The organism is Curtobacterium sp. GC_Cur_3, assembly GCF_026544205.1.
GTDB lineage: Bacteria > Actinomycetota > Actinomycetes > Actinomycetales > Microbacteriaceae > Curtobacterium.
Genome location: NZ_JALNUI010000006.1, coordinates 1 through 115,343 on the forward strand (window position 1 = coordinate 1; position 115,343 = coordinate 115,343).

Genomic DNA, 115,343 nt, shown 5'->3' on the forward strand with positions numbered 1-115,343 from the left:
GACGACCACCACCACGCCGGCGACGACGAGCGCCGCGCGGGGCGAGAGCGTGAACCGGGACATGGCCGGAACGCTACGGAGCCCGGTCAGACGACCGGGCCCCGACGAGCGACACCGTGGACGAACGACGTGGCCCGGCGCATGTGGAGGAGTGGACTACCCCTTGATGGCGATGTTCACGAGCTTCGGCGCCCGCACGATGACCTTCACGACCTCCCGGTCGCCGATGTACCGCTGCACGGACTTCGACGCGCGCGCGAGCCGCTCGAGCTCGTCGGCCTCGATCGACTTCGACACCTCGAACGAGTCACGCACCTTGCCGTTGACCTGGACCACCGCGGTCAGGGTCTCCTGCACGAGCAGCGTCGGGTCGGCCTTGCGCCACCCGTACGTGGCGACCGAGGCGTCGTAGCCCAGCGTCTGCCACATCTCCTCGCCGGTGTACGGCGCGAAGACGCTCAGCCCGAGCGCCACGGTCTCCACGGCCTCGCGGACGGCGGGGTCGCCGGCACCGGGGCCGCTGTCGATCGCCTTGCGCGTGACGTTCACCAGGTCCATCAGCCGTGCGATCACGACGTTGAACTTGAACGACTCCATCAGCCCGGGGGCGTCGGAGAGGAACCGGTGGGTGACCTGGCGGACGGCCCGGTCCCCCTCGGCCCACACGGCGTCGGGCGTCGAGGTGACGTCGGTCGCAAGGCGGTAGGCGCGTGCCAGGAACCGGGCCGAGGCGGCCGGGGAGACGTCCTCCCAGTTGATGTCGTCCTCCGGAGGACCGGCGAAGCCCATCACCAGGCGGATGGCGTCGACACCGTGCGCGTCGAGCTCGTCGCCGAGGGAGACGCCGCCCTTCGACTTCGACATCTTCGAGCCGCCGGAGAGCACCATGCCCTGGTTGAGCAGCGCGGAGAACGGCTCGGTGAAGTCGAGGTAGCCGAGGTCGAACAGCACCTTCGTGACGAAGCGCGCGTACAGCAGGTGCAGGATCGCGTGCTCGACGCCGCCGATGTACTGGTCGACGGGTGCCCACTTGTTCACGAGCGCCGGGTCGAAGGCCTGGGTGTCGTCGTTCGCGGACAGGAAGCGCAGGAAGTACCACGACGAGTCGACGAACGTGTCCATCGTGTCGGCGTCGCGCTTGGCGGGGGTGCCGTCGACCGGGTTCGGCACGTTCACCCAGTCCGTCGCACCGCCGAGGGGCGACGTGCCCTTCGGCTTCAGGTCGAGGCCCTCGGTGGGGGGCAGCACGACGGGCAGCTGGTCCTCAGCCACCGGGTACTCGGTGCCGTCCTCGCCGTGGATGATCGGGATCGGGGTGCCCCAGAAGCGCTGGCGCGAGATCAGCCAGTCGCGCAGACGGTACGTCTTCGCCGCTCGACCCGTCCCGCGCTCGTCGAGGAGCGTGATCGCCGCGGTGATCGCGTGCTGCTTGCTCATGCCGTCGAGCGGTCCGGAGTTGATCATCCGACCGGTGCCGGTGAGTGCCTGGCCCGTGCTGACCGGGTCGAGCGAGGGGATGTCGAAGTCGTCGAGCGTCGCGCCCTCGGGGATCACCGGGATGGCGCCCGTGACGGCGGCGTTCGTGTCGACGACGACCTTCACGGGCAGGTCGAACGTCCGCGCGAAGTCGAGGTCGCGCTGGTCGTGCGCGGGAACGGCCATGACCGCGCCGTGGCCGTAGTCGGCGAGGACGTAGTCGGCGGCCCAGATCGGCAGGCGCTCCCCCGTCAGCGGGTGGATCGCGAACCGGTCGAGCGGCACGCCGGTCTTCGGGCGGTCGGCGTTCTGCCGGTCGATCTCCGACGTCTTCTGCGTCGCCACCAGGTAGTCGTCGAAGGCCTGCCGGACCGACGGGGAACCAGGAGCGACCAGCTCAGCGGCCAGGTCCGAGTCCGGCGCCACGACGAGGAACGTCACGCCGTGGATGGTGTCCGGTCGGGTGGTGAAGACGGTCACGGGCTCGTCGCGGCCCTCGATCACGAAGTCGACGTCGGCCCCGACCGAGCGGCCGATCCAGTTGCGCTGCATCGCGATGACCTTGGCGGGCCAGCGGCCCTCGAGCTGGTTCAGGTCGTCGAGCAGCCGGTCGGCGTACTCGGTGATCCCGAAGTACCACTGCGTCAGCTTCTTCTTGACGACGACGGCGCCGGAGCGGTCCGAGGTGCCGTCGGGCAGGACCTGCTCGTTCGCCAGCACGGTCTGGTCCACCGGGTCCCAGTTGACCCAGCTGTCCTTGCGGTAGGCCAGGCCCTTCTCGTACATCTTCAGGAACAGCCACTGGTTCCACTTGTAGTACTCGGGGTCCGAGGTGTGGATCTCCGTCGACCAGTCGAACGACGGCGCGTAGCGCTTGAACGACGCCTTCTGCTGCGCGATGTTCGCGTAGGTCCAGTCCTTCGGGTCGACGCCGCGCTTGATCGCCGCGTTCTCCGCGGGCAGGCCGAACGAGTCCCACCCGATCGGGTGCAGGACGTTGAAGCCCTGCTGCCGCCAGTAGCGCGCCACGAAGTCACCGAGCGCCCAGTTCTCCGCGTGGCCCATGTGCAGGTCGCCCGACGGGTACGGGAACATCTCGAGGATGTACTTCCGCGGACGACGGTCGTCGGGGTCGGCGGTGAAGAGGCCGAGCTCTTCCCAGCGCCCCTGCCACTTGTCCTGGATGCGACGGAAGTCGTAGGCGTTCGGGTCCTCGACGTGCTGCTCGTTGGTCACGGAACTCTCAATCGGTCTGGAGGCGCGGTGCAGGTCGCGCGGACGTGCGCCGGTCCCCAAGATTACAAGGCCGGTGCGACGGTGCGGGACACCGGGGCGTTCAGGCCGCGACGCGGCCGTCCCGCATCCGGATGGTCCTGGTCACCAGGGCGGCCGGCACCGGCACGTGCGACACGACGAGGACGGTCCGGCCCGCTGCCTGCGCCGTGGCGACGAGGTCACGGAGCAGTGCGTCGCCGAGGTCGGGGTCGATGTCGGCGGTGGGTTCGTCGAGGACCAGCACCGGGAACGCGTGCAGCAGCGCCCGGGCCAGCGCGAGCCGGTGCGCCTGCCCGCCGGACAGCAGTCCACCGCGCTCCCCCACGCCGGCGTCGAGCCCGCCCCGCCGCTCGACCCAGTCGCCGAGGCCGACGCGTGCCAGGACCGCGAGCAGTTCGTCGTCGGTGGCGGACTCCTTCGCGAAGAGCAGGTTCTGCCGCACCGACTGGTCGAACACGAACGGGTCCTGCTCGATCAGGCCGACGCGGGCGCGGACGGCGTCGGGGTGCATCGTGCGGGCCTCGACGCCGTCGAGCGTGTACGACCCGTCGTGGTCGACGAACCGGACCAGGGCGTCCACGAGGGTCGACTTCCCCGCGCCGCTCGGCCCCTCGAGGACGACGACCTCGCCCGGCTCCAGGGTGAACGAGACCCCGTCGACCGCGGCGACCTCGGACCCGGGCCAGCGCACGGTCAGGTCGCGCACCGCGAGGCTGACCGGACCCTCGACGACCAGGTCCTCGGGTGCTGCCTCGGCGTCGGGCTCCGGCACGACCCCGGTGGGCATGGTCGCCGGGACGACGTGCTCCACCCGGTCGGCGGCTGCCCGGACCCGCCGCAACGTGAGCACCGCGAGCGGGACGGTGCCGACGACCTCGAACAGGGCGAGCGGCACGAAGACCGCCAGCGCCCACAGTGGTCCGCTGAGCGCGCCGGACACGACCGCCGGCGCCCCGACGGCGAGGACCCCGACGACGGCACCGCCACCGATGAGCCCGACGAGCGCCCCGACGAGGGCCTCGACGCTGGCACGACGTCGGACGGCACGGGTCACCCCGGCATCGAGGGCGTCGATGTGCGCGAGCCGCTCGTCGAGCGTGCCGTACGCGGCGAAGACGTCGAGCGTCCGCACGGTGTCGAGCACCAGGTCGGCGACTCGGCCCCGGTCTGCCGCGGTCTCGGCGTCGCTCCGCCGGGCGATGGACGCCGTCACGACGGACCCGAGCGCCGCGGCGACCACGAGCGCGACGAACAGGACGAGCGCCGCCGTCACCGACACCAGGCCGACCGCGACGACCGACAGCACCGCCGTGACGCCCGCGGAGACGAGCGGCCCGACGACCCGGATCGGCAGGTCCTGCAGCCGGTCCGTGTCGGTCACGAGCCGTGTCAGCAGGTCACCGCGCCCGGTGGAGCCGAGGCCAGCAGGAGCGATCGACGCCAGTCGCCGGTACGTCTCGGTGCGGACGACCGCCAGCTGCCGGAACGACGCGTCGTGCCCCGCGAGCCGGTCCACGTACCGCAGCGCCGCCCGGCCGAGTGCGAACGCGCGCACCCCGACCATCACGAGCGTCAGGTACAGGATCGGCGGGTGTTCGGCCGCACGGGTGATGAGGTAGCCGCTCGCGGCGAGCAGGGCCACCGCGCAGAGCGCACTCAGGGCGCCGGCGGCGACGGCTCGTCCCCACACCGGACCACGGGGCATGGCGAGACGGAGGACGGAGCCGCTACGGGCCTCCCGGCTGGTGACCCGGCTCATGCGCGCACTCCCTGCACCGGTGCGGGGCTGCCGACGTCGATGCGGACGTCGGCCGCCGCGATGACGGCTGGACGGTGGCTGGCGACCACGACGACGGCACCGTCGTCGGCGAGTCGTCGGACGGTCCGGAGGACGTGGGCCTCGGCCTCGGCGTCCAGCGCGGACGTCGGTTCGTCCAGCAGCACCAGTCGGGTGCCGGAGCGGTCGTGCCGGTACAGTGCCCGCGCGAAGGCGACCCGCTGGGCCTGGCCGCCGGAGAGACCGGCTCCGCCGGATCCGACCTGGAGGCCCGGGTCGACTCCCAGCCCCGCCGCACCGAGCGCGCGTGCCACGGTCTCGGGCTCGGGGGTCGCGCTGAGCGCGACGTTCTCGGCGACCGTCCCGCGGACGAGCCGGGGGCGCTGGTCCGCCCAGCTGATGCGGTCGTCCCGGGTGGTGCCGGCAGTGCCGGGCACGACGACCGTGCCGTCGTGGGGCAGGACGCCGCGGATCGCCGCGATGAGGCTCGACTTGCCGGAGCCGCTCGGTCCGGCGAGGACGACGACGGTGCCGTGGGGCGCGTGCAGGTCGACGGGGCCGACGACGACGTCGGGGCGCCGCACGGTGAGCCCGTCGAGCACCAGGGCGTCGGCGGCCGAGCGGTCGTCGTCGTGGGCGCCGTGGTGCTGGTGGTGCTCGGTCTGTCCGCCGTGCTCATCGTGCGTGTCGTGGTCGTCGTGCTCGTGGCGCGCGTCGTCGAGGACGTCGAGGACGGCGGTGGAGGCCTCGACGCCGTCCTGGGCGGCGTGGAAGTCGGCGCCGACCTGGCGGATCGGCGCGAAGGCCTCCGGCGCCAGGACCAGCACGAACATCGCGGCGCCGAGGCCGAGCGAGCCGTCCACCAGCCGGATGCCGATCGTCACCGCGACCAGGGCGACGGACAGGCTGGCGGCGAGCTCGAGCGCGAAGCCGCTGACGAACGAGAGCCGCAGGACGCCGAGGGTGCCGCGGCGGTGCTCGTCCGTGACCGTCGCGATGCGGCCGACCTGCCGCCGGGCACGACCGAACACCTTGAGGGTCGCCAGGCCCTCGACGGCCTCGGTGAACGCCCCGCCGAGCCGGGCGAGCGCGTCGGACTGGCGGCGCTGCAAGCTCTGCGTGGCCAGGCCGATGAGGATCATGAACACCGGGACCACCGGCAGGGCGCAGAGGACGATCAGCCCGCTCGTCAGGTCGCCGAGCCCGATCGCCACGAGCAGCACGGGCGTGGCGACCGCGGTCAGGGCGAGCTGGGGCAGGTACCGCCCGAAGTAGGCGTCGAGCGCGTCGAGCCCGGGGCCGAGCGTCGTCGCGAACCCGGCGCTCGAGCGCTCCGCGAGCCAGGCGGGACCCCGTTCGGCCGCGCGGGCCAGGACGATCCGGCGCAGTTCGCGCTTCACCGTCGCGGCCGCCCGACCCGCCAGGTCGTCGGTCGCCCAGGCGGCGACGGCGCGGAGTGCGACGGCTCCGCCGAGCAGCCAGAGCGTCGGGACGAACGCCCCGGGGACCACGCCGCCGTGGTGCACGGCGTCGACCACCTCGGTGACCGCCGCCGCGATCCCCCACGCGATGGCGATGGTGGCCACGGTGCGGAGCAGACCGGTGGCGGCGGCGGCCGCGATGAAGCCGCGCGCTGAGCGCGACAGGCGGAGCAGGCGCGGGTCGAGCGGCTTCATCGCGGGCCTGCCTAGTGCGCCGCGGCGGTGACGTGCGCCCGGGAGACGCGCTTGCGGAAGACCCAGTAGGTCCACGCCTGGTACGCGAACACGAGCGGCACGAAGACCAGCGCCACCCAGCTCATCACCGTCAGCGTGTAGGTGCCGGACGAGGCGTTGGTCACCGTCAGGCTGTTCGCCGGGTCGACCGAGTCGGGCATTACGTCCGGGAAGATCGCGGTGAACATCGCCAGCACCACCGCGGCGATCGTCACGGCCATCAGCGTGAACGCCCGGCCCTCGCGGCCCCAGGCGTTGCAGAGGACCGCCAGCACGAGGGCCAGCGCGGCGACGACGGAGCACACGAGCGACGCCGGGGTCGCCCGCACGAACGCCATCGCCACGAGGAACAGGGCGGCGACGACGATCGTCAGGATGCCGGCGCGGGTCGCCAGGCGCTTGGCCCGCTCGCGGATGTCGCCCTCGGTCTTCAGCGCGATGAACACGACGCCGTGCGTGAAGAACACGAGCAGCGTCGCCGCACCGGTCAGCAGCGCGAAGGGGTTGAGCAGGTCGAAGAGCGTGCCGGTGTAGTTGTGGCCGCTGTCCATCGGGATGCCACGGACGACGTTGCCGAACGCGACGCCCCAGAGGAAGGACGGGACGGCGCTGCCGACGATGATCATCAGGTCGAAGCGGCGCTTCCACGAGCGCTGCTTGTCCTGGTGCCGGTACTCGAACGAGACGCCGCGGAGGATGAGCGCCGCCAGGATGAGCAGCAGCGCCAGGTAGAAGCCGGAGAACATGGTGGCGTACCACTCCGGGAAGGCTGCGAAGAGACAGGCGCCGGCGACGATGACCCAGGTCTCGTTGCGGTCCCAGACCGGGCCGATCGTGTTGATCATGACGCGACGGTCGGTGTCGTCCTTCCCGAGGAACGGGAGCGCCATGCCGACGCCGAAGTCGAAGCCGTCGAGCACGAAGTAGCCGACGAAGAAGAGTCCGACGATCGCGAACCAGAGAACGGGCAGGTCCATCTCAGTACACCGTCACTTCGTGCTTGACCTCGCCGGTCGTCTCGTCGACCTCGGCCGGGGCGGCCGGGCCCTCCTGGGCGACCTTCTTGATGAGCCGGAACTCGACCACCGCGAGGGACCCGTAGATGAGCGTGAACACGACCAGCGAGACGAGGACCTCGAGCCCGGTCACGTTCGGCGAGACGCCGTCGCTCGTCCGGAGGAGCCCGAACACGAGCCAGGGCTGGCGGCCCATCTCCGTGAAGACCCAGCCCATGATCATCGCGGCCATCGGCAGCGGCACGGCCCAGGTGGCGATCCGCCAGACCCACCGCTGCTGGGGGAAGCGGCCCTTGCGGGTCAGCCACAGCCCGGCCAGGGAGACCATGACCGCGCCGACACCAAGGGCGATCATCCAGCGGAACGACCAGTACGTGACCCAGATGACCGGCTTGTAGTTGCCCGGGCCGTACACCTGCGTGTACTGGGCCTGCAGGTCGTTGATGCCCTCGACGGTGCCGTTGAAGGTGTGCGTGGAGAGGAACGAGAGCAGGTAGGGCACGCGGATCGAGAAGAGCTCGTGCACGCCGTCCGGCGTGCCCAGCGTGAACACCGAGAACGAGGCGTCCTTGCCGGTCGCCGTGTTGTACAGCGCCTCGGCCGCGGCCATCTTCATCGGCTGGGTGTCGACCATCGTCAGGCCGAGCTGGTCGCCGGTGAGGACCGTGAGCGCCCCGGCCGCGACCATCGTCCACAGACCGAACTTCAGCGCCGGCATCATCGTCTCGAGGTTCTGGTTGCGGGCCAGGTGCCAGCTCGCCACCGCGATGACCACGCCGGCGGCGACCATGAAGCAGGCGAACAGCGTGTGCGGGAAGGCGGCGAGGGCCACCTTGTTCGTCAGCACGGCCCAGATGTCGGTGAGCTCCGCGCGGCCCTTCGCCTGGTTGATGACGTAGCCGACCGGGTGCTGCATGAACGCGTTCGCCGCGATGATGAAGTACGCGGACATGATCGTGCCGGCGCTGACGCACCACATGCTCGCGAGGTGCAGGCCCTTCGGCAGCCGGTCCCACCCGAAGATCCAGACGCCGATGAAGGCCGCCTCGAAGAAGAAGGCCAGGATGCCCTCGAGTGCGAGCGGAGCGCCGAAGACGTCCCCGACGAAGCGGGAGTAGTTCGACCAGTTCATGCCGAACTGGAACTCCTGCACGATGCCCGTGACGACCCCCATCGCGAAGTTGATGAGGAACACGCGACCGAAGAACCGGGTGAGCTGCAGGTAGTGCGCCCGGCCGGTCCGGTACCACGCGGTCTGGAACGTCGCGACGACGACGGCCATGCCGATCGTCAGCGGGACGAACAGGAAGTGGTAGATCGTCGTGAGGCCGAACTGCCACCGCGACAGGATCAGGGGATCGAGGATGTCGTTCATGCGGCGGTACCGGTCGGGAACGCCGCGCGCTGTTGAGGCACGTCAGTTGCTTCCTGTGGAGGGGGGTACTTCTGGTGTCTGTCACGCCCTCGGGACACCTCCACGCTAGCGCTCCTGACGCCCCTTCGACAAGTTGTAGAACCCTCGCGTGCACGAACGTGCATCGCCCCTGATCGGCACAACCGTGCCGAACGGATGTGCTCCAGGAACGACGACAGGCGCCGGGCTGATGCCCGACGCCTGTCGTCTGGAGGAGGGGGAACCGCTGGTTACAGCAGGCCCTTGTCCGTCAGGAACTCCTTGGCGATGGTCGACGCCTTCTCCTTGTCGGCCGTGCTCTTGGCGTTCAGCGAGATGAGCTCGTCCGTCGTCAGGACCTTGCTCACCTTGTCGATGTCGGCAGCGGCCTTGTCGCTCACCTTGCTCGACACGACCGGCGTGACGTTCTGCGGCAGGATGAGGTTCTTCGGGTCCTTCAGCGAGACGAAGTCGTTCGCCTTGATGCTCGGGTCCGCGCTGTAGATGTCGGCGAGCTGGACGGTGTCGTCCTTGAGCGCCTTCACCGTCAGGGCCCCGCCGGAGTCCTCGATCGCCTTGAAGTCGACGTCGACGCCGTACTGGGACTTCAGACCCTCGGGTCCGTAGGGGCGGGTCTGGAACTCGGAGTTCGCGCCGACGGTGAGCGAGTCCTTGACCTTGGACAGGTCGGACAGGCTCGTGACGCCGTACTTCTCCGAGAACGCCTTGGTGACCGTGTAGCTGTCCTGGTCGGTGGCCTCGGCCGAGTCGAGGGCGCGGAGGCCCTTCGGCAGCGACTCCTTGAGCCCGGACGCAATCTCCGACGCGGTCTTCGCGGTCGACTTCTTGTCGTAGTACTGCAGCAGGTTGCCGCTGTACTCCGGCATGACGTCGATGGCGCCCTTCTGCAGCTGCGGGAGGTACACCTCGCGTTGGCCGATGTTGAAGTTGCGCTTGACGTCGAAGCCGTCCTTCTCGAGGACCTGGGCGTACAGCTCGGCGATGATCTCGTTCGAGTAGTACTGCTGCGAGCCGATGACGATGGTCTTCGAGTCGGACGAGGCGCTCGAACCGCTGTCGAGCGGGTTGCTGGACGCGCAGCCGGCGAGGGCGGCGACGACGCCGACCGCCAGCGCGGCAGCGACGCCGACGCGGATCTTGGGTGCTGTGATCACGAGGGATTTCCTTCCGGGATGGGATTGCGGGCTCGCTCGCGCGATCCCTTGCGTCGCCCGGCTTCGCGGCCGGAGACGCCCGCGGGCACCACCACCCGTTGCAGCAGGGAGAAGACGATCTCGAACGCGATCGCGAGGGCGATCACGAGGATGGAGGCGCCGAGCATCATGGCGTAGTCCTGGGTCTTGAGCCCGAGGAACACGTACCCGCCGAGCCCGCCGGAACCGACGTAGGCGGCGAGCGTCGCGGTGGCCACGACCTGGAGCACGGCGGCACGGATGCCACCGATGAGCAGCGGCAGTCCGAGGGGGATCTCGACCCTGGTCAGGATCTGCCACCCGGTCATGCCCTGCGCGCGGGCGGCGTCGACCGTGACGGGGTCGACCGACTCGATGCCGGCGTAGGCACCGGCGAGCACCGAGGGGATCGCCAGGACGACGAGCGCCAGGAGCGGCGCCTGCAGGTTCACGCCGAGCAACAGCCCGAACAGGGTCAGCACGCCGAGGGTCGGCAGGGCGCGGATGCCGCCGGACAGCGCGATCGCGAGACCACGGGCGCGACCGGTGTGGCCGATCAGGTAGCCGAGCGGCACCGCGATGACCGAGGCGATGAGCACCGCGAGCAGCGAGATCCACACGTGCTCCCACAGCCGCGCGGGGATGGGGTTGAAGCCGGTGTAGTTGGCGGGGTCGAACACCCAACCGAAGGCCTGTCCGATGATCACGAGGTCACCTCCGCTGCCTGGAGCACGCGACGGGCCTGACGCCGGGACACGGAGGACTTCCGGGTCCACGGCATGACCAGGCGGCCGAGCAGCACGAGCAGGCCGTCGACCGCGAAGGCCAGCACGAGCACCATCACGATGCCCGCGACGATCTCCTCGGTGATGCCGCGGCCGATGCCGTCGGTGAAGAGGGAGCCGAGGCTGGTGATCCCGAGGACCGCACCCACCGTGGTGAGCGAGATCGTGGAGACCGCCACGACCCGGAGGCCGGCGAGGAGCACCGGTCCGGCCAGGGGCAGGTCGACGCGGAAGAACCGCTGCACGCCGGAGTACCCCATCGCGGTGGCGGCGCCGGTCGTCGCGGCGTCGACGGACTCGAGCCCGTCCACGGTCGACCGGACCATGAGCGCCAGACCGTACAGCGTCAGGCCGATGACGACGTTCGCCGGGTCCTGCAGGCCGGTGCCGATGATGCTGGGCAGGGCGATGAACAGCGGCAGCGACGGGATCGCGTAGAGGAGACCGGCGAAGGTCACGATGCCGCCGCCGACGCCGCGGGTGACCTGCCCGCCACCGGGACGCCGGAGACGCACGACGAGCCAGCCGATCGGGATCGACAGCACGAAGCTGATGATGATGGGCGGCAGGGCGATCGCCAGGTGCGCCACGGTGTCGTCCCCGATCGTGTCGAGGTTCGACAGCACCCAGTTCACCTCGGACCCCCACCCTGCGCCGGAGCACCCGCAGCGTCGTGGGACGCTCCGGCCTCGTCGGTCGCGGGCAGGGTGGACGGCACGGCAGCGGCGGCGTCGACCACCGCCGTGGGACCGGTCAGGACTCCGGCGGCACGGCCGTCGCCGTCGACGACGATCGGGCCGGTCGGCGTCTGCTCGATGCGGAGTGCGCGTCGGCCACGGCCGGCCCCGATGAAGTTGGCGACGAAGTCGTCGGCCGGCTCGGAGAGGATCTCGGCGGGGGTGCCCATCTGGGCGATCTCCCCGCCCTTCTTGAGGATGACGACCTGGTCGCCGAGCTTGAAGGCCTCGTCGATGTCGTGCGTGACGAAGACGACGGTCTTGCCGAGCTCGCGCTGCAGTCGGATGAGCTCGTCCTGCAGGTCGCTGCGGACGAGCGGGTCCACTGCGCCGAACGGCTCGTCCATGAGCAGGATGTTCGGGTCGACGGCGAGACCACGCGCGACACCGACGCGCTGCTGCTGTCCGCCCGAGAGCTGCGAGGGGTACCGGTCGGCGAACGCACGGTCCAGTCCGACGGTGTCCATCAGCTCGAGCGCGCGCTTGCGGGCGTCCTGCTTGGACACGCCGGTCAGGAGCGGCACCGTGGCGATGTTGTCCGCGACCTTGCGGTGTGGCAGCAGTCCGGCGTTCTGCATCACGTAGCCGATGCTGCGGCGGAGCTTGACCGGGTCGACGCCGGCGACGTCGTCGCCGTCGATCGACACCGAGCCCGACGAGGGGTCGACCATGCGGTTGATCATGCGGAGCAACGTCGTCTTGCCACAGCCGCTGGACCCGACGAAGACCGTCGTGGTGCGGGAGGGGATGACGAGGTCGAACCGCTCGACGGCGTTGGTGCCGTCCGGGTACGTCTTGCGCACCGAGCGGAATTCGATCATGGGGTGGGTGCCCTTCTGGTAGGAGGTAGCCCGACTCCGAGGAGAGTACCCGCCAGGACCGACACTGGCCGCGTCCGGTGACGAACCGTGACCGGAATTCCTGTCCTGCGCCCCGATCTGGGGGCGACCGCAGTGCCCCGGAGGCCGCAGGAACGACGCCACCCGCGCCTCCTGGCAGGAGACGCGGGTGGCGGGTGGTCCGGTTGACGCACGGCGTGTCGGACGGGCGGGTCGACGGTCAGGAGGCCGCGATCACCGACTCCATGTAGCCGCGGGTCATCGTGCGGTAGGCCTCGATCAGGGCCTGGTCCGGGTGGTCGCGGTCCCGGTGGGCGCGTGCCAGGACGGCGTGGCCGGACTCGGCCAGGACGACCCAGGCGCGGTCGACCGCCTCGTTCTCCGGCACGCCGAAGCGCTCGCGCATGATGCCGCCGACCGCGCCGCCGAGGGCGGCCATGCGGTCCTCGTCGTCGCCGACGCCGGACTCGGTGGCGTCACCGAAGCGGATCGCGCGGAAGCCGGGCTCCGTGCGGTACATCTCCGACGTCATCGCGATGAAGGCGTCGCAGGCCGCCTGCCACGTGGTGGCGCCGGAGGTCTCGAGGGCTTCGAGGAACTTCTCCGCGAGCCGCTGGGTGCAGCGGATCGCGAGGGCCTCGACGACCGCGATGCGGTCCGGGAAGTAGCGGTAGACGGTGCCGATCGACGCCCCTGCTCGTTCGGCGACCATGGCGGTCGTGAGCCGTTCGAACCCGATCTCGTCGATGACCGCAGCGGCGGCGTCGAGGAGTCCGGCGAGGCGTGCCGAACTGCGGGCTTGGACCGGCTCGTTCCTGAGCAGTGATGATCCCCCCGGCAGTGCGTTCGTGACCTCGGTGACGAGCACGTGTTCTCCTTCTCGCGGTGACCGCGGGCTGATTGTCTGTCGGGGGCAACTCTCGCAGAGACCGGCTGGAACATCCCTGCGATTCCCGGGGTGTCGAACTCCGTCCGACGACAACCGGACAGTGGCGCATGGGATGATGGCCCGATGCCCGACCCGAGGTCCCATGAGCTGTCGCTCCCCGAGCCGATCCTCCACCGGGCCGCTCGCATCGAGGACGCCGTCCAGGAGTTCCGCGAACAGCGTGCCAGACGCCACGGTCTCGTCCCGACCGTCATCCCGTACACCGGGTACGGCGCACCCGGGTGGATCCGGGTCCTCTGCCGCGTGCTGCTGACCCGCCGAGGGCTGGCCTCGGACGCCTCCTTCACCGGGGTCCGAGGCTGGAAGACCTTCACGAGCGTCGCGGTCGACCACGCCGAGGTCACCGTGACCGCCGGTGGTTCGACCCACACGGTGCAGTCCGACCGCGGCGGCGTCGTCGACACGATCGTGCCGATCGACCTCGAACCCGGCTGGCACACGATCCGCCTGTCGGCCGGTGGGCAGCGGGAGGCCGAGGCCGCCGTCTTCGTCGTGCACCCGGACACGCGCTTCGGCCTGCTCTCCGACATCGACGACACCGTCATGGTCACCTCGCTCCCCCGCCCGATGCTCGCTGCGTGGAACTCCTTCGTCGTGACCGAGCACGCACGACGCCCCGTCCCCGGGATGAGCGTCCTGTACGAACGTGTCCTCGCCCAGCACGCCGGCTCCCCCTCGGTGTACCTGTCGACCGGCGCCTGGAACGTCGCGCCCACGCTGCAGCGCTTCCTGACCAGGAACATGTACCCGTCCGGCACGCTGCTGCTCACCGACTGGGGCCCCACGCACGACCGCTTCTTCCGGAGCGGGCAGCTGCACAAGCACGACAACCTGCGGCGCCTGGCGCGTGACTTCCCCGACGTCCGGTGGCTGCTCGTCGGGGACGACGGCCAGCACGACGAGGCGCTGTACGGCGACTTCGCCCGCGAACACCCGGAGAACGTGGCCGGTGTCGCGATCCGGCAGCTCTCCACGAGCGAGGCCGTCCTCGCCGGTGGCCGTTCCCGCGCGCAGGAACGCTCCCGCGACTCGGCAGCCCCGTGGGTGTACGCCCCCGACGGCGCCGGACTCTGGGCGGAGCTCGCGCGGGTCGGGCTCGTCGAGCTCGACCGAGCTGATCAGGCCGGCCCCGCCGAGTCCGACTGAGCCGATCCTCAGCGCCCGTGCACGCAGACGGGTCGACGCCCGGTGCCAGGTGGTTCGATCGGGGCATGACACAGCGCATCGAGGACCACGCGATGATCGGGGACTGCTACACGGCCGCCCTGGTCGACCGAGCCGGGACCATCGACTGGATGTGTCTGCCGCGCTTCGACAGCTCGTCGACGTTCGCGGCCCTGCTCGGTGACGAGCACGACGGCCACTGGTCGCTGCACCCGACCGACCCCGACGCCACCGCCGAGCGGCGCTACGAGGAGGACACCCTCGTCCTCACCACGATCTGGACCACCGCCTCCGGCATCGTCGAGGTCACCGACTTCATGCCGATCGACGCGCACCGCGCCGCGGTCGTCCGCCGGGTCCGGGGCCTGCAGGGGTCGGTCGAGATGCGGCAGACGCTGCGCATCCGCTTCGACTACGCCTCCGCGCTCCCCTGGGTGCGGCAGATCGGGGACGACGACGACCCCGCCCTCGTCGCCACCGCGGGACCGGGATCGGTCATCGTCCGGGGCGTCCGGTTCCGTGCCGACGACCACCGGCACGTCGCGACGACGACCATCCACGACGGCGACGTGCTCGACACCGAGCTCACCTGGTACCCGTCGCACCGGGAACCGCCCGAGCCCCTCGACGTGACGCCCGCCCTCGCAGCCACCGCAGCCTGGTGGCGCGCGTGGGCCGGCAAGACCCGCGTCGAGGGTCGCTACGCCGACGCGACCCGCCGTTCTCTGCTGCTCCTCCGCGCGATGACCCACGCCGAGACCGGTGGGGTCGTCGCGGCCGTGACCACGAGCCTCCCGGAGGACCCGGGCGGAGAACGCAACTGGGACTACCGCTACGTGTGGCTCCGTGACGCCTCGCTCGCCCTGGCGTCCCTCATCGCCCACGGGTACCGCGACGAGGCCACCCACTGGCGCGGCTGGCTGCTCCGGGCCATCGCGGGCGACCCCGCCGACGTGCAGATCATGTACGGCATCGCCGGTGAACGCGAACTCGCCGAGCGGGAGCTCCCCCACCTCGCCGGGTACGCGCACTCCACCCCCGTGCGGATCGGCAACGGCGCGTCCACGCAGTACCAGGGCGACGTCTTCGGCGAGGTCCTCGCCGCGTTGCACGACGCCCGGGAACTCGGTGTCGAGGAGAACGCGGACTCGTGGGCACTCCAGCGCGCACTGCTCGGCTTCGTCGAACAGCACTGGCAGGAGCCCGACAACGGCATCTGGGAGATGCGCGGGCCCCGGCGCTCGTTCACGCACTCCCGCGCGATGATCTGGGCGGCGTTCGACCGCGGGGTCGCCGCCGTGGAGGAGTTCGGGCTCGAGGGTCCCGTCGAACGCTGGCGCGAACTCCGCACCGCCGTCCGTGCCGAGATCGACGAGCACGGCTGGAACGCCGAGCGTGGCGCGTTCCGGCAGCACTACGACACCGACGAGGTCGACGCCAGCCTGCTCGTGCTGCCGCAGATCGGGTACTGCAAGGCGACCGACCCGCGGATGCTCGGCACCGTCGCCGCGATCGAGGAGGACCTCCGCGTGGGCACCGACGGCCTCGTGCTGCGCTACCGCACGTCGGCCGGGTTCGACGGCCTCAGCGGCAGCGAGCACCCGTTCCTCGCCTGCTCGTTCTGGCTCGTGGAGCAGTACGCAGCGTCCGGCCGGATCGAGGACGCCGAACGCCTGATGGACGTGCTCGTCGGGTACGCCAACGACGTCGGGATGCTGTCCGAGGAGATCGACGTCGCCACCGGGCACCACATCGGCAACACGCCGCAGGCACTGAGTCACCTGACGCTCGTGTCGGCCGCCGACGCCATCCAGCGGGCACGGGGTGCCGTCTCCGGGCACCGCACGCGGCTCCCCCAGCACGACGGCGGCACGCGCGCGGCCACCGGCGTGGGCGGCCTCGCCGGGTTCGCCGGCACGCCCGCCTGAGGCGGGGCGGGTCCCGCGCGCGGGACCCGCCCCGCGCGTGGCGGGTCGTTCCGCGCGTAGCGGGTCGTCCCCCGCGTGGCGGGTCATCTCGCGCGTGGCGAGTCGTCCCCCGCGTGGCGGGTCGTCCCGCGCGTGGCGGGTCGTTCGTTCCCACCTCCCACGCGCGATCCCGCTCACCACTCCGCGTGCGATGGGAAGGAACGTCGCCCTCGGAGACGCGGGCACAGACAGACGGGAGGCCCGGTGCCAGCTGGCACCGGGCCTCCCGTCTGTGCGGTGTGCCCGTTCAGGGCACGGGGTGACTCAGGAGGACGACTCCCAGTCCGCGGGGCCGCGCGAACCGGCGCGGTACTCCTCGAGCGGGACGTCGTTCGCCTTCCAGGCGGCGACGACCGGCTCCACGATCTCCCAGCAGCGCTCGGCCACGTCACCGCGGATGGAGAGCAGCGGGTCGTCGTGGAAGATGCCGTTGAGGACCTCGCCGTACGGGGTGAGCTCGCCGTCGCTGAAGGACGAGGACAGCGTGATCTGCCCCATCTCGAACGGGTTGCCGCCACCGTTGGCCGACACGGTCAGCTCGATCTCGTCCGGGTTCAGCACGATGCGGAGCGTGTCCGTCTTCGGGCGACCGCTCAGGCCGGAGGGCAGACGCGGGACCGGCTTGAAGGTGATGAGGACTTCCTTGCGGCTGTTGCCGAGGGCCTTGCCGGAGCGCAGCGTGAACGGGACGCCCTTCCAGCGGGCGGTGTCCACCTCGACGGAGATCTCCGCGAGGGTCTCGGTCTGACGCGAGGGGTCGACGCCGTCCTCCTCCTGGTACGAGGGGAGGTCCTTGCCGTCGATCGTGCCGGCCGTGTACACCGCGCGGCGCGAGGCGATCTTCGCGTCGTCGCCCTTCAGCTGGGTCGACCGGAGCGCACGGGCGAGGGACGAACGGAACTCGACCGAGTCGATCTCCGCGGGGGCGTCCATCGTCACGATGCCGAGGATCTGCAGCAGGTGCGACTGGATCATGTCGACCATCGCGCCGGCCTCGTCGTAGTACTGGGCGCGGTTCTCGAGACCGAGGGTCTCGTCGTAGAAGATGTCGACCTTCTCGATGTTCTCCGCGTTCCAGATGGGCTCGAACAGGCGGTTCGCGAAGCGCAGACCGATGATGTTGAGCACCGTGGTGCGGCCGAGGAAGTGATCGGTGCGGTGCACGCGGTCCTCGGGGACGAGCTTCAGCACGGTCTCGTTGAGGGCCTTGGCGCTCGCGACGTCGGTGCCGAAGGGCTTCTCGAACGCGAGGGTGGTGCCCTCCGGGAGCTCGACGTGCTCGAGCGCCTCGCAGATGTCGGAGGCGATCTGCGGCGGGAGCGCGAAGTAGAGGATCGGCTCGTGCTCGGCAGCCGCGAGGAGTGCCTCGAGGTGCTTGGGGTCGGTCGGGTCGCCCTGGATGAAGGTCGTCGACTCGATGGTCGCGTCGACCTCAGGGCCCTTGACGTCCTGCGAGGCGAAGGACGTCGTGACGATGTCCTTCCACTTCTCGGGGCTGCGCTCACTGCGGCCCGTCCCGATCAGCTGCACGGGGACGGAACGGCCGCTCTGCAGGAACGTGCCGAGACCCGGCAGGAGCAGGCGGGAGGCGAGGTCGCCCGTCGCGCCGAAGATGATGAGAGTGCGCTTGTCGGTCACCGGGGGTGACTCCTTTCGCGAGGTGGATGGGTCCGCGTGGCTCAAGCCGTCGTTGGACCGGTTGATTCCCCAGGCTGGAACGCTGTCACGATCCACAGCCGGGAAGGTCGTCCGGACGCAGTTCGGGCGGCACCAGGTGGTGCCGCCCGAAGCGCGTCAGGTGCGGGTCAGTGCCCGAAGTTGCCGCGGTAGTACTCGAAGACCCAGCCGACGAGCGTGATCGTCACGAACGCGACGCCGATCGGGACGATCCAGAGGCCGGCTGCGACACCGAGGAAGATGATCGAGACCGAGGCCGCCAGGAGGATGGGCCACCACGACCACGGGCTGAAGTGCCCGAGCTCGGCGTCGCCGTCCTCGATGTTGGCGTCCTGACGGTCCTCGGGCAGGTCCCCGCCCTGGGCCGACAGCACGCGCTGCAGGTAGAAGGCGATGAACGCCGACATGACCCCGACGAGGCCGATGCCCATCGTGCCGACCGGCTCCCACCCGCCGTGGTTGATGCGGAACCAGATCGTGTACGCGGCGTCCGCGAGGATGAAGAACCCGAAGAGGATCCAGAACAGGTTGACGTTGGCGCGCATCGCCTTACTTCACCTCGCCCTTCGCGGCGTCGTAGGTCGGGGCATCGGGGGCGTCCTTCGCAGGACCCACACCGATCGGGACACCCGCTTCGGGGTGGTTCAGGTCGAACGCCGGCGACTCCGAACGGATACGCGGGATCGACGTGAAGTTGTGGCGCGGCGGCGGGCAGGAGGTCGCCCACTCGAGCGAGCGGCCGTAGCCCCACGGGTCGTTCACGGCCACCTTCGGAGCGTTCCGCGCCGTGACGTAGACGTTGAAGATGAACGGCAGGAAGGAGATGCCGAGGATCATCGCGCCGATGGTCGACAGCTGGTTCATCCACGTGAAGCCGTCGTTCGGCAGGTAGGTCGCGTAGCGACGCGGCATGCCGATGACGCCCAGCCAGTGCTGGATCAGGAACGTGGTGTGGAACCCGATGAACAGCAGCCAGAAGTGGATCTTGCCGAGGCGCTCGTTGAGCATGCGCCCGGTCCACTTCGGCCACCAGAAGTAGAAGCCGGAGAACATGGCGAACACGACGGTGCCGAAGACCACGTAGTGGAAGTGCGCCACGACGAAGTAGGAGTCCGACACGTGGAAGTCGAGCGGCGGGGAGGCCAGGATGACGCCCGTCAGACCACCGAAGGTGAACGTGATGAGGAAGCCGATGGCCCAGAGGATCGGGGTCTCGAAGGTGACCGAGCCGCGCCACATGGTGCCGACCCAGTTGAAGATCTTCACGCCGGTCGGGACCGCGATGAGCATCGTCATGAGCGAGAACCACGGCAGCAGCACCGAACCGGTGACGTACATGTGGTGCGCCCACACCGTGACCGAGAGGGCCGCGATGGAGATGGTCGCGTAGACGAGGGTCTTGTACCCGAAGATCGGCTTGCGGCTGAAGACCGGGAAGACCTCGGAGACGATGCCGAAGAACGGCAGCGCGATGATGTACACCTCGGGGTGCCCGAAGAACCAGAAGAGGTGCTGCCAGAGCAGGGCTCCACCGTTCGCGGGGTTGAAGACCTGGGCGTCGAACACCCGGTCGAGACCGAGGCCGAAGAGCGCGGCGGCGAGGACCGGGAAGGCCATCAGCACGAGGAGCGACGTCACGAGGGTGTTCCACGTGAAGATCGACATGCGGAACATCGTCATGCCGGGAGCGCGCATCGTGATGATCGTGGTGATGAAGTTCACCGCACCGAGGATCGTCGAGAAGCCGGTCAGGCCGAGCCCGAAGACCCAGAGTGTCCCGCCGAGCCCTGGTGTGAACGTCGTGTCACTCAGTGGTGCGTAGGCGAACCAGCCGAACGACGCGGCGCCCTGCGGGGTGAGGAAGCCACCGACGGCGATGAGTCCACCGAAGAAGTAGAGCCAGAACGCGAAGCCGTTGAGTCGCGGGAAGGCGACGTCCGGGGCACCGATCTGCAGCGGCATGATCGCGTTCGCGAAGCCCGAGAAGAGCGGCGTCGCGAACAGCAGCAGCATGATCGTGCCGTGCATCGTGAAGAGCTGGTTGTACTGCTCCTTCGTCGCGACCAGCTGCAGCCCGGGCTCGAAGAGCTGCGCGCGGATGACGAGTGCCATCACGCCGGCGAGCAGGAAGTACAGGAACGACGTGATCAGGTACATGTACCCGATCGTCTTGTGGTCGGTGGAGGTGATCCACCGGACGATGATGTTGCCCTTCCGACCGACCTTGGACGCCTGGAAGTCCGGCGTCGCGGTGCTGGTCGGTTGGCCGACGAATGACGTTGTCATCTGGCGAGCCCCTACTTGTCGTCGCTCGACGCCGTGACGGGCGCCTTGTTGTCAGGCTGGTTCGTGTTGGTGTTGTACTCGTCGCCGAGCAGGCCCACCTTGCCCTGGTCGGTCAGGGTGTCGAGGTACGCCTGGTAGTCAGACGAGGACACGACCTTGACCTGGAAGAGCATGAGGGAGTGGTACTCGCCGCAGAGCTCGGCGCACTTGCCCTGGTACGTCCCGATCTTCTGCGGGATGAAGTACTCGTAGTTCGTCTTGCCGGGGAGCATGTCCTTCTTGTACAAGAAGTCGATGACCCAGAAGGAGTGGTCGACGTCACGCGAGTCGAGCTCGATCTTGACCTTCTTGTCGACGGGCAGGTACAGCGTCGGGAGCTGCGACTCGTCGATCGCGCCGTTGGCGTTCTCTTCTTCCTGGGCCTGGATGCCCTGGTAGTAGACGCTCTTCGACGGGTCGTTCTGGTTGATGTAGTTGAAGTCCCAGCCCCAGCGCTTGCCGTAGACGTGCACGGTGGCGTCCGGCTGCGCGAAGGGCTTCTCGATCGCGGCCTGGTCCTTCGCGGTGAAGGCGAAGAAGCCCAGCACGAGGATGAGCGGCACGATCGTGTAGAAGATCTCGAGCGGCATGTTGTACCGCATCTGCACCGGGAGGCCGGTCTGGCCCTTCCGACGGCGGTAGACGATGGCGGCCCAGATGATCAGACCCCAGACGATGAGCCCCACCGCGAGCAGCACGATCCAGCTCGTGGTCCACAGGCCGACGACGCGGCTCGTGTGGTTGGTGACGTCCTTCGTCTGTTCCGTCCCGGGGAGCCATCCGTTGAGCTGCTGCTGCGAGCAGCCAGCCAGTGCGATGACCAGACCGACGGCCACCGGGACGGCCGCCCAACGTATACGGCGATTCGAACGCACTGTTACCTCTCGGAAAGACGTGGAAGCGAGAGCTCAGCCTGTCGTTGCCGACACCGTGCCACTTGGAGGCGGCACATGACTGGTTCCCAGCTTGGTTGGAACACTCCTAGCTTACTCGCAGCTGGTGACAGCGAGTGCACGCGCAACACGCGTCGTGGACTGTCGCAGCCCCCGGAGACCGGATTTTCCCCTGGTCATCCGCGAGATGTCCGGGTTCGGCGACGCCGCCACGCCGGACGCCGAACGGGGAGCGACCGTGTCGGTCGCTCCCCGTTCGGGTGTTGCTCGTGGTCGGCTCAATGGAAGCTGTCGCCGCACGCGCAGCTGCCCTGCGCGTTGGGGTTGTCGATGGTGAAGCCCTGCTTCTGGATGGTGTCCTCGAAGTCGATCGTCGCGCCGTCGAGGTACGGGACGCTCATCTTGTCCACGACGACCTCGACACCGTCGAACTCGGCGGTGGTGTCACCGTCGAGCAGGCGCTCGTCGAAGTAGAGCTGGTAGATGAGCCCCGAGCAGCCACCGGGCTGGACGGCCAGGCGCAGGCGGAGGTCGTCGCGGCCCTCCTGCTCGAGGAGGCTCGCCACCTTGCCGGCGGCGGCGTCGCTGAGCAGGACCCCGTGCGACGGGACGGCCGTGGTGACGGCTTCGGTCGTGATGGTGTCGCTCATGCGCGCCTCCTTCTGGGCGGTGCGGTCACCGCGCCTCGTCACCGATTGTAAGCACCCCCGCCGACGGAACGCACACGCTCGTCGCGCCCTGTGGAGGACATGCACGGTTCCACCTGCCGGGAGCGGGCGGCCGGGACCACCCGAGCCGAGCCTCCCGTCGGGTGTCCGCGCTCAGGCGCGCGTCGCGAGGCGAGCCAGCAGGATCGCCTCGGACGCGACCGCGCGGTGCAGCACGCCGAGGTGCTGCGACTCGTTCGGGCTGTGCGCGCGCGTGTCGGGGTCCTCCACGCCCGTGACCAGGATCTGTGCCTCGGGGAACTCGGCGGCGAGGTCGGAGACGAACGGGATCGAGCCGCCGATGCCCTGTTCGACCGGCTCCGCGCCCCAGCCCTCGGCCATGGCGGTCCTGGCCTCCTTGACGGCCCAGCCGCTCGTGTCGACCAGGAAGCCGTCGCCGGCGTCGGGTTCGCTGAGCTCGACGCGGGCGCCGAACGGGGTGTGCGCCCGGATGTGGCGCTCCACGGCCGCCGCGGCGTCGGTCGCGCTCTGCCCCGGCGCGACGCGCACCGAGACCCGCGCGCTCACGGTGGGGAGCAGGGTGTTCGACGCGTTCGCCACGCTCGGGACGTCCATCCCGGTGACCGTGATCGACGGCTGGAACCACATGCGCGAGAGGACGTCGCCGGTGCCGACGGGTCGCACGCCGGACACCAGGGCGGCATCGGCGGCGAGTTCGTCCTCGGAGCGGGCGGGGACCGGGGCGTCGTACGCGGTCAGGCCCTCGACCGCGACCGAGCCGGCGTCGTCGTGCAGGGAGCTGAGGAGCCGGACCATCGGGAGCATGGCGTCGGGTGCCGCTCCCCCGAACATGCCGCTGTGGCTGGCGTGCTCGAGCGTCGTCACGGTCAGCTTGAAGGTGACGTTGCCGCGGAGGGACACGGTGATCGCGGGGACCTCGGTGGACCAGTTGTCGCTGTCGGCCACGACGATGACGTCGGCGGCGAGGTGCTCCTTCTGCTCGCGCAGGAAGGTGCGGAACGAGCGGGAGCCGAACTCCTCCTCACCCTCCACGAACAACACGATGCCGAGGTCGAGGTCGTCCCCGAAGCGGGCGTGCAGCGCACGGAGCGATGCGATGTGCGTCATCACGCCGGCCTTGTCGTCCGAGGCACCGCGGCCGTAGAGCCGGTCCCCGCGGAGCGTCGGCTCGAACGGCGGCGTCTCCCAGAGGGCGTCGTCCCCCTGCGGCTGCACGTCGTGGTGGGCGTAGAGCATCACGGTCGGCTTGCCGTTCCGAGCCGGACGGACGGCCAGCACCGCGGGCTGCCCCAGCTCGACGCCGGCGTGCTCCGTGCCCTCGGCCTCGCTGGCGCCGTCCGGCGTGACACCGGACACCGCGGAGCGCACGACCCGGACCGACTCGAACACGCCCGTGTCACGCGCGAGCTCGGCGACGGCCTCGGCGCTGCGGCGTACCGCCGACGGGTCGAAGGCCGACCACGACACCGACGGGATCCGCACCAGCGCGGAGAGGTCGGCGATCGTCCGGGGCAGGTCGCCGTGGACCTGTTCGCGGAGGGCGTCGAGCAGCTCGGGGTCGGTCGCGGGCGCGGACTGTGCGGTGTCGGTCATGCCCGGTAATCTAGAGGACACCAACGTCGGGCTGTTCCCCGGCGCACCGCTCACCGACCAGCAGGAATCACCGTGGCGAAGGCAGCACCCAAGACCATCACGACAGTCAACCCCTCGGAAGAGGAACTGCTCGAGCAGGGCAAGGGCCGTCCCACCCCGTCCCGTCGTGAGCGGGAAGCGGCCAACCGCCGTCCCCTCGTGGGCAACTCCCCCGTGGACAAGAAGGCAGCGCGCGCACGCCTCAACAGCGAGCGCGAGAAGGCCCGCGTGGGCATGGCCAACGGCGAGGAGCGCTACCTCCCCGCGAAGGACCGCGGCGAGCAGCGCAAGTTCGTCCGCGACACCATCGACGCTCGTTGGAACGTGGGCGAGGTGATGATGCCCGTGCTCGTGCTGTTCCTGATCGTGGGCTTCGCCGCACCGCAGACCCCGGTCGCCTCCTACTCCCTGCTCGTGATCTGGGCGTTCGTCGCGCTGTTCCTCATCGACTGCGTCGTGCTCTGGCTGATGCTGCGCAAGAAGATCACCGCGAAGTTCGGCGAGTTCCAGTCGCGGACCTTCTTCTACATCCTGACGCGGGCGTGGCAGCTGCGCTTCCTGCGCCTGCCGAAGCCCCAGGTCAAGCGCGGGCAGTACCCCGCCTGAGTCCGCTCACGAAGCGCCGTCGGCATCGCCGGCGGCGCTTCGTCGCTCCCGGGCGCGTGGGAGCCGGGGTGGCGGCGGGCGGTGAGGCGGCGGGCCGTGAGATCGCACTTCGTGTCGCCTCGCGCGGCGCTGAGGCGACACGGAGTGCGATCTCACCACGGCGGCGGGGCCGGGGTGCGCCGGGCCGGAGGCGCGGTGGCGGGCCGGCGGCGAGCCTCCCGTCCGGTGAGCGGTCAAGACACCCCGGGGCGCAGCGCCGACCGGTCACGACGCGTCACTCGCGCCGCGCGCCAGCGACGGAACGCGACCACTCGGCGGACCTGAGCGGGGTGTCGTGCCAGTCGGCAGCAGCCGGGCGGTGAGATCGCACTTCGTGTCGGGTCCCGGGGCACCGAGGCGACACGGAGTGCGATCTCACCGCGGCGGCGGGGCCGGGGTGCGCCGGGCCGGAGGCTCGGTGCGGGCCGGCGCCGAGCCTCCGGTCCGGTGAGCGGTCACGACACCCCGTGGGCGCAGCGCCCACCGGTCACGATGCGTCGCCCGGGCGGCGCGCCAGCGACGGAACGCGACCGCTCGGCGGACCTGAGCGGGGTGTCGTGACCACTCGGCGGCGGGCCGTGAGATCGCACTTCGTGTCGGGTCCCGGGGCGCCGAGGCGACACGGAGTGCGATCTCACCGCGGCAGCGGGGCCGGGATGCGCCGGGCCGGAGGCTCGGAGCGGGCCGGCACCGAGCCTCCCGTCCGGTGAGCGGTCACGACGCGTCGCCGGGGCGGCGCGCCAGCGACGGAACGCGACCACTCGGCGGACCTGAGCGGGGTGTCGTGACCGCTCGGCGGCAGCCGGGCGGTGAGATCGCACTTCGTGTCGGGTCCCGGGGTGCCGAGGCGACACCGAATGCGATCTCACCGCGGCGGCAGCGACGCGGAGCCGGGGTGCGACGGGCCGGAGGCTCGGTGCGGGCCGGCGCCGAGCCTCCCGTCCGGGGAGCGGTCACGACACCCCGCGTGCGCAGCGCCCACCGGTCACGACGCGTCGCCCGGGCGGCGCGCCAGCGACGGAACGAGACCGCTCGGCGGACCTGAGCGGGGTGTCGTGACCGCTCGTCGACCACGGGACGGGCGACAACGCGCCCCGCGCGTCAGCGCTCCGCGCGCCGCAACCGCTTCCGGCGCAGCCGGTTGATCCGCGTGGCCCAGGTGGGTCCCTCGTAGAGGAACGCCGTGTAGCCCTGCACGAGCGTGGCGCCGGCGTCGATGCGGGCCTGGACGTCGGCTTCCGTGGTGACGCCGCCGACCGCGATCACGCAGAAGTCCGCCGGCACGGCAGCCCGCACGCGCCGCAGGACCTCGAGCGACCGCGCAGCGATCGGCGCGCCGGACAGTCCCCCGGCGCCCATCGCGGTGACGTCGGCCTCGGGCGTCGTCAGCCCGGAGCGGCCGATCGTGGTGTTGTTCGCGATGATGCCGGCGAGACCGAGGTCGACGGCGAGACCGGCGATCGCGTCGATCTGGTCGTCGGTCAGGTCGGGCGCGATCTTGACGAGCACGGGCACGCGGCCCGCGGCCTCGTGCACGGCGGCGAGCAGGGGCCGGAGCTGGTCGAGCTCCTGCAGACCGCGGAGTCCGGGCGTGTTGGGTGAGCTGACGTTGACGGCGAGGTAGTCCGCGAACGGGGCGAGGAGCCGTGTCGACTCGAGGTAGTCGTCGACGGCGTCGGCGACGTCGACCACGCGGCTCTTGCCGATGTTCACGCCGATGACCGGTCGGCCGGGGTTGCGCCGGGCGCGTTCGAGTCGGCGGGCGGCGGCCGGGGCACCGTGGTTGTTGAAGCCCATCCGGTTGATCAACGCGCGGTCAGCGATGAGCCGGAAGAGCCGGGGCTTGTCGTTGCCGGGCTGCGGCTTCGCGGTGATCGTGCCGACCTCGACGTGGCCGAAGCCGAGCAGGCCGAGTCCGGCGATGCCCTTGGCGTTCTTGTCGAACCCGGCGGCCAGGCCGAAGCGGGACGGGAAGTGGATGCCCATCGTGGTGACGCCGTCGGCCGCGGCGGGGCGCGAATAGCGCTCGACGACCCCGGCGAGGAACGGCACGCGCGGCAACCAACGGATGACGGCGAACGCGACGTGGTGCGCGCGCTCGGGGTCCATGTTCGCGAACACCGCTCGGAAGACCACGCCGTAGCCGACGCGGACGCACCGTTCGGCGATGTTCGTCACGCGTCCGCCCCGGTGCTCGCCGTGCGCGGCCCGTCGTGGTGGTCGATCCGGAGCTGCCCGATCGCGGACTCGAAGTCCTCGAGCGAGTCGAAGGCCTGGTAGACGCTGGCGTAGCGGAGGTAGGCGACCTCGTCGAGCTCACGCAGCGGGTCGAGGATCGCCAGGCCGATGTCGTTGGCGTCGATCTGGCTGGCACCCGAGGACCGCACGATCTCCTCCACGCGCTGCGCGAGCACGGCGAGGTCGGAGTCGGTGACGGGTCGTCCCTGGCACGCCTTGCGCACCCCGGAGATGATCTTCTCCCGCGAGAACGGCTCGAGCACCCCGTTGCGCTTGACCACGTTCAACGACGCCGTCTCGGTGGTCGAGAAACGGCGGCCGCAGTTCGGGCACTGGCGGCGTCGGCGGATGGAGGTGCCGTCGTCACTCGTGCGGGAGTCGACGACGCGGGAGTCCGGGTGGCGGCAGAAGGGGCAGAACATGGCACCGCCAAGGCTATCGGTTCACGCGCTCCGTCACGGCGGCACCGTGCCCCGGCAGCTGTTCCTCGGTCGACAGGGCGACGATGTGCAGGGCGACCTCGGCCAGGGCCGCTGCCGTGTACCGGATGACCTGCTGCGGCCGGAGGAAGGTCGACGCCGACAGCCCTGAGCCGAAGCGCGCCTGACCGCCCGTCGGCAGCACGTGGTTCGACCCGGCGAGGTAGTCACCGAGGCTGACCGGCGTGCTCGGCCCGACGAAGACCGCCCCGGCGGCGTCGATCTCCGCGAGCACGGCGTCGTCGTCGACGGTCTGGATCTCGAGGTGCTCGGGCCCGTAGGCGTTGCTCACGGTGGCCGCGTCGGTGAGCGAGTCCACCAGGACGACGGCGGACTGCGGTCCGTCGAGTGCGGCCTGGAGGCGCGTGGCCGTCCCGAGGGCGGCCGTCCGTTCCGGGATGGCGGCTTCCACCGCGTCGGCGAAGGCCGCGGACGTCGTCACCAGCACGCTGCCGGCCTGCTCGTCGTGCTCGGCCTGGCTGATGAGGTCGGCGGCGACGTACCCGGCGTCGGCGGAGTCGTCCGCGATGACGAGGATCTCAGTGGCACCGGCTTCGGAGTCGATGCCGACGACACCGCGCACCAGGCGCTTCGCCGCGGCGACGTAGTTGTTGCCGGGGCCGGTGACCAGGTCGACCGGGTCGAGGCCGATCTCGGCGACGCCGTACGCCAGCGCACCGACGGCGCCGGCACCGCCCATCGCGTAGACCTCGTCCACGCCGAGGAGCCCGGCCGCGGCGAGGATCGTCGGGTGCACGGCGCCGCCGTGGTCCCGCTGCGGGGGCGACACGAGTGCGATCGACCCGACGCCGGCGACCTGCGCGGGGACGACGTTCATGACGACGCTCGAGGGGTACACGGCCTTCCCGCCGGGCACGTAGAGCCCGACCCGACGCATCGGCTGCCAGCGCTGGTGCACCTCGGCGCCGTCGCCGAGGGTGGTCACGGACGGCTGCGGGACCTGCGCGGCACTCGCGGCGCGGACGCGGGTGATGGCTTCGTCGAGGGCGGTGCGGAGCTCGGGGGTGAGCCCGGCGACCGCGGCGGCGATCTCGGCAGCGGGCACCCGGACGTGCTCGGGGGCTCCCCCGTCGAACCGCTCGGCCTGCTCCCGCAGCGCGTCGGCGCCGCGGTCGCGGACGTCGTCGACGAGCACCCGGGCGGCGTCCACCGCATGCCCGACGTCACCGACGGCACGGGGCATGAGTCGGAGGAGTTCGGCACGGGCGGGGAGGCCGCCGCGGAGGTCGATTCGCTGCATCATGAGGCCTCCAGCGTAGCGAGCACCCCTGACCCCGCCGTGCCTCAGCGCGCGGCCGTGACCGCGGCGACGACCGGGCGGTGGTGTTCCACGGCGGCTCCGTCCCAGGCGCCGAGCAGCACGAGCGTGGCGATGCGGAAGGCCAGGGCGCGGACGAGCAGTTGCGACCACTCGGGGACGTCGACGCCGAGCGGGCCGAGGTCCTCGAGCGGGACACCCTGCCAGCACACGGCATCGACCGCCGCGATCGCCGCGCCCAGCCCGGCCGGCCGCCAGTACGGCGCCCAGTCGAACACGGCCGGCGGGGCGTCGGCGGCGAACAGGACGTTGCCGAGCAGGTCGCCGTGGATCACCTGCGCGGGCGTCTCGACGGGCCGGAACGCCGCAGCCAGTTCCGCGAGTGTCCGGTCGGGCGGCAGCGGGGTCTCGCCCCACACCATCCGGTCCGCACGGCTCCAGGGGTCGTCCGTCGTGTCGAGGAACGCCGGGCGTGGCAGGTCGGCGACGGCACGGTGGAACGCGGCACCGGCGCGGATCACGTCCTGCACGCGGGAGGCGTCCGTGGCGCCGTCGAGCCACGAGGACGCTTCCCACCCACGGTGCAGCCAGGCACCGTCCCGCGTGGCGACGGGCCGAGGCGTCCGGAACTCCGTGGAGTGGCGGAGCGCGGTCAGCACGTCCGCCTTCCACGCCGCCTCGGTCGGGTCGCCGTGCGGCCGGAACACGACGCCGCCGGCCCGCCAGGTGAGCCCCCGCCCGCCCGACAGTGGCACCGGGACCGCCCCAGCGACCCCGAACGCCGTCAGGACCTCGGCGTCGGGGCGACCCGGGCGTTCCACCAGCGCGCTCCCCCGGACCGCGCTACACCAGGCAGCGCGGACCGAGCAGGCTCTTCAGCTCGCCGAACAGGTCCGGGGTCAGGTTCACCGGGAACGGCAGCTCGAAGGTGCGCGCGACGTCGTCCTTGAGCAGCCGGAGCCGCACCTCGGTGTCGCCGGTGTGCCGACCGAGGACCGCCGCGAGCTCGGTCACCGTCTCGGTGGTGGCCTGCCGCTCCGGCACCGACAGCGTCAGCGGGCCGGAGCCCATGACGTCGCCGAGGGCCGGCTGGAACATGCTCACCGCGTGCAGCGCCTTGCCGTCGTCGCGGACGTTGACCCGACCACGCAGGACCACGATCGAGTCCGCCACCAGGGACGGCCCGAACTCCTGGTACGTCTTGCCGAGGAACATGACGCCGATCTCGCCGCCGAAGTCCTCGATCTGGACGATGCCGTACGGGTTGCCGCTCGTCTTCGCCACACGGTGCTGCACGCTCGTCAGGAGCCCGGCGACCGTGACGGTCTCGCCCTCCACCGAGTCGTCGGCCCCGATCAGGTCGGCGATGGTGATCGACTGGTGCTTCGCGAGCTCGATCTCGAGCCCGGCCAGCGGGTGGTCGGACACGTAGAGCCCGAGCATGTCGCGCTCGAACGCCAGCTTGTCGCGCTTGGACCACTCCGGGCGCTCCGGCACCTGGGACACCGCAGCGACCGTGGGCTGTTCCTCGGCGACCTCGGCGAAGAGGGAGTCGAAGTCGAAGCCGACGTTGCCGTGGACCTCGTCGCGCTTGATCTTCACCGCGGCCTCGACCGCGCCCTCGTGGATCTCGACGAGCGCACGGCGGGTGTCGCCGAACTCGTCGAACGCCCCCGCCTTGATGAGCGACTCGACCGTCCGCTTGTTGGCGGAGGAGATCGGGATCTTCCGGAGGAAGTCGTGGAAGGAGTCGAAGGCGCCCTTCTCCTGACGCGCCTTGACGATGTCGTCGACGACGTTGAACCCGACGTTGCGGATCGCGCCCATGCCGAAGCGGATGTCGTTCCCGACGGCGGCGAAGAAGCCGATCGACTCGTTGACGTCCGGCGGCATCACCCGGATGCCCATGCGGCGGCACTCGTTGAGGTAGAGCGCCAGCTTGTCGCGGGCGTCACCGACGGACGTCAGCAGCGCCGCCATGTACTCGGCCGGGTAGTGGGCCTTGAGGTACGCCGTCCAGAAGGAGACCACGCCGTACGCCGCGGAGTGCGCCTTGTTGAAGGCGTAGTCGGAGAACGGCAGCAGGATGTCCCACAGCGTCTTGATCGCCGCGGCCGAGTACCCGTTGTCGAGCATGCCGCGCTCGAAGCCGGCGTACTGCTTGTCCAGCTCGGACTTCTTCTTCTTGCCCATCGCGCGACGGAGGATGTCCGCCTGACCGAGCGAGAACCCGGCCACCTTCTGCGCGATGGCCATGACCTGCTCCTGGTAGATGATCAGGCCGTAGGTCCCGCCGAGGATCTCCGCCAGGGGCTCCTCGAGCTCCGGGTGGATCGGCGTGATGGGCTGTTCGCCGTTCTTGCGGAGCGCGTAGTTCGTGTGCGAGTTCGCACCCATGGGGCCCGGACGGTACAGGGCGATGAGCGCGGAGATGTCCTCGAAGTTGTCGGGCTTCATCAGGCGCAGCAGCCCGCGCATCGGGCCGCCGTCGAGCTGGAAGACGCCGAGCGTGTCGCCGCGCTGCAGGAGCGCGTAGGCCTCGGCGTCCTCGAGTCCCATGTGCTCGAGGTCGAGGTCGGTGCCGCGGTTGGACTTGATGTTGTCCAGGGCGTCACTGATGATCGTCAGGTTCCGCAGGCCCAGGAAGTCCATCTTGATCAGGCCGAGCGACTCCGATGCCGGGTAGTCGAACTGCGTGACGATCTGGCCGTCCTGCTCCCGCTTCATGATCGGGATGATGTCGATCAGCGGGTCGCTCGACATGATGACGCCGGCGGCGTGCACGCCCCACTGGCGCTTCAGGCCCTCGAGCCCGAGCGCCGTGTCGAACACGGTCTTGGCCTCTGGGTCGGTCTCGACGACGGTGCGGACGTCGACGGCCTCCTTGAAGCGCGGGTGCTCCTTGTCGAAGATCCCGGTGAGCGGGATGTCCTTGCCCATCACGGGCGGCGGCATCGCCTTCGTGAGCTTCTCGCCCATGCCGAACGGGAAGCCGAGGACGCGCGAGGAGTCCTTGAGCGCCTGCTTCGCCTTGATCGTGCCGTAGGTGACGATCTGCGCGACACGTTCGCTGCCGTACTTGTCGGTGACGTACTTGATCGCCTCACCGCGGCGCCGGTCGTCGAAGTCGACGTCGAAGTCGGGCATCGAGACGCGGTCCGGGTTGAGGAAGCGCTCGAAGATCAGGCCGTGCCGGATCGGGTCGAGGTCGGTGATGCGCATGGCGTAGGCGACCATCGAGCCGGCACCGGAACCACGGCCGGGGCCGACGCGGATGCCGTTGTCCTTGGACCAGTTGATGAAGTCGGCGACCACGAGGAAGTACCCCGGGAAGTTCATCTGGTTGATGATGCCGACCTCGTAGTCGGCGCGGTCCTGGACCTCCTTCGAGATGCCGTCCGGGTACCGGTACTGCAGTCCCTTGGCGACCTCCTTCTCGAACCAGGTGTGCTCGGTCTCGCCCTCCGGCACCGGGAACTTCGGCATGTAGTTCGCCGAGGTGTCGAACTCGACGTCGCACCGCTCGGCGATGAGCAGCGTGTTGTCGCAGGCCTCGATGTTGTCGCGGAACAGGTGCCGCATCTGCTGCGGGGTCTTGAGGTAGAACTCGTCGGCGTCGAACTTGAACCGGTTCGGGTCGTTCAGCGTCGAGCCGGACTGCACGCAGAGCAGCGCCGCGTGCGACTTGGCGTCGTGCGAGTGCGTGTAGTGCAGGTCGTTCGTGCCGACGAGCGGCAGGCCGAGGTCCTTGGCCAGCCGGATGAGGTCGCCCATGATCCGACGCTCGATCTCGAGGCCGTGGTCCATGATCTCGGCGAAGTAGTTCTCCTTGCCGAAGATGTCGCGGTAGTCGGCCGCGGCCTTGATGGCCTCGTCGTACTGGCCGAGGCGCAGGCGCGTCTGGACCTCTCCTGACGGGCAGCCGGTCGTCGCGATGATGCCCTCGTGGTGCTCGCTGAGGAGTTCGCGGTCCATGCGGGGCTTGAAGTAGTAGCCCTCGAGCGAGGCCTTGGACGACAGCCGGAACAGGTTGTGCATGCCCGTCGTGTTCTCGGCGAACATCGTCATGTGCGTGTACGATCCCGCACCGGAGACGTCGTCCCCGCCGCCGTCGCCCCACCGCACACGGGTCTTGTCGGACCGGTGGGTGCCGGGTGTGATGTAGGCCTCTGTCCCGATGATCGGCTTCACGCCGCCAGCCTTGGCGGCCTTCCAGAACTCGAACGCGCCGAACATGTTGCCGTGGTCCGTCACCGCCACGGCCGGCATGCCCTGCGCTGCCGTCTCGGCGACCAGGTCGTTCAGTCGCGCGGCGCCGTCGAGCATCGAGTACTCGCTGTGCACGTGCAGGTGGACGAAGGAGTCGGAACTCGCCACGGGGCCTCCGGTCGAACGAACTGCGTGTGGGACGCAGACAGCCTAACCGCGGCCGGCGACACCGACGGGCGTGTCGACGGAACCGCCCGCGTGTCAGAGTGACGCTGCCCGGATCCGGTCGAGTGCGACCTGCAGGTCCTCCGGGTACTCCGCCCGGAACTCCACCCAGTCGCCGGTGCGCGGGTGCGCGAACCCGAGCCGGACGGCGTCGAGCCACTGCCGCGTGAGCCCGAGCTCGGCGGCGAGCACCGGGTCGGCGCCGTACATCGTGTCGCCGACGAGCGGGTGGCGCGTCGCGGCCATGTGCACGCGGATCTGGTGGGTGCGCCCGGTCTCCAGGTGGACCTCGAGGAGCGTCGCCGACCGGAAGGCCTCGAGCGTCTCGTAGTGCGTGACGCTCGGCTTGCCGTCCGAGGTGACCGCGAACTTCCAGTCGCTCGACGGGTGGCGACCGATCGGCGCGTCGACGGTGCCGGAGGTCGGGTCCGGGTGCCCCTGCGCGAGGGCGTGGTAGACCTTCTCGACCGTGCGCTCCTTGAACGCGCGCTTGAGGTGCGTGTACGCGAGCTCGGTCTTCGCGACGACCATCAGCCCGGACGTGCCGACGTCGAGCCGGTGCACGATCCCCGCGCGTTCCGCGGCCCCGGAGGTCGCGATGGTGAACCCGGCCGCGGCCAGTCCGCCGGGGACGGTCGGGCCGTCCCACCCGGGCGACGGGTGTGCGGCGACCCCGACCGGCTTGTCGACGACGACGATGTCCTCGTCGTCGTGCACGATCGTCATGCCGGGGACGTGGGCAGGGACGATGCGGGGCGCCTCCTTCGGCGTCCACTCGACCTCGAGCCAGGCGTCGCCGTGCAGGCGGTCGGACTTCTCGGCGGTGACGCCGTCGACCCGGACACCGCCGGCGGCGACGACGTCGGCCGCGAACGACCGGCTGAACCCGAGCAGCTTCGCCAGGGCCGCGTCGACACGCTCACCGGCGAGCCCGTCGGGGACGGGCAGACTGCGCGACTCGGTCACGTCGCGTCGTGTCCGAGCGAGTCATCGGACCGAGGGGAGGCACGGCGTGCGTCGGCAGCGTCCGTGACGGTTCCCGACTCGGGGACCGCAGCGTCCGTGGCGGACCCGTCACGGGCCTCCAGGCTGGCCGTGCGCTGCTTGTCCGAGACCGTCCTGGTGCCGTCGAGGTTCACTCCGAAGACGACCAGCAGCACGAAGACGACCATGCTGATGCAGATGAACGCGTCGGCGACGTTGTAGATCGCTGGCATCATCCACGGCGTCGAGATGAAGTCGACCACGTGGCCCCGCCCGAATCCCGGCTCACGGAAGAGCCGGTCGAGCAGGTTGCCGAGCGCGCCGCCGAGCAGCATGCCGAGGACGATCGCCCACCACATGGAGCGGATACGCCGGGCGAAGACGATGATCGCGACGACGACCGCCGCGGAGACGACCGAGAACACCCAGGTTATGTTGACCGCGAACGAGAACGCGGCGCCCGGGTTCCGGACGTAGAGGAACTGCAGGGCCCGGCCGAGGACCGGCACGACCTGCCCGTACGGCAGGTGCGCGACGACGATCGCCTTCACGACCTGGTCGGCCACCACCACCACGACAGCGGCGAAGGCCAGTGCCGCGATCGCGCGGACACTGACCTTCGCTCGTTGGTCTTGCTGCTGGGACAACGTCAGTTGCCGAAGCCCTGCGCCGATGCCGGCGCGGGCGTGAAGCCGGACTGCTCGGTGCCCGACGGGGTGTCGAGCTCGTTGAGCTGGCCCTGGATGTAGCTCTTCAGCTGGGCGCGGTAGTCGCGCTCGAACGTGCGGAGCTCATCGATCTTGCCCTCGAGCTGGCGCTGCTCGCCCTCGAGCACCTGCACGCGCTGGCGGTTGGTGTTCTCGGTGTCGGCGATGATCTGGCGCTGCTTCGACTCGGCCTCGGAGACCAGGCGTGCTGCCTGGGCCTGACCCTCGGCGATGAGCGCGTCGCGCTTCTCGATGCCCTCGCGGACGTGCTCCTCGTGGAGACGACGCGCGAGCGTGAGGAGGTTCGTGGTGCCCTCGGTGTCCTCGTCCGGGTGGACCGTGGTGGACGGAGCCGCGGCGGCGACCGGTGCAGGCTCGGGAGCGGCGGCGACGGGGGCCGGCTCCGGCTCGGGCTCGGGGGTCGGAGCGGGAGCGGGCTCGGCGGCAGCGGCCGGCTTCGGCGCCGATTCGGCAGCCTGCAGGCGCTGACGGAGCTCCTCGTTCTCCTGGGTCAGGCGACGCAGCTCGACCACGACCTCGTCGAGGAAGTCGTCGACCTCGTCCTGGTCGTAGCCCTCGCGGAACTTGGTCGGCTGGAACCGCTTGTTGACTACGTCTTCCGGCGTCAAAGCCATTGCCGTCACCTCAATAGAACTGCTGAACGTGTGGAACCGGGACGTCCCGCTGTGAATGTACCAGCGGGGCCCTCGGTGCGGATGCCCGCGGAGGCGAGCATCGATCCCGACCACCGTACACCGAGCGCGGGCCTGATCCGTGATCGTGGCCACGGCGCGGCGCGTCTCGGACGAGACACGGGCCGGGAGGGGCGGGTCAGACCGTCGCGGAGATGAACCGCACGACGCTCATCAGGATGATCACGACGAGCATCACGATGGACCAGCCGAAGTCGAGCGCCACGGCCCCCATGCGGAGCGGCGGGAGCGCGCGACGCACGGTGCGGATGGGCGGGTCGGTGAGCGAGTAGACCGCGTTCGCGACCACGAGCATGCCGCCGCGCGGACGCCACGAGCGGTTGAACGCCTGCACCATGTCCAGCGCGAACCGCCCCCACATGACGAAGAAGTACAGCAGGAGGAGGAAGTACAGGATCGTGAAGATCGAGGACACGGTGCGGCTCGCTCGTCTCGGGTGGACGACGTCAGGGTGACGCCGACCACGGGGCGGGTGGGCCTGGGCGGCATCCGGCGGTCAGGACCACCGGACGCGACGACTCAGGACTGGGCGAAGAAGGACGCCTCGATGTCGGACTCTACCTCGGGCGCCTCACCGCTCACTGCGACGTGCGCCGGGGAGAGCAGGAAGACCTTGTTCGTGACGCGCTCGATCTTGCCGTAGAGGCCGAGCGACAGGCCGCTCGCGAAGTCGATCATGCGACGCGCGTCGGATTCGGTCATCTGCGAGAGGTTGATGATGACGGGGATCCCGTCGCGGAAGCTCTCGGCGATGGACTGGGCGTCCTTGTACTCGCGCGGGTGGACGGTGAGGATCTCGTTCATTTCCTGGACCGGGGTCGCCTTCTGTGCGGTCGTGTGCGAGCGGCGCAGCGGAGTGACCTGGGCGCCGCGCTGGTGGGTGTGCGGGGCCTTCGCCTCGGGGGCAGCCGCAGCGGGTGCCGCCGCGGGAGCCGCAGCCGCCGGAGCGGGGGTCTCGTGCTGCTGGGCAGCGGGTGCCGGGGGCTGCTGCTGCGGCGCGCGCGACTGGGGCTGCGCGCTCTGCGGCTCGTCCTCGTACTCGAGTTCCTCGTCGGCGAGGCCGAGGTAGACCATCGTCTTCTTCAACGGACCGGCCATGGTTCCTCCAGGGGTGTGCGTGCTCGGGGTTGCCCTGTGACGAGGCTAGGGTGCGGCCGGCCGGTTTCCGGTGATTGCCGTCCCGATCCGCAGGTGTGTCGCGCCCTCGGCGATCGCCTCGGCGAAGTCGCCGCTCATGCCGGCGGAGATGTCGGTCGCCGTGGGCACCGTCAGGCGCACGCGCTCGGAGATCGTCCGGAGCCGCGCGAAGGCGGCACGGGGCTCCTCGTCGAGCGGCGCGACGGCCATCACGCCGCGCAGGGCGATCGTGCCGGTGGCCAGGACCCGCTCCACCATGGCGTCGACGTCGTCGGGCTGCACGCCGCCGCGGCCGGGGTCGTCGGTGAGGTTCACCTGCACGAAGCCGTCGATCACGGGCGGCGCTGGTTCCTCGGAGGTGGGCGCGAAGGCGTCGACGACGGAGGCCCGGTCGAGTGACTGCACGACGTGGGCGTACCGGCGCACCTGGCGGGCCTTCTTCGACTGCAGCTGCCCGACGAAGTGCCAGGTGAGCCCGAGGTCGGCCAGCTCGGCGGCCTTGGCCTGCGCCTCCTGGTGGCGGTTCTCCCCCACGTCGGTCACGCCGAGGGCGGCGAGCTCGGCGACGAGCGACGCCGGGTGGTACTTCGTGACCACGATGAGCGTCAGGTCGTCAGGGACGCGCCCTGCGGCCTGCGCCGCGTCGGCGATGCCCTGCCTGACGGACGCGAGCCGCGCCTCCAGTCCGGTGTCGGACGGGAGGCGCGGCTCGAGCTGCGGGGACTCGCTCACGTGGGCGGGTGCCTACTTCAGGAAGTCGGGGACGTCGAGCTCGTCGTCGTCACCGTCGAAGGCGGGGTCCGCGGCGCGCTGCGCCGGCGGCTCGTGCTCCTGCGACGCCCACGAGCGCGCCGGGGCGGCGTCGTGCGGGCCGGTCGAGCTCGAGCCGACGGGCACGGTGGCTCCGGCGTCCGGGTCGACCCAGCTGGCGCGGCGTTCCTTGACCTGCGAGGAGGGCTCCCCGCCGTCGAAGCCGGCCGCGATGACCGTGACGCGGACCTCGTCGCCGAGGGTGTCGTCGATCACCGCGCCGAAGATGATGTTCGCCTCGGGGTGGACGGCTTCCTGCACGAGGCGGGCCGCGTCGTTGATCTCGAAGATGCCGAGGTTCGAGCCACCCTGGATCGAGAGCAGCACGCCGTGGGCGCCGTCGATGGAGGCCTCGAGCAGCGGCGATGCGACCGCGAGCTCCGCGGCCTTGATCGCCCGGTCGGCTCCCCGCGAGGACCCGATGCCCATGAGCGCCGAACCGGCACCCTGCATGACGCTCTTCACGTCCGCGAAGTCGAGGTTGATCAGGCCCGGGGTGGTGATCAGGTCGGTGATGCCCTGCACGCCGGCGAGGAGCACCTGGTCAGCCGTCGCGAAGGCCTCGACCATCGAGATGCCCCGGTCGGAGATCTCGAGGAGGCGGTCGTTCGGGACGACGATGAGGGTGTCGACCTCGTCCTTCAGGCCGGCGACGCCGTTCTCGGCCTGCGACTGGCGGCGCTTGCCCTCGAAGCTGAAGGGCTTCGTGACGACACCGATGGTCAGGGCGCCGATCGACTTGGCGATGCGGGCGACGACGGGCGCACCACCCGTGCCGGTCCCACCGCCCTCACCGGCGGTGACGAAGACCATGTCGGCACCCGCGAGGGCCTCCTCGATCTCCTCGGCGTGGTCCTCGGCGGCACGACGGCCGACCTCGGGGTCCGCGCCGGCGCCGAGGCCGCGGGTGATCTCGCGGCCCACGTCGAGCTTGACGTCGGCGTCGCTGAGCAGGAGCGCCTGGGCGTCGGTGTTGATCGCGATGAACTCGACCCCACGGAGGCCCAGCTCGATCATGCGGTTGACGGCGTTGACGCCGCCGCCGCCGACACCGACGACCTTGATCACGGCGAGGTAGTTGTGGTTCGTGGTCACGTCAGTCCGGCCTCCGGTAGAACCCTCAACCTCTACTTGAAGTTGCGGGGTTGTGCTGCTATGGGTGGTGCTGGCTTCGACGCTACGGGTGCGCTCCGGGCGGTGTCGCCCCGCCACGCCGCGTGTCGTGCAATGCGGTCCCGCACTTTCTCGGCGCGGCGCTCCGGCGTCAGTCCTGGGTGCGGATGATCCCGTTGTCGGGCGCGGACACGTCGTACTCGACCGCCGTGTCCGGGGCGCGGGCCGCGTGGTCCTTCACGAGGGCGTCGAGCAGAGCTGCCTTGGCCGCGGAGTCGTCGGGGCTCCCCCACACGACGCGCGATCCGTCCTTCATGGTGAGGGTCACGTCGTCGGCGGTCGACGCGGCGACGCCGGACACCTGCGACCGCACGGCCGACGGCAGCGCCAGGACGACCTCGGTCATCGTGCGGAACACGGAGGACCCGAGCTTGGCGGACCCGACGTCCGCCAGCGGCATCGTGTCCGGCCGCTTCGTCGAGGACTGCACGACGATGCCGGCGGGGTCCACCAGGTCGAACGACTTCCCGTTCTGCACCGTCACCACGGGGGTGCGCTCGGTGACCGTGACGACGAGCGTGTGCGGCGGCGACTCCTCGGTGACGTAGCTCTCGATGAGCGGGAAGGCGGCGATGTCCCGCTTGATCGCAGCGGAGTCGAGCCGGGCCAGCGGCGTGCCGATCTGGTCCGACAACGCCCGGCGCAGTGCGGCGTCGTCGACCCGGCTCGTGCCCTTGACCTCGATCCGCTGCAGCGCCATCAGCGGGGAGAACACGGCCACCAGGATCGAGACGCCGAGCACGACGACGATCCCGCCGGTGGTGAGCCAGGCGGCGCGCCGGTGGCGGGAGCGGCGGGTGAAGCGGCGGACCTCGGCCCGCTCGTGCAGGCGGCGGCGCTTGCGGGCGGCCCGCGCCTCACGCGCGGTCTCGGCAGCGCGGACACCGGCACCGATGGGCGTGGTGGCGTCGTCCGGGTGACCGGGCCGGGAGGCCGTGCGCAGGTCGACGACGTCCGTCGCGCCCGGCGCGTGGTCGCGGTCGGCGTCGTCGGCACCCTCGTGCCGCGCGTCGCCGTCCTGGCCGTGCCGCGGGTCGCGGTCCTCGTCCGCCTCGACGACCGTGCCGGTGGCCGTGACGTCGGGCAGGTCCGGCAGGGCACCGGCCGAGCGTGCGGGGGTGGACGTGACCACCACGCGGTCCGTCACGGACGGGGCGGGCGGGAGGTGGGCCTCCCGGCTGTCCGCGTCCCCACGGCGGCCGGTCAGCCGCCCGAGTCGCGGGACCCGGCGCTCACGCGGTGCGCGGTCGTCACCCTCGTCGGCGGCGGCGCGCTGCGCCGGACGCTCGTCGAAGCCCTCGGGACGCTTCACCTGGCGCTGACCCCGTCGGTCCGGTTCGCGGTGGCGTCGCCGAGCGCGGTGAGCACCTGCGGGATGATCCGGTACACGTCGCCGCAGCTCAGCGTCATGATGATGTCGCCGTCGCGGGCGACCGCGGCCGCGCGTGCCGAGGCCTCGGCCCAGTCGGGCAGGTAGTCGACGTGGGTCTGGTCGTGGAAGCGCTCCTGCACCAGGGCGCCGGTGACGCCGGGCTCGGGGTCCTCGCGAGCGCCGTAGACGTCGAGGACGACCGTGTGGTCGGCGAGCTGCTCGTAGACGGCGGCGAAGTCGCCGGCCATCATCCGGGTGCGCGAGTACAGGTGCGGCTGGTGGATCGCGATGATCCGGCCGTCACCGACGACGTTCCGGGCGGCGCGGAGGGCGGCCGCGACCTCGGTCGGGTGGTGCGCGTAGTCGTCGTAGACCGACACGCCGCGCTCGACGCCGTGCAGCTCGAAGCGACGCTCGGTGCCGCCGAAGGCCTCGATGCCGCGGACGGCGTCGGCCGGGGACACGCCGAGCCCGACGAGCACGGCGAAGGCACCGACGGCGTTGACCGCGTTGTGGCGACCCGGGACGCGGAGCGTGAGGTGGTGGGACTCCCCCGCCGAGCGGAAGTCGACCTCGACCCCGGCCGACTCCACGATGCGCTCGATGCGGACGTCCGCGTCGGCGGCCTCGCCGAAGGTGACGACCTCTGGCGCGTGCTCGCGGGCGCGGACACCCGCGGTGACGCGCTTCGCACCGGCGTCGTCGCTCGAGACGACGATGCGCTCACGGGCCTTCGCGGCGAACTCCACGAAGGCGTCGATGAACGCGTCCTCGCTGCCGTAGTGGTCGAGGTGGTCGGCGTCGACGTTCGTGATGAGCGCCACCGCGACGTCGTAGAGCAGGAAGGAGCCGTCGGACTCGTCGGCCTCCACCACGAACAGGTCGCTCGTGCCCGGCGCGGAGCTCGTGCCGAGGGACTGGATGACGCCGCCGTTGACGAAGCTCGGGTCGAGGCCGAGCTTGACCATCGCGGTGACGATCATGCCCGTCGACGTGGTCTTGCCGTGGGCACCGGCGACCGCGACCAGGCGGTGCTCGGCGATGAGGGCGGCGAGGGCCTGGGAACGGTGCAGGACCGGCAGCCCGCGGCGCTGGGCCTCGAGGAGCTCGGGGTTGTCCGGCCAGAGGGCGCTGGTGACGACGATGGTGTCCGCCGCGCCGACGTTGGTGGCGGCGTGGCCGATGTGCACCTCGGCGCCGAGCTCGCGCATCCGGCCGGTCGTCGCGGTCTCCCGGGAGTCGCTGCCCGTGACGCGGTGCCCGGCAGCGAGGAACATCCGCGCGATCCCGCTCATGCCGGAGCCGCCGATGCCGACGAAGTGGACCGTGCCGAGGTCGTCCGGGATCGGCTGGGTCAGGTCCGGCTTGATGGTCATGGTTCCTCCGTGGTGCTGCCGGTCCGCGCCGGGCGTGCGGCGTCGAGGACCAGGTCGGTCATCCGGTCGGCACCGTCGCGGTGACCGACGCTGCCGGCGCGCATCGCCATGTCGGCGATCCTCGCGCGGTCCTGCAGGATCGTCAGGAGCTCGAACGTCACCCAGTCCTCGTCGAGGTCCTGGTCGGCGACGAGCACCGCGCCACCTGCCTCGACGACGTCGCGGGCGTTGTGCCGCTGCTCGCCGTTGCCGACAGGGTACGGCACCAGGACGCTCGGCAGCCCGACGGCCGCGAGCTCGCAGACCATGCCGGCGCCGGCGCGCGACACCACGAAGTCGGAGGCGGCGTACGCCAGGTCCATCCGGTCGCAGTAGGGCAGGACGGTGTACCCGTCGAGGTCGCTCGGGCCGATGTCCGACTTGCCGCCGACGACGTGCAGCACCTGCCAGCCGGCGCCGACAATGGACGCCGCCGAGCGGTTCACGGTGCGGTTGATGCTCCGGGCGCCGGAGGACCCACCGGTCACGAGCAGCACGGGGCGGGACGGGTCGAGCCCGAACTCGGCGAGGCCCTCGGCGCGCCGCGCACGGCGGTCGAGGTCCTCGACCTCGCGGCGGAGCGGCATCCCGACCAGGCGGGAGTGCCGCAGCCGGGTGTTCGAGAAGGTGACGCCCACGTGGTGCGTGAGGAAGGCCGCGAGCCGGTTCGCCAGGCCCGGCTTGGCGTTCTGCTCGTGCACGACGATCGGCGTGCCGGTGCGCTTCGCCGCGATGTACGCCGGTGCTGCCGCGTAGCCACCGACGCCGAGGACGACCGCGACGTCGTGCTCGCGGATGAGCTGCTCCGTCCGGCGGACCGCGCGCCAGAAGGCGACGGGGAAGCGCAGCGCCGCGGCGTTCGGCTTCCGCGGGAACGGCAGCCGCGGGATGGTGAGGAGCTCGTAGCCGCGCATCGGCACCAGGCGGGACTCGAGGCCCTCCGCCGTGCCGAGCACGAGGACACGGTCCTCCGGGGAGCGCTCGGTCAGCCGGTCGGCGACGGCGAGCAGGGGGTTCACGTGGCCGGCGGTGCCGCCGCCGGCGAAGAGGTAGGTGCTCACCGCACGCTCCCGTTCCTGGTGCGGACGTCGTGGACGTCGTGGGCGCGGGACAGGGCGTTCTTCCCGGGGATCTCCCGCGCGAAGGACAGGACGACGCCGATCGCGACGAGCGTCATGATGAGCGCTGACCCGCCCGCGGAGATGAGTGGGAGTGGGACGCCGAGCACGGGCAGCAGGCCGAGGACCACGGCGATGTTGACGAGCGCCTGCCCGATCACCCAGGCGAGGACGCCACCGGTGACGGTCCGGACGAAGGGGTCGTCGGACAGCCGGATGACCTTGATCATGCTGATGGCGAGCACGACGAACAGGGCCAGCACGACGACGCAGCCGATGAGCCCGAGCTCCTCGCCGACGATCGCGAAGATGTAGTCGTTGTCGGCCTCGGGCAGCCAGGACCACTTCGCCTTGGAGTTGCCGAGCCCGACGCCGAACACGCCACCGGACGCCAGCGCCCACATGCCGTGCACGGGCTGCCAGCAGATGTCCTGCGCCTGGTTCGAGTCGGTGCAGCCGGAGAGCCACGCGCTGATGCGGACCTGCCGGGAGCTCGAGGCCATCGTGACGACGGGCAGCAGGACCGCGATCGCCGCGATGCCGACCCCCAGGTGGCGCAGCCGGACGCCGCCGACGAACAGGCTCCCGAAGACCAGGATCACCATGATCATCGCGGTGCCCTGGTCGCCGCCGAGCAGGACGAGGCCGATCGACACCGCGGTGGCCAGGCCGACCGGGATGAACACCTCGCGCCAGTCGTGCAGCTTCTCGCGCTTGCGGAACAGGACGGCGCCGATGCCGAGCACGAGCGCGAGCTTGAGGAACTCGGAGGGCTGCGCCGTGACGCCGCCGAAGCCGATCCAGTTGCGGTTGCCCTGCACGTCGATCCCGATCGGGGTGAACACGAGGAGCTGGAGCACCAGGCCGGCGCCGACGATGCGCATCGCCCAGCGGCGCCAGAACTCGGCGGGGAACCGGCTGACCACGAGCATGAGCGGCACGCCGATGAGCGCGTAGAGGCCCTGCTTGGCGAAGGCGCCGAAGAAGCCGTGCTTGTACCGGTACTCCTCGACGCTCGACGACGACAGCACCATCACGACGCCGAAGACGACGAGGAACAGCGTCACGCCGAGGATCGCGTAGAAGCTGCTCGACTCGGCCACGAAGACGTTGCGGACCGCGATGACGGCGCCGTTCGCCCGGCGTCCGGCAGCGGAGCGGCTCGACGTCATGCCGGGCCGCCCGGCCGTCGCCGTGCCGGCCGCCGTCGTGCTGGCCGCCGTCGTGCTGGCCGCCGTCCGGCCGCTACGGCCGTTCGCCGGAAGATCCGTCGGTGTCGCCATCGGCGTCGCCTCCCAGGTGCTCGTGGACCGCCGCCGCGAAGCGCTCGCCCCGGTCGGCGTACGAGCCGAACTGGTCGAACGACGCGGCAGCCGGGGCGAGGAGGACCGTGTCGCCCGACCTCGCGATCGACGCGGCGTGTCGGACCGCCTCGGGCATGACCTGATCAGTGTCCGTCGCTTCGACCTGCAGGACCGGCACCGTCGGCGCGTGTCGCGCGAATGCCTCCACGACCGGGGCCCGATCGGTGCCGATGACCACGACGCCGCGGGCACCCGGGCCGAACGCCTCGACGAGGGCCTCGACGTCGACGCCCTTGAACAGGCCGCCGACGATCCAGACGACCGAGGGGAACGCCGACAGCGACGCGGTGGCGGCGTGCGGGTTCGTCGCCTTGGAGTCGTCGACCCACGCGATGCCGTCCGCGGTCGCCACGTGCTCGGTGCGGTGGTGGTCGGCGCGGAAGGCCCGGACCGCGCGCTGGATCGCGGACGGACGGACGGTGCCGGCGCGCGCCAGGGCCGCGGCGGCGAGCACGTTCATGGCCATGTGCGGGCTCGCGAGCCCGGCGGCCTCGAGGTCCTCGTGCGTTGCGAGCTCGAGCGCGCTGCTGCGGCGGTCCTGGACGAAGGCGCGGTCGCAGAGGACGTCGTCGACGATCCCGACGTCGCCGGCTGCGGGCACGCCCGGCGTGAACCCGACGGCGCGGCAGCCCTCGACCACGTCCGCCTCCTCGACCATGTGGCGGGTCGCCTCGTCGGTGACGTTGTAGACGCAGGCCAACACGGTGCGCTGGTAGACCTTCGCCTTGGCCGCGCGGTAGGCCTCGGCGGACCCGTGCCACTCGAGGTGGTCGTCGGCGATGTTGAGGCAGACGGAGGCCAGGGGCACGACCGCGCCGTCCCCCGAGTCCGCCATGTAGTGCAGCTGGTGGCTGGAGAGCTCGACGACCAGGACGTCGAAGCCCTCGGGGTCGCGCACGACGTCGAGGACGGGCACGCCGATGTTGCCGCAGGCCACGGCCCGCAGGCCCTCCTCCTGGTACATCGCGGTGGCCAGCTGCGTCGTCGTGGTCTTGCCGTTCGTGCCGGTGATCGTCACCCACGGGGCGGCGACCGGGCCGCGGACGACCTTGTCGCGGACTCGCCAGGCGAGTTCGACGTCGCCCCAGACGGTGCTGTGCTCGGTGGCCCAGCGGACGGTCGCGTTGTGCGGCGGCAGCCCGGGCGACACGACGACCAGGTCGGGTGCCTGGCGCTCCAGGTCGGCGGGCACCGCGTCGAGCGGGGTCTGCACGAACCGGGCACCGATCACCGCGAGCAGCTCGACGCTGTCCGCGGGGGCGTCGGTGGAGTAGACGGTGACGGTGCTGCCGAGTTCCACCAGTGTGTCTGCGACCGAGAACCCGGTGGCCCCCAGGCCGAGCACGGCCACGTCGAGGCCCTTCCAGCCGTCGGACCACCAGCTGTCGAGCCCGTCGAGACGATCAACCAACGCGTGCGATCCATTCCAGGTAGAAGAGTCCGACTCCGGCGGCGACGCAGAGGCCGGCGATGATCCAGAACCGCACGACCACCGTCACCTCGGCCCACCCCTTGAGTTCGAAGTGGTGGTGCAGGGGGCTCATCCGGAAGATGCGCTTGCCGTGCGTGATCTTGAAGTAGGCCCGCTGCAGGATGACCGAACCGGTGACGATGAAGAACAGGCCACCGATGAGGATGAGCAGCAGCTCGGTGCGGCTGAGGATCGCGAGACCCGCCAGCGCGCCGCCGAGGCCGAGCGACCCGGTGTCGCCGAGGAAGATCTGCGCCGGCGACGTGTTGTACCAGAGGAAGCCGATCAGGCCACCGCAGACCGCGGCCGCGACGACGGCGAGGTCGAGCGGGTTCGTCACGGTGTAGCAGGCGTGCTCCGTGCTCGCGTCGAGCCGGGCACCGCCGCAGATCTGGTTCGACTGCCAGAAGCCGATGATCACGTACGAGCCGATCGCCAGGATGCTCGACCCGGTCGCGAGGCCGTCGAGGCCGTCCGCCACGTTGACGCCGTTCGACGTCGACACCGTGAGCAGGACGATCCAGGCGAGGAACAGGATCGTGCCGATGAACGTGCCGAGGGCCATGAAGTCGAGCCACGGGACGTCCCGGATCGCGGAGATCATGGTGGATGCGGGCGGCTTGCCCGTCGAGCTCGGCACCACGAGCGCGATCGTCGCGAAGATGACGCCGACGATGACCTGGCCGAGGATCTTCGCCCACCCGCCGAGCCCGAGGCTCCGCTGGCGGCGCACCTTGAGGAAGTCGTCGACGAACCCGACCAGGCCGAGCCCGACCATCAGGAACAGCACGAGCATGCCCGAGAGCGTGACGGAGTCCCGTCCGACCAGGTGCCCGACGAAGTAGCCGATCACCGTGCCCAGGATCAGCACGATGCCGCCCATGGTCGCGGTGCCGCGCTTGGTGTGGTGCGACTGCGGACCGTCGTCACGGATGAACTGGCCCCACCCGAGTCGGTGGAACAGCCGGATGAACAGGGGCGTGAGCAGGAGTGTGAACACCAGCGACACGGCGCCGGCGATCAGGAGGGCGATCATGCGGGGACACCTCCGAGACGGTCGCCGAGGAACCGCAGCCCGGCCGACTTCGAGGACTTGACGAGGACGACGTCGCCGGGGCGGACCATCTCCTGCAGGGTCTGGACGGCGTCGTCGACGTCCTCGATGAACACGGACTCGCCGTCCCACGATCCCTCGAGGGTGGCGGCCTGGTGGATCGCCATCGCGCCGCGACCGACGACCACGAGCTGGCCGATGCCGAGCCGGACGACGAGCCGACCGATGGTGTCGTGCTCCTCCACCGAGAACTCGCCGAGCTCGGCCATCTCGCCGAGGACCGCGATGGTGCGCTCCCCCGGTCGGACGACCTGCACGAGCGTGCGGAGGGCGGCGGCGGTCGAGTCGGGTGAGGCGTTGTAGGCGTCGTTGATCACGGTGACGCCCTCGGGGCCGCCCTGGAGCAGCTCCATCCGCCAACGCTCGGCGCGCGTCATGGACGCGAGCGCGGCGGCGCCGTCGGCGAGCGGGACGCCCCAGCGATGGGCGACGGCCAGGGCGGCCGTCGCGTTCATCGCATGGTGCTCGCCCAGGATGGCGAGCCGGACGTCGACGGTCTCGGGGACCTGCTCCGAGCCTCCCGGCTGGTCCTGGTCCTGGTCTGGTCGGACGGGAGGCGCGGTGAGCGTGAAGCGCGTGCCGTCGCGGTCCGTGGACACCCCGGTCAGGCGGTAGTCGGCGTCGTCGGACGTGCCGAAGCCCACGACCTGTGCGGCCGTGAGGCCGCGCATCGCCGCCACCCGGTCGTCGTCGACGTTCAGCAGCGCGGTCGCGGCGGCCGGCAGGTCGGTGACCATCTCGGACTTCGCGCGCTGCGTGGCCTCGATGCCGCCGAACTCACCGGCGTGCGCGAGACCCACCTTGAGGACGACGCCCGTGTCGGGCTCGGCGACGCGGACGAGCTTGGCGATGTGGCCGATGCCGCTGGCGCCCATCTCGACCACGAGGTACCGGGTGTCGTGGGTGACGCGGAGCATCGAGATCGGTGCGCCGACGTGGTTGTTGAAGGAGCCCTCGGGTGCCACGGTCTCGCCGTGCTCGGTGAGGATCGTCCTGAGCATGTTCTTGGTGCTCGTCTTGCCGTTCGAGCCGGTGATGCCGACGACACGCAGTGCCGCGGGACGCCCGTGCTCGTCGGTCCGGTCGGCGCTCGAGGCGCGGACGCGGGCGACGACCTCGTGCGCGAGCGCGGCGAGGGCGGCGTACCCGTCGGCCACGACGACCTGCGCGGTCGCACTGCCGTCGGGCAGGTCGGTGGCGCGCTCGGTGACCACCAGGGCGGCACCGGCGTCGGCCGCGGACGGCACGAAGCGGTGGCCGTCCGTCTCCTCACCGAGGAGCGCGAAGAAGACGCTGCCGGGGCCGACGAGGCGCGAGTCGGTCTCCACGGAGCCGTCGACGATCGTGTCGGCGGCACCGCGGACCAGCTCGCCGTCGACCGCTGCTGCGATCTCGGCGAGGGACATGGCGATCATCGCGTTTCCTCCACCGGGCCGGCGTTCGGCTCCCAGCCGGCCTCGCGCAGGGCCGCACGGGCCTCGTCCCGGGCGGAGTACGGCGTCCTGACGCCCTGGATGTCGCGGTAGTCCTGGTGCCCCGGGCCGGCCCAGAGGATCGAGTCACCCTCGCCGACCAGTGCCACGGCGGCGCGGATCGCCGCCTCCGGTGGGCTGACCTCGTGGATCTCGTGGTCCGGGAAGGCCGCGCGGGCGGCGTCGACCAGCGTGGTCCGGATCGAGGCGGCGTCCTCGAAGCGCGGGTGGTGGTCGGTCACGACGAGGATGTCGGAGCCCTCGGCCGCCACGCGGGCCATGTCGCCGCGCTTGGTCGTGTCGCGGTCGCCGTCGGCGCCGAAGAGCATGACGACCCTGCCGGGCGTGAACTGCCGGACGGCGGCGAGGGTGTTGAGGAAGGCGTCGGGGCTGTGGCCGAAGTCGACGTACACGCTCGGGCCACGCTCACCCGAGACCCGCTCGGTCCGGCCGGGCAGGTAGCACTCGATGGCGCTGACCCGCTGGCCGTCGGTCTCGTCGGGGTAGCGGCGGTGGCCGGACTCGAGCGCCTGCGCGACGGCTCCGAGCTCGAAGCCGCCCTCGACGAGCATGACGATCGCCAGCGCGGCGTTCGCGGCCATGTGCCAGCCGATGAGCGGCACGCGGGTGGTGAGCTCGCGGCCCTCGGGTCCGGTGAGGCGGAACTCGGTGTAGGCGGCCTGGGCGTCGGTGATGTCGACGTGCCACTCGGCCTCGACGTCCGGGTGCACCGTGATGGTCGTCACCGGGATCCGGGAGTCCTGCACGACGCGGTGGCCCCAGTCGGTGTCGAGCGAGACGACGCCGCGGCGACCGTGCTCCGGCTCGAACAGCGGGAGCTTCGCGCGGTAGTACTCCTCCATGTCGGCGTAGTCGTCGAGGTGGTCGTGGCTGAGGTTCGTGAACGCCACGACGTCGAAGACGATGCCGTCGACCCGGTGGCGGCTGAGGGCCTGCGCGCTCACCTCGACGGCGACCGCGCGCACCTCGCTCTCGCGCATCCGGGCGAGGAGGGCGTGCATCTCGGTGGCCTCTGGGGTGGTCAGGCGGCTCGTCACGCTGAGCGAGCCGATGTGGCGCTCCGCGGTCGAGCTCAGGCCGGTGACCAGGCCGAGCTGCTTGAGGATGCCCTCGAGGATGTAGGAGGTGCTGGTCTTGCCGTTCGTCCCGGTCACGGCGAAGAGCTGCGGGAGGTCCTCGGCCTCGTCCGGGTGGGTGCGGTACACCCAGGCGGACACGTCGCCGAGGGCCGCGCGCGGGTCGTCGACCACGAGCACGGGCAGCCCGGCCGGCTCGGCCAGGGCGACACCGTCGGCGTCGGTCAGCACCGCGACGGCACCGCGCTCGGCGGCGTCGGCGGCGAACTGCGCGCCGTGCCGGTTCGCACCGTGCACGCCGACGAACAGGTCACCGGGCTGCACCTCGGCGGCGCTCAGCGTGACGCCGGTCGTCTCGACGCCGTCGAGCGAACCGACGACGCGGAGCCCGAAGGCGTTCGCGAGTTCGGCCACGGCCCTCGGGGTCGGGTGTTCGGGCCGGAGGACCGGGGGGATCCGTGCGGACAAGTGCTCCTTCTTCCTCACCACGTGGACGGGTAGGTCTTCGCCTCGGTCGTGGAGGGGGCGACACGGTACTTCTCGAGCACCTGGGACATCAGGGTACGGAACGCCGGAGCGGCGGAGCTGGAGAACTTGTGTCCCGGCCCCGGCTTCGTGAACGTCACCGTGACAACATACTGGGGGTCCTCGGCCGGTGCCATTCCGGCCACCGAGATGATCCGGTCGGAGCCGTAGCCCTTCGCACCGTCCGCGACCTCTGCCGTCCCCGTCTTGGCGGCGATGTTGTAGCCGGAGATCGGCTTCATGCCCACGAGCGTGCCGCCGGAGACGACGCTCTGCAGCATGTCGGTCACCTGCTGCGCGGCTCCGGCCGACACGACGCGCTCGGGCTGCACGTCGGGCGCGTCGATCGTCTTGCCGTCGGCCGTCGTGCAGCCCTTGATGAAGTGCGGCGGGATGCGCACGCCGCCGTTCGCGAGCGTCTGGTAGATGCTCGCGACCTGGATGGCCGTCGTTGAGATGCCCTGGCCGAACATCGAGTTGATGTCGGTCTGCTGGTCCCAGTTCGGGCTCGCGCCGTACTGCATGCCGGGCTGGCCCGGGTACGCGATCGCGGACTCCGGCTGGAACAGGCCGAACTTCTTCATGACGTCGTACCGCTGCTGCGTCGTGAGCCGGGAGCCGAGCTCGGTGATGCCGACGTTCGAGGAGTCCCGGAGGATGCCCGTCAGCGTCAGGTTCTCGGTCGCGTGGAACTCGGAGTCGTGGATGGTGCCGCCCCACGGGAACGTGCGGGAGTACGGCACGGAGACGCCCGTCGTCGGCGTGGCCTTGCCCTGGTCGATGAGCGCCGCCGCGATGGCCGACTTGATCGTGGAGCCCGGCTCGTAGGAGTCCGTCAGGGCACGGGACCCGTACGCACCCTTGTCCGTCGTGGCGTCCACGTCGTTCGGGTCGACCGTCGGGTAGTCGGCGACCGCGAGGATCTCCCCCGTCTTCACCTTCGTGACGGTCGCCGTGGCGGACACGGCGCCGATCTGCTGCGCGGCGTCGGCGATGTCCTGCGACGCCATGTACTGCAGGTCGCTGTCGATCGTGGTCTCGAGCGTCCCGCCGTCCTTGGCCTGCTTCGTCGTGACGGTGCTGCCGGGCAGCTGGACGCCGTCCTCCCCGCGCTCGTAGGTCTCGGAGCCGTTCGTGCCGGCGAGGCAGCTGTTGTACGCCAGCTCGAGGCCGGCCTGGGCGCCGTCGGTGCCCATGAAGCCGGTCAGGTTGCCGGTCGTCGCGCCGGTCGGGTAGGTGCGGGCCGACTGCTGCTGCGGGTAGAGCCACGGGACGTCGAGCGCACGGACGGCCTCGTACCGCTTCACGTCGAGGCCCTTGACCAGGTAGGCGAAGTCGGAGGTGGGGTCGGCGGCGATCGCCTGCTTCATCGCCGACACCTCGCCGCCCGACGCCTTGGCGATCGCGGCAAGGGCGACGTCGACGCTGACGTCCTTCACGCGGGTGCCGCCGAGCTGGCCCTTGAACGCCTTGACCAGGCGCGGCGCGGTCGTGATGTTGTACCGGGTGACGCTGTCGGCCAGCGCGGTGCCGTCGCGGTCGACGATCGACCCCCGCGTGCCGTAGAGGGTCACGGGGATGCTGCGCTTGGCCTTCGACTGCTCGTTGAGCTCGGCGGCCTGCACGACCTGGATGTCGACCAGGCGGACGACGAACACCGCCACGAGCGCGATCACGGCGATGATGACCACGCTGTAGCGGAGTCGGCGGTTGCGGATCGTCTTCGTCACGCTGTGCGGTCCTTCCCGGGTCCTGACCCGCAGGTCACCGGGTGGAGGGTGCCTGGAGCTGGTTCGGGTCGGACTCTACGGAGGACTTCGAGGAAGCCCCGTCCGACGCGCTGGCGCCGCTGGTCTTCCCAGCGTCACCCGTCGCAGCGGGGGCAGCGGGCGTCGCTGCGGCGGCCGCCGAGGGCGTCGCGGCGGCGGCACCGGCCGCCGGGGCAGCGTCCGTCGTCGCCGGCGCAGCAGCCGCGGCACCGTTCTCCTTGCTCGTCGTCGTGTCGCCCTGCGTCGCCGCGAGCGGGACGCCGTCGAGCAGCGAGTTCGGCACCTGGTTGGCGGTGTTGCCGGTCGCTTCCTCGGGCGTGGCGGGCGTCGGCGTGCCGAACACCCGGCCGGTCGTCGGGTCGAGGTAGACGGGCGTCGAGTTCGCGATCATCCCGAGCGCCTGGGCGTTGCGGGCGAGGTTCTGCGGCGAGTCGAGCACGCGGAGCTCCTCGGACAGGGACTGCTGCGACCGGCTCAGCGTGGTCTGCTCAGCGGAAAGCGAGTTCAGCTCGTAGGCCCCTTGGCTGAGGACCATGCTGATGCCGAGCTGCGCGAGCAGCAGCGTCCCGAGGGCCGCGACGCCGACGACGGCGTACGCGATGCGCGGGCGGGCTCGGCGCTGGGCCTTCGTCGGGGCGACCTCGACGAGCTCCGGCCGGGGGCGGGAGGGCCTGGGCGCGCGCGACGGGGCGACGGTGGGGTCGACGAGTGCGAGGGTCGTGCTCATGTCACTTCCGGATTCGCTCGGCCGCGCGGAGTCGCACGGGCGTTGCCCTGGGGTTGGCGGCGCGTTCGGCCTCGTCGGCCAGTTCCGCGCCCTTGACGACCAGGGAGAAGGTGGGGGCGTGCTCGGGGAGCTCGACGGGCAGGTCCGCGGGGGCGCTGGACGTCGTCCGCTTGACGAGCGCGCGCTTGACGATGCGGTCCTCGAGGGACTGGTAGGACTCCACGACGATCCGGCCACCGACGGCGATGGCGTCGAGTGCCGCGGGGATCGCCCGCTCGAGCACGCTCAGCTCGGTGTTGACCTCGATGCGGAGGGCCTGGAACACGCGCTTCGCCGGGTGTCCCTGTCGCTGGATCGCGACCGGGGTGGCGTCGTGCAGGACCTGGACGAGGTCGCCCGACATGGTGAAGGGCGTCTCGGTCCGGCGTTCGACGATGGCCTTGGCGTAGCGGCCGGCGAGCTTCTCCTCGCCGTAGCGCTGGAAGATGCGGCGCAGCTCGCCCTCGTCGTAGTCCGCGAGGACCTCGGCGGCGGTGATGCCCTGCGTCCGGTCCATGCGCATGTCGAGCGGGGCGTCCTGGCTGTAGGCGAACCCGCGCTCGGCACGGTCCAGCTGCAACGAGGAGACGCCGAGGTCGAACAGCACGCCGTCGACGGCAGCGAAGCCCTCGTCCGCGATGGCCGACTGGATCTCGTCGTACACGGTGTGGACGAGTCGGACGCGGTCGCCGAACCGGGCGAGGCGCTCCCCCGCGATGCCGAGGGCGTCGGTGTCGCGGTCGAGGCCGATGAGCGTGAGCTCGGGGAAGCGCTCGAGGAGCCCCTCCGAGTGGCCGCCCATGCCGAGCGTGGCGTCGACGACGACCTTGCCCGGCCCGTCGAGCGTCGGCGTGAAGAGGTCCACGATCCGCTCGAGCATGACGGGGGTGTGTGGGAACCGTTCGGGTGTGCTCATGTGCAGCCCCTCGCGTCTCCTGGGCCGCGGGTCCGGATCCCCATCCATACCGACCTGACACCGGGGAAGGTGCATCAGGGCGTACGGCTGGGAGTCCCGATCCGCGGATCAGAAGATGCCCGGGATCACCTCCTCGTCGTTCTCGGCGAAGGCCTCTTCGGCCTCGGCGTAGTAGGCCTCCCACGCGGTGGTCGACCAGATCTCGGCACGGTCACCGCTGCCGATGACCGTGAGGTCCCGTTCGAGCCCCGCGTACTCACGGAGGTTCTGCGGGATCGTCACGCGGTTCTGCTTGTCGGGCTGTTCTGCGCTGGCCCCCGAGAGGAACAGGCGCATGTAGTCCCTGGTGCGCTTCGACGTCATCGGTGCCTGGCGGACGCGTTCGTGGATCTCCTCGAACGTCCTGGCGCTGAAGACGACGACGCACCGTTCCTGACCGCGGGTCATCACGAGCCCCCCGGACAGTTCGTCGCGGAACTTGGCGGGGAGGATCACGCGACCCTTCTCGTCGAGCTTGGGGGCATGGGTACCGAGCAACACGTCGGGGCCTCCCCTCAGCTCCACCGGTCAGCGACAGGCTCCACGGTACTCCACTTCCCTCCACTTCAGGGCGAAAGCCCTCCCCGAAACGGGGTCAGACCCCCGTTCTGGGGGCCGGTCTGGAGGCTCGGCGCAGCTCCCACACGTCCGTCACCCCCGGAACGGCGCGGATCGGCGCCGCGGGGTCGCCCGGGGAGCGAAGTGGAGGACTTTCGCAGGCCCGGGGCGCGCGGTGGGCGCTCGCACGGTGCGCCCGCACTCAGCCGGTGCGAGGTTGCGCACCCCGTGCGCCGCCACCAACCCGCACCGGGTGCGCAACCTCGCACCGGGGCAGCGCGGCGGCGCGCAGGAGCCCGGGGCGCGGCACGCGAGACGCCCCGGGAACGCCGAACGGGGCCGGCCCGTGATGGGCCGACCCCGTGGAGGGATGTGGAGGGGGACTACTGGTTCGGGTCGTTGCGCTTGTCCCAGCGCTCGTTCATGCGGTCCATGAACGACCCGCCGTTCGACGAGCCACCGGACGCCGGGCCGCGGCTGCCACCGGACGACGTCGTCCGTGGGGCCCTGCCCGAGGGCTTCGGCGCGCCCATGCCCGGTCGGAGTGCGAACAGCACCCCGGCGAGCATGACGACGAAGCCGACGATGCCGATGAGGGGCTGGCGCATGACCAGCCCGAGGATCACGATGGCGACTCCAGCGAGCGCTCCCAGGACACCGAGCGTGATCGACGTGTACGTCGGTCGCCCCTGCCGTCGGGTGACGCGCGCCACGAAGTCGGAGTCGTTCTGGTAGAGGCTGCGTTCCATCTCTTCGAGAAGTCGCTGCTCTTGCTCCGAAAGTGGCATCCGGATTCCCTCTTTGTCCCTGGGATCGACGCTTGGATTGGGTGGACCGATCCTACGACCGGGCCGCCCACTAGGCTAGGCACCGTGGCTGAGAGTACGCGATTAGTGGACCTCGTCTCGGCACGGATCGATCGGGCCCTGGACGACCAGCGCGATCGACTCGCTGCGATCAGTCCGGACCTGGCTCCGTTCGACGAGTTCGCCCGAGACCTCCTGTCCGGTGGCAAGCGCTTCCGGGCCCTGTTCTGCTACTGGGGATGGCAGTCCGTGGCAGGGCGTTCGGGGTCCTTCGACCCGTTGGCAGAGGGCTCCCGGCAGACCACCGCCGAGGCGATCGTGACCGTCGCCGCCGCGCTGGAGGTCTTCCACGCGGCAGCCCTCGTCCACGACGACATCATGGACCGCTCGGACACCCGTCGCGGGCGTCCCGCTGCGCACCGCCGCTTCGAGTCCCGACACCAGGACTCCGGCTGGGTCGGCGACCGCGGCCTGTACGGCACGAACTCGGCGCTGCTCCTCGGCGACATGCTGCTCTCGCTCAGCGACGCCGTCTTCGACGAGGGCCTGGCGCTCCTCGACCCCGCACGGGCCCGCGTCGTGCGCCAGGAGTTCCACACCATGCGGCTCGACGTCACCGCCGGTCAGTACCTCGACATCCACGAGGAGACGGCGTGGCCGACCGTGGACGAGGCCGAGCACCTGCTCCGTGCCCAGCGCGTGGTCGTGTTCAAGTCGGCGAAGTACTCGGTCGAGGCCCCGCTCGTGATCGGCGCCCTGGTCGCCGGCGCGTCCGCGTCCCAGCTCGAGGGGCTCCGCGCGTTCGGACTCCCCCTCGGTGTGGCGTACCAGCTCCGTGACGACATGCTCGGCGTCTTCGGCGATCCCGAGGTCACGGGCAAGCCCGCGGGCGACGACCTCCGCGAGGGCAAGCGCACCGTCCTCATCGCCTCGGCCCGCAAGGCGCTGCCCGGTGGCTCCCGCGCGCTCCTCGACGAGCTGCTCGGCGACCCGGACCTCGACGAGGCCCAGGTGCAGATGCTCCGCGCGACCCTGACCGAGTCGGGCGCGGTGACCGCGGTCGAGCGCTCGATCGACCGCCACGTGCAGCGCGCCAAGGCGGCGCTCGACGCCGCCCCGCTGACGCCGTCGGCTCGGGAGCAGCTCGCGTCGCTGGCCGACACGGTCAGCCGCCGTTCGGCCTAGCCCGCACCACGGACGGGCTGGGCCCACGCCGCCGGTTCCGGACCGACGCGCCAGCGGCGGGCCGGCCGTGCCGGTGGGGACGCGGTGCCAGCTGGCACCGGGCCTCCCGTCCGTCTGCGGTTGCGTCGAGCACGCGACCGCGCGCCGAGACTCGGCCCCGCGGACGTCCTGCGCCGTCCGGAACGCGTGCGGTGTCCGCCACGGCGAGACTCGGCCCCGCGCCGGAAGCCCGGCAGCTGCGGCTAGAGCAGGGACTGGGCGACGCGGCGCACCTCGGCCTTGCGGCCGGCGCGCAGTGCGTTGATCGGCGAGTCACCGATGGCGTCGTCGACGGCGAGCATCCACCGGACGGCCTCGTCGTCGGTGAACCCGTTGTCGCCGAGCACGATCAGGGTGCCGCGCAGCTCGGGCAGCGGTTCGGCGTCGTCGAGGAACTCGACGGGCACGCGCAGGACACCGCCGACGCGCGCCGCGAGCAGGGTCCGCTGCTCGAAGAGCCGGTGGACGCGGCCGGGGCTGACGCCCAGCAGGTCGACGAGGTCGGGGACCGTCAGCCAGCGTTCGGAAAGGGACATGTCATCCGTGGGTGTGGCACTCACACGCCCATCGTGCCAGAGAGCAGCCCCGCTGCGAACCACTCGTCCGTCACATCGGTCACACACGTCACATCCGGCTCCCTGGTTGACTTGCGATTCACGACATGCCAGCGTTGAGCCGCCTGTGAGCGCGCTGTCGCGTCCCCACAGCTCACCCGCCTGACAGGAGCACCCCGTGGACACCGACGCCGACGACCGCGCACGACGCGCACGTTCCGCCAGATTCGCCACCATGCCCATCGTCCTGGCCGGGACGATCGCCGTCACCGCCGGGCTCACCGGTCCGGTCGCGCACGCCGAGACGCGGCACGACGACGACGGCGCGGCGAACAAGCGCCACGTCGACGAGGACCACAACGTCGGGCACCGCTCGGTGTACAGCCCCGCCGTGGCCCGCGCCGCGAAGCCGACCGTGACGACGGTGTCCGCCGTGCGGAAGGCCCCGACCACGTACTCCGTGCAGCAGGGCGACACGGTCTCCGGCATCGCGGCCCGCTACGGCCTGTCCGCGCAGGAGGTCCTCGTGCGCAACGGCCTCGGCTGGAACACGATCATCCACCCGGGGCAGACCCTGCACCTGGCCTCGACCCCGGCCGTGGCGGCCCCCGTCCGCGCCGCCGCGCCGAGCGGTGCGGTCTACCACGTGAAGCAGGGCGACACCGTGTCGGGCATCGCGGCCCGCGTGGGCGTGTCGACCTCGGCGATGCTCCGGGCGAACGGCCTGTCGCTCGGCAGCATCATCCAGCCGGGCCAGCCCCTCCGCGTCCCGAGCGCCGGGTCCGCCCCCGCCGCGGCCCCCGTGGCCGCCGCTCCCGCAGCGGCACCGGTCTCGGCAGCGCCGGCGTCCACCAAGGCCGGCTCCGTCAAGATCGGGGCGGGTCAGACGATCGCGTCGATCGCGGCCGCGCACGGGGTCGCCGTGTCGGCACTCCTGTCGGCGAACGGACTCACCTACACGAGCACGATCTACGCCGGCAAGACCCTGGTGCTGCCGACGTCCGGACCGTCGCTCTCCGCCGAACAGCGGGCGAACGCGCAGACGATCGTGAACGTCGGTCGTTCCCTCGGCGTGCCGGACCGCGGCATCGTCATCGCCCTCGCCGCGGCGATGCAGGAGTCGAGCCTGCGCAACCTGCCGCACGGCGACCGCGACTCCGTCGGGCTGTTCCAGCAGCGCCCGAGCCAGGGCTGGGGCACCGCGGCACAGCTGCAGGACCCCGCCTACGCCACGCGCCTGTTCTTCGGCGGCCGGTCGAACCCGAACAAGGGCACGACCTCCGGGCTGCTCGACGTCCGTGGATGGGCGTCCAAGAGCGTGGCCGACGCCGCCCAGGCCGTGCAGATCTCCGCCTACCCGAAGGCGTACGCGCAGTGGGAGAAGTCCGCGACCGCCTGGCTGGCGACGCTCTGAGCACCCGCGCGGTCGGGGCGGCGCGGGCCTCCCGACCGCGGACGCGGCTCATCCTCCAGATCGAGATTGCATCACGGTCGGTGCGTCCCCACCGACGGATCACATCCGCCTTCGTAGAATGCCGCCGATGAGCACCAACGCCGCCACGGACCCCATGATCGGTCGCATGATCGATCAGCGGTACCGCGTCCGCTCCCGCATCGCGCGCGGGGGCATGGCGACGGTGTACCTGGCGACCGACGTGCGGCTCGAACGGCGCGTGGCGATCAAGATCATGCACGGCCACCTGGCCGACGACCAGGCCTTCCGGGAGCGCTTCATCCAGGAGGCCCGCTCGGCAGCGCGCCTGTCCCACCCGAACCTGGTCGGCGTCTACGACCAGGGGGCCGAGGACGACACCGCCTACATCGTCATGGAGTACATCCCCGGCATCACGCTGCGGGACCTCCTGCAGGAGCACCACGCCCTGACGCCCGAGCAGGCGACCGACATCCTCCGTGCCGTGCTGGCCGGACTGGCATCGGCGCACCGGGCCGGCATCGTGCACCGGGACCTCAAGCCCGAGAACGTGCTCCTGGCCGACGACGGCCGCATCAAGCTCGGCGACTTCGGCCTGGCCCGCGCCGCGTCGCAGAACACTGCCACCGGGGCTGCGCTCCTCGGCACCATCGCGTACCTCTCCCCCGAGCTCGTCACCCGTGGCGCTGCCGACTCCCGCAGTGACGTCTACGCCGTCGGCATCATGCTCTACGAGATGCTCACCGGCGAGCAGCCCTACAAGGGCGAGCAGCCGATGCAGATCGCGTACCAGCACGCGAACGACACGGTCCCGGCCCCGAGCGTCGTCACGCCGGGCGTCCCCTCGGAGCTCGACGACCTGGTCACGTGGGCGACCTCCCGTGACCCCTACGACCGTCCGCGCGACGCCCGCGAGATGCTCGAGCACATCAACGGCAACCAGCAGCGCGCCACCGGGCAGTACCGCACCGCCGTGCTCCGCCCGGAGAACGCCACAGCGATCCTCCCGGCCGGCGCGCCGAACCCCGACCGAGCGCGCGACGCGACCGACGCCACCACGGTGCTCGAGCCCCGTCGCACCGGCGGAGCCCCGACGTCCGACCGCGGGCGCAACCAACCGGGGCCGCGCCGCACCGGTCAGGCCCCCGGCGCGCTCTCCCCCGCCAGCCAGCGCCTCGCCGACAAGGCGACCAAGCGCCGGAAGCGCGGCTGGATCGCCCTCGTGGTGATCGTCGTCCTGGCCCTCGCGGCCGCCGGCGTCGGCTGGTGGTTCGGCCCGGGTCCCGGTGGGAACGTCCGGATCCCCCAGGTCGCGGGCAAGTCCGTGTCCCAGGCCCGCCAGATGCTCGAGGCCGAGGGACTCCGTGCCGCCGACCGCACCGGCGCCCGCTTCGACACCGTCGTCGCGAAGGGCCGCGTGTCCGCCACCGCTCCGGCCGCGGCACGCGTCGTGCAGAAGGGCACCGCGATCCAGATCCTCGTGTCGAACGGCCCGAAGATGATCGCCCTCCCCGCCATCGTCGGGCAGTCGGTCTCCACGGCGCAGGCCGCGCTCGACGACGACTTCGACCTGCAGGACCCGCAGTACCAGTTCTCCGCCGACGTGCCGAAGGACACCGTGATCGCGGCGACCGGCCGTGGCACCGGCGGCACCACCATCGACCTGTCCTCCGTGCCCCAGTACGGCGAACGCGGTCCCGTCACCCTCACCGTGTCGCTCGGCGCCGTCCCCGACGTGTCCGGGAAGACCGTGGGCCAGGCGCAGGCTGCGCTCGAGGCCGTGGGTCTGACCCTGGGCACGCAGGACTCCCGCTACAGCGACGACGTCCCCGCGGGGCAGGTCCTGTCTTCCAGCGCGCACGACGACCCCGCCGTCAAGGGCACGGCCGTCGACGTCGTCGTGTCGAAGGGCCCGACGCCGATCACCCTGCCCAAGGTCGAGGGTGCGAGCATCAACCAGGCCACGTCGACCCTCGAGGCCCTCGGTCTGAAGGTCTCCTATCCCGACTGCACGAACGTGCTCTGCAGCTTCTACGACTGGAAGGCCAACCTGCCGGTGAAGTCGACCGACCCGGCCCCCGGCACCACGGTCTACAAGGGCGACACGATCACCCTGTCGTACCCGCAGTAGCGCGGCGGCCAGTCGGCCGAGTCTCGGCCGGGCGGTCGCCGTGCGCGGCGCGGCGCAGCGTGTGCGGTGAGCCGATTCTCGGAAGCGGGGCGCACTGGGCGGGACCGCGCAGCGTGTCCAGTGGGCCGAGTCTCGGCCAGGCGGACGACCTGCGCGGCGCGGACCGCGCAGCGCGTCCGGTGGGCCGAGTCTCGGCAGCCAGCCGGCGGGCCGGAGGCTCGGTGCCAGCTGGCACCGAGCCTCCAGCCGTGACCGAGGGGCGCCGAGTCTCGGCCAGGCGGACGACGCGCGCGGCGCGGACCGCGCAGCGTGTCCGGCGAGCCGAGACTCGGCAGCAGGGCGCGGTGGGCGGGACCACCTGACGGACGGACGGACGCGCCGCTCAGCGGCCACGCGCCCGCCGGGACCGTGGGGCGCGCCGAGTCTCGGCCAGACGGACGACGTGCGCGGCGCGGACCGCGCAGCGTGTCCGGACGGGCGAGACTCGGCAGCAGGGCGCGGTGGGCGGGACAGAACGGCGGACAGGCGCGCGCTGCTCAGCGGACACGCGGTGGGTGGGACCACCTGACGGACCGGCGCCGACCGAGCACGCCGAATCTCGGCCGGGCGGACGCCGCGCGCGGCGCGGACCGCGCAGCATGTCCGGGGAAGCGAGACTCGGCAGCGGCGCGCGGTGGGCGGGACCACCGGACGGACGGGAGGCCCGGTGCCAGCTGGCACCGGGCCTCCCGTCCGCGGGGTGTGCGCTACTGGCGCGCGGGGTACGGGTGCGCGCCGAGCTCCTCGGCCACGAGGAACGCGAGTTCCAGCGACTGCATGTGGTTGAGGCGCGGGTCGCAGAGCGACTCGTAGCGGGTGGCGAGGGTGGCCTCGTCGATCTGCTCGGAGCCGCCGAGGCACTCGGTGACGTCGTCGCCCGTAAGCTCGACGTGCATGCCGCCCGGGTACGTGCCGGCCTCGCGGTGGACCTCGAAGAAGCCGAGGACCTCGTCCACGACGTCGTCGAACCGACGGGTCTTGTAGCCCGTCGGCGTGGTCAGGCCGTTGCCGTGCATGGGGTCCGTGACCCAGAGCGGGTTGGCGTCCATGCCCTTGATGGCCTGGAGCAGCTTGGGGAGCTCGTGGCGGATCTTGCCAGCACCCATGCGGGTGATGAACGTCAGGCGGCCCGGCTCGCGGTTCGGGTCGAGCTTGTCGATGAGGGCTTCCATGTCGGACACGCTCGTGGTCGGGCCGAGCTTGACGCCGATCGGGTTGCGGACACGGGACAGGAAGTCCACGTGGGCGCCGTCGAGGTCGCGGGTGCGCTCCCCGATCCAGATGAAGTGGCCGGAGGTGTCGTAGGCGAGCCCCGAGCGGGAGTCGATCCGGGTCATCGGGCGCTCGTAGTCCATGAGCAGGCCCTCGTGCGAGGCGAAGAACTCGACGTGCTTGAGCTGCTCGAAGTCCGCACCGCAGGCGTCCATGAAGCGGATCGCGCGGTCGATCTCCTTCGCGAGGTGCTCGTACCGGGCGTTCGCAGGGTTCGACGCGAAGCCCTTGTTCCACGAGTGCACCTGGCGCAGGTCGGCGAACCCGCCCTGGGTGAACGCGCGGACCAGGTTCAGCGTCGACGCGGCCGTGTGGTAGCCCTGCACCAGGCGGCGCGGGTCGGCCTGGCGGCTCTCCGGGGTGAAGTCGTAGCCGTTCACGATGTCACCGCGGTACGCGGGCAGCGTGACGTCGCCCCGGGTCTCGAGGTCGCTCGAGCGGGGCTTGGCGAACTGCCCGGCCATGCGGCCCATCTTGATCACGGGCATCGAGGCGCCGTACGTCAGCACGACGGCCATCTGCAGGATCGTCTTGACGCGGTCGCGGATCGAGTCGGCGGTGGCACCGGCGAAGGTCTCGGCGCAGTCACCGCCCTGCAGCAGGAAGGCCTTGCCCTGGGCGGCTGCGGCCAGTCGGTCGCGGAGCTGGTCGACCTCCCCCGCGAAGACGAGGGGCGGCAGCGCGGCGATCTCCGCCGAGGCCGCTTCCGCTGCGGCCTGGTCGGGCCAGGTCGGCTGCTGCTTGATCGGGAGGGTACGCCAGTAGTCGAGGCCCTCGACGACGTCCGGGTCCTGCAGGGCGACGGGGGCGGGCGACTCGAGCACGGCGGTACCTCTGGGTTCTCGTGGGTGGCGCTCCCGGCGGTGCTGCCGGGACCGTCTGAGCCTACCGTCCGGCCGTGCCCCGTCGCTCGCGCTTGGCGGTTGCCCGCACGACCTGTGCGCGGGCGGAGCTCGCACGCTCCTTGACGCTCGTCGCGTAGACATCCTCGTACTCCTGGCGGCTCAGCCCGGCGAGCTCGTGCATGACCTCGTCGGTGACGCTGCGGAGGATGAAGCGGTCGGTCTCGAAGCCCTGGAACCGGGAGAAGTCGAGCGGCTTCCCGAACACGACGCCGACGCGCTTGAACTTCGGGAAGCGCTGGCCGATCTGCTGGACCTCCCGGGTGCCGACCATCGCGACGGGGATGACGAGCACGCGGCCCTCGAGGATCATCCGCGCGATGCCCGTGCGACCGCGGTAGAGCTTGCCGTCGGGGCTGCGGGTGCCCTCGGGGTAGATGCCGAGCTGCTCACCCCGTGCCAGGACCTGCAGGCCCGTGCGGAGCGAGGCCTCGGAGGCCTTGCCGCCCGACCGGTCGATGGGGAGCTGGCCGATCGCGTTGAAGAACGTCTTCGTCGCCCAGCCCTTGAGCCCCCGGCCCGTGAAGTAGTCGCTCTTCGCCAGGAAGGACATCCGCCGGTCGAGCACCGCGGGCAGGATCACCGAGTCGATGAACGAGACGTGGTTCGACGCGAAGATCACCGGTCCCGACGCCGGCACGTGCTCGCGCCCGACGACCCACGGCCGGAACAGCGTCAGGATGAGCGGGCCGAGCAGGAAGTTCTTGAGCAACCAGTAGAGCATCATCGACTCCGGGTCGGGGGACGGCGGACGGTGGTGCTAGGCGGTGCGGGCGTGGATGCGCGCGAGGTCAGCGGCACCGACCACGCCGGCGTCGTTGACGAGCTCGGCGATCACGAACTCGGGCTCCGGGTGGTACCCGCGGGCCGGGAGGTTGTTGAGGTACGCCTGACGGATCGGCTCGAGCAGGCGCTCCCCCGCGCTCGCGACGCCGCCGCCGAAGACGAAGAGCTGCGGGTCGAGCACGGCGGAGAGCGAGGCGCAGGCTTCTCCGAGGTGCCGACCGAGGCGGCGCAGTGCCGCGAGGGCACCCGGGTCGTCGGCCAGGATGAGGTCGCCGACGACGGCCCCGTCGAGGTGGCCGCCGTTGTCGTCGCGGGCCTGGGCCAGCGCGACGCCGATGCCGCCGGCGTCCGCGACGTCGTTCGCCATGCGCTGCAGGGCGCGGCCGGAGCCGTACTGCTCGATGCAGCCGCGGGCACCGCACCCGCACGGCAGCCCGTTCGGGACGATGCGCAGGTGCCCGATCTCGCCGCCGGTGCCGAAGCCCCCGCGGAAGAGCCGGTCCTCGGTCACGATGGCGCCGCCGACGCCGGTGCCGATCGTCAGCATGGTCATGTCGGAGACGAGCCGACCGGCGCCGAAGCGGAACTCGGCCCACCCGGCGGCGTTGGCGTCGTTGTCGACGGTGATGTGCAGGTCGCCGAGCCGCTGCTGCAGCTTCTGCCGCAGGGGTTCGTTCCGCCAGCGGATGTTCGGCGTGTAGTAGACGATCGACTGCGATGCGTCGATGAAGCCGGGTGCGGCGACGCCGACGGCTCCGACCTGGTGCTGCGCACTGAGGCGCTGGACCATCGTGACGACGTCGTCCAGCATTGCGTCCGGGTCCGCAGCGTTCGTGGCCACACGGTCCTCGGCGATGATCTCGCCCAGCTCCGTGACGACCGCTCCCGCGATCTTGGTGCCCCCGATGTCGATTCCGATGGCCTGCACGAGGGACGAGCCTACCGGTTCGGTGCGTACTCATCGAACGCGCGATGTCCGCCCCTATGCTGGGACGAGAGGCGTCAACGTGAGACGCACTCGCCATCGAACCGGTCGACGAAGGAGTTGCCGTGAACGATCAGCGACCCGTAGAGGGGTCTCCGACACAGGACCACGCGTCCGGTCCCGCCGCCCCGGACCACGGGTCCGCGGCGCGACTGCTCGCTCCGGACCACGGATCCGCGGCGCGACTGCTCGCGGACCGGGCCCGTCTCACCCCGGACCGGCCGATCCTGGCCGAACGCCACGGTGACACGTGGACGACCATCCGCGCGGACGACGTCCTGCGCCGGGTCCGCGGGATCGCCAAGGGGTTCGTCGCCGCCGGCCTCGAACCCGGCGCGCACGTGGCGATCCTCTGCAGGACCCGCCTCGAGTGGACACTCGTCGACTTCGCGATCTGGACCGCCGGGCTGGTGTCCGTGCCGGTCTACGAGACGAGTTCCCCCGACCAGGTCCGGCACATCCTGGGCGACTCGGAGTCCGTGGCGATCGTCGTCGAGCAGGAGGAGCACGCCAGACGGGTCGCCGGCATCGCCCCCGACCTGCCGCACCTCGGGCAGCACTGGACCATCGACGGCGGTGGGCTCGACGACCTGACCCGGCTCGGCGAGGACGTCACCGACGACGACCTCGACGCCAGGACCGCGACCGTGCACGGCCACGACGACGCCACGATCATCTACACGTCGGGCACCACCGGCCGGCCGAAGGGCTGCGTGCTCCGGCACGACAACTTCACCGCGACGGTGGAGGGCTCGACCGAGGCGATGTCCGAGATCGTCGCGGGCGACGCCTCGACGCTGCTCTTCATCCCGCTCGCCCACGTCTTCGCGCGCTTCATCGCCGTGATGAGCATCTCCGCCGGCACGCTCGTCGGGCACGAACCCGACACGAAGGACCTGATGCGGGCCGTGTCGACGTTCCAGCCGACGTTCCTGCTCGCCGTGCCCCGGGTGTTCGAGAAGATCTACAACTCGGCCGAGCAGAAGGCGGACCTCGCCGGGCGGGGCCGGGTGTTCCGTGCCGCGGCCGCCACCGCCGTCGCGCACTCGGAGGCCGTCGCCGCCGGTCGCGTCCCGCTCGGGCTGGCGCTGCGGTTCCGGCTGTTCGACCGGCTCGTGTACGCCAAACTCCGGAACGCCATCGGCGGCCGGGTCCGCCATGCGATCAGCGGGTCGGCTCCGCTCTCCCCCCGGCTGTCACACTTCTTCCGCTCCATCGGCGTCCTGATCCTCGAGGGCTACGGCCTGACCGAGACCACCGCCCCCGCGACCGTCAACCGTGCCGATGAACTCCGCATCGGCTCGGTCGGCCGCGCGCTCCCCGGCGTGGAGATCCGCATCGCCGACGACCAGGAGATCCTGATCCGCGGCGTGGACGTCTTCGACCGGTACTGGCAGAACCCGGAGGCCACGGAGCGGGCATTCGTCGACGGGTGGTTCCGCACGGGCGACCTCGGCCACCTGGACGGCGACGGCGTGCTCACGGTGACAGGCCGCGCCAAGGAGCTCATCGTCACGGCCAGTGGCAAGAACGTCGCGCCGGCGCCGCTCGAGGACGGCATCCGCGAGCACCCCCTGGTGGGGCAGGTCGTCGTGGTCGGCGAGGGCAAGCCGTTCATCGCGGCCCTCGTCACGCTCGACCGCGACATGCTCCCCGGCTGGTGCGAGTCGCGTGGCATCGCACCGGTGCTCTCCGCGCACGAGGCCGCATACGACGAGCGCGTGCTCCACGCCGTGCAGGAGGCCGTCGACGCCGCCAACGGCAGGGTCTCGCGGGCCGAGTCGGTGCGGTCGTTCACGATCATCGACACGGAGCTGACGGAGGCCTCCGGGCACCTCACCCCGAAGCTCACCATCAAGCGGTCGGTGGTGCTCCGGGACTTCGCCGCGGACGTCGAGCACATCTACTCGGGGTCGAAGGTGCAGACCACGGCGGTGCCGGTGGTCGAGGGCCGCCGGCGGCGGTGACGCCGCAGCCCTGATGCACTGGAGGCCCGGTGCCGGTCCCCGGGACCGGCACCGGGCCTCCTGTCTGGTGCGTCGTGCTGGGTGGTGCCGTGCTGCTGTCGTGCTGTGCTGCTGTCGTGCTGTGCTGCTGCCTGGCCGGGTGACCGCCTGGCGGCGTCGTCGCCGCCGGAGGGCCGCCGGGCCGCTCAGACCGCGGCCGGCTCCTGGCTCTGTTCCGGCTCGAGGACGGCGGTGGCTGCCGTCGTCGAGGGGTCCTGTTCGGGGCGTCGGTTGGTGCGGGTGCGGTGCGAGCTGAGCTCGTCGGTTCGGAGTGTCATCGTGCGTCCTGGAGGTGGGAGACCATGTCGGCGGGAGGACCGACGGGGAAACCGTACCCCCTCGTCAGGACATGGCGACAATCCCGCGTCCGGGTGTCACGGCCCGTCCCCCGAGGGTGTCCCCCGACGAGAGGCCGAGGGCCACCATCGAGCGTCAGCGGACGGTGACCGACCGGCAACCGAGTGCCGGGTTCGTCGTCCCGGCGCCCACGTTGATCCCGTAGGTGCAGAGCTTGTGCGTGCCCTTCGCCAGCACCACGGTCCGGGTGTACCCCGAGGCCGCCGGTGCGTCCGGGTGTGCGCGCACGACGTCCGGACGCGCGACCGAGGTGGACACCCGCCCGAGGCTCTTCGAGCCCGAGGTGTTGTCGTAGAGCGCGACCGAGATCGGCTCCCGCGTGTCGGGGTCGTACGCCCACCCGGACACCGTCACGCCGGCGCTGCCGGCCGTCGCGCTGTCGAGCGTGCCCCGCGGGTTGTGCGACGTGGCCGGAGCCGGAGCCGGAGCCGGCGCGGCACCGGCCCGCATCACGATGGGGGCGTCGGACGTGGACGAGGCCGAGCTGCCGTCCGGGTGGCGCAGGGTGACCTGCACGGAGTACGCGCCGACCGGCCTGGACCCGAGCACGAACGGCACCGAGTTCACGCCCTTGGCGACGGCCACACCGGTCGCGATGCGCTGCCAGCCGCCGCTGCCCGTCTTCACGGAGAGGTCGGCCGCCGTGCCCTGGACCCAGGCGTTGTCGTGGAACGTGACGTTCGTCGAACCGGTGGCAGCGGGGGCGGCGCGGAGGTGCACCGACTTCAGGTGCCACACCGCCTGGCCCGGGTCCTCGTTCGGGTCGAACCGGAGGCTGCTGATCGTCCGTCCGGCCCAGCCGAGCTTCGGTGTGAGCGCGTCCTCGTCGAGCGGGTTCCCGGCGGCCAGGTCGACGCTCACCTCGGACGCGTTGCCCGAGGAGTAGGTGAGGATGTCGTTGCTGATCTGCGGTGTGCCGTTGCCCGACACGTTCCAGATGACCCGCGCCAGCTTCCCCCCGCCGGCCGAGCCGGACAGGTTGAAGGGCCCGTCGTACTTCATGTCGAACTGCAGGTAGTGGTAGGTGTTGCCGGCCACGTTCGAGACCGGCAGGTGGACCTGCGGGTCGTTCTGGTGCGGACCGGTGTTGCGCGCGGTGAACCCGCGGTCGTCGCGGGCCTGCTGGAGCGTGTTCGAGTACGTCACCTTCGACGTGGCGGCGACCGACGTGAAGTTCCACGGCCGGCCCGTCGTCGCGGTGGCGTAGTCCTGGCCCTGTGTCTGGTTCGGCGAGTCGACGACGACCTGCGGGCGCGGCGTCACCGTGTACCCGTTGTAGGTCCCGGCGGGCATCCCCGCGTGCGGGTGGGTCGCGTCAGGAGCCGCGTGCAGGCGCAGCCAGTCGATGCTGGCCTGCGTGCCGGTGTCGCCCGAACCGTCCGCGAGCACCACCGGGTCGAGGCGGAAGACGACCATCTTCGCCGACCGCCACGGCACCTTCGCCAGCAGGTTCGACTGCGCGTTGAGGTCGAAGTCGTACACGTGCGGACCCTGCACGATCGGGAACGTGAACCCGCCACCGCAGGCGACGGTCTGCTCCCGGCAGGTGAACCAGTAGACCGCGCCGATGTGCTTCGACAGCGGCTGGTCCATCGAGAAGGTCAGCCGCGAGTACTTCGCGGTGTCCACCGGCTGTCGGGCGCCGTCGCGGCCGGCCGCCAGGCTCCCCGAGATGGAGTGGACCAGGAACAGCCGGTTGCCGGGCGCCAGGCGGACCTTCAGCGCCCCGCCGCCGACCGTCGCCGGGGTCTCCGAGAAGTCGGTGTTGAAGTCGGTCGAGTTCGTGTAGTCCCAGGCGTCGCCGTACACGTCGGACGCGTAGTCGGCTGCTTCGGGCTCGGTCGTGGCTGCCGCCGCCGGTGCCGGCGGCGTCAGCGCCACCAGCCCGAACGTCGCGGCCACGGCGGCCATCGTCACGGTGGCGGCGACACGGAGTCCCCTGCGCTGTCGTTCCATGGAGTTCCCCTGATCATCTCGCGGTCACGGCGAGCCTGATCATCTCGCGGCGCCGCGTCGAACGTACGTGGTGGGGAACGCCGTGAGGACCCCCATCACGGGGGTCAGGACGTCGGGAGTGCGTTCCGGTGGTTGCTCCGGAGCCTACGACGGGCGACGGCACAGCGGAACGGGCAGTGCGCTCCGCGGCCGTCGAGGGTCAGTGGAACCAGTCCTGGGCGCGGACGTCGCGGAGGGCCTGTCGGCGGGTCTCCGGCTCGAGGGTCATCACGTACACGGTGCCGTCGAGGTGGTCGGTCTCGTGCTGGAGCGCCTCGGCCATCAGTCCGGTGCCCTCGACCTCCACCGGTTCGCCGTCGACGTCGACCCCGCGCACCTTGGCGTACGGGTACCGCCTGGTCGGGTAGGCGAGCCCGGGGACGGACAGGCAGCCCTCGTCCATGAGCTCGGGCTCGCCGGAGACCTCGACGAGCTCCGGGTTGAGGACGTAGCCGACCTCGCCGTCGACGTTGTAGGAGAACGCGCGGAGACCGACACCGATCTGCGGCGCCGCCACCCCCGCGCGGCCGGGCTCCTTGACGGTGTCGATGAGGTCCTGCACGAGCTCGCGGACACCGTCGGCGCCGATGCGCACCGGGTCCGAGGGCGAACGGAGGACGGGGTCGCCGAACAGGCGGATGGGACGGACGGTCACGTTACTGCAGCACCACCAGGAGGTCGCCGGCGTCCACCTGCTGGGTCACCGGGATCGCGAGACGGCCGACGGTGCCCGCCACGGGCGCCGTGATGGCCGCTTCCATCTTCATCGCCTCGATGCTCGCGACGGCCTGACCGACCGTCACGACGTCACCGACGGCGACCTTGAGCGTCACGACGCCGGAGAACGGCGCCGCGACCTGGTGCGGGTCGGTCCGGTCCGCCTTCTCGGCGGACTTCGTCTCGACCTGGATCGAGCGGTCGCGGACGTACACCGGGCGGAGCTGCCCGTTCAGCGTCGCCATGACCGTGCGGACCCCGCGCTCGTCGGCCTCGCCGATGGCCTCGAGCCCGACGTGCAGGTCCACGCCCTTGCCGAGCGACACGACGTGCTCCTCGCCGGGTCGCAGCCCGTAGAGGTAGTCGACCGTGGCGACGACGGAGAGGTCGCCGTACTCGTCGCGCACCTGCTGGAACTGCCGGGTGGGCTGCTCGAACAGCAGGCGGTTCAGGGCGCTGCGGCGCTCGGGGCCAGGGGTGTCCAGGTGCGCGCGCTCGTGCTCGGGCACCGGGGTGATCTCGAGCGAGACCGTCCGGCCGGCCAGCACCTTCGTGCGGAACGGCTCGGGCCACCCGCCCGGCAGCTCGCCGAGCTCCCCGGCCATGAAGCCGATGACGGAGTCCGGGATGTCGTACTTGTGCGGGTTCTGCTCGAAGTCGACCGGGTCGGCGTCGACCGCGGCGAGCTGCAGCGCGAGGTCACCGACGACCTTCGAGGACGGCGTCACCTTGGTCGGGCGTCCGAGGATCCGGTTCGCCTCGGCGTACCAGTCCTCGACCTGCTCGAACCGGTCGCCCAGGCCGAGCGAGATGGCCTGCTGGCGGAGGTTCGAGAGCTGCCCGCCGGGGATCTCGTGCTTGTAGACGCGGCCGGTGGGCCCGGCGAGCCCGGACTCGAACGGCGCGTACGCCCGCCGGACGGCCTCCCAGTACGGCTCGAGGTCACCGACGGCGTCGAGCGAGATCCCGGTGTCGCGCTCCGTGTGCGCCAGGGCGGCGACGAGCGCGGACATGCTCGGCTGGCTCGTCGTGCCGGCCATCGGTGCGGCGGCGACGTCGACGGCGTCCGCACCGGCCCGGGCCGCGGCGAGGAGCGTCGCGAGCTGTCCGCCGGCGGTGTCGTGCGTGTGCACGTGGACCGGCTGGTCGAAGCGCTCCCGGAGCGCGCCGATCAGCTTCTCGGCCGCGCTCGCGCGGAGGAGCCCGGCCATGTCCTTGATGCCGATGACGTGCGCACCGGCCTCGACCATCTGCTCCGCGAGGCGGAGGTAGTAGTCGAGCGTGTAGAGGTCCTCCGCCGGGTCCAGCAGGTCGCCGGAGTAGCAGAGCGCGGCCTCGGCGACGGCCGTGTCGGTGGCGAGCACGGCCTCCAGGGCGGGTCGCAGGGCGCGGACGTCGTTCAGCGCGTCGAAGACCCGGAACACGTCGACGCCGGTGGCGGCGGCCTCGGCGACGAACGCATCGGTCACCTCGGTCGGGTACGGCGTGTAGCCGACCGTGTTGCGGCCGCGGAGCAGCATCTGGATCGGGATGTTCGGCATCGCCTCGCGCAGCGAGGCCAGGCGCTCCCAGGGGTCCTCCCCGAGGAAGCGGAGCGCGACGTCGTAGGTCGCGCCGCCCCAGGCCTCGGCGCTCAGCAGCTGCGGCGTGAGCCGCGCGACGTACGGCGCGACCGCGACCAGGTCCTTGCTGCGGACGCGCGTGGCGAGGAGGGACTGGTGCGCGTCGCGCATGGTGGTCTCGGTGACGGCGAGCTCGGTCTGCGCGCGGAGGGCCTTCGCCCACTCGGTCGGACCGAGGAGCCGCAGGCGGTCGCGCTGCCCCTCGGGGACCGGCGCGGACAGGTCGACACCCGTCGGGAGCTTCGTCGCGGGGTCCACCACGTGTGCGGCGGGCGAGCCGTTCGGCTTGTTCACGGTGACGTCCGCCAGCCAGTTCAGGACCTTCGTGCCGCGGTCCTTCGACACGTGGCCGCCGAGCAGCTGCGGACGCTCGCCGATGAACGCGGTGGAGACGTCGCCGCGGGCGAAGTCGGGGTCCTCGAGCACGGCCTGCAGGAACGGGATGTTCGTGCTGACGCCGCGGATGCGGAACTCCGCCAGTGCGCGACGCGCGCGGGCGACGGCGCTCGGGAAGTCCCGACCGCGGCACGTCATCTTCGCGAGCATCGAGTCGAAGTGCGGGCTGATCTGCGCGCCGGTGGCGACCGTGCCGCCGTCGAGGCGGACGCCGGCACCTCCGGGGCTGCGGTACGTGGTGATGCGACCGGTGTCGGGCCGGAAGCCCTGGGTCGGGTCCTCGGTCGTGATGCGGGTCTGCAGCGCGGCGCCGTGGACCACGACGGTGTCCTGGGACAGGCCGAGGTCGGCGAGGGTCTCCCCCGCCGCGATCCGCATCTGCGACTGGACGAGGTCGACGTCCGTGACCTCTTCGGTGACCGTGTGCTCGACCTGGATGCGGGGGTTCATCTCGATGAAGACGTGCTGACCGGCGCGCTCGCCCACGGTGTCGAGCAGGAACTCGACCGTGCCGGCGTTCACGTAGCCGATCGACCGCGCGAAGGCCACGGCGTCGCGGTGCAGCGCGGCCGCGACCGCGGGGTCCAGGTTCGGCGCCGGGGCGATCTCGACGACCTTCTGGTTGCGGCGCTGCACGGAGCAGTCCCGCTCGAAGAGGTGGATCGTGCCGGCGTCCGTGCCGGTGGCGTCCGCGAGGATCTGGACCTCGATGTGCCGGGGCCGGAGCACGGCCTGCTCGAGGAACATCGTCGGGTCGCCGAACGCGCTGTCGGCCTCGCGCATCGCCTCCTCGAGCGCCGGACGCAGCTCCTCCGGCGTCTCGACGCGCCGCATGCCACGCCCGCCACCACCGGCGACGGCCTTCGCGAAGACCGGGAACCCGACTTCGGCGGCGCCGGCGACGAGCTCGTCGACGTCGCGGCTGGCCGGCGTGCTCGCGAGCACCGGGACGCCCGCGGCGATCGCGTGCTCCTTCGCGGTGACCTTGTTGCCGGCCATCTCGAGCACGTGCTGCCCGGGGCCGATGAACGTGATGCCCGCAGCTGCGGCGGCGGCGGCCAGGTCGGGGTTCTCCGAGAGGAAGCCGTACCCGGGGTAGATCGCGTCGGCGCCGGACTCGCGGGCGACCCGCACGATCTCGGCGACGTCGAGGTAGGCCCGGACCGGGTGGCCCCGCTCCCCGATGAGGTAGGCCTCGTCCGCCTTCAACCGGTGGAGCGAGTTCCGGTCCTCGTACGGGTAGACAGCGACTGTGCGGGCACCGAGTTCGTACGCCGCGCGGAAGGCACGGATCGCGATCTCGCCACGGTTGGCGACCAGGATCTTGCGGAACACGCGGGCCCTTTCAGCACTGGGTCAGGTGCGACCACCCTACTGGCGGTAACGTTGCTCAACGTGCATGTACTCAGCGTGAGCTCTCTCAAGGGCGGTGTCGGCAAGACGACGGTCACACTCGGTCTGACCTCCGCCGCGTTCGCCAAGGGTCTGCGAACGCTGGTGGTGGACCTCGACCCGCAGTCCGACGTCTCCACCGGCCTCGACATCAACATCGCCGGCCACCTCAACGTGGCCGACGTGCTCGAGAACCCGAAGGAGAAGATCGTCCGCCAGGCCATCGCGCCGTCCGGCTGGACGAAGGGCTCCCAGGGCAAGATCGACGTCATGGTCGGCTCCCCCTCGGCCATCAACTTCGACGGGCCGCACCCGTCGATCCGCGACATCTGGAAGCTCGAGGAAGCGCTCGCCAACGTCGAGCAGGACTACGAGCTCGTCCTCATCGACTGTTCCCCCTCGCTCAACGCCCTGACCCGCACCGCGTGGGCAGCGTCCGACCGCGTCACCGTCGTCACCGAACCCGGTCTGTTCTCCGTGGCCGCCGCCGACCGTGCCCTCCGCGCGATCGAGGAGATCCGCCGCGGGCTCTCCCCGCGCCTGCAGCCCCTCGGCATCATCGTGAACCGCGCCCGGGTGCAGTCGCTCGAGCACCAGTTCCGCATCAAGGAGCTCCGCGACATGTTCGGGCCGCTCGTGCTCTCCCCGCAGCTGCCCGAGCGCACCTCGCTGCAGCAGGCTCAGGGTGCCGCGAAGCCCCTGCACGTGTGGCCCGGCGAGTCCGCGCAGGAGATGGCCCGCAACTTCGACCAGCTGCTCGAGCGCATCATGCGCACGGGCAAGATCGGCCCCTACGCCGACGGCAGCCCCGTCTGACTCGCACGCGCTCGCGCTGAGGACGCACCCCGGGTCGTTGACCCGGGGTGCGTTCCGTTTCGTGGGGGTCGTGTGCTCTGTCCAGGACGGTGTCGAGTGGTCAGGACTCCCCGCTCACGTCCGGCGAAGGGTCACGGAACGTCGGCTCGAGGCCGCCGCGGCGACGGTTCCCGGCCGCTCGGCGATGCGCACGCGGGGTGTCGTGACCGCTCGGCTCGGCGACGAGGGCACGTCCGGTGCCGCCGAGATCGCAGTTCGTGTCGGGTCCGCTCCGCGCGAGGCGACACGAGGTGCGATCTCACGGCCGTCTCGGCGCACCACGGCAGCCGGGAGGCTCGACCCACGCCCGCCACGTCGCGTCCGCCCGGCTGACGGCTGGCCCGAGTGGTCGCGACTCCCCGCTCACGTCCGGCGAACGGTCACGAAACGTCGGCTCGGGGCCGCCGCGGCGACGGTTCCCGGCCGCTCGGCGATGCGCACGCGGGGTGTCGTGACCGCTCGGCACGGCGTCCCGGGCACGTCCGGCACCGCTGAGATAGCAGTTCGTGTCGGGTCCGCGCCGCGCGAGGCGACACGAAGTGCGATCTCACGGGAGCGGTCGGTGCGACGCAGACGCACTCGCGGCCGCCGCCGCGCGGCAGGACCGGCGCGTCAGGAAGCGCGGGAGGCGCGACGCGCAGCGAGCTCGTCGGAGGGGTCGGCCGCCGGCGTCGCGTCGAGCTCGACGAGGGAGGTCTCCACCTCACGCAGGACCTTGCCGACCGCGATGCCGAAGACGCCCTGCCCGCGGGACACCAGGTCGATGACCTCGTCGTCCGAGGTGCACAGGTACACCGAGGCACCGTCGGACATCAGCGTCGTCTGGGCGAGGTCGGAGACGCCCGACTCGCGGAGCTGGTTCACGGCGGTGCGGATCTGCTGGAGCGAGATGCCGGTGTCGAGCAGGCGCTTCACGAGCTTGAGCACGAGGATGTCGCGGAAGCCGTACAGGCGCTGCGACCCGGACCCTGCCGCGCCACGGATGGTCGGCTGGACGAGTTCGGTCCGCGCCCAGTAGTCGAGCTGGCGGTAGCTGATGCCGGCGGCCTTCGCGGCGACGGTGCCGCGGTAGCCGTTCTGCTCGTCGTGCTCGGGGAGTCCGTCGGTGAACAGCAGCCCGAGGTCGTACCGCGTCGAGTCCGACGGGGTACCGGGGGTGTCGTTCCCACTCATTGGACTGCCTTCCACGACGATCGAGCCCTCACCCGAAGGTTCAACGACGGGTTGAGAGTTGTTCCGAGGTCCACGGTAGCGACTCCGACCGGTCCGACGCGGGACATCCGACTCGGCGCGTCCGGCGTGTCGAGGATACGCCCGAGCCCCGACGCTCCACCAGCGCCGCTCACGCGTCCATCCGCCCGATGGCCGCGCGGATGAGGTTCGAGCGGATGACCTCGAGGTGTCCGGCGATCTCCCGCGCGAGCTCGGACGCCTTGGCCCTGGACGTGGCGTCACCACGACGGGAGACGGGCATCAGCGCCGACTCGATGAGCCCGACCTCGCGCTCCGCGGTGCTGCGGAACGTCCGGAGGTGTCGGGGTTCGATGCCGGTGCGCTGCAGCTCCACGAGGGCCTTGAGCACGACGACCGAGTCCTCGCCGAAGGTGTCCGACGCGGGCAGGAGCGACGCGGACACGGCGTCGGCGACGAGCATCGGGGACGCCTGCGCCGCACGGACGAGGTCGTCCCGGGTGTAGCGCTTCTCGCGGCCGAGGATCGAGGGCCGGGGACCGTCGCCTCCACCGGGGAGTGCGGGCTGCCGACCGGCGTCGAGGTCGGCGAGGTACTCCTTGATGACCTTCAGCGGCAGGTAGTGGTCACGCTGCAGGCCGAGCACGACACGGAGACGGTCGACGTCGGCGGGCGAGAACTTCCGGTACCCGCTGGCGGTGCGGACGGGGGTGACGAGCTCGCGTTCCTCGAGGAAGCGGAGCTTGGAGCTCGACAGGTCGGGGAACTCCGGCTTGAGCCGGGCGAGGACCTGTCCGATCGTCAACAGGTCCGCAGCCGGCGAACCCGACCGCACTGCGGCCGAGCGCGCGGCCACTACGCGTTCGCCAGGCGCGCCAGGTCGACCCGGGACGCGTAGAACGTCAGGCGGAACTTGCCGACCTGCACCTCCGCGCCGTCGGTGAGCGGTGCTTCGTCGATGCGGACACCGTCGAAGTACGTGCCGTTCAACGAGCCGTTGTCCTTGACCGTGAACGACGTGCCGTTCCGGAGGAACTGCGCGTGCTTCCGGGAGACGGTGACGTCGTCCAGGAAGATGTCGGCGTCGGGGTGGCGGCCGGTGGTGGTGACGTCGGAGTCGAGCAGGAAGCGCGCTCCGACGTTGGGGCCGCGACGGACGACGAGCAACGCCGAACCGGACGGCAACGCGGTGATCGCGTCACGTTCTTCGGGTGAGACACCGGACTCGGGCGTCAGGGACGCGCCGAACTCCATGCTGAAGGTCAGCGTCGTGTCGACCAGCCGCTGCTCCGGGGCTCGCTGTCCCTCTGGCTGCGGGACCACTGGATCTGGCATCGGTGGACCTCCTCCTCTTGGCAGTCAAGCGTATCGGAAACGAGCGGCCCGTCGAGAGCCCCGTGGACGAGTGACACGACCTGTCCGCGGCGAGCGGACACCACCGCGCGGATCAGCGGGACCGGGCGAGCAGCCAGAGCAGGTAGGGCGCACCGACGACGCCGGTCACGACACCGACCGGCAGCGTGGTGCCGGGCAGGGCGAACTGCGCGACGAGGTCGCTCGCGAGGACGATCACCGCGCCCACCGCCGCGGCCGGTCCGAGCGCCACACGACCGCCACCGACGAGCCGTCGGGCGATCGGCGCCGCCATCAGCGCCACGAACGACACCGGGCCCGCGGTCGCCACGGCCGCGGCGGTCAGGCAGACGGCCGTCAGCAGCAGGAACACCTTCGCGCGGTTCGGTCGCAGTCCGAGTGACGAGGCGACCTCGTCCCCGAGCGTCAGGACGGTCAGCCGCGGCGACTGCACGAGCGCCGCGACGACGAGCACCACGAACGCGACGGCCAGCACGCCGACGATGCCCGGGTCCACGGCGTTCAGGCTGCCGGAGAGCCAGAGCAACGCGGTGCCCGCCTGCTGCACGGTGCCGCTCGTGAGCATCCACCCGGAGACGCTGACCGCCATCGCCGAGACGCCGATCCCCACGAGCACCACCCGGTTGCCGGTGATGCCCCGCCGCCAGGCGAACCCGGCGATGAGCACCGACACGACGACGGCGCCGACGAGCACGGTCCAGAAGAGGCCGACACCGGAGACGCCGAACAGCACGATGGCGGTCAGGCCCGACGCACTCGCGCCCGAGGTGATGCCGATGACGTCGGGACTGGCGATGGGGTTGCGGACGACGCTCTGCACGATGCCGCCCGCGACGCCGAGGCTCGCCCCCACGAGGAGCGCCGCCGCGACCCGCGGACCGCGCAGCTGCCCGATGACGAAGTCCGACACGGTGTCGCCGTGGCCGACGAGCGCCGCCACGACCTGACCGGGTGCGAGCGGGATGTCCCCGACGCCGAGCCCCACGAGCACCAGCGCGACGAGCACGACCACGACGGTCCCGAGCACGACCAGCTCACGTCGCGCCCCGGTCACCCGACGCCGCACGGCACGGTCCGTCGTCGTCACAGTCCCCGCACCGCCTTCGAGCGGACGAGGGCGATGAACACGGGTGCCCCGATGAGCGCGGTCACGATCCCGACCTGCAGCTCCCCCGGGTACGCGACGACCCGGCCGATGACGTCGGCGACCAGCAGCAGGGCCGGAGCGACGATGGCGGACAGGAGGATCGTCCAGCGGTGGTCGGGTCCGCTCAGTCGGCGGACGGCGTGGGGAACGGCGAGCCCGATGAACGCGACCGGTCCGGCCGCGGCGACCGCGGACCCGGCGAGCAGCACGGTGACGAGTCCGCCGACCGCGCGGACGAGCACGACGCGCTGCCCGAGCGAGGCGGCGAGTTCGTCGCCGAGCGCGAGGGTGTTCAGGGAGCGTCCGAGGGCGAACGCGATGCCGAGCCCGACGAGCACCGGGACCGTGATGACGCCGGCGGCGCCGAGGTCCTTGCCCGCGAGCGCGCCGACCTGCCAGAACCGGAGCTGGTCGAGGAGGCTCTGGCTCGTCACGAGCACCGCCGTGGTGACCGAGGCGAGGGCTGCGGCGACGACCGCTCCGGAGAGCGCGAGGCCGACCGGGGTGAGGCCGCGCCGCGCGACCGAGGCGATGCCGTAGACGAGGAGCGCCGCCAGCGCGGCACCGGCGAACGCGAAGGGGAGGTAGGCGGCGGTGCCGCTGATCCCGAAGAGCGCGATCCCGGCGACCACCGCCAGCGCGGCCCCGGAGTTGATGCCGAGCACGCTCGGGTCGGCGAGCGGGTTGCGCGTGACGCCCTGCATCACGGCACCGGCCACGCCGAGGGCCGCCCCCGCCAGCAGGCCCACGACCGTGCGTGGGACGCGGTTGCCGAGCACGATCAGGCCGATCTCGTCGTCGCGGCCTGGATGGGTGACGGCGTCGAACACCGCGGCGAGCGGGATCGGTCGCGACCCGAAGGCGATGCTCAGGGCGACCGCCACGATGAGCACGACGACGGCCAGCACGGTCGCGCCGACGAGTCGTGGCACGGAACTGGGCGCGGGCGGGGTGGAGGACGGAGAGCGCATGGGAACTGAGGCAACCCTAACCCGGTGTGCCCGCTCGGTGATCGCCGAGCGAGTCATGAGCGCACGCAGTGCCCGTTCATAGGTTCTCCATGGGAAGCGGGCCTGTACTCGACACATCGACACCCGACCGGGGAGTCGAGAGCGACCGGAGAGCACCGATGAACGAGAACCAGAACCCCGACGCCGAACCGGGCACCACGCCGATCGACGCGCAGGCCAGCGCACCCCGCGCCTCATGGGACGCCCCGCACGCCGACCGGTCGACGCTCCGACCCGCCTACGCCTTCGACGGCTCGGGCCCGTACCTCTACGCCCCGGACGGCTCCGGCCCCTACGCCTACACGCACGACGGTCACGGCCCGTACCTGATCGGCAGCCCGGCCCTCGCCGGCTCGGCCTCCTGGTCGCACGCGGCGCAGCACGGCACGCCCTACGGCGCCGCACACCCCGCTGACGGGACCGGATGGAGCGGCGCCTTCGGGCCCCGTCCCGGCACGTCGAAGCGCCGTCGCCTCGGGCTGATGATCGGCTCCGGCGTCGCGGCCCTCGCCATCGTCGGCGCGGCCGGCGGCACCGCCCTCGGGCTCTCCTCACACGGCACGCAGACCACGTCGAGCCAGTCGCAGGGCACCACGACCCTGCCCGGAAGCGGGACCGGCACCGGCACCGGCACCGGCACGGACGGCAGCGGCACCAACGGCTTCACGGTGCCGGGCGACGGCACGGGCAGCGGATCGGACAGCGGCACCGGCACCGGCACCGGCACCCAGTCCCCCGCCACGGCTGCGACGGCCGCCCAGAAGAAGGGCGTCGTCACGATCAACACGATCCTGAACTACGACGCCTCGTCACAGGCCGCGGGCACCGGCATGGTCCTGACGTCCGACGGCACGATCCTGACGAACAACCACGTCATCCAGGGCGCCACGAGCATCAGCGTCACGGACGAGACCACCGGCAAGGAGTACGACGCCGAGGTCGTCGGCGCCGACGCCACGAACGACGTCGCCGTCCTCAAGCTCAAGGACGCCTCCGGCCTGTCCACCGTCTCGCTCGACGACGACGGCGGTGCGAAGACCGGCGACGCGGTCACCGACGTCGGCAACGCGGAGGGCACCGGCAACCTGGTCGCCGCCACGGGTACCGTCACGGCGACGGACCAGGACATCCAGGTGCAGAGCGAGTCCGGCACCGGGACCGAGTCCCTCACCGGGCTGATCCAGGTCGCGGCGGACATCGTCTCGGGCGACTCGGGCGGCCCGGTCCTCGACAGCGAGGGCGAGGTCGTCGGCATGGCGACCGCGGCCTCCTCGGGCAGCTCGGACGTCACCGGGTTCGCGATCCCGATCGCCACCGCCAAGTCGATCGCGCAGAAGATCCTGGCGGGCGACGCGTCCGGCACGATCACGATCGGCCTGCCGGCGTTCCTCGGGGTGCAGGTGAGCGGGACGGCCACCACCGGTGGCGTCGCGGTCGCGGGCACCGTCGACGGCTCCGGTGCCGCGGCGGCCGGGCTGGCCGCTGGGGACACGATCACCTCGGTCGACGGCACCGCCGTCACGAGCGCCGACCAGCTGACGAAGGTCATCCAGTCGAAGTCGGTGGGCGACAAGGTCTCGGTCGCCTACACGGACACCACCGGCGCGGCGAGCACCGTCACCGTGACCCTGACGGCTGGCCCCGCCGCCTAGGACTCCGTGGGCGGTTCGGACAGGAACGCCCGGACGACCGATCGGTACACGCCTTGTGTCTCAGACCGGCGACTCCGCGTTCGCGAGGAACGCCCGGACGACCGATCGGTACACGCCTTGTGTCTCAGCCCGGCGACTCCGCGTTCGCGAGGAACGCCCGGACGACCGATCGGTACACGTTGGCCGGCGACTCCGCAGAGAACGCGGAGGCGCCGGCCTCCGTGCGTCCGACGCGTGCGAAGCCGATGCCCTCCGCGTGCACGAGGGTGACCGGGTGGGGCCTCCCCGGGCGCCGGAGGAACGAGACCGTCCACGGTGCAGCCCAGAACCGCGCCAGCCGCGGGTCCGCCTCGGCGACGGCACTCGGCAGATCGGGCGTGTCGTCCCCACCGGCGAGCCGCCGGTCGAGCAGGTCCGCCGGGAGCGACCCCGTGCGGAACGGGAAGGTCCACGTCGGACGCACGCCGAGCCTCCCGGCTGCGAGCGCCACCACGCGCTGCGGCGCGAGCCGCGTGAGGACCGCGCCGGTGTCGTCCGGTGCGTCGACGACGGTGCGGGACCAGGCCTGGAGGCTCGCCACCCGTCCGTCGGGCCGGTGCTGTTCCAGGACGGTCGGCTGGGTCTCCGCCGCCCACGGCTCGAGGAGCGCCTGGGTGTCCGCGGGGAGCGTGCCGAAGCGTCCGACGAGGCCCGCGTCGACGAGTTCGCGGCCGCCGGGGGTGCGGAGGAGCGTCGGGTTCCACCGTTTCCCGGCGAGGCTCTGGAGGGTGGCGAGGGCCTCCGGGGTGACTCGGGGGCCGCTGACCTCGGTCTGGGCGAGCGGTGCCGGCAGGGTCTCGAGCTCGCGGGTGGCGCCGGTGCTGACGGGGCCGACGGCGCGGACGGAGTCGAGGACCGCGAAGACGAGGTCGTCGGTGTCGGCGAGGCGGGCGAGGGGCCGTTCGATCGTCACGTCGACGCGGTGCCGGCCGGTGACGAAGAGCAGGTGGGCGCCGATGATGTCGCCGGGGCCGTCGTCCTCCTCCGCGCTGGCGTCCGGGCGGACGTACTCGACCAGGCGGGCGGGGGCGCCGACCGTGGTCCAGACGTCGCAGCCGACCAGGAGCAGGCCGTCGACGGAGCCGGGCAGCCGGTCGAGCAGCGAGGCGTTCTCGTCGCCGATGGAGCGGTCGCTCGGACGGGAGCGCACGGTGAGGACGACGTCGTCGCCCACCACGCGGAGGTCCGCCTGGGCCGTGTCCGCACGCTGCCAGGAGTCGGGGCGGCGGAGGACGACGCGTGCGGTGCGGTCCTCGGTGCCGAGCGGGACGGGGACTGCCATGGGCGCAAGGCTACGACGGGGCGGGGGCGCTTCCGCGGGCGGCTCGCCGTGCGGGCGCGGTGCGGCGGGCGCGGTGCGGGTGCGGCGGCCGCGGTGCGGGTGCGTGGTGCGGTGGCCGCGGCCGCGGTGCGGGTGCGTGGTGCGAGGTTGACCACCCCGTGCGGCGCGACAGGCTCGCACGGGGCGAGCAACCTCGCACAGGCTGAGGGACCGCGCACCGTGCTCAGCGCGGGCGGCGCGGCGGTGGCGGTGGGACGCGCTTGGCGGCGACGACGTCCTCCAGGGCGACCTCGACGAGGCCCCGCCGGGTGTCCACCGTCACGGAGTCCGGCGTCCGTGCGACCAGGTCCCCGAGGGCGTCGCGTGCTCCCCCGGCGTCGTGTGCCCGGACGACGACCCGCTCCCCGAGCTCGGCGTCCCGCAGCAGCCCGAGTGCCAGTGCCCGCGCGATGCCCGCCTGCTCGTCCGTGCCCACCCGGGAAGCGTACGGGGATCGGGCATGCGGACGGCGCGCCTAGGGTGGGGGCATGGACAAGGCCCGGGTGGACAGCTGGATCTGGGCGGTCCGGATCACCAAGACCCGGTCCGCCGCGACGACCGCGTGCAAGGCCGGCCACGTGAAGGTGAACGGCGAGCGGGCGAAGCCCTCGCAGCCGGTGGGACCGGGCGACGAGGTCCGCGTGCGCCAGGCCGGCTTCGACCGGATCGTCGTCGTGAAGAGCCTGATCCTCAAGCGCGTCGGGGCGACCGAGGCGGCGAAGCACCTCGACGACCTGACCCCGGCCCGCCTGCCGAAGGAGGAAGCCGGCTTCGTCCCGATGCGCGACCGCGGCGCCGGACGTCCGAGCAAGCGGGAACGCCGCGACCTCGAGAAGCTCCGCGGCCACTAGGCCAGCACGGACCCCGTCAGACGAACCGGACGGTCTGCTGCAGCCGGTCGCGGACGTCGAACACGTCGACCGCGCCCTCGGGCGACCAGACGCCGTTGAGCACCTGGCCGAGCGCACTGCGCCGCACGACGAACGCCGTGGGCTTCCGCTGCGGACCGACGAGCTGCACGTCGGTGTCGACCGCGGAGTCCGGCACGACGAGGATCCGCCCGGTGAACCGCACGCGCGTCTGCTTCTGCACGGCACGGGCCGCACGGACGAGCTCCTTGACCGGACGCTCGCCCGGCTCGAGCGTCTCGCCGACGATCTCCCCGTGCTCGATCCGGACGGGCCCGCCCCAGTCGATGGACTCGAGGGCCCACAGCCCGCTCGGCATGAGCACGACGTGGTCGAGCTTGCCCTCGGCCCCGGCGTCGAGGTCGTGCCAGACGGTCACGCCGATGCCCATGTCGGCGACGATCGCGGCGGTCGACTCCTCGGCGAGGGCCTCCCCGAGCAGTCGACGGATGGACCGGGGGGCGCTCCTGATGAGCGACGGGTCGTAGGGGTCCTCGATGGGGTCGCCGAGCCCGACCCACTCGCGCTCGGCCGCGAGGAAGACCTCCCGTGACCGCCCGCCGGGGTGTCCGTGGGACCGGGCACGGGGGCGGGAGTCGCGCCGCGCTGCGGGCGGTGCGTAGGCGTCGCGACCCGACCCGGGCCTCCCGGCGGTCGCCGACCACGCGGACGAGCCCGACGGCGCGGACGAGGGACGGGACCCACCGGCGTCGTAGGCGCGACGTGCCGCGGGTGTGCCGATGCGCTCCCACGCGACCTGGACCTGTCGGAACCGCACGGCGTCGCCGCCCAGGTCGGGGTGGGTCTCGCGGGCTGCGCGCCGGTAGGCGCGGCGCAGGGCCTCGTCGTCGGCCGTCGCGGCGACGCCGAGGACTTCGTAGGGGGTGGCGTCGGCCGGGCTGTCCGTCATGGCTCGCGGTACGTTACCGGAGCAAGCGCGAGCACCAGCCGTGTGCGCGCTGAACGGCGGCCGGGAGGCCCGTGGGACGTCGTGCCCGCTGGTCCGGCTCCGTCAGGCGGCGGGCTCCACCGTGGTCACCGCCGGCAGGCCGAGGAAGCGCCCGTACCGGCTCGCGGCACGCACCACGGCACGCTCCGCGCCCGCGGTGAGCGACGCGAAGGGCGTCACGGTCACGCGGACGTCCTGGGTGCGCTCGGACCGAGACCACGTGCCGACGACCTGGCCGCGGTGCACGACCATCGGCAGGAAGATCCCGTTGCCACCGGGCACGACGCGGTCGGCGTGCACGGGGTCGAGGTGCCCGGTGCGGTCGGCGTACCCGAGCAGGTACTCGTCGAAGCCCGGGAGCAGGTGCGTCATGGGGACGGCGTCGACGACGGGTCGGTCGGCGAGTGCGAGGAGCCCGTCGCCGAGGTCCTCCACCTCGTCGCCAGCCACCGCGCGCGCACGACGGAGGTCCCCGAGCGGGAGCTTCGACCAGCTCGCGGCGTCGGCCTCCGTCGCCGGACCTCGCCCGCGCAGGTAGCCGACGAGCATGCGACCGAGAGCGTCATCGCGGTCGGGCAGGGTGTCGGCAGCCGGGGCCCACTCGTCGAGGAGGACGAGCTCCTGGCCCGAGGGACTGGTCGGGCGGTTGGGGCTCATGGGGCCCCAGGCGACCAGGCCCTCGTGTGCCAGGCGGAACAGCAGGGTGGCGCCGCGGCCGCCCGCCGGGTCGATGCCGGCCTGGCGGTACCGCGTCAGGACGCCGTCCCGGTCGAGGGAGCGCCCGCCGTGCAGCGCGTCGACGGTGACCCGACGGGCACGGTCGACGGTGTCGGGGTCGAGTCCGAGCTGGTCGGCCCGACGTGCCGTGCTGCGGAGCGTCCGCTCGGCCGTCAGCGAGAGCAGCATCCGCAGGTCGTCGGGACGCAGGACGTGCAGGGTGCCGCGCATCGGCCAGGACCGCACGAGCTCCGCTCGGGCGAAGGCGGCGCGGACGTCGCCACGGGTCACCCCGAGGGCGCGAGACCCGATCGCCCAGAGGCACTGCCCGAGGTCCTGCCCCTGCAGCGCCGTCATGTGCGTGACGACGTCGAGCGGTGTGCCGCCCGCGACACCGATGCGCTGCGCGGCGAGGCGCATCGCGCGGATCTGCGTCGGCGTGGGTGCCACCGCGTGTTCGGGCCCGGTCAGGCCACCGCGGCGGCGATCTCGTCGAGGTGGTCCTCGAGGTAGGCGACGTCGGCGCGGTACAGGTCGGCGTGCCCGTGCTGCAGGTCGCTGATGAACTTCGGGTTGCCGGCGGCCGCCTCGGTCTCCATGAGGGTCACGAGGGCGACGAGCGAGGACACCATCGTCTCGGCGACCCGGCTCCTGGAGACGTCGTCGAGCCCGTACGCCCGGCAGAACTCGGCGGCTCGGGCCAGGCGGGCCTCGAGCGTCGGGGCAGCGCGGCCCTCGACCATGCCGGTCGTGAACGGCGCGAAGCGGTACACGGCGCTGGCGACGTCCCAGACACGGGGGCCGGGGTGCGCGGTGTCGAAGTCGATCAGGCCGACGGCCGCGATGCCGTCGTACACGCAGTTGTAGGGGGCGAAGTCACCGTGCACGACGGTCTCGACGGGTGCCCGGTGCGCCTGGGACCAGACGTCGACGGTGTCGTCGAGCGGGAAGCTCGCTGCGGCGTCGTGGTACTGCCGGAGGATGCGGGCACTGGTGACGAGGGCGGCCTCGCTCGCGACGTCCTCGGTCCACGGGTACTCACCGGCGACCCCGGGCACGAACGAGACGGTCTCGAGGGTGTCCCCGAGGGCGATGGGCTCCGGCGCCGCGACGAACCCCTGTTCGTGCAGGTGGGCCAGGAGCCGGTGGACGGTGGGCGTCCAGGGGCCGGCCGGCCGGTGGACCCGGTCGTCGGCCTTCGTGATGCGCTCCATGGGCGTCTCCTGTCGCGGTCGTCTCCGTTGACGTGCCTTCGTCGTCGCGGTCGTCTGGCTGAGCGCACCGGCGTGCGAGCCAGCGTAGCGGTCACCGACGCAGTTGGCGCGATCCATCCGCACACGTGCGCTTGTCGGCCCGGCCGCGCGGGGAGCGCGGCAGCGGCGCCGTCGCCGTCTCACCCCGGCGCCGTGCGCTGTGCGGGTGCAGCGGTGGCTCAGAGCCGGTCGCGGAGCCAGGATGGCCCCTCGACGCTCGCACCGAGTGCCGTCACACGGTCGCGGAGCCCGCGGTCCGCGGTCACCACGACGACGGGGCCGTCACCGGCTGCCACGGCGTCGGCCGCCGCGGCCACGATGGCGTCGTCCCCGGAGCCGGGCGCGCGCACGACGGCCACGCCGGGCGTGCCGCCGACACCGTCGCCGCCCCCGGGACCCGTGGCGACGTCGGCACCGCGGGCGTCGCCCTCGAGCACGACGGTCCACCGCGGCCACCACGTGGTGGAGTCGAGCCCGAGGGCCTCGGCGGGCAGCCCCACCGCGGCGAGCGCCGTGATCCCGTCGACGAGCCGTGTGGCGGCGCCGGAGCGGTCCTTCCACCAGCCGTCGGGCACGCTGCCGACGACGTTCGCGGCGTCGACGACGACGTGCGGGCTGGTGTCGAGCGTGGCGCGGAGTGCGGGCCAGGAGCGGCCGAAGCCGGGGTGCAGGGGCAGGTCGTCGACCGACTCGACGGGGACCCAGTCGAGCGCCAGGCTCTCGCGGTCGGCGATGACGGGTTCGAAGGGCCGTGCGGCGCGACCGACGACGGTCGTGTAGGTCCAGAAGCCGAGGTCGAGCACGGCGGTGTGGCGGAGGTCGATGCCGTCGAGCGGGACGCCCGCTTCCTCCGCGGACTCGCGGAGGGCGCCGGTGACGGCGTCCTCGTGCTGGTGCCGGGCGCCGCCGGGGATGCCCCAGGTGCCGCCGTGGTGGCTCCACTCGACGCGGTGCTGCAGGAGGACGCGGCCGTGGCCGTCGTCGACGAGGAGTCCGGAGGCGCCGAAGAGTCCCCACGCCTTGGTGCCGTCGGGTCCGTACGCCCAGGCGTCGCCGGGGTCGCGGGGGCCGGGCGGCGGACCGGGGGGCAGGACGTCTGGCACCTGTCCACCCTGGCACACGCGCCTGACATGCGTCGTGTACCGTGCTGCTCGAGACACGGGGTGCCGCGACCAGCGGCTGAGATCACACCCGTCGAACCTGCTCGAGCTCGTACTCGCGAAGGGATCGTCCATGGAGAACGCTGCGCCCGTGTGGCCGGAACGCACCGCCGAACTGCTCGAGGCCGTCCGCGCCAGGAGCCCCCTGGTGCAGTGCATCACGAACACCGTGGTGCAGAACGTGACGGCGAACGTGCTGCTCGCGCTCGGTGCCTCGGCCGCGATGGTCGACGTGCCGACCGAGGCAGGGCCCTTCGCCCGGGTCGCCGACGCCGTGCTGGTGAACACCGGCACGCCACACGCCGAGCCCCGGGTGGCGTCGGTCGAGGCCGCGACGGCTGCGGTCGAGCACGGCACGCCGTGGGTGCTCGACCCCGTCGCCGTGGGGTCGCTCCCGGTGCGGACGGCCCTGGCGCGGGACCTGCTCGCGATCGGCCCGACGGTGCTCCGCGGCAACGCCTCCGAGGTGCTCGCGCTGCTCGGCGCCTCCGCCGGTGGGCGCGGGGTCGACAGCACGGCCGGCACCGACGACGCGCGTGCGGCCGCGGTCGACGCGACGGCCGGGAGGCTCGTGGGCGCGGTCGCCGTGTCGGGTCCCGTCGACCTGGTGGCCGGCTCCGGCGCCCCGGGGTGGTCGGACACGGTGGTGCGGGTCGCGAACGGGTCGGAGCTGCTCACGCGGATCACCGGTGGCGGGTGCGCGCTCGGCGCCGTCATCGCCGCGTTCACGGCGGTGTCGCCGGAGGACCCGGGAGCCGCTGCCGTGGCCGGCACGCTCCTGCACACGGTCGCGGCGGAGCTCGCGGCGGCGGACGCCGGCGGCCCCGGGACGTTCCAGCCGCTCTTCCTGGACCGGTTGGCGTCGCTGACCCCGGAGGACGTGCTCCGCGTCGCCCGGGTCACCGAGGAGCGTGCCGCGTGAGCGACGTCGGCGTGTACCTGGTGACCGACGGGCTGCTGTGTGACCGGCACGGGATCGGGGTGCTCGGCGTCGTCCGGGCGGCCGTGCGCGCGGGAGTCCGGATCGTGCAGGTGCGGGACAAGGACGCGAGCGCCAGGGACCTCCTCGCGCTGACGGCGGCCGTCGCGGACGCGGTCGGCGACCGGGCGGCGGTGGTCGTCGACGACCGGCTCGACGTCGCCCTGGCCGCTCGGCACGCCGGACACCGGGTGGCGGGCGTGCACCTCGGGCAGTCCGACGTGCCGGTGTCCGCGGCGCGGTCGCTGCTCGGGCCGGACGCACACGTCGGGCTGACCGCGAACACCCCGGCGCACCTCGACGCCCTGGTGCGGCTCCCCCTGGGGACCGTCGACCTGCTCGGGGTGGGGGTCGTGCACCCCACGACGACGAAGCCCGACCACCCGCCGGCGCTCGGGCACGACGGCTTCGGCCGGATCGCGGCGGCGACGGACCTGCCGTGCGTCGCGATCGGCGGGGTCGACCTCGACGACGTGGGACCGCTGGCTGCCGCGGGTGCGGCGGGGGTCGCCGTCGTCTCGGGGATCTGCGCGGCGCCGGACCCCGGTGCGGCGGCCGCGGCGTACGTGGCGGCGTGGGTCCAGGCCGGCGGTGTGCGGTGAGCGGGCCGGTGCGCGTGCTGAGCATCGCCGGGACCGACCCGACCGGTGGGGCCGGGCTGCAGGCGGACCTCAAGGCGATCGCGGCGCACGACGGCTACGGCATGGCGGTGGTGACCGCGGTGGTGGCGCAGAACACGCACGGTGTGCGGTCGGTGCACGTGCCGGACGTGACGGTGCTGCGGGACCAGCTCGACGCGGTGTCGGACGACGTCGTCGTGGACGCGGTCAAGGTCGGGATGCTCGGCACGACCGTGGTCGTCCGCGAGGTCACCGACTGGCTGCGGGCGCACCGGCCGGCCGTCGTGGTCGTCGACCCGGTGATGGTGGCCACGAGCGGTGACCGGCTGCTCGACGCGGACGCCGAGGTCGCGATGACGGAGCTGTTCGCACTGGCGGACCTGGTGACGCCGAACCGGAGTGAGCTGGCGGTCCTGGCGGGGCTGCTCGGTACGGCCGGCTCGGACACCGTCGACGTCGACACGGACGCGGTCGGCGCAGCGCGGGCCGTCGCCCGGCGGTGGGACGTGCTCGTGCTCGCGAAGGGCGGGCACGCGGGCGGGAGCACCTCGGACGACGTGCTCGTCGCTCCCGACGGTGCCGTCCGGGTCTTCCGGGGTCCCCGCGTCCCGACGACGAACACCCACGGCACGGGCTGTTCCCTGTCGAGCGCGATCGCGACCCTCGCGGCACGGCACGGTGACTGGGAGCTCGCGGTCCGCGGGGCGAAGGACTGGCTGACGGCGGCGCTCGCGGGTGCCGACGCGCTCGAGGTCGGGAGCGGCCACGGGCCGGTGGACCACGGGGCACTCGTGCGACGGGCGCTCCCCCCGGTCCGGTCGACCGACCTGTGGTGGACCGACGTCGAGGAACTCCTCGCGGCGACGATCGACACCCCGTTCCTGCGCGGGATGGCGGACGGCACGCTCGACCCCAACGTCTTCGCGGGGTACCTGGCACAGGACGTGCACTACCTGCGGGCGTACGAGCGGCACCTCGGGGCGGTCGGGGCGCGTTCGGCGGGACCGGCGGCGGCGTTCTGGGCGGCTGCGGCGTCCGGGTGCGCCGAGGAGGCGGCCTCGTTGCACCACCGACGGCTCGCCGGCACCCACGCCGACGACGCGGTCGACCCGACGTGCGCCGGGTACCTGGCCCACCTGGCGGCCTGCGCGTCGGCGGCCGACGTCGCCGTGCTCGCCGCCGCGGTGCTGCCGTGCTTCCGGGTCTACGCCTGGGTCGGAGCGCAGTTCGGCGCGGCCGCGGTCCTCCCCGGCGCGGGCGAGCTGCATCCGTACGCGGACTGGATCACGGCGTACGGGGACCCCGGGTTCGCGGCGTCGAGCGCGGCGGCGACGGAGCACGTCGAGGACCTGGCGCGGGCGGCGACCCCGGCCGTGCGTGGGGCGATGGCGCGGGCGTTCCGGGCGTCGGTCGCCTGGGAGCTCGCGTTCTTCCGGATGCCGACGGGCGACGCGGTGGTCACACCGGACGACGCGGACGGTCGTGGCTACCGGGCTGCCGGCACCACGACGTCGGCCGTCGGCGTGCTCGGGGCGACGGACGGCTCCGTCTCCCCCGGCGCCAGCCGCACCAGCTCCACGGCGAGCGCCGACCCGTCGACCGAGCAGCGCATCCAGGTGAAGTCGGGTTGACGGCGGCGGTCGGTGGGCGACCCGGGGTTGAGGAGGCGGAGGGCCCCGGTCGTCCCGCCGACACCGTGGCCGGTGACCCGGGTGTCCCAGGGGATGTGCGAGTGCCCGAAGACGAGCACGTCCGTGTCCGGGTACGCCGCTGCGGCACGGCGTTCCCGGCCGGTGGACGCGCCGGTCTCGTGGACGAGGGCGACGCGGAGCTCCTCGACGTCGAAGCGCTCGACGAGCGGCAGGCGCTCCGCGAAGCCCGGCGCGTCGTCGTTGTTGCCGCGCACCCCGACGAACGACCGGCTGCGGGCCTGGAGCGCGTCGACGGTCGCCAGGTCGACCCAGTCCCCCGCGTGCACGACGAGGTCGGCGGCGTCGAGGTCGGCCCAGAGCGCCGCGGGCAGGTCCTTCGCGCGCTTCGGCAGGTGGGTGTCGGAGAGCAGCAGGAGCGAGGTGCTCACGCGTCGGGCGCCCGGTTGGGGACGGGGAGCCCGGCCTCGTCCGCGGCGCCGAGGCGTTCGAGCAGGCCGGCGAGCAGGGCGATGTCGTCGTCGGACCAGCTGGCGATCCGCTCGTCGAGGGCGTCGCGGTGCAGCTGCACGGACCGTTCCAGCGCCGCGCACCCCGCCGGCGTCGCCTCGAGGGGCTTCGCGTTGCCGGTGCCGCCGTCGGTCGTCCGGATCAGGCCGGCGGCGAGGAGGCCGGCCAGCTGCCGGGAGATCGTCGAGCGGTTCAGGCGCAGGTAGCGGGCGATGTCGATGGCCATGCAGCCGGGATGCTCCACGACGAAGTCGACGAGCGACTGGTCGACGACGCTCAGCACGGCGTCGTTGCCGCGGGCACGGATGCTCGCGCGGCGCGTGATGCGCGAGAGCTCCGTGTAGGCGCGTCCGATGTCAGCGTTGCGGACGTCGGACCTCGGGTGGTCCATCGTGCCTCCAGCTTGTTGCACGCCGGTGGGCCGGCGCTCTTCCCCTGCCGGTCACAGTACCGGCAGCCCTGGTGCCCGCTCGGGGGCCTCAGCCGCGGATCGCCGCCTGGAGCTCGTCGATGTCGAGCTTCACCATCTGTCGCATCGCCTCGAAGGCGCGGGCGGCACCGGCCGGGTCACCGCCGGCGCTCATCAGCTCACCCCAGTTCGCCGGGGTCACCTGCCACGCGACACCCCAGGCGTCGGTGAGCCAGCCACACATCGAGGGCGTGGCGCCGGCCTCGAGGAACGCGTCCCAGATCCGGTCGAGCTCCTCCTGGCCGTCGACGTCGATCTGGAACGAGATCGCGTCGGAGTGCGGGTGGCCGGGGCCGGCGTTCATCGCCCGGAACGGCTGTCCGTGCAGGCGGAACGCCACGACCATGGTGGAGCCGTCGGGGAGGCGTTCGACGTGGTCGACCGAGGAGTCCGGGACCACCGACGCGTAGAAGGTGGCGGCCTCCTCGGCCTGTCCGTCGAACCAGAGGAAGGGGACGATCTGCTGCACGGGCTGGTCCTGTCGAACGTGCTCAGTCCGCGACGTTGCGGCTGAGGAGCGGGGTCTTCTCGGGGTGTTCGTCGAACCACGTGCCGACGAACCAGCACATCGGGACGATGCGCTTGTCGTTCCTGGCCTCGACGTCGTCCACCGCGTACGCGACGAGCTCGCCGGCGTACCCGTGCCCACGGTGCGCGGGCACCGTGTACGTGTGCGGGAACGTGACGGCGTCGTCGTTCTCGCGGTAGTCGAGGACGCTCACGAGTGCACCGTCGACGTACATCGCGTACCGATGCTGGTCGGCTTCGTCGCGGAACTCGTGTGCCATGTCGCCATCATGCCTCGGAATGCGTCAGGGGGCACGGCGTTGACTCCAGGCATGACGACCATCGGCATCATCGGAGCAGGCAACATCGGATCAGCGCTGGCACGGCTGGCGGTGCAGAACGGGTACGACGTCGCGATCGCGAACTCGCGCGGACCGGAGACGCTCACGGACCTCGTGTCCGAACTGGGCGACCGTGCGCGTGCGGTCACGCGTGACGAGGCGGCAGCAGCTGGCGACCTCGTCGTGGTGACGGTGCCGCTCGCCGCGATCGAGAGCATCCCGGTCGAGCCGCTCGTCGGCAAGGTCGTGATCGACACGAACAACTACTACCCGGAGCGCGACGGTCACATCCAGGCGCTCGACGACGAGACCACCACGACGGCGGAGCTGCTGCAGGACCACCTGCCCGGCGCCCGCGTCGTGAAGGCCTTCAACCACATCTACGCGCCCGACCTGCCCGCGCAGGGCTCACCTCGCGGGACGCAGCACCGTCGTGCGCTGATCGTCGCCGGGGACGACGCCGAGGCGAAGCAGACCGTGGCGGACCTCATCGACGAGTTCGGCTTCGAGCCGGTCGACATCGGCGCGCTGTCCGAGGGATGGCGCATCCAGCGCGACACCCCCGGCTACACGCAGCAGTTCGACGCGCTCCAGCTCGAGCAGGCCGTGGCGGACGCGAAGCGCTACCGGGACATGTGACCCACCCGCACACACGACGAGGGGCCGGACACGCTGCACGCGTGCCCGGCCCCTCGTCGTCCGCGGTCCGGAGACCAGGTCAGGCCGCGTCGAACACGACCGTCATCTCGGCGAGGTCGTCCTCGCTCGGCACCCACGCGGTGCCGGCGTCGACGTTCTGCGTGATCTGCTCCGGCCGCGTCGCCCCCGCGATGACGCTGGTGAGCCCGGGCTGCGCGAGGAGCCAGGCGAAGGTGGCCTGCAGCATCGTGACGCCCCGCTCGTCGCAGAAGCGCTGGTACTCCTCAAGCACGTCCCACGGGGCGGAGTCGAGCAGCTCGGGCTTCAGTCGGGTCAGACGGCCGTCCTGGGGGCGGTCGCCGCGGGTGTACTTGCCGCTGAGCAGCCCGTTGTACAGCGGGAAGAAGGGCAGGAACCCGAGCGCGTACGCCCGGACCGCTGGCAGCACCTCGGCCTCGACGGCACGGGACAGCGGGCTGTACTCGTTCTGCGCGGAGACGAACGCGGTGGTGCCGGCGATGGACGCGGTGAGCTCGGCCTCGGCGATCTGCCACCCGGCGAAGTTCGAGTGTCCGACGTAGCGGATCTTGCCCTCGCGCACCAGGTCGTCGAGGACCGAGAGGGTCTCCTCGATCGGCGTCACCGAGTCCGGGCGGTGCATCTGGTACAGGTCGATCCAGTCCGTGCCGAGGCGCCGCAGGGACGACTCCACAGCGAGCCGCACGTAGCGCCGGGACCCGCGCACGCCCCAGTCGGGACCGTTCGCCCCGCCCATGTCCATGCCGAACTTCGTCGCGAGCACGACCTCGTCCCGGCGACCCGCGATCGCGGCCCCGAGCATCGTCTCCGACTGCCCCGGTGTCCCGCCGTAGATGTCCGCCGTGTCCAGCAGGGTGACGCCGGCGTCGAGCGCCGCGTGCACGACGGCGTCGGTGCCCTCCTGCGTCTCGGTCACCGTCCCCGGTCTGCCGAAGTTGTTGCAGCCGAGTCCGACGGTGGAGACGACGAGCCCCGAGGGGCCGAGAGGACGGTGTTCGATGCCGGTCATGCTCCGACCGTACCGGCGCGACCCCGGAACTGGGGCTGCGCCAGGACCACGTTCTCCGGCTAGAACTGACGGTGGATCCGCCGACGGAGGGAACAGCACACGTGGCGTCGCACCGCATGCCCGATTCCGATCGACCCCGCCGGCCCGTCCCGGCCTGGGTGACGGCCCCCTACGTCGAGGGCGCCCAGGGCAGCACCGTCCTGGAGGCCCCCCTCGCCTCCGCCACGACCGCTCCGGCCGCGCAGACCGCCGGGTCCACCCCGGCGCACGGCACCCCCGTCTCCGCGCCGGCTCCGCTGAGCGCGCCCGATGCCGCGCACCCCGAGATCGTCGTCCCGGACTACATGCCGTCCGAGGAGCACCTGCCGCCAGCCCCCACGTCGCCGACGGTCCACACTCGTCCGTTCGACCGCGCCACCGAGTTCCCCGCCCCCGTCTCCCCCGTCGACGCTGCTGCCGCCACGACCCCCGGAGCACGTCCGGACGCCCTCGTCGGTGCCGGCATGAGCGCTCCCGCACCGACGGCGGTGCACGCCGGACCGATCGTCCCGCGGACCGGACAGCCGCGGTTCTCCGTCCCCGGCCTGGAACACCTCGTCGTCGACGGCACCGACTCCGAGCCCTCCGGACCCGTTGGCTACCGCACGCCCCGCCGCTTCGCCCACCAGCAGGGCGCCGTCGCCGCAGCCGCCGTGGCCCCCACGCCGACCACCTCCTCCACCCAGGTGCTCGCCGCACCCCCCGTCACCGCCCCGGCGGTGTCCGCGCCGTCCGCGGCCGGCACCGCGACGGCGGCGACCGGGTCCGTGGAGGCCGAGCCGAGCCTCCCGTCCGGTGCGCCGACCGGATCGGCGACGCGACGTGCCGCGATCGGGGCGACCCCTGGTGCCGTGTTCGGCGCGGTGGCCGCCCTCGCGACGACCGGTCTGGCGGCCTGGTGGTTCACCGCTCCCGCGACCGTGCACGTCGTCGGGCTGGTGCTCGGCCTGATCGCACTCGTCTGCTCGGTGGCGACCCTGCGGAACCCCGCGGTCACGTGGCAGCGGCCGGTCGCCCTGCTCGGGGCGGTGCTCGGCGGTGTCGGGACCCTCGTGCTGCTGTGGGCGGTCGCGAGCGCGGTGCTGCCGATGGCCGGCGTGACGCTGCCCGACATCACGGGCACGGGCGTCGTCCCCACGCTCGCGCCCTGACGCGTCCCGCGCGTCAGACGGCGCGGACGACCCCGCGCGACAGGATCGCGTTGGTCAGGGCGTCGATCGGCTCGCGCTGCACGGTCGGGTTCGCGATCAGGACGTAGTCGACGGCCGGCAGGTCGGGCAGCCCGAGTCGCTGCGACACCTTCACCAGGTCGGCGGGGATGAGTGAGTGCGGGAACACCGCCACCCCGATGCCCGCGCGGACGGCCGCCAGCACGCCGTTCACGTCGCGGGTGTTGCAGGTGATGCGCCAGGTGCGGCCGGCGGCCTCGAGCGCGTCGATCGCCATCTGCCGACTGATGCTCGGCGCCTGGTAGACGATGAGCGGCACGGGCTCGTCGCGCTCCACCGCGATGCCGTCCTGCGCCATCCAGACCATCTGGTCCGTCGCGACGCGGGTGCCCTCGGCCGACTCCCCCGCCGTCTGCTTGATGAACACGAGGTCGAGCTGGCCGGCGTGCACCCGGCGGAGCAGCGGTGACGACTGGTTCACCGTCAGCTCGAGGTTCACCTGCGGGTGCAGGCGTCGGAAGTCCCGCAGGATGCGCGGCAACTGGGTGATCGCGAGGTCGTCCGCCGCGCCGAACCGGAGCCGTCCGCGTGTCGCCGAGCCGGAGAAGTAGGCGTCCGCGGTGGCGTGTGCCGCGAGGATCGTCCGCGCGAACCCGGCCATCGCGTCGCCGTTGTCCGTCAGGGTCACGCCCCGGGTGTCCCGCGCCACGAGGGTCCTCGACACGGCGGTCTCGAGCCGCCGGACGTGCTGCGACACCGTGGGCTGGCTGATGCCGAGGCGCGCTCCCGCCTGCGTGAAGCTGCGGGTCTCGGCGACCGCGAGGAAGGTCTGCAGGAGCACGGGATCGATCACGGTGGGCCCTCCGGTCGTGCAGGTCATTCGAGAACGCAATGGACTGATAGCCACCATACGGGTGTCGAATGGGTCGGCAGCAACTAGTTTTGGACGGGTACCTTCCCGCCCTCGACCGCCGGAGAGCCCCACTGTGAGCGCGTCATCGACGACCCTCCACCCGCCCACCGAACCGCTCCCGATCCAGGCAACGCGCCCGCCGTGGCGGCACACCCTGATCGCCCTGTCCGTCCCGAACTTCCGCCTGTTCACCGCGACGAACCTGGTCGCGATGACCGCCGGCTGGATGCAGCGCATCGCGCAGGACTGGCTCGTCCTCCAGCTCACCGGCTCCGTGGCGCAGGTCGGCATCACCGTCGCGTGCCAGTTCGCGCCGATGCTGCTGTTCGGGCTCTTCGGCGGCGTCCTCGTCGACCGGTTCTCCAAGCGGGCGCTGATGATGATCACGCAGGGTGCCTTCGCGCTGCTCTCCGCACTGCTCGCCGTCCTGACCCTGACCGGGGTGGTGCAGGCGTGGCACATCTGGGTCATCGCCTTCGTGGTAGGCATGGTCACCGTGATCGACAACCCGGCACGCCAGGTGTTCGTCACCGAGATCGTCGGGCACAAGCACCTGCGGAACGCCATCAGCGTGAACTCGTCGGTGTTCCAGCTCGGCGGGATGATCGGCCCGGCCCTGTCCGGCGCGCTGCTCGTGGCCGTCGGTGCGGGATGGTCGTTCGGCGTCAACGCCGTCGCCTGCGTGGCCGTGGTCGTGACGCTCGGGTTCCTCCGCGTGTCCGAGCTGCACCGCACCCCGGCAGCGCCCCGCGGCAAGGGACAGCTCCGCGAGGGGCTCCGCTACGCCGTCAGCAAGCCCACGATCATCGTGCCCGTGATCCTGGTGGCGTTCTTCTCGGTCTTCGCGCTGACGATGCCCGTGCTGCTGTCGGCCTTCGCGTCACAGGTGTACGACGTCGGCGCCGGAGGCTACGGCCTGTTCAACTCCGCCGTCGCGGTCGGTGCCCTGGTCGGGGCCCTGCTGTCGACCCGGCGCGCGGTGGTCCGGCTGCGCACGATCGTCGGCGGGGTGTTCTGGACGGGGATCCTGCTCGTGGTGTCCGGCTCGATCCCCGTGATCGCCCCGTTCACCGTGATGCTCGTCGCCGTGGGGATGTCGCAGCTGCTGTTCCAGACCGCGTCGAACTCCATGGTGCAGCTGTCCTCGAACACGGCGATCCGCGGCCGGGTGATGTCGCTCTACATCCTCGTGCTGCTCGGCGGCCAGGCCATCGGCGGGCCGCTCATGGGCCAGGTGGTCGACCACTTCGGCGCCCACGTGGGGATGATGGTCGCCGGCGGGGTGCCCGCGGCGGCCGCCGCCGTCATCGGCGTGGTGCTCGCCCGGCGGGGCGGCTTCCACCTGGCGGTCCGGATGCGGCACCACATGCCGCTCCCCGCGATCGTCGGTCACCGCTGACGCGGCGGACGGGAGGCTCGTGGCGGGCCCGCCCCGAGCCTCCCGTCCGGTGGGCGGTGCGGTGCGGCTCCGCTGCCGCCGCACCGTGCAACGGACACCGCACCGCGCTGGTGCGTGGTGCGGTGTCCGTTGCGGAGTTCTGTGCGGGGGCGGGTGGGTCAGTAGGCGACGGCGAAGCGCGCCTGGTGGTGCGCCGGCGTCTCGATCTCGTCGACGAACGCGATGGCGAAGTCGGCGCCGGAGACCTCCGAGTTGCCCTCGGCGTCCGTGAGCAGCAGGTCGTCGCTCGTGCGGTAGGTGCCGAGGCGCTCGCCCGGGTTGAAGCTGCCGAAGGCGGCGGCGGGGCTGACGTAGAACCAGTCGACGTCGGTGTCCGACGCGCGGAGGGCGTCGAGGACCTGGCCGTGGCTCTTGGCCTCGCCCTTGAAGGCGTCCGGGAACTCGGGGGTGTCGTAGAGGGCCGGGCCGCCGTCGGCGACGAGCAGCGAGCCCGCTCCGCCGACGATGCCGAGCCGTGCGCCGGCAGCCGAGGCGGCGTCGACGAAGTGCTGGAAGCGGTCCTTGAGCTCGCTGCCGTCCGACTGGACCGCGTGGAGTGCCACGACGACGACGTCGGCGCCCTTGGTGACCTCGGCCACGAAGTCGGCGTCGAACGCGTCACCCTGCGCGAGGGTGAGGCCGTCGGCGGGGTCGAGCTTGGAGGTGTCGCGCGCGACGGCGACGACCTGGTGGCCGCGGGAGAGGGCCTCGTGGGTGATGGCGGAGCCGGCGTAGCCGGTGCCTCCGAAGACGACGATCGTGGACATGCGTGCTCCTGGTTCGGTTGGTGCGGACGTGCTCGCCCCACTGTATGCGCGATACTCTCTTTGAGTAAGTAGGCACCTCGCGGTGCGTGACGGAGGTCGACGTGCGTGTTCTGGAGTACAGCCCCTACGCGGCGGACTGCCCCTCGCGGCAGCTGCTCGACCGGATCGGCGACCGGTGGAGCGTGCTGGTGATCGGCACGCTCGCCGACGGGCCGGTGCGGTACTCGGCGATCGCCGCGCGGGTGCAGGGCGTGTCGCAGAAGATGCTGACGCAGACGCTCCGGGCACTCGAGCGCGACGGCCTCGTGACGCGGACCGTCTTCCCCGAGGTCCCGCCGCGCGTCGAGTACGAGCTCACCGACGCTGGACGGTCGCTCCGCACGGTGCTGCAGCCCCTGGAGGACTGGGCGACGTCGCACATGGCCGCGGTGGCCGTGGCGCGTGAGGAGTACGACATGGCGCGGTGAGCGGGGCGGGCGTGCCGCCTGGGCGGGCGCGGGCGGGCGGGCCGCCGTGCCCGGTGGCGCCACCGTTCCCGGTGTCCTCCACGGGCGGACGTGGTTGCGTGGAGACATGCAATCGATCGTCTACTCCCAGCCCGGTGACTCGTCCGTCCTCTCCCTCGTCGACCGGGACGTGCAGGAGCCCGGCCCCGGTGAGGTCCGCGTGCGCGTCGTCGTGTCCGGCGTCAACCCGACGGACTGGAAGGCCCGCGCCGGCGGCACCTACGGCGACGGCCTGCCGTTCCCGGAGATCACGCCGAACCAGGACGGCGCCGGTGTCGTCGACGCGGTCGGCCCCGGGGTCGACGACCTCACCGTGGGTGACCACGTCTGGCTGTACATGGCCGCGGCGTCCCGGCCGACCGGCACGGCGCAGGAGTCCACCGTCGTGCCGGCGTCCCGCGCCGTCCGCCTGCCCGACGGGGCCTCGTTCGACGTGGGCGCCTCGCTCGGCGTCCCCGCCATCACGGCCCACCGCGCGCTGACCACGCACGAGCAGGGGCCGACCCGCCTGGGCCCCGGTGCGCTCGAGGGCAGGACCGTCCTGGTCGCCGGCGGTGCCGGAGCCGTCGGGCACGCCGCGATCCAGCTCGCACGGTGGGCCGGCGCGACCGTCATCTCCACGATCAGCTCGGACGAGAAGGCCGCGCTGGCCTCGGCCGCCGGGGCACACCACACCGTGAACTACCGCTCGGACGACGCTGCCGGACAGATCCGCGCGATCGCGCCCGACGGTGTCGACATCGTCGTCGAGGTGTCCATCCCGCAGAACGCCGCTCTGGTTGCCGACGTCCTGGCGAACCACGGCGTCGTGTCGATCTACGCGAACAACGGTGGGGACGAGGCGCCGCTGCCGATCCGTCCGAACATGAGCATCAACGCGCGGTACCAGTTCCTGCTGCTCTACACGATCGGCGACGAGGCGCTCTCCGCGGCCGCCGAGGACATCACCGCGGCGCTGCGCGACGGGGGCCTCCCCGTGGGCGAGGACGCCGGACTGCCGCTGACGCGGTTCGCACTCGAGGACACCGCGGCGGCGCACGACGCCGTCGAGCAGGACACGGTCGGCAAGGTGCTCATCGACGTGCAGCCCGAGTAGCGGACGGGTCACCCCCGGCGCGGACGACCCGTCAGCCGGGCGCGGGCCGCACGGAGCGCCCGCTCGAGGTTGGCCGCGACCACCCGGGGGTCGTCGTAGTCCGCGTCGGTGGCGTCGACGCGCCGGTCGTTCGCACGGACCGGGGCACGGCCGAACGACAGCGGGGTCGGGTGCACGCTCGTCATGCCGTCAGGGTACGACCGCCGACCGACAGTCGTCACGGCGACCGGCGGCGACGCGCCGGACGTCCCCCGGGCCTCCTCAGCGGTGCTGGTGCCGCACGGGGAACGCGAGCGTGCAGGCGACACCGACGTACTGCGCCACGACGCCCACGTTCCGCACGTCGAGGTCGGTGAAGGCGTCCGGCGTCGGGCAGTCCACCGTCAGCATGCCGAACGAGTAGCCCTCACCCCGGACGACGACGGCCACGTACGAGCGGTACCGCGGGTCGAAGTCCGGCTCGTCGTCCACCGCGTCGACGTCGGACTCCCGGTCCCCCACGACCCGCGGCGGCCCGCCCTGCAGCACCCAGTCGAGGTTGCGGTCCCCGTACGGCGTCCCCGCGCGGAACACCCCGGCCGTGTCCCCGGCTCCGCCGTGCCCGATCGGCTCGAGGGCGTCAAGCGACGGCGCGAGCAGGTACACGTTCGCGCGCACGTCCGGGACGTGCGGGAGCAGGTAGAACGCCAGGGCGGCTGCCGCCCGGTCGGCGAACGCCCCGAGCTCGGACCGCCGCGTGGCGTGGTCGTGTGCGGCGAAGCGGGTGAGCCGCGTGGCGATCTGGCCGAAGCCGTACTGCACCGCGACCTCGTACGCGGCGAGCGCCGTCGCGCCGGCGTCCTCCGCACGACGACGGGCATCGGCGGTCCGACGGGCCCGGAGTGCCTGCCACACGACGACCCCGACGAACACGGCGAGCGCCACGATGACGAGCACCGCCTTGCTCACCGGGACCCCGACGAGGTTCGGCACCTGGAACACCGCGGACGGCAGGGCGGCGGCGACGACGGGCAGCACGACGTCTCCGTACCGACGGCTGCTCGTTCGTTCGTTCCCCTGACCCACGCCACGACGGTACGGCCGACCACCGACCCCGCGGCCCGTGCGCACCGCTGTCCGTTCGCTCCGCTGTCCGCGCACCGCGCAGGCCGTGGAGTTGGTAAGCATGGTGCATGAGCCAACTCGCACCGCCCACCGCTGGATCCCGAGCGCTCGTCCTCGGCGGTGGTGGGGTCGCCGGCATCGCGTGGGAGCTCGGTGTCCTCGCGACGCTCGAGGACGCAGGTGTCGACCTCGGTGCGGCGGACCTGGTCGTGGGCACCAGCGCCGGCAGCGTCGTCGGCACGTTCGTCCGGCACGGGGGCGTGCAGGCCGCGTTCGCGCAGCAGATCTCCCCGCTCCCGACGACCTACGAGGAGCCCGGCGTGATCGACGTCGAGGCGATGCAGCGTGCGTTCGAGCAGGCCCTCGCCGGGATGACCTCGGAGCAGGACGGTCGCGCACGGCTCGGGCAGGCAGCGCTCCGCGTCACGACCGGGCAGACCGACGACCAGCGCGTCGCGACGTTCGGCGAGACCCTGCCGTCCTCCGAGTGGCCCGAGCGTCCCCTCGCGGTCACCACGGTCGACGCCACCGACGGCACCTTCCGCGTGCTGACCGCCGCGGACGGCATCCCGCTCCCCCGGGCGGTCGCGTCGAGCTGCTCCGTCCCACTCGTGTGGTCGCCGGTGATGCTCGACGGCCGTCCGTACATCGACGGCGGCGTCCGGTCCGGCACGAACGCCGACGTCGCCGCGGGGCACGAGCGCGTGCTCGTCATCGCCTGCGGTCCCGAGGCGCCGTCCCCGCTCGGCCCGTGGCTCGACGAGGCCGTCGAGACCCTGCGTGCCGCCGGGTCGAGCGTGGAGGTCGTGGTCGCCGACAGCGCGTCGCAGCAGGCATTCGGGACGAATTCGCTGTCCCTGTCGACCCAGCGGCCCGCCGCGGAGGTCGGCCGGGCCCAGGCGGAGGGCATCGCGCAGCGGATCGCGGAGTTCTGGGCCTGACCGAGTCGCGGTCTGACCGAGTCGTGGTGTGATCGAGCCGTGGTCTGACCGAGTTGTCCACAGTCTCGTCACCAGCCGGACGGAGCGTCGGCGCACGCGGCTAGCGTGGTGGCATGACGACGGCGTTCTCTGACCTCGACCAGTACCTCGCACTCCCACGGGTGGACGGCATCGCCCTGAGCCCGGACGGCACCCGTGTCGCGCTCACCGTGAGCACGCTCGACGCGGACGGCACCGGCTACCGCCGTGCGGTCTGGTCCGTGCCGTCGACCGGCGACGGGGTGCCCGTCCGCCTCACCCGGAGCGCGAAGGGCGAGTCCGGCACCGCCTTCACCCGGAACGGTGACCTGCTGTTCGTGTCGGGGCGCCCGGACGCCGACGGCGGCGCCGACGACACCGCGCAGCTCTGGCTGTTGCCGGCTGCCGGGGGCGAGGCACGTCCGGTGACCCGTCTTCCCGGAGGCACGGGTGGCGTCCTCGCGACGGCCAGCGCCTCGGACATGGTCGCCGTCACCGCCGACCTCCTGCCGACCGCAGCTGCCGGGGAGCGTGTCGGTGTCGTCACGCGGGACGCAGCGCTCCGGAAGCGCCGCGACGACACGAAGGTCCGAGCGATCCTGCACGAGTCCTACCCGGTGCGGTACTGGGACCACGACCTCGGCCCGGACCAGACCCACGTGCTCGGCATCGACCTCGCCGACCTGACCGAACCGACCGCGGTCGAACCGGCCACGGGCGTCTCGACCGCGGCGAGCGAGTCGGCCGGGTCCGACGAGCACGCCCCCGCGCCGTACCCCGCGCACCTGCCGACGCCGGTGGACGTCACGCCAGAGCCTGGTCGCTCGCTCGACCATGTCTCCGGCGCCCTCACCCCGGACGGCTCCACGCTCGTCGCCGCGGTCGCTGCGCCCGAGGCCCGGGGCGGTCGCTCCGTGCTCGTCACGATCGACGTCGACACCGCGGAACGCACCGTGCTCTTCGACGACCCCGACGTCGACCACGAATCCCCCACGCTGTCGCACGACGGCACCACGATCGCCTGGGTGCGCACGGTCCGGTCGACGCCGGCCGGTGCCAACCCGCAAGAGGTCTGGGTGGCGTCCGTCGACGGCTCGGGTGCCCACCGCATCGCGACCGAGTGGGACCGGTGGCCGAGCGAGCTCGTCTTCGAACACGGGGACGGCGCCCTCCTCGCGACGGCCGACCAGGACGGCCGTGCCCCGGTCTTCCGGCTCCCCCTCGACGGCGCACCCGTCGAGCAGCTCACGCACGACGACTGGGCGTACTCGGGTCTCCGCGTGGCGGAGTCGACCGGCGTGGTCGTCGCGCTCCGAGCCTCCTGGGCGGCGCCGCTGCACCCCGTCCGGATCGACGCGGACGGCACGGTGACCCCGCTGGCGACGCCGGCCGCCTTGCCTGCCGTCCCCGGTCGGATGGAGGAGGTCGAGACGACCGCCGCCGACGGTGCCCGCGTGCGCGGGTGGCTCGTCCTGCCGGAGGGCGACGGTCCGCACCCGCTGCTGCTCTGGATCCACGGCGGTCCGCTGAACTCCTGGAACCAGTGGTCGTGGCGGTGGAACCCGATGCTCGCCGCGGCGCGCGGGTACGCCGTGCTGCTGCCCGACCCGGCGCTGTCGACCGGGTACGGCCTCGACTTCGTCAACCGCGGCTGGAACGCCTGGGGACAGGCGCCCTACACCGACCTGATGGCGATCACGGACACCGTGGTCGCCCGGTCCGACATCGACGAGACACGCACGGCGGCGCTCGGCGGGTCCTTCGGCGGGTACATGGCGAACTGGGTCGCCGGGCACACGGATCGCTTCCGGGCGATCGTGACGCACGCCAGCCTCTGGGCGCTCGACCAGTTCACGGGCACGACCGACTCCTCCGACTACTGGCAGTCGATCTTCGACGCGGACGGCATCCACCAGAACGACCCGCACCGCTTCGTCGAGGACATCGTCACGCCGATGCTCGTCATCCACGGGGACCAGGACTACCGGGTGCCGATCGGCGAGGGGCTCCGGCTCTGGTCAGAGCTCGCGGAACACCACGCCGGGCCGGACGGCACGATGGCGCACCGGTTCCTCTACTTCCCCGACGAGAACCACTGGATCCTCAAGCCCCAGCACGCGTCCATCTGGTACCAGACGGTCTTCGCGTTCCTGGCGCAGCACGTGCTCGACGAGCCGTGGGAGCGGCCCGAACTGCTCGGGTGACCAGGCTGCCGCGAGCACCGGCCGGTCGGACCGTGAGACCCGCCCGGTCGGGCCGTTGGCCCGGCCGGTCGGGCGGCGTTCAGACGAACGCGGCCTGACCGGTGATGGCGCGTCCGACGATCAGGGTGTTGACCTCGCGGGTGCCCTCGTAGGAGTAGATGGCCTCGGCGTCGGCGAAGAACCGGGCGACGCCCTTGTCGAGCACGATGCCGTTGCCGCCCTGCACCTCGCGGCACCAGGCGACGGTCTCCCGCATCTTCGACGTGGCGAACGCCTTCGCCATCGCGGAGTGCTCGTCCGCGCCGACGCCGGCGTCCTGCATCGCCGAGGCCTGCGTGCACAGGGCGATCGACGCGGTGATGTTCGCCAGGGACTTCACGAGCAGGTCCTGCACGAGCTGGTGCGCCGCGATGGGCTTGCCGAACTGGATCCGCTCGCGGGCGTAGGCCAGCGCGGCGTCGTACGCCCCGACCGCGATGCCGATGGCCTGCCAGGCGACCTCGGTCCGGGTCAGGCGGAGCACCTCGGCCGTCGTGCGGAACGACGTCGCCCGCTGCAGTCGGCGGGACTCGGGCACGCGCACGTCGGTCATCACGATGTCGGCGTTCTGCACCCCGCGCAGCGCGATCTTGTCCTCGATCTTCGTCGCGGTGAACCCGGGGGTGTCGGTGGTGACGAGGAAGCCCTTGACCTGGTCGTCGGCGACGTCCTTGGCCCAGATGACGACCACGTCGGCGAAGGTCGCGTTGCCGATCCACCGCTTCTCGCCGTCGAGGACCCAGCCGTCACCGTCACGTCGGGCGGTGGTGCGGAGCCCGCGGGCGGAGTCGCTGCCGGAGTACGGCTCGGTCAGGCCGAACGCGCCGATGAGCTCACCGGTCGCCATGCGGGGCAGCCACTCGCGCTGCTGCTCGTCGCTGCCGGCGACCGCGATCGAGTTCATCGCCAGACCGGACTGCACGCCGATGAACGTCGCGACGCTGGCGTCGATCCGTCCGAGCTCGAGCGCGGCCCACCCGCGGTACACAGCGGAGTTCTCGAACTCGCGCACCAGCGGGATGCCGGGGCCGTACATGCCGAGCTCGGCGAGGGGCTTGATCACCTGCATCGGGAACTCGGCCCGGGCCCAGTACGCGTCGGCGATCGGGGCGACCTCGCGCTCCAGGTACTCCCGCAGACGCCCCAGCGACTCGCGCTCACGCTCCGTCAACTGCAGTGCGAACCCGTAGAAGTCCGACTCGAGCAGGGTGGGCAGGGACACCGACGTTGACATGGGTCCAACGATGCATCATTCTCGGAAACGTTGCAAGGAGATTCGTGTACACGTCGGAAACCGCGCTGCGCGCCTTCCGGGAGGCTCGCCACACCTTCATCGCCGGGTCCAGGATCGACATGGGCGCGTTGGCGACCACCCTCGGCGTCGACCGGACGTCGCTGTTCCGGTGGGTGGGCAACCGGGACCGGTTGCTGTCCGAGGTGCTGTGGTCCCTGGCGGTCCCCACCCTCGACGCCGCCCGCCGCGATGCCGCACCGTCGGGAGCGGCCCGGATCGTCGACGTCCTCGACCGGTTCACCGCCGACCTGATCCAGGCGCCGTACTTCCGGCGCTTCCTGACCCGCGAGCCGGCCCGCGCGCTCCGGCTGCTCACCACGACCGAGAGCGACGTGCAGAGCCGTTTCGTGCACGCGGTCACCGAGCTCGTCGAGGTCGAGGAACGCTCGGGCGCGTTCGACCCCGTACCGTTGTCGGCCGAGGAACTCGCACGCCTGCTCGTCCGGATCTCGGAGTCGTTCACGTACGCCGACCTGATCTCCGGCGAGACGCCCGACCCCCTGCGGGCCCGGACGACGTTCGAGTACGTCCTCCGCCCCAGCACACCCTCGGAGGGAGACCGATGACCATCGACGAGTACCCGTTCCGCCGCACCTACCCCACGCGCTGGAACGACAACGACATGTTCGGGCACGTCAACAACACGATCTACTACAGCGCGATGGACAACGCGTCCACGTACTGGTTCCGCGAGCAGGCCGGCCTCGACCCCTTCTCCTCCACGTGGATCGCCGTGCTGGTGACCTCGAGCTGCCGCTTCGTGGAGTCCGCCGTGTGGCCGGACGTCATCGAGGTCGGGATGCGTTCGAAGCACCTCGGCACCACGAGCCTGTCGTGGGAGTTCGGCCTGTTCCGGCAGGCGGACGGGGCGCTGCTCGCGACGGGCGAGTTCGTGCACGTCATCATCGACCGCGAGGGTGCCCGGCGCCCCGTCCCCCTGCCCGCGGAGCTCCGCGACCTCGTCACGTCGACGATGGTCACGGGCGCCGCCTGAGGCTCCGCGTCAGCTGCTGACGGCCGCCAGCTCGAGGTTGATGTCGTCCGGGTCCTGCACGGACAGGATCGTCATGCCGGCGTCGCCGAGTTCGGTGACCTCGCCGTGCTCCACCCCGGCCGCGTCGAGCCGGGTCGCCGCCTGGTGCAGCTCGTCGACGCTGCCGACGACGAAGCTCACGTGGTCGAGCCCGACGGTGTCCGCGTCGAAGCGCTGCCCCGCGGGTGCGACCGGTCGGAGGCCGAACACCTGGTCGCCGAGCTGGAACACGCAGCCGCCGTAGAAGCGCTGGCGGTCCTCACGGATGCCGGGCTCGTCGACCTGGTCGCTGAAGTCGATGACCGGGTCCGAGCCGAGCAGCTGCTGGTAGAACGCCTTGCTGCGGGCGATGTCGGTCACGGTCACGCGGACGTGGGCCAGGGCGGTGGGACGGGCGATCGGTTCGCTCATGGTGGTGCTCCTCGCGGGGTCGGTCGGCGCCGCTCTGGACGCCGCCCACGACCCAACGCCCCGCGCCTGGGGACCCGCAGGGCAGTGCGCGCGGACCGGACACCAGCGCGCCGCCCGTCCGCGACACGGACGGGCGGCGCGCTGGTCGCGAAGGGCGGCTAGATCAGATCGTCGGTGAGGTGGTTCGGCGTGCCGAACCGGTGAGCCGTGATGGACACCGCCTGCTCGCGGAGGAAGGGCAGCATCTCGATCCGCCCGGCCTCGGTCACCGGCTCCGCGTACACCGCGACGTCGGGGCGACCGTCGACCGCCTCGTACAGCGCCGACGCCGACCCGCCGATGAGCCGCACACGCGTGGACGGGCCTCGGGCGACGCGGGCGCCGAACGCCGACTCGGACTCCGACGACGTGGCCGAGCGGACGACGGGCAGCGCCGCGATCGCCTCGGGGACGGTGCCGGCGGACGAGACGTCGATCGTCGTGCCGGCACGGAGCGCGGCCGCGACGACCCGGACCAAGGACTCGACGTCCTCCGGGGCCTCCGAGGCCAGCCGCACGTGGACACCGGGGAACGGCAGGTACCGCGCGATGTTCCGCTCGGCCGACAGCGCCGAAACGTCCTGCGCGGTGCCGAACAGCGACGTCCAGGCCAGCTCGTCCGACGCGACCGCGCGGGAGAGCGACGGCGACGAGACACCGACCGCCCGCAGGAACGCCGCGACCGGGCTCGAGACCGGGGCACCGGCAGTGGCGTCGGCAGGTGCCCATGACCCGAGCCCGACGAGGTAGTTGACGCCACCGGCCTTGGTGCCGGCACCGACGGCGGACTTCTTCCACCCGCCGAACGGCTGCCGACGCACGATGGCCCCGGTGATGCCGCGGTTCACGTAGAGGTTGCCGGCGTCGATGCGGGAGAGCCACGTGCCGATCTCCGACGGGTCGAGCGAGTGCAGGCCGGAGGTCAGGCCGTAGTCGACCTCGTTGACGATGTCGATCGCCTCCTCGAGGGTCGCTGCGCGCATCACCCCGAGCACCGGGCCGAAGTACTCCGTCCGGTGGAACGCGGACCCACGGGCGACGCCGCCGCGGACGCCGGGGCTCCAGAGCTTGCCCGTGTCGTCGAGCTTCCGCGGGCGGACGGCCCAGGACTCCCCAGCGCCGAGCGTGGTCAGGCCGTCGAGCAGCTTGCCCGCGGCCGGTTCGACGATCGGACCCATCTGCGACGTCGGGTCGGTCGGGTAGCCGACGGTCATCGACGACACGGCGTCGACGAGCTGCGAGTGGAAGCGGCGCGAGCGCGCGACGGACCCGACGAGCACGACGAGCGACGCGGCCGAGCACTTCTGCCCGGCGTGCCCGAACGCCGACGCGACGACGTCCTTGACGGCGAGGTCGAGGTCGGCCGACGGCGTGACGATGATCGCGTTCTTGCCGGACGTCTCGGCGAGGAGCGGCAGGTCCGTGCGGAACGAGCGGAACAGGGCCGCGGTCTCGTAGGCGCCGGTGAGGATCACCCGGTCGACGAGTGGCGAGGCGACCAGCGTCGACCCGAGGTCGGTCTCGGAGACGTCGACGAACGCGAGCACGTCCGCGGGAGCACCCATCGCGTCGAGCGCGGTGTCGATGACCGACGCCAGGACGGCACCGCTCCGGGCGGCCGGCGGAGCGGGCTTCAGCACGACGGCGGACCCGGCGGCCAGGGCGGCGAGCGTCGACCCGGCGGGGATCGCCACGGGGAAGTTCCACGGCGGCGCGACCAGGGTCAGCGCGGCCGGGGAGAACGTGGCGCCGTCGACCTCGTCGAGCGCCGCGGCCATGTCGCCGTAGAAGTGCGCGAAGTCGATCGCCTCGGAGACCTCCGGGTCGGCCTGGTCGATGGTCTTGCCGGTCTCGGAGGCCATCACCTCGATGAGGGCTGCACGGTTCGCCTCGAGTGCGTCGCCGACGGCGTGGAGCACCGCACCGCGCGCCGCACCGGACCAGGTCCCCCAGACCGCACCCGCGCTGCGGACGCGCTGCAGGACCGACGTGAGCTGCGCGTCGGAGGTCAGCCGGGCCTCCTGGACGCCCCGGACGCCGAGCGTCGACGACGCGATCCGCTCGGTGATGGCCGCACCCCAGGCGCGGGTGGCGGCGACCGACGGGTCGCTGTCCGGGGTGTTCTCGAAGTGGCCGGGCGTCGGGCGGCCGACGGCCGCGTAGCGGTCGGCGACGCGGTGCGACTCCGGTACGGCGAGCCCGTCCGGGGTCGACAGCGGCTCCAGGGACGCGCGGAACCGCGACTCCTCCCGGGCGAACAGCGACGGTGACGAGTGCAGCGAGAACACCGCGGACATGAAGTTGTCCTGCGAGGCGCCCTCCTCCAGTCGGCGGATGAGGTAGGCGATCGCGACGTCGAACTCCCCCGGGTGGACGACGGGCGTGTAGAGCAGCAGCGACCCGACCGTCTTGCGGACCGCGGCAGCCTGGCCCTGCGCCATGCCGAGCAGCATCTCGAACTCGATGCCCTCGCGCACCCCGCGCTCCCCGGCGAGCAGCCAGGCGTGCGCGACGTCGAACAGGTTGTGCCCGGCGACGCCGACACGGACGTTCGCGACGCGGTCGGGCGTCAGCGCCCAGTCGAGCACCCGCTTGTAGTTCGTGTCGGAGTCCTGCTTGGTGTGCCAGGTCGCGAGCGGCCAGCCGTGGACCGAGGCCTCGACCTGCTCCATCGGCAGGTTCGCGCCCTTGACCAGGCGCACCTTGATGCCGGCGCCACCGCGCGCGCGACGGGCGGCAGACCACTCCTGCAGGTGCTGCATCGCGGCGAGCGCGTCCGGCAGGTAGGCCTGCAGCACGATCCCGGCTTCGAGCCCGAGGAACGCCGGCTCGTCGAGGAGCTTCGTGAAGACCGCGATCGTCAGGTCGAGGTCCTTGAACTCCTCCATGTCGAGGTTGATGAACTTCGCCGGATCGGAGGATGCGGCGCGGGCGAACAGGGGGCGCAGCTTCTCGACGATGTCGTCGACGGCGTGGTCGAACGCCCACGGCGAGTGCGGGTGCACGGTCGAGGAGACCTTGATCGACACGTAGTCGACGTCGGGGCGTGCGAGCAGCTTGTGCGTGCCCTCGAGCCGCCGGGCCGCCTCGCCCTCGCCGAGGACGGCCTCACCGAGCAGGTTCACGTTGAGGCGGACGCCGTCCTGCTTGATCTTCGCGATGGCGGGGCCGAGCTTGGCGTCGGTCGCGTCGACGATGAGGTGGCCGACCATGTTCCGCAGCACGCGTCGGGCGACGGGGACGACGACACCCGGGAGGCCCGGTGCGAGTCCGCCACCGAGGCGCACCAGGCCGCGGAGCGCGCTGGGCAGGAAGCCGGGTGCGTCCGGCGCGATGGCGCGCAGCTTCCGCGCGGCGACGCCGAGGTCCTCCGGTCGGACGACCCCGTCGACGAACCCGACGGCGAACGCGAGGCCCTTCGGGTCGGCCAGGACGCCGGCGAGCTGCTTCGCCGAGCCGTCGACCGGGTACGTCTCGGCCTCGGTGAGCCACTGTCGGACCAGTGCGACGGACTCGTCGGAGAGTCCGGCGTGGTCGGTGGCAGATGCAGGGTCGGTCGTGGTCGCTGCGTCGTTGCGCGGCTGGACGTCGGTCATGGGATCAGTGTGTCGCTCGCACTTCCAGTAGCGGAAGCAAATCTTCCTGATGTGTTCCATTCAGGTGAACTACCCTTTTGCCATGCTCGACGTCCGTCGCCTGGTGCTCCTCCGCGAGTTGTCAATCCGTGGAACGGTCGCCGCTGTCGCCGAAGCGATGAACTTGACCCCGTCGGCGGTCTCGCAGCAGCTCGCGGTGCTCGAGCGGGAGGCCGGCGTGCAGCTCCTCCGCAAGGCCGGACGGCGGCTCCAGCTCACGCCACAGGCCGAGGTGCTCGTGGCTGCAGCAGGCGATGTGCTCGACACCCTCGAGCGGGCGCAGTCCGCGGTCGAGGCCACGATGACGAGCGTGCAGGGGCGCGTGCGGGTGGCGGTGTTCCAGTCGGCGGCACTCGCTCTGATGCCGAACGCCCTGCGCATCATGGTCACCGAGCACCCGGACGTCCGCGTCGAGATGGTGCAGCGAGAGCCGGAGACCGCGCTCAACGAGACCTGGGCGCGGGACTTCGACATGGTGATCGCCGAGCAGTACCCGGCGCACGCGGCCCCGCGGTTCCCGGGCCTCGACCGTCGTGACCTGACGACCGATGCCGTCCGGCTGGCCCTGCCACCCGTGGACACGTCGCTGTGGCCGGTCGACTCACTCGCCGGCGCGGCCGACCTGCCGTGGGTGATGGAACCGCGAGGGACAGCGTCACGGCACTTCGCGGAGCAGCTCTGCCGACGCTCGGGGTTCGAACCCGACGTGCGCTACGAGACGGCTGACCTGCAGGCACAGATCCGGTTGATCGAGTCGGGGAACGCTGTCGCGCTGATGCCCGACCTGGTCTGGGCCGGTCGCTCGACCACCTGCCGCCTGCTCGACCTGCCCGGGGACGCCGAGCGGACGATCTTCACGGCGCAGCGGACAGCCTCGTCGCTCTCCCCCGCGGTGGCGGCGCTGCGGGACGCCCTCGAGCGTGCGGCAGCGACGTCCCGATCCTGAGAACCCCATGTCGCGTTTCCCCTGATCATGACGGAGATTCCGCAGCTTTTTCCGTGACGCAACCGTGACCGATCCGACCGTTGTCAGCAGTCTCGGCCGCCTTACGATCGGCTCCGAGGGAGCCGATCGGCTCCCACCAGCACGACCGTTCCATGGGGGAATGATGCACAAGACCTGCAGGCCGACCGTCCGCACCACAGCGGCCGTCGGCACCGTCGTCGCGATGATCGCGATGTCGTCCGCGTTCGGAGTCGGAGCGACCGCAGCCGTCGCCGACGACACCACCGGAACACCGGCCACGAGCCCGACCACGGCACCGGCGCCGGCACCGGCGACGGACCCCACCGCACCCGCCACGACCGCGCCGGCGACCGAACGGGCCGAGCCGACCGCCGTGGGCCCGACGGCTGGACCGACCGCATACGCGACCGCTCCTGCGGACGCGCCCACCGCCTCCGCGACCGTTCCTGCGGACGCACCGACCGCCTCCGCGACCGCTCCTGCGGACGCGCCCACCGCCTCCGCTCCGACGCCCACGGCGGACGCCGACGCGACGCCGGCCGGCACCGTCTCGATCTCCGGGTCGCTCCGCGCCTGGCGCACCATCACTGCCGACACGACGGGGTGGCCGGCTGGCACGACGTTCACCTACCGGTGGGCCTTCCACCACCCGGTCGTCATCGACACCCACCCGGGCACCGACCGCTCCTACATCGTCGACCCGGAACAGGCCGACGGCACCTTCAGCGTCACCGTGACCGGGACGGCCCCCGGGAAGGCGCCGACCTCCGTGACCAGCGCGGAGAGCACCCCCGTCGTGGTGGAGGACAGCGACCTGCAGTACGTGTACGGCGAGCGCGTGGTCCACGTGACCCGTGACGAGCCCTTCTCGGTGGACCTGTCCCCGGCGGACAACCCCGACCTGCCGTTCTTCGTCAACGGCTCGATCTCGGGAAGGCCGGACCCGCGCGTGCTGCCTGAGGGAGTGACGCTGTCGGAGAACGGGGTGCTCTCCGGGACCATCGCGGCCGGGACCGTGGTCCGCGGTCCGATCTGGGTGCACGTCTCGACGCCGTTGCACCCGGGCGGCGGTCTGTCGGAGCGGCTCGTCCTCGAGGCCGGCCCCTCGACGAACCCCACCCCGCTGACCTTCGCCGGCGGTGCGACCCCGGGCGAGCCGGTCGAGCTGGACGGACAGGCAGGGAAGGCCTTCACGCACGCCTTCCGTACCAGCGGCGGGACGGGCGAGCCCGTGCGCTACGAGGTGCGCCTGCCCGTCGGCTCCACCTTCCCGGCGGGCATCACGTTCGACCCGACCACCGGCGTCCTCAGTGGTACGTCGACCCTGTCGCAGATCACGTGGTTCTCGGTCGTCGCGACGTCCGGCGACCAGACCGCGGTGCAGGACGTCGAGTTGCAGATCGCCGCCGGGCGGGCCGTCGGTCTCCGCGTCACGGTCAGCCGTCCGGGTGACGCGCAGCAGCGGACGTGGACGGTGGAACCCGACGGGTCCGAGGAGACGACGTGGTTCCCGAAGGGTCTGAACCGGGAGCCGGAGCGGGCCACCGGTGAACGACCGACGATAACGCAGGGTGGCACACTCCGAGTCGCGGGGGCACCGGTCGACGCGTGGGGCAACATCACGGTCCCGCTCGACGGCGACTGGGACGGCCGGACGCCGCTGGTCGTGACGAGCGACGTGTCGTCCGACGTGGCGAAGTCGGTGGACTGGTTCGCCGAGGTCTCGTTCCCGCACGCGTCGACGCACACCCTGACCGCGACCGCCGAGGGCGTCTCGACGACGTTCCCCGTGACGGTCGTCCCCACGGCGGGCGCGACCGGCAGTCTCGCCTTCACCGGCGCTGACACGACGGGCCCGATCGCCTGGGCGCTCGGGCTCCTCGCGTCCGGCGCTGCCCTGCTGTTCGTCCGCGCGCGTCGCCGGCGCATCTGACCAGCATCACCAGGAGGGGCGTGTCCGCATCGGGCACGCCCCTCTCGTCGTCCCGTCGGGCTTGCGGGTATGTCTGACCGGGCGTCGAACAGCGGACGATCCTGAGTGCTCCATGTCTGGTTTTCCCTGATCATGACGGACTTCACGCAGTTTTTTCCGTGACGCAACCGTGACCGATCCGACCGTTGTCAGCAGTCTCGGCCGCCTTACGATCGGCTCCGAGGGAGCCGATCGGCTCCCACCAGCACGACCGTTCCATGGGGGAATGATGCACAAGACCTGCAGGCCGACCGTCCGCACCACAGCGGCCGTCGGCACCGTCGTCGCGATGATCGCGATGTCGTCCGCGTTCGGAGTCGGAGCGACCGCAGCCGTCGCCGACGACACCGCCGGAACACCAGCCACGAGCCCGACCACGGCACCGGCGGCGGCCGCGACCTCGGCGTCCGAGCCGGCACCCGACACCGCCGCTGTCCCTGCCGCGGCGCCGACGCCGACGGACGAACCGCTCGCCGACCCGAGCGCGGCACCGACGGACGGCACGACGCCGACCGACGGTTCGACCCCGACTCCGGATCCGACCGCCGACGTCCCGACGCCGACCGACACCGCGCCGACCGCCACCACCACACCGACGACCGCACCCGCGGCGCCCACCGCTCCCGCCGCGTCCGCCCCGGGTGACGCAGCCCCGCAGGCCGTCGCGCCTGCGGCCACGCCGGCCGGCACCGTGACCGTCACCGGGACGGCCACCACCTGGCACACCCTCCGCGCCGTGACCGCAGGGTGGCCGGCCGGCACGACCTTCACGTACCAGTGGACGCTCTCCGGGCCCGTCATCGGCACCCGCGTCATCGAGGGCGCCACGAGCGACACCTACGTCCTCGGTCACCCGGACGCGACGAGCAACCTCACCGTCGCCGTCACGGGGACCGCACCCGCGCAGGAGCCGACGACGGTCACGAGCACTCCCGTCGCCGTGGGCTTCAACGACGAGACGACGTTCACCGGCGCCGACGACCTCGAGCTCGACGCCTCCGCTGGCCAGCAGCTGTCCGTCCCGATCCAGGCGCTGACCGGCGACCAGGGCGGGCTGCGGTACGGCGTGGGCAGCAGCGCCTTCGGGCCGATCGACCCCGGTGTCCTGCCCGCGGGGCTGACGCTGTCGAGCGACGGCGTGCTCTCCGGCTCGACCACCGAGGCCCGGACCGTCGACTTCTGGGTGCTCGTCCGGACGTCGCAGCAGCCCGAGGGCGCTCCGGGTCGGCACGTGCAGCTCCGGGTCGGTCTCGCCACGGAGTTCCAGCTCGTGGCCGGGGTCACCAGCAACACCCCCGGCGACTACGACTTCTGGTCGGTCGCCGCCGACGGCACCACGCGGTTCGAGAGCAACCCGGAGGGGCCGTCCACCGACCCGTCCCGTCCGCTGACCTCGACCGTGGGCAAGGGCATCACCGTGAACGCCGGACGAGTGGACCGGTACGGCAACCGCGAGCCGTACGCCGTGATCGACAACGACTGGACGTCCTCCGTGGCGACCGATCAACTCGGCAAGTACGACCCGGGCACCGCTGTGACCTTCGCCGAACCCGGCAACCACGTCCTCACGGGCACGACCGTCGACGGGCGGACCATCAGCTTCACGGTGCGCGTCGACCCGGTCAGCGCTGCGACCACCACGCCGACGGCGACGGGCACCGGCACCGGCACCGGCACCGCCAAGCCGGTCGGCCAGCTCGCCTTCACCGGCGCGGACACGACGGGCCCCCTCGCCTGGGCGCTCGGACTGCTCGCCTCCGGCGCAGCCCTGCTCCTCGTGCGTCTGCGGCGTCGACGCGCCTGACCGGCGACCTGACGACGAGGGGCGTGTCCACACCGGGCACGCCCCTCGTCCTGTCCTGACAGAGCACCTGACCGACGACCCGGCTGCGTGCGGGAAACCGCACGTCACCCCCAACGCGAGGTACAACACGGTCCGGCGGGTTCCGGACCTCGCGCGTGTACCAATACGATCCGAGCACGCCGGGGATTCTCGGCCAACTCTTATGTTCCGGCACCCGACCGGACACGAACACTGGGGGAACCCGTGCACCGCAGCACCGCCTTCGTCCGACGCGCATGCGCCGTCGGCACCGCCACCGCGCTCGTCGGTCTCACGACCGGCTTCGGCGTGATGACCGCGACCACCGCCTTCGCAGCCGAGGGGACCGCTGCGGACACCGCCGTCACGGCGCCGGCCGTGCCGGGCACCAGCGCGACCGGCACCAGCGCGACCGGCACCGACGCAACCGACCCGAGCCTCCCGACGGACGCTGGCACGCCGGCTCCCGCGGGCACCGATGCCGCGACCCCGGCACCGACGGCTGACCCGACCACGGCGCCGACGACTGACCCGACCACGGATGCCCCGACTGCTCCGATCACCTCGGCCCCGACCGCCGGCCAGGAGCCCACGGCACCGGTGACGATCGCTGCGGCGCCCGCGATCACCATCGACGGCCAGGCGAAGATCGGCTCGAAGCTCACTGCCGAGACCGACGGCGGTGTGAAGTACGCCTGGAGCATCGACGGCACCGTCGTCGAGACGCGGAACGTCTACACCCCGACCGACGTCGCGCTCATCGGCAAGACCGTCGTCCTGACGATCACAGACGTCATCACCGGCGAGACGAACTCGACCTCGACCACCCCGATCCTGCCGAACCCGGCGTTCGCGGACGCGACCACCGCCGACGCACCACTCGCGCTGTCCGGCACCGCCGGCACCGCGTTCTCGCACACCTTCGCGGTCACCGGCACGCAGCCCGGTGACGTCACCTACGCGGTGACCTGGTCGGACCCCGAGCAGGCCGACCCCGAGGACCCGACCTACACGCCCGACCTGCAGCTCCCCGACGGCATCACGCTCGACCCGGAGACCGGCGTCCTCTCCGGCACGACCGAGACCGCCAGCTACTACGACTTCGCGATCACCGCGACGAGCCAGGGCGTCTCGACGACCCAGTACGTCGAGCTCACCGTCGAGGCCGCGGCACCGTTCGGCGTGCAGGTGTTCTCGATGGACAAGGCCGACTTCACGAAGTACGCCATGGGCGACGCGGACGGCACCTACACCAGCTGGATCATCGACACCGACGGTTCGGTCCTGACCGACGTCACCACGACCACGACCACCGACGACGGCGGCACCTACGACGAGGTCATCACCCCCGGCGGGACCGTGACCGTCAAGCAGGGCGGCACGCTGATCGTCAACGGCGGCGTCGTCGACCGGTTCGGCAACCAGATCACCGACGACGAGGGCAACGGCGCGCCGATCGCGATCACGTCGGACGTCGCCTCCGACATCGTGGCCCCCGACCCCGATCTGGGCGACTTCATCAGCGGGTTCTACAACGTCACGTTCCCGCACGCGTCCACGCACCGTCTGACCGTCTCGTCCGAGGACTTCTCCACGGCGTTCGACGTCTCGGTCGTGCCGACCGCGGTCACCCCGCCGGCAGCGGTCCCGCCGGTCTCCGCCCCGGTCGCACAGCCGATCGGGACCGTCCCGGCGCACGTCGTCACCACGGCGAAGGTCCACCGCCTCGCCTACACCGGCACGGACTCCACGAACGCCCTGCCCTGGGCGCTCGCGATGCTCCTCGCCGGTGCCGGCCTGGTCGGCTTCCGCACCCTCCGCCGCCGCGCCCAGCGCTGACGGCCCCTCCTGGTCGCGTCGGGTTCCCGCCTGACGCGACCGGGAG

The 115,343-nt window shown here is 71.9% G+C and carries 97 protein-coding genes, 1 pseudogene and 1 riboswitch; of the genes and pseudogenes, 26 read left to right on the forward strand and 72 right to left on the reverse strand.

Going from position 1 to position 115,343, the window contains the following annotated elements; genetic code table 11:
- Positions 1–156: 156 nt before the first annotated feature.
- The 10 genes from leuS to OXR63_RS04365 all read right to left on the reverse strand — a co-directional run bounded on the left by leuS (position 157) and on the right by OXR63_RS04365 (position 13,074).
- The gene (gene leuS / locus OXR63_RS04320; RefSeq protein WP_267420321.1) at positions 157–2,712 is read right to left on the reverse strand and encodes a leucine--tRNA ligase; all 2,556 of its coding nucleotides are present in this window, start codon (positions 2,710–2,712) and stop codon (positions 157–159) included.
- Between the two features lie 100 nt (positions 2,713–2,812).
- Entirely contained in the window at positions 2,813–4,510 is a 1,698-nt protein-coding gene (gene cydC / locus OXR63_RS04325) for a thiol reductant ABC exporter subunit CydC (protein ID WP_267420322.1), read from the reverse strand.
- Positions 4,507–6,204 (reverse strand): thiol reductant ABC exporter subunit CydD, encoded by a 1,698-nt coding sequence (gene cydD, locus OXR63_RS04330; protein WP_267420323.1) that lies wholly within the window; start codon positions 6,202–6,204, stop codon positions 4,507–4,509. Before cydD ends, cydC begins: the two co-directional genes overlap by 4 nt.
- An 11-nt stretch (positions 6,205–6,215) precedes the next feature.
- Entirely contained in the window at positions 6,216–7,220 is a 1,005-nt protein-coding gene (gene cydB, locus OXR63_RS04335; RefSeq protein ID WP_267420324.1) for a cytochrome d ubiquinol oxidase subunit II, read from the reverse strand.
- 1 nt (position 7,221) lies between these two features.
- Positions 7,222–8,634, reverse strand: a complete 1,413-nt coding sequence (locus tag OXR63_RS04340) for a cytochrome ubiquinol oxidase subunit I (RefSeq protein ID WP_267420326.1) — start codon at positions 8,632–8,634, stop codon at positions 7,222–7,224.
- A gap of 269 nt (positions 8,635–8,903) precedes the next feature.
- Entirely contained in the window at positions 8,904–9,827 is a 924-nt protein-coding gene (locus tag OXR63_RS04345; RefSeq protein WP_267420327.1) for an ABC transporter substrate-binding protein, read from the reverse strand.
- Positions 9,824–10,552: an ABC transporter permease gene (locus OXR63_RS04350; RefSeq protein ID WP_267420328.1), complete on the reverse strand. Its 729-nt coding sequence runs from the start codon at positions 10,550–10,552 to the stop codon at positions 9,824–9,826. The genes OXR63_RS04345 and OXR63_RS04350 overlap by 4 nt, the downstream gene beginning before the upstream one ends.
- Positions 10,549–11,265 carry an ABC transporter permease gene (locus OXR63_RS04355; protein ID WP_267420329.1) on the reverse strand — a complete coding sequence of 239 codons (717 nt, stop codon included), beginning with the start codon at positions 11,263–11,265 and terminating at the stop codon, positions 10,549–10,551. Before OXR63_RS04355 ends, OXR63_RS04350 begins: the two co-directional genes overlap by 4 nt.
- Positions 11,262–12,188 carry an ABC transporter ATP-binding protein gene (locus OXR63_RS04360; protein WP_267420330.1) on the reverse strand — a complete coding sequence of 309 codons (927 nt, stop codon included), beginning with the start codon at positions 12,186–12,188 and terminating at the stop codon, positions 11,262–11,264. The genes OXR63_RS04355 and OXR63_RS04360 overlap by 4 nt, the downstream gene beginning before the upstream one ends.
- Positions 12,189–12,426: 238 nt before the next feature.
- A complete protein-coding gene (locus tag OXR63_RS04365) occupies positions 12,427–13,074 on the reverse strand; it encodes a TetR/AcrR family transcriptional regulator (RefSeq protein WP_267420331.1) in 648 nt (215 codons plus the stop codon).
- A 144-nt stretch (positions 13,075–13,218) separates the two neighbouring features.
- Here OXR63_RS04365 and OXR63_RS04370 point away from each other — a divergent pair, with 144 nt between their 5' ends.
- Both OXR63_RS04370 and OXR63_RS04375 read left to right on the forward strand, forming a co-directional pair.
- Entirely contained in the window at positions 13,219–14,301 is a 1,083-nt protein-coding gene (locus OXR63_RS04370; protein ID WP_267420332.1) for an App1 family protein, read from the forward strand.
- Between the two features lie 17 nt (positions 14,302–14,318).
- The gene (locus OXR63_RS04375; RefSeq protein ID WP_267420334.1) at positions 14,319–16,247 is read left to right on the forward strand and encodes a glycoside hydrolase family 15 protein; all 1,929 of its coding nucleotides are present in this window, start codon (positions 14,319–14,321) and stop codon (positions 16,245–16,247) included.
- Between the two features lie 303 nt (positions 16,248–16,550).
- Here OXR63_RS04375 and OXR63_RS04380 read toward each other — a convergent pair whose 3' ends face one another.
- The 6 genes from OXR63_RS04380 to OXR63_RS04405 form a co-directional block, all read right to left on the reverse strand.
- A complete protein-coding gene (locus tag OXR63_RS04380; RefSeq protein ID WP_267420336.1) occupies positions 16,551–17,924 on the reverse strand; it encodes a glucose-6-phosphate dehydrogenase in 1,374 nt (457 codons plus the stop codon).
- A 167-nt stretch (positions 17,925–18,091) separates the two neighbouring features.
- Positions 18,092–18,508 carry a cytochrome c oxidase subunit 4 gene (locus OXR63_RS04385; protein WP_267420338.1) on the reverse strand — a complete coding sequence of 139 codons (417 nt, stop codon included), beginning with the start codon at positions 18,506–18,508 and terminating at the stop codon, positions 18,092–18,094.
- Positions 18,509–18,512: 4 nt separating this feature from the next.
- Positions 18,513–20,249: an aa3-type cytochrome oxidase subunit I gene (gene ctaD, locus OXR63_RS04390; RefSeq protein WP_267420340.1), complete on the reverse strand. Its 1,737-nt coding sequence runs from the start codon at positions 20,247–20,249 to the stop codon at positions 18,513–18,515.
- An 11-nt stretch (positions 20,250–20,260) separates the two neighbouring features.
- Positions 20,261–21,163, reverse strand: a complete 903-nt coding sequence (gene ctaC / locus OXR63_RS04395) for an aa3-type cytochrome oxidase subunit II (RefSeq protein WP_267420341.1) — start codon at positions 21,161–21,163, stop codon at positions 20,261–20,263.
- Between the two features lie 296 nt (positions 21,164–21,459).
- Complete coding sequence (locus tag OXR63_RS04400; RefSeq protein WP_194626017.1) at positions 21,460–21,831, reverse strand: HesB/IscA family protein; 372 nt, start codon at positions 21,829–21,831, stop codon at positions 21,460–21,462.
- A gap of 171 nt (positions 21,832–22,002) precedes the next feature.
- Positions 22,003–23,463: a dipeptidase gene (locus OXR63_RS04405; RefSeq protein WP_267420345.1), complete on the reverse strand. Its 1,461-nt coding sequence runs from the start codon at positions 23,461–23,463 to the stop codon at positions 22,003–22,005.
- 72 nt (positions 23,464–23,535) lie between these two features.
- On the opposite strand from OXR63_RS04405, the gene OXR63_RS04410 reads away from it, so the two are divergent.
- Entirely contained in the window at positions 23,536–24,108 is a 573-nt protein-coding gene (locus tag OXR63_RS04410; RefSeq protein ID WP_267420346.1) for a DUF3043 domain-containing protein, read from the forward strand.
- A gap of 1,140 nt (positions 24,109–25,248) precedes the next feature.
- On the opposite strand, the gene OXR63_RS04415 is transcribed toward OXR63_RS04410, so the two are convergent.
- From OXR63_RS04415 to OXR63_RS04535, 25 genes are all read right to left on the reverse strand, one after another.
- Positions 25,249–26,316, reverse strand: coding sequence for a quinone-dependent dihydroorotate dehydrogenase (locus OXR63_RS04415; RefSeq protein WP_374116064.1), 1,068 nt, complete (start codon positions 26,314–26,316; stop codon positions 25,249–25,251).
- Positions 26,317–26,321: 5 nt separating this feature from the next.
- Positions 26,322–26,807, reverse strand: a complete 486-nt coding sequence (gene nrdR, locus OXR63_RS04420) for a transcriptional regulator NrdR (protein ID WP_267420349.1) — start codon at positions 26,805–26,807, stop codon at positions 26,322–26,324.
- A gap of 13 nt (positions 26,808–26,820) precedes the next feature.
- Positions 26,821–28,128, reverse strand: coding sequence for a histidinol dehydrogenase (gene hisD, locus OXR63_RS04425; protein ID WP_267420350.1), 1,308 nt, complete (start codon positions 28,126–28,128; stop codon positions 26,821–26,823).
- A gap of 41 nt (positions 28,129–28,169) precedes the next feature.
- On the reverse strand, positions 28,170–28,964 hold the full coding sequence (locus OXR63_RS04430) for a hypothetical protein (protein ID WP_267420352.1): 795 nt from the start codon (positions 28,962–28,964) through the stop codon (positions 28,170–28,172).
- 22 nt (positions 28,965–28,986) lie between these two features.
- On the reverse strand, positions 28,987–32,469 hold the full coding sequence (gene dnaE / locus OXR63_RS04435; protein ID WP_374116065.1) for a DNA polymerase III subunit alpha: 3,483 nt from the start codon (positions 32,467–32,469) through the stop codon (positions 28,987–28,989).
- A 144-nt stretch (positions 32,470–32,613) separates the two neighbouring features.
- On the reverse strand, positions 32,614–33,543 hold the full coding sequence (locus OXR63_RS04440; RefSeq protein ID WP_267420355.1) for an RluA family pseudouridine synthase: 930 nt from the start codon (positions 33,541–33,543) through the stop codon (positions 32,614–32,616).
- Positions 33,540–34,208 (reverse strand): signal peptidase II, encoded by a 669-nt coding sequence (gene lspA, locus OXR63_RS04445; RefSeq protein WP_267420356.1) that lies wholly within the window; start codon positions 34,206–34,208, stop codon positions 33,540–33,542. Before lspA ends, OXR63_RS04440 begins: the two co-directional genes overlap by 4 nt.
- A 2-nt stretch (positions 34,209–34,210) precedes the next feature.
- Positions 34,211–34,903: a DivIVA domain-containing protein gene (locus OXR63_RS04450; RefSeq protein WP_267420358.1), complete on the reverse strand. Its 693-nt coding sequence runs from the start codon at positions 34,901–34,903 to the stop codon at positions 34,211–34,213.
- Positions 34,904–35,099: 196 nt separating this feature from the next.
- On the reverse strand, positions 35,100–35,396 hold the full coding sequence (locus OXR63_RS04455; protein ID WP_267420359.1) for a YggT family protein: 297 nt from the start codon (positions 35,394–35,396) through the stop codon (positions 35,100–35,102).
- Positions 35,397–35,500: 104 nt separating this feature from the next.
- Positions 35,501–36,079: a cell division protein SepF gene (locus OXR63_RS04460; RefSeq protein WP_267420360.1), complete on the reverse strand. Its 579-nt coding sequence runs from the start codon at positions 36,077–36,079 to the stop codon at positions 35,501–35,503.
- Between the two features lie 45 nt (positions 36,080–36,124).
- A complete protein-coding gene (locus tag OXR63_RS04465) occupies positions 36,125–36,850 on the reverse strand; it encodes a YggS family pyridoxal phosphate-dependent enzyme (protein ID WP_267420361.1) in 726 nt (241 codons plus the stop codon).
- A gap of 12 nt (positions 36,851–36,862) precedes the next feature.
- The gene (gene ftsZ, locus OXR63_RS04470; protein ID WP_267420362.1) at positions 36,863–38,023 is read right to left on the reverse strand and encodes a cell division protein FtsZ; all 1,161 of its coding nucleotides are present in this window, start codon (positions 38,021–38,023) and stop codon (positions 36,863–36,865) included.
- Positions 38,024–38,192: 169 nt separating this feature from the next.
- Positions 38,193–39,413, reverse strand: a complete 1,221-nt coding sequence (locus OXR63_RS18325; RefSeq protein WP_267420364.1) for an FtsQ-type POTRA domain-containing protein — start codon at positions 39,411–39,413, stop codon at positions 38,193–38,195.
- The gene (murC, locus tag OXR63_RS04480) at positions 39,410–40,849 is read right to left on the reverse strand and encodes a UDP-N-acetylmuramate--L-alanine ligase (protein ID WP_267420365.1); all 1,440 of its coding nucleotides are present in this window, start codon (positions 40,847–40,849) and stop codon (positions 39,410–39,412) included. Before murC ends, OXR63_RS18325 begins: the two co-directional genes overlap by 4 nt.
- Positions 40,846–41,949, reverse strand: a complete 1,104-nt coding sequence (gene murG / locus OXR63_RS04485; protein ID WP_267420366.1) for an undecaprenyldiphospho-muramoylpentapeptide beta-N-acetylglucosaminyltransferase — start codon at positions 41,947–41,949, stop codon at positions 40,846–40,848. The genes murC and murG overlap by 4 nt, the downstream gene beginning before the upstream one ends.
- Complete coding sequence (gene ftsW / locus OXR63_RS04490) at positions 41,946–43,289, reverse strand: putative lipid II flippase FtsW (protein ID WP_267420367.1); 1,344 nt, start codon at positions 43,287–43,289, stop codon at positions 41,946–41,948. The genes murG and ftsW overlap by 4 nt, the downstream gene beginning before the upstream one ends.
- Complete coding sequence (gene murD, locus OXR63_RS04495) at positions 43,252–44,781, reverse strand: UDP-N-acetylmuramoyl-L-alanine--D-glutamate ligase (protein ID WP_267420368.1); 1,530 nt, start codon at positions 44,779–44,781, stop codon at positions 43,252–43,254. Before murD ends, ftsW begins: the two co-directional genes overlap by 38 nt.
- On the reverse strand, positions 44,774–45,877 hold the full coding sequence (gene mraY, locus OXR63_RS04500) for a phospho-N-acetylmuramoyl-pentapeptide-transferase (protein WP_267420369.1): 1,104 nt from the start codon (positions 45,875–45,877) through the stop codon (positions 44,774–44,776). Before mraY ends, murD begins: the two co-directional genes overlap by 8 nt.
- Positions 45,874–47,370: a UDP-N-acetylmuramoyl-tripeptide--D-alanyl-D-alanine ligase gene (locus OXR63_RS04505; RefSeq protein WP_267420370.1), complete on the reverse strand. Its 1,497-nt coding sequence runs from the start codon at positions 47,368–47,370 to the stop codon at positions 45,874–45,876. Before OXR63_RS04505 ends, mraY begins: the two co-directional genes overlap by 4 nt.
- Positions 47,367–48,992, reverse strand: a complete 1,626-nt coding sequence (locus OXR63_RS04510; RefSeq protein ID WP_267420371.1) for a Mur ligase family protein — start codon at positions 48,990–48,992, stop codon at positions 47,367–47,369. Before OXR63_RS04510 ends, OXR63_RS04505 begins: the two co-directional genes overlap by 4 nt.
- Before the next feature lie 14 nt (positions 48,993–49,006).
- Entirely contained in the window at positions 49,007–50,779 is a 1,773-nt protein-coding gene (locus OXR63_RS04515) for a peptidoglycan D,D-transpeptidase FtsI family protein (RefSeq protein WP_267420373.1), read from the reverse strand.
- A gap of 34 nt (positions 50,780–50,813) precedes the next feature.
- Positions 50,814–51,545, reverse strand: coding sequence for a hypothetical protein (locus OXR63_RS04520; protein ID WP_267420374.1), 732 nt, complete (start codon positions 51,543–51,545; stop codon positions 50,814–50,816).
- A gap of 1 nt (position 51,546) precedes the next feature.
- Positions 51,547–52,500 carry a 16S rRNA (cytosine(1402)-N(4))-methyltransferase RsmH gene (gene rsmH / locus OXR63_RS04525; RefSeq protein ID WP_267420375.1) on the reverse strand — a complete coding sequence of 318 codons (954 nt, stop codon included), beginning with the start codon at positions 52,498–52,500 and terminating at the stop codon, positions 51,547–51,549.
- 108 nt (positions 52,501–52,608) lie between these two features.
- Positions 52,609–53,040: a division/cell wall cluster transcriptional repressor MraZ gene (mraZ, locus tag OXR63_RS04530; RefSeq protein ID WP_071276119.1), complete on the reverse strand. Its 432-nt coding sequence runs from the start codon at positions 53,038–53,040 to the stop codon at positions 52,609–52,611.
- Between the two features lie 440 nt (positions 53,041–53,480).
- Entirely contained in the window at positions 53,481–53,885 is a 405-nt protein-coding gene (locus tag OXR63_RS04535; RefSeq protein ID WP_267420376.1) for a DUF3040 domain-containing protein, read from the reverse strand.
- 84 nt (positions 53,886–53,969) lie between these two features.
- Here OXR63_RS04535 and OXR63_RS04540 point away from each other — a divergent pair, with 84 nt between their 5' ends.
- A complete protein-coding gene (locus tag OXR63_RS04540) occupies positions 53,970–55,088 on the forward strand; it encodes a polyprenyl synthetase family protein (RefSeq protein WP_267420377.1) in 1,119 nt (372 codons plus the stop codon).
- A 242-nt stretch (positions 55,089–55,330) separates the two neighbouring features.
- Here the strand turns inward: OXR63_RS04540 and OXR63_RS04545 are convergent, their stop codons facing one another.
- Positions 55,331–55,663, reverse strand: a complete 333-nt coding sequence (locus OXR63_RS04545) for an Rv2175c family DNA-binding protein (protein WP_267420378.1) — start codon at positions 55,661–55,663, stop codon at positions 55,331–55,333.
- Between the two features lie 253 nt (positions 55,664–55,916).
- Between OXR63_RS04545 and OXR63_RS04550 the strand changes: the two genes are divergently transcribed.
- A complete protein-coding gene (locus OXR63_RS04550; RefSeq protein WP_267420379.1) occupies positions 55,917–57,095 on the forward strand; it encodes a LysM peptidoglycan-binding domain-containing protein in 1,179 nt (392 codons plus the stop codon).
- 127 nt (positions 57,096–57,222) lie between these two features.
- Complete coding sequence (gene pknB / locus OXR63_RS04555; protein ID WP_267420380.1) at positions 57,223–59,244, forward strand: Stk1 family PASTA domain-containing Ser/Thr kinase; 2,022 nt, start codon at positions 57,223–57,225, stop codon at positions 59,242–59,244.
- Between the two features lie 746 nt (positions 59,245–59,990).
- Here the strand turns inward: pknB and OXR63_RS04560 are convergent.
- The 3 genes from OXR63_RS04560 to OXR63_RS04570 form a co-directional block, all read right to left on the reverse strand.
- Positions 59,991–61,379 carry a class II 3-deoxy-7-phosphoheptulonate synthase gene (locus OXR63_RS04560; RefSeq protein WP_267420381.1) on the reverse strand — a complete coding sequence of 463 codons (1,389 nt, stop codon included), beginning with the start codon at positions 61,377–61,379 and terminating at the stop codon, positions 59,991–59,993.
- Between the two features lie 61 nt (positions 61,380–61,440).
- Positions 61,441–62,181 carry a lysophospholipid acyltransferase family protein gene (locus tag OXR63_RS04565; protein ID WP_267420382.1) on the reverse strand — a complete coding sequence of 247 codons (741 nt, stop codon included), beginning with the start codon at positions 62,179–62,181 and terminating at the stop codon, positions 61,441–61,443.
- A gap of 36 nt (positions 62,182–62,217) precedes the next feature.
- Positions 62,218–63,171, reverse strand: a complete 954-nt coding sequence (locus tag OXR63_RS04570) for an ROK family protein (RefSeq protein WP_267420383.1) — start codon at positions 63,169–63,171, stop codon at positions 62,218–62,220.
- 122 nt (positions 63,172–63,293) lie between these two features.
- Between OXR63_RS04570 and OXR63_RS04575 the strand changes: the two genes are divergently transcribed.
- Positions 63,294–65,195: an AMP-dependent synthetase/ligase gene (locus OXR63_RS04575; protein ID WP_267420384.1), complete on the forward strand. Its 1,902-nt coding sequence runs from the start codon at positions 63,294–63,296 to the stop codon at positions 65,193–65,195.
- A gap of 185 nt (positions 65,196–65,380) precedes the next feature.
- Here the strand turns inward: OXR63_RS04575 and OXR63_RS04580 are convergent, their stop codons facing one another.
- From OXR63_RS04580 to OXR63_RS04595, 4 genes are all read right to left on the reverse strand, one after another.
- Positions 65,381–65,512, reverse strand: a complete 132-nt coding sequence (locus OXR63_RS04580; RefSeq protein WP_267420385.1) for a hypothetical protein — start codon at positions 65,510–65,512, stop codon at positions 65,381–65,383.
- Between the two features lie 154 nt (positions 65,513–65,666).
- Positions 65,667–67,547, reverse strand: coding sequence for a hypothetical protein (locus tag OXR63_RS04585; RefSeq protein ID WP_267420386.1), 1,881 nt, complete (start codon positions 67,545–67,547; stop codon positions 65,667–65,669).
- Positions 67,548–67,746: 199 nt separating this feature from the next.
- A complete protein-coding gene (gene def, locus OXR63_RS04590) occupies positions 67,747–68,241 on the reverse strand; it encodes a peptide deformylase (RefSeq protein WP_267420387.1) in 495 nt (164 codons plus the stop codon).
- A gap of 1 nt (position 68,242) precedes the next feature.
- Positions 68,243–71,656, reverse strand: coding sequence for a pyruvate carboxylase (locus OXR63_RS04595; RefSeq protein WP_267420389.1), 3,414 nt, complete (start codon positions 71,654–71,656; stop codon positions 68,243–68,245).
- A gap of 60 nt (positions 71,657–71,716) precedes the next feature.
- On the opposite strand from OXR63_RS04595, the gene OXR63_RS04600 reads away from it, so the two are divergent.
- Complete coding sequence (locus OXR63_RS04600; RefSeq protein WP_267420391.1) at positions 71,717–72,529, forward strand: ParA family protein; 813 nt, start codon at positions 71,717–71,719, stop codon at positions 72,527–72,529.
- Positions 72,530–73,180: 651 nt separating this feature from the next.
- Here OXR63_RS04600 and OXR63_RS04605 read toward each other — a convergent pair.
- The 5 genes from OXR63_RS04605 to OXR63_RS04625 all read right to left on the reverse strand — a co-directional run bounded on the left by OXR63_RS04605 (position 73,181) and on the right by OXR63_RS04625 (position 77,251).
- Positions 73,181–73,741 carry a MerR family transcriptional regulator gene (locus tag OXR63_RS04605; protein ID WP_267420393.1) on the reverse strand — a complete coding sequence of 187 codons (561 nt, stop codon included), beginning with the start codon at positions 73,739–73,741 and terminating at the stop codon, positions 73,181–73,183.
- Between the two features lie 169 nt (positions 73,742–73,910).
- Positions 73,911–74,615, reverse strand: coding sequence for a transcriptional regulator FtsR (gene ftsR / locus OXR63_RS04610; protein WP_194662577.1), 705 nt, complete (start codon positions 74,613–74,615; stop codon positions 73,911–73,913).
- A complete protein-coding gene (locus OXR63_RS04615; RefSeq protein ID WP_071276147.1) occupies positions 74,615–75,094 on the reverse strand; it encodes an FHA domain-containing protein in 480 nt (159 codons plus the stop codon). Before OXR63_RS04615 ends, ftsR begins: the two co-directional genes overlap by 1 nt.
- A 112-nt stretch (positions 75,095–75,206) precedes the next feature.
- Entirely contained in the window at positions 75,207–76,220 is a 1,014-nt protein-coding gene (locus OXR63_RS04620) for a FecCD family ABC transporter permease (protein WP_267420396.1), read from the reverse strand.
- On the reverse strand, positions 76,217–77,251 hold the full coding sequence (locus tag OXR63_RS04625) for a FecCD family ABC transporter permease (protein WP_276584999.1): 1,035 nt from the start codon (positions 77,249–77,251) through the stop codon (positions 76,217–76,219). The genes OXR63_RS04620 and OXR63_RS04625 overlap by 4 nt, the downstream gene beginning before the upstream one ends.
- A gap of 158 nt (positions 77,252–77,409) precedes the next feature.
- Between OXR63_RS04625 and OXR63_RS04630 the strand changes: the two genes are divergently transcribed.
- Entirely contained in the window at positions 77,410–78,942 is a 1,533-nt protein-coding gene (locus OXR63_RS04630) for a S1C family serine protease (RefSeq protein ID WP_267420400.1), read from the forward strand.
- 124 nt (positions 78,943–79,066) lie between these two features.
- On the opposite strand, the gene OXR63_RS04635 is transcribed toward OXR63_RS04630, so the two are convergent.
- Together OXR63_RS04635 and OXR63_RS04640 are read right to left on the reverse strand one after the other, a co-directional pair.
- Positions 79,067–80,263, reverse strand: a complete 1,197-nt coding sequence (locus OXR63_RS04635; RefSeq protein WP_267420401.1) for a hypothetical protein — start codon at positions 80,261–80,263, stop codon at positions 79,067–79,069.
- Between the two features lie 223 nt (positions 80,264–80,486).
- On the reverse strand, positions 80,487–80,738 hold the full coding sequence (locus OXR63_RS04640; RefSeq protein WP_267420402.1) for a hypothetical protein: 252 nt from the start codon (positions 80,736–80,738) through the stop codon (positions 80,487–80,489).
- A gap of 52 nt (positions 80,739–80,790) precedes the next feature.
- On the opposite strand from OXR63_RS04640, the gene OXR63_RS04645 reads away from it, so the two are divergent.
- On the forward strand, positions 80,791–81,153 hold the full coding sequence (locus tag OXR63_RS04645) for an RNA-binding S4 domain-containing protein (protein WP_194662581.1): 363 nt from the start codon (positions 80,791–80,793) through the stop codon (positions 81,151–81,153).
- Between the two features lie 16 nt (positions 81,154–81,169).
- On the opposite strand, the gene OXR63_RS04650 is transcribed toward OXR63_RS04645, so the two are convergent.
- The 4 genes from OXR63_RS04650 to OXR63_RS04665 form a co-directional block, all read right to left on the reverse strand.
- Positions 81,170–82,120: a DnaJ domain-containing protein gene (locus tag OXR63_RS04650; RefSeq protein WP_267420404.1), complete on the reverse strand. Its 951-nt coding sequence runs from the start codon at positions 82,118–82,120 to the stop codon at positions 81,170–81,172.
- A 102-nt stretch (positions 82,121–82,222) separates the two neighbouring features.
- Entirely contained in the window at positions 82,223–83,326 is a 1,104-nt protein-coding gene (locus tag OXR63_RS04655; protein WP_267420406.1) for a winged helix DNA-binding domain-containing protein, read from the reverse strand.
- A gap of 17 nt (positions 83,327–83,343) precedes the next feature.
- On the reverse strand, positions 83,344–84,090 hold the full coding sequence (locus OXR63_RS04660) for a phosphotransferase enzyme family protein (RefSeq protein ID WP_267420408.1): 747 nt from the start codon (positions 84,088–84,090) through the stop codon (positions 83,344–83,346).
- 218 nt (positions 84,091–84,308) lie between these two features.
- Positions 84,309–85,232 (reverse strand): NUDIX domain-containing protein, encoded by a 924-nt coding sequence (locus tag OXR63_RS04665; RefSeq protein ID WP_267420410.1) that lies wholly within the window; start codon positions 85,230–85,232, stop codon positions 84,309–84,311.
- Between the two features lie 46 nt (positions 85,233–85,278).
- Positions 85,279–85,374, forward strand: a riboswitch (TPP riboswitch).
- On the opposite strand from OXR63_RS04665, the gene thiM reads away from it, so the two are divergent.
- The 3 genes and pseudogenes from thiM to thiD all read left to right on the forward strand — a co-directional run.
- Positions 85,363–86,211, forward strand: coding sequence for a hydroxyethylthiazole kinase (gene thiM / locus OXR63_RS04670; protein ID WP_267420411.1), 849 nt, complete (start codon positions 85,363–85,365; stop codon positions 86,209–86,211). Its footprint overlaps the riboswitch before it by 12 nt.
- Positions 86,208–86,870 carry a thiamine phosphate synthase gene (thiE, locus tag OXR63_RS04675; RefSeq protein ID WP_267420412.1) on the forward strand — a complete coding sequence of 221 codons (663 nt, stop codon included), beginning with the start codon at positions 86,208–86,210 and terminating at the stop codon, positions 86,868–86,870. The genes thiM and thiE overlap by 4 nt, the downstream gene beginning before the upstream one ends.
- Before the next feature lie 14 nt (positions 86,871–86,884).
- Positions 86,885–88,267, forward strand: a pseudogene (gene thiD, locus OXR63_RS04680) (bifunctional hydroxymethylpyrimidine kinase/phosphomethylpyrimidine kinase); the annotation flags it as partial.
- Between the two features lie 107 nt (positions 88,268–88,374).
- Here the strand turns inward: thiD and OXR63_RS04685 are convergent.
- The 4 genes from OXR63_RS04685 to OXR63_RS04700 all read right to left on the reverse strand — a co-directional run bounded on the left by OXR63_RS04685 (position 88,375) and on the right by OXR63_RS04700 (position 90,304).
- Complete coding sequence (locus OXR63_RS04685) at positions 88,375–88,968, reverse strand: metallophosphoesterase family protein (protein ID WP_267420413.1); 594 nt, start codon at positions 88,966–88,968, stop codon at positions 88,375–88,377.
- Positions 88,965–89,438 carry a MarR family winged helix-turn-helix transcriptional regulator gene (locus tag OXR63_RS04690; protein ID WP_267420415.1) on the reverse strand — a complete coding sequence of 158 codons (474 nt, stop codon included), beginning with the start codon at positions 89,436–89,438 and terminating at the stop codon, positions 88,965–88,967. Before OXR63_RS04690 ends, OXR63_RS04685 begins: the two co-directional genes overlap by 4 nt.
- Positions 89,439–89,526: 88 nt before the next feature.
- Positions 89,527–89,985 carry a VOC family protein gene (locus tag OXR63_RS04695; RefSeq protein WP_267420416.1) on the reverse strand — a complete coding sequence of 153 codons (459 nt, stop codon included), beginning with the start codon at positions 89,983–89,985 and terminating at the stop codon, positions 89,527–89,529.
- 22 nt (positions 89,986–90,007) lie between these two features.
- A complete protein-coding gene (locus tag OXR63_RS04700; RefSeq protein ID WP_267420417.1) occupies positions 90,008–90,304 on the reverse strand; it encodes a GNAT family N-acetyltransferase in 297 nt (98 codons plus the stop codon).
- Positions 90,305–90,355: 51 nt separating this feature from the next.
- Here OXR63_RS04700 and OXR63_RS04705 point away from each other — a divergent pair, with 51 nt between their 5' ends.
- The gene (locus OXR63_RS04705) at positions 90,356–91,003 is read left to right on the forward strand and encodes an NADPH-dependent F420 reductase (protein ID WP_267420418.1); all 648 of its coding nucleotides are present in this window, start codon (positions 90,356–90,358) and stop codon (positions 91,001–91,003) included.
- A 79-nt stretch (positions 91,004–91,082) separates the two neighbouring features.
- Here OXR63_RS04705 and OXR63_RS04710 read toward each other — a convergent pair whose 3' ends face one another.
- Complete coding sequence (locus OXR63_RS04710) at positions 91,083–92,051, reverse strand: aldo/keto reductase (protein ID WP_267420419.1); 969 nt, start codon at positions 92,049–92,051, stop codon at positions 91,083–91,085.
- A gap of 116 nt (positions 92,052–92,167) precedes the next feature.
- Between OXR63_RS04710 and OXR63_RS04715 the strand changes: the two genes are divergently transcribed.
- A complete protein-coding gene (locus tag OXR63_RS04715; protein ID WP_267420420.1) occupies positions 92,168–93,241 on the forward strand; it encodes a hypothetical protein in 1,074 nt (357 codons plus the stop codon).
- Positions 93,242–93,254: 13 nt separating this feature from the next.
- On the opposite strand, the gene OXR63_RS04720 is transcribed toward OXR63_RS04715, so the two are convergent.
- Positions 93,255–94,112: a LysR substrate-binding domain-containing protein gene (locus tag OXR63_RS04720; protein WP_071276179.1), complete on the reverse strand. Its 858-nt coding sequence runs from the start codon at positions 94,110–94,112 to the stop codon at positions 93,255–93,257.
- A gap of 133 nt (positions 94,113–94,245) precedes the next feature.
- Here OXR63_RS04720 and OXR63_RS04725 point away from each other — a divergent pair, with 133 nt between their 5' ends.
- Positions 94,246–95,571, forward strand: coding sequence for an MFS transporter (locus OXR63_RS04725; protein WP_267420423.1), 1,326 nt, complete (start codon positions 94,246–94,248; stop codon positions 95,569–95,571).
- A 158-nt stretch (positions 95,572–95,729) separates the two neighbouring features.
- Here OXR63_RS04725 and OXR63_RS04730 read toward each other — a convergent pair whose 3' ends face one another.
- Entirely contained in the window at positions 95,730–96,377 is a 648-nt protein-coding gene (locus OXR63_RS04730) for an NAD(P)-dependent oxidoreductase (RefSeq protein WP_267420425.1), read from the reverse strand.
- A gap of 101 nt (positions 96,378–96,478) precedes the next feature.
- Here OXR63_RS04730 and OXR63_RS04735 point away from each other — a divergent pair, with 101 nt between their 5' ends.
- Positions 96,479–96,844 (forward strand): winged helix-turn-helix transcriptional regulator, encoded by a 366-nt coding sequence (locus OXR63_RS04735; protein ID WP_267420426.1) that lies wholly within the window; start codon positions 96,479–96,481, stop codon positions 96,842–96,844.
- A gap of 106 nt (positions 96,845–96,950) precedes the next feature.
- Positions 96,951–97,979, forward strand: coding sequence for an NADPH:quinone reductase (locus tag OXR63_RS04740; RefSeq protein ID WP_267420427.1), 1,029 nt, complete (start codon positions 96,951–96,953; stop codon positions 97,977–97,979).
- Positions 97,980–97,987: 8 nt separating this feature from the next.
- Here OXR63_RS04740 and OXR63_RS04745 read toward each other — a convergent pair whose 3' ends face one another.
- Positions 97,988–98,164, reverse strand: coding sequence for a hypothetical protein (locus OXR63_RS04745; protein WP_267420428.1), 177 nt, complete (start codon positions 98,162–98,164; stop codon positions 97,988–97,990).
- A 76-nt stretch (positions 98,165–98,240) separates the two neighbouring features.
- The gene (locus OXR63_RS04750; RefSeq protein ID WP_267420429.1) at positions 98,241–98,996 is read right to left on the reverse strand and encodes a GAF domain-containing protein; all 756 of its coding nucleotides are present in this window, start codon (positions 98,994–98,996) and stop codon (positions 98,241–98,243) included.
- 155 nt (positions 98,997–99,151) lie between these two features.
- On the opposite strand from OXR63_RS04750, the gene OXR63_RS04755 reads away from it, so the two are divergent.
- Both OXR63_RS04755 and OXR63_RS04760 read left to right on the forward strand, forming a co-directional pair.
- A complete protein-coding gene (locus tag OXR63_RS04755; protein ID WP_267420430.1) occupies positions 99,152–100,024 on the forward strand; it encodes a patatin-like phospholipase family protein in 873 nt (290 codons plus the stop codon).
- Between the two features lie 113 nt (positions 100,025–100,137).
- On the forward strand, positions 100,138–102,246 hold the full coding sequence (locus OXR63_RS04760) for a S9 family peptidase (RefSeq protein WP_267420431.1): 2,109 nt from the start codon (positions 100,138–100,140) through the stop codon (positions 102,244–102,246).
- A gap of 79 nt (positions 102,247–102,325) precedes the next feature.
- On the opposite strand, the gene OXR63_RS04765 is transcribed toward OXR63_RS04760, so the two are convergent.
- The gene (locus tag OXR63_RS04765; protein WP_267420432.1) at positions 102,326–103,519 is read right to left on the reverse strand and encodes an acyl-CoA dehydrogenase family protein; all 1,194 of its coding nucleotides are present in this window, start codon (positions 103,517–103,519) and stop codon (positions 102,326–102,328) included.
- Between the two features lie 44 nt (positions 103,520–103,563).
- Between OXR63_RS04765 and OXR63_RS04770 the strand changes: the two genes are divergently transcribed.
- Complete coding sequence (locus OXR63_RS04770) at positions 103,564–104,145, forward strand: QsdR family transcriptional regulator (RefSeq protein ID WP_267420434.1); 582 nt, start codon at positions 103,564–103,566, stop codon at positions 104,143–104,145.
- Positions 104,142–104,573: an acyl-CoA thioesterase gene (locus OXR63_RS04775; protein WP_267420436.1), complete on the forward strand. Its 432-nt coding sequence runs from the start codon at positions 104,142–104,144 to the stop codon at positions 104,571–104,573. The genes OXR63_RS04770 and OXR63_RS04775 overlap by 4 nt, the downstream gene beginning before the upstream one ends.
- A 9-nt stretch (positions 104,574–104,582) precedes the next feature.
- Here OXR63_RS04775 and OXR63_RS04780 read toward each other — a convergent pair whose 3' ends face one another.
- A complete protein-coding gene (locus OXR63_RS04780) occupies positions 104,583–105,023 on the reverse strand; it encodes a VOC family protein (RefSeq protein ID WP_267420439.1) in 441 nt (146 codons plus the stop codon).
- A gap of 158 nt (positions 105,024–105,181) precedes the next feature.
- The gene (locus OXR63_RS04785; protein WP_267420441.1) at positions 105,182–108,658 is read right to left on the reverse strand and encodes a bifunctional proline dehydrogenase/L-glutamate gamma-semialdehyde dehydrogenase; all 3,477 of its coding nucleotides are present in this window, start codon (positions 108,656–108,658) and stop codon (positions 105,182–105,184) included.
- A gap of 82 nt (positions 108,659–108,740) precedes the next feature.
- On the opposite strand from OXR63_RS04785, the gene OXR63_RS04790 reads away from it, so the two are divergent.
- The 4 genes from OXR63_RS04790 to OXR63_RS04805 all read left to right on the forward strand — a co-directional run bounded on the left by OXR63_RS04790 (position 108,741) and on the right by OXR63_RS04805 (position 115,297).
- Complete coding sequence (locus tag OXR63_RS04790) at positions 108,741–109,643, forward strand: LysR substrate-binding domain-containing protein (RefSeq protein WP_267420443.1); 903 nt, start codon at positions 108,741–108,743, stop codon at positions 109,641–109,643.
- Between the two features lie 160 nt (positions 109,644–109,803).
- Positions 109,804–111,597 carry a putative Ig domain-containing protein gene (locus tag OXR63_RS04795; RefSeq protein ID WP_267420445.1) on the forward strand — a complete coding sequence of 598 codons (1,794 nt, stop codon included), beginning with the start codon at positions 109,804–109,806 and terminating at the stop codon, positions 111,595–111,597.
- A gap of 265 nt (positions 111,598–111,862) precedes the next feature.
- Positions 111,863–113,440, forward strand: coding sequence for a hypothetical protein (locus tag OXR63_RS04800; RefSeq protein ID WP_267420447.1), 1,578 nt, complete (start codon positions 111,863–111,865; stop codon positions 113,438–113,440).
- A 243-nt stretch (positions 113,441–113,683) separates the two neighbouring features.
- Entirely contained in the window at positions 113,684–115,297 is a 1,614-nt protein-coding gene (locus OXR63_RS04805) for a putative Ig domain-containing protein (protein ID WP_267420449.1), read from the forward strand.
- The last annotated feature ends 46 nt before the right edge of the window (positions 115,298–115,343 follow it).

Bases quoted from the DNA above. Each gene is read 5' to 3' on its own strand.
- cydC (WP_267420322.1), bottom strand. From the start codon at position 4,510: ATGAGCCGGGTCACCAGCCGGGAGGCCCGTAGCGGCTCCGTCCTCCGT.
- cydD (WP_267420323.1), bottom strand. From the start codon at position 6,204: ATGAAGCCGCTCGACCCGCGCCTGCTCCGCCTGTCGCGCTCAGCGCGC.
- cydB (WP_267420324.1), bottom strand. From the start codon at position 7,220: ATGGACCTGCCCGTTCTCTGGTTCGCGATCGTCGGACTCTTCTTCGTC.
- OXR63_RS04340 (WP_267420326.1), bottom strand. From the start codon at position 8,634: ATGAACGACATCCTCGATCCCCTGATCCTGTCGCGGTGGCAGTTCGGC.
- OXR63_RS04360 (WP_267420330.1), bottom strand. From the start codon at position 12,188: ATGATCGAATTCCGCTCGGTGCGCAAGACGTACCCGGACGGCACCAAC.
- OXR63_RS04370 (WP_267420332.1), top strand. From the start codon at position 13,219: ATGCCCGACCCGAGGTCCCATGAGCTGTCGCTCCCCGAGCCGATCCTC.
- OXR63_RS04385 (WP_267420338.1), bottom strand. From the start codon at position 18,508: ATGCGCGCCAACGTCAACCTGTTCTGGATCCTCTTCGGGTTCTTCATC.
- ctaD (WP_267420340.1), bottom strand. From the start codon at position 20,249: ATGACAACGTCATTCGTCGGCCAACCGACCAGCACCGCGACGCCGGAC.
- OXR63_RS04400 (WP_194626017.1), bottom strand. From the start codon at position 21,831: ATGAGCGACACCATCACGACCGAAGCCGTCACCACGGCCGTCCCGTCG.
- OXR63_RS04405 (WP_267420345.1), bottom strand. From the start codon at position 23,463: ATGACCGACACCGCACAGTCCGCGCCCGCGACCGACCCCGAGCTGCTC.
- nrdR (WP_267420349.1), bottom strand. From the start codon at position 26,807: ATGTTCTGCCCCTTCTGCCGCCACCCGGACTCCCGCGTCGTCGACTCC.
- hisD (WP_267420350.1), bottom strand. From the start codon at position 28,128: ATGATGCAGCGAATCGACCTCCGCGGCGGCCTCCCCGCCCGTGCCGAA.
- dnaE (WP_374116065.1), bottom strand. From the start codon at position 32,469: ATGCTCGACGGCGCCGCGCGACTGAACGACCTGGTCGCCGAGACGGCA.
- OXR63_RS04450 (WP_267420358.1), bottom strand. From the start codon at position 34,903: ATGGCTTTGACGCCGGAAGACGTAGTCAACAAGCGGTTCCAGCCGACC.
- OXR63_RS04460 (WP_267420360.1), bottom strand. From the start codon at position 36,079: ATGGCCGGTCCGTTGAAGAAGACGATGGTCTACCTCGGCCTCGCCGAC.
- murC (WP_267420365.1), bottom strand. From the start codon at position 40,849: ATGACCATCAAGCCGGACCTGACCCAGCCGATCCCGGACGACCTCGGC.
- ftsW (WP_267420367.1), bottom strand. From the start codon at position 43,289: ATGGCGACACCGACGGATCTTCCGGCGAACGGCCGTAGCGGCCGGACG.
- mraY (WP_267420369.1), bottom strand. From the start codon at position 45,877: ATGATCGCCCTCCTGATCGCCGGCGCCGTGTCGCTGGTGTTCACACTC.
- OXR63_RS04505 (WP_267420370.1), bottom strand. From the start codon at position 47,370: ATGATCGCCATGTCCCTCGCCGAGATCGCAGCAGCGGTCGACGGCGAG.
- OXR63_RS04520 (WP_267420374.1), bottom strand. From the start codon at position 51,545: ATGAGCACGACCCTCGCACTCGTCGACCCCACCGTCGCCCCGTCGCGC.
- rsmH (WP_267420375.1), bottom strand. From the start codon at position 52,500: ATGAGCACACCCGAACGGTTCCCACACACCCCCGTCATGCTCGAGCGG.
- OXR63_RS04535 (WP_267420376.1), bottom strand. From the start codon at position 53,885: ATGCCACTTTCGGAGCAAGAGCAGCGACTTCTCGAAGAGATGGAACGC.
- OXR63_RS04545 (WP_267420378.1), bottom strand. From the start codon at position 55,663: ATGTCCCTTTCCGAACGCTGGCTGACGGTCCCCGACCTCGTCGACCTG.
- OXR63_RS04550 (WP_267420379.1), top strand. From the start codon at position 55,917: ATGCCCATCGTCCTGGCCGGGACGATCGCCGTCACCGCCGGGCTCACC.
- pknB (WP_267420380.1), top strand. From the start codon at position 57,223: ATGAGCACCAACGCCGCCACGGACCCCATGATCGGTCGCATGATCGAT.
- OXR63_RS04565 (WP_267420382.1), bottom strand. From the start codon at position 62,181: ATGCTCTACTGGTTGCTCAAGAACTTCCTGCTCGGCCCGCTCATCCTG.
- OXR63_RS04580 (WP_267420385.1), bottom strand. From the start codon at position 65,512: ATGACACTCCGAACCGACGAGCTCAGCTCGCACCGCACCCGCACCAAC.
- OXR63_RS04585 (WP_267420386.1), bottom strand. From the start codon at position 67,547: ATGGAACGACAGCGCAGGGGACTCCGTGTCGCCGCCACCGTGACGATG.
- OXR63_RS04605 (WP_267420393.1), bottom strand. From the start codon at position 73,741: ATGAGTGGGAACGACACCCCCGGTACCCCGTCGGACTCGACGCGGTAC.
- OXR63_RS04615 (WP_071276147.1), bottom strand. From the start codon at position 75,094: ATGCCAGATCCAGTGGTCCCGCAGCCAGAGGGACAGCGAGCCCCGGAG.
- OXR63_RS04625 (WP_276584999.1), bottom strand. From the start codon at position 77,251: ATGCGCTCTCCGTCCTCCACCCCGCCCGCGCCCAGTTCCGTGCCACGA.
- OXR63_RS04630 (WP_267420400.1), top strand. From the start codon at position 77,410: ATGAACGAGAACCAGAACCCCGACGCCGAACCGGGCACCACGCCGATC.
- OXR63_RS04635 (WP_267420401.1), bottom strand. From the start codon at position 80,263: ATGGCAGTCCCCGTCCCGCTCGGCACCGAGGACCGCACCGCACGCGTC.
- OXR63_RS04645 (WP_194662581.1), top strand. From the start codon at position 80,791: ATGGACAAGGCCCGGGTGGACAGCTGGATCTGGGCGGTCCGGATCACC.
- OXR63_RS04650 (WP_267420404.1), bottom strand. From the start codon at position 82,120: ATGACGGACAGCCCGGCCGACGCCACCCCCTACGAAGTCCTCGGCGTC.
- OXR63_RS04660 (WP_267420408.1), bottom strand. From the start codon at position 84,090: ATGGAGCGCATCACGAAGGCCGACGACCGGGTCCACCGGCCGGCCGGC.
- thiM (WP_267420411.1), top strand. From the start codon at position 85,363: ATGGAGAACGCTGCGCCCGTGTGGCCGGAACGCACCGCCGAACTGCTC.
- OXR63_RS04690 (WP_267420415.1), bottom strand. From the start codon at position 89,438: ATGGACCACCCGAGGTCCGACGTCCGCAACGCTGACATCGGACGCGCC.
- OXR63_RS04700 (WP_267420417.1), bottom strand. From the start codon at position 90,304: ATGGCACACGAGTTCCGCGACGAAGCCGACCAGCATCGGTACGCGATG.
- OXR63_RS04705 (WP_267420418.1), top strand. From the start codon at position 90,356: ATGACGACCATCGGCATCATCGGAGCAGGCAACATCGGATCAGCGCTG.
- OXR63_RS04710 (WP_267420419.1), bottom strand. From the start codon at position 92,051: ATGACCGGCATCGAACACCGTCCTCTCGGCCCCTCGGGGCTCGTCGTC.
- OXR63_RS04715 (WP_267420420.1), top strand. From the start codon at position 92,168: ATGCCCGATTCCGATCGACCCCGCCGGCCCGTCCCGGCCTGGGTGACG.
- OXR63_RS04730 (WP_267420425.1), bottom strand. From the start codon at position 96,377: ATGTCCACGATCGTCGTCTTCGGAGGCACCGGCTACGCCGGCTCCGCC.
- OXR63_RS04740 (WP_267420427.1), top strand. From the start codon at position 96,951: ATGCAATCGATCGTCTACTCCCAGCCCGGTGACTCGTCCGTCCTCTCC.
- OXR63_RS04745 (WP_267420428.1), bottom strand. From the start codon at position 98,164: ATGACGAGCGTGCACCCGACCCCGCTGTCGTTCGGCCGTGCCCCGGTC.
- OXR63_RS04755 (WP_267420430.1), top strand. From the start codon at position 99,152: ATGAGCCAACTCGCACCGCCCACCGCTGGATCCCGAGCGCTCGTCCTC.
- OXR63_RS04760 (WP_267420431.1), top strand. From the start codon at position 100,138: ATGACGACGGCGTTCTCTGACCTCGACCAGTACCTCGCACTCCCACGG.
- OXR63_RS04765 (WP_267420432.1), bottom strand. From the start codon at position 103,519: ATGTCAACGTCGGTGTCCCTGCCCACCCTGCTCGAGTCGGACTTCTAC.
- OXR63_RS04775 (WP_267420436.1), top strand. From the start codon at position 104,142: ATGACCATCGACGAGTACCCGTTCCGCCGCACCTACCCCACGCGCTGG.
- OXR63_RS04780 (WP_267420439.1), bottom strand. From the start codon at position 105,023: ATGAGCGAACCGATCGCCCGTCCCACCGCCCTGGCCCACGTCCGCGTG.
- OXR63_RS04785 (WP_267420441.1), bottom strand. From the start codon at position 108,658: ATGACCGACGTCCAGCCGCGCAACGACGCAGCGACCACGACCGACCCT.
- OXR63_RS04790 (WP_267420443.1), top strand. From the start codon at position 108,741: ATGCTCGACGTCCGTCGCCTGGTGCTCCTCCGCGAGTTGTCAATCCGT.
- OXR63_RS04795 (WP_267420445.1), top strand. From the start codon at position 109,804: ATGATGCACAAGACCTGCAGGCCGACCGTCCGCACCACAGCGGCCGTC.
- OXR63_RS04800 (WP_267420447.1), top strand. From the start codon at position 111,863: ATGATGCACAAGACCTGCAGGCCGACCGTCCGCACCACAGCGGCCGTC.